Raw genomic sequence first — 115,343 nt, forward strand, 5'->3', positions numbered from 1 at the left:
GCAGGCCGATGGTGAAGGACTGCGCGAAGACGAAGAACCCGCCGATGCAGCCGGCCAGCAGGTAGTAGGGCGGGAACCGGCGTTCCCGGACTGCCGGCAGGATCCGCGCCAGCCCGGCCCGGCCTCCGGGCAGCGCGAGGGAAATTACGGTCATCAGCACCAGCCCGGTGGTGAAACTCACCACGGCGGCAGCGATCCCGTCCGCGAGCGCCGTCCCGAGGGCGCCGTTGATCCTGCCCTGCACGGGCATCAGCAGCCCCGCGGCCACTGCGAGGGGCAGCCCGGCGAGGAACGGGAGCCTGGGTGTGTGCGTCATTGTGCCACCTTTCGTCAGGCATCATTGCTTGTATGAGCAACCCGGAAATTGAAGAGATCCCCATCCGCGACAACATGATCCGGCTCGGTCAGGTCCTGAAGCTGGCCAGCCTGGTCGAGGACGGTGTGGAGGCGGCGGAGCTGATCAAGGGCGGACTCGTCAAGGTCAACGGTGAGATCGATGAGCGCCGCGGCCGCCAGCTCCACCACGGCGACACTGTCACCGTGAATGGCCGGACAGTCCGGATCAGCACTCCCGCCGGAGCCTAGGCCCGGAGTTGGACGCCGGGCGGAAGCCGCCCGGCGTCGTGCGGTTACGTGGTCAGCACCCCGTGGGTGAGGAACTCGGAGACGTGCCCGATTTCCTGCTGGTTGATGCCGTGCCACATCCCGGTGTAGAGGACCTTGGTGAGCTTCACGTGCTTGCGCACCCAGCCCATGGTGTACTCGACCTTGTCCGGCGTGATCACCGGATCCTGCTGGTCACGGCCCCAGAACATCGGCACCGTTCCGTCCAGTTCGGCGTCGCGGAAGCTGGGGTCCGCGCCGGCGTCGACCGCGAAGCCGGACAGCCCGACGACGGCGGCATAGTCAGCGGGGCGCCGCCGCAGCAACGTGGTGGCCAGCGCCATTCCCATCGAGAAACCCAACAGCGTCACGGAGGGGTGGTTCGGCCGGACCGAGTCGAGCCAGTCCTCCACATACGAGGCGGCGTCCTTGACCGCGTCGAGGGAGTAGCCGATCGACGCCGTCAGCGGGAACCATGTGAAGCCGGGGCCGGAAACCATCGGGGCACGCAACGAGGCCACCACAAACTCCCCGGGCAACAGGTCCGCCAGGCTCAGGAGGTCCCGTTCGTTGGCGCCGTAGCCGTGCAGCAGGACCAGGAGCGGCTTGCCGGCGCGCTCCTCCTCGGGCTTGGACCATAGGACAACGGGGGCGGGGAAGGCAGCGGCTTGAGTCATGGCTCCATTCTTACAGTTACCCGGAAGTAACAACTTACGGTGGCGTAGCTTTGCAGGAAGAGTGCACCATATGAAGGTGAATGAACCCGAGGCCATCGAGAACTCCCCCGACAACGCCGTCGCCCACCCCTGGACCCGTTACGTGGCCATGGGTGACTCCTTCACGGAGGGCATCGGTGATCCCGAGCCGGCGAGTCCGGGCGGACACCGGGGCTGGGCGGACCGGGTGGCCGAGGAGTTGAGCCGCGGGCACGAGGGGTTCGCCTACGCCAACCTGGCCGTCCGGGGCCGGCTCCTGCAGCAGATCGTGGACCAGCAACTGGCACATTGCCTGTCGCTCCGGCCTGATCTTGTGACATTGTCCGCCGGCGGGAACGACCTGATCCGCCCCGGCGGGGATCCGGATGCCCTGGCCGAGAAGCTGGACTCGGTAGTGCAGATCCTGAGCCTGGCCGGTGCCACGGTGGTCCTCTTCAACGGTCCCGACACCGGCTCGTCCGTGCTGGGCCGGGTCCGCAGCAAGGTGGCCATCTACAACGAGAACCTCCGCACCATCGCGGCCCGCCACGACGCCATCATTGCGGACATGTGGTCGCTGCGGCAGCTCAATGATCCGCAAATGTGGGATGCGGACCGCCTGCACTTCTCGCCGCTGGGCCACCACACGATCGCGGCCATGGTCCTGGACTCCCTCAACGTCGAGCACACCCTGGAGCCGCTCTCCCCCAAGCCCCTGCCGCCGCGCAGCTGGCGGCAGGCCCGGTCCGGGGATCTGGTGTGGGCGCGCGAGTACTTTGTGCCGTGGGTGGTCCGCCGGATCCGGCACCGTTCCTCCGGCGATGGCGTCACGGCCAAGCGCCCCCTCCCGGGGCCGGTGTTCGGCCCCGGGATGCCGCTGGGCTCGGGCGAAGGCCCGCCCGGCGCCGGGGAACCCGTCCCCTCCTGAGCGGCGCCGGCCGGCCGGCCCGGCACTGGCGGCCACGGGCTACCGGGCACTGTGGACAGGGTGTGGGCGTTAGTCTGGAAGGACACTTCCTGAGAGGCCCGGTACCGTGAACAGTCTGTTCTTTTGGATCATCGTTTTGTCATTCCTGATCCCGATGGCGATGCGCTATTACAAGAAGTCGGTGCGCGGCCGAAACCAGAACCAGGGCATGACCGGCGGGCCGGAGCAGTCCGGGCAGTTCCCCGGCGACACCCCCGGAGGCGGTGCCGGAAACTACCCGGGCCAGCAGAGCAAGCAGCCGCGTGACGGTTTCACCCAGCGGGACTACTACGGCGGATTCGGCCAGCTCGGCGCTCCGCAGCAGCCCATGCCGCCGGCAAACCAGCCGTACCCGGGCCAGCCGTATCCGGGCGGGCAGTCCTACCCGGCCCCTGTCCCCTACGAGGACAGCCCGGAGTACCCCGGCAACCGGCCCTTCCAGCAGCAGGATCCGCAGCAGTTCAACGGCGGCCAGTCCACCCCGCCGCAGCCCAACAATCCGCAGCCGGCAGGCCCGGCGGTGCCTGCTCCGCCGTCGGCCCCGCAGGGCTTCCGGGCGCGCAAGCTCGCGGAACTGGACCAGCGGTACAGCGAGGGCGAGCTGTCCATGGAGGACTACATGGCCCAGCGCGCGGACATCATGAAGGGCTAGCGAAGTCGACGTCGGCCGCGTTGACCGTTCCTGCCTTCCTCCCGGGGGCCCGGTGGTACTGCCAGTACAAATTGGTGTGGGCCACCACCAGCTCAGGCGGCGGCGCGCCAAATTCGCTCAGGTCCTCGGTGGTGTGCGCGTCCGCGACCAGCATGACGTCGTAGCCGCGGGTGATCCCGCCGTGGAGCGTCGAACGGATGCACTCGTCGGTCTGCGCGCCGGCCAGGAAGAAGCGGCCGATGCCGCGATTGGCGAGCACGGACTCCAAGTCGGTCGCCTCGAACGCGTCGCTGTACTCCTTCGGCACGAGCGGCTCCGAATCGCTCCGCACAAGCTCCGGCACATACGGCCAGCCGTCGCTGCCGCGCGGGAGTTCTTCGCCGCTGTGCTGCACCCAGACGACGTCCACGCCGGCGCCGCGCGCTTTCTCCACGAGGGCGGCGATGGTCGCGATGACGTCGTCGCGGCGGTAGGCATCCGCGACGACGCCGAGCTGCATGTCGACGACGAGCAATGCCGTGTTGGGGCGGTTGACGAGCGTGGTCACAATGCCTCCTGGAGCCGGGGTGTCCCTGGCTGCCCACTCTAGTCCCAAGGCTCCAACCAACGCGGGGTCATCTACGGCCCATTCCGCCGGGCGGATGGGCCGTAGATGACCCCGCGTTGTTTTGGTGGGGGGGTGTCAGTCGACCTGGGGGAAACCGAGGTCGATCACCGAGGTGGACGGGTCCGGCCAGCGGGTGGTGACCACCTTGCCGCGGGTGTAGAAGCGGATGCTCTCCGGGCCGTACATGTGGGTGTCGCCGAAGAGTGAGTTCTTCCAGCCGCCGAAGGAGAAAGTCCCCACGGGTACCGGGATGGGCACGTTCACGCCCACCATGCCGGCCTCGACGTCGAACTCGAACTGGCGTGCGGCGCCGCCGTCGCGGGTGAAGATCGCCACGCCGTTGCCGAACTCGTTGTCGTTGACGAGCCTGACGGCGTCCGCGTAGGTCTCGACACGGACCACGGACAGGACCGGGCCGAAGATCTCGTCGTCGTAGACCTTCATGCCGGGCTTGACGTGGTCGACCAGGCTGACGCCGATGAAGAAGCCGTTGGAGTCGAACTTCTGCTCCCGGCCGTCCACCACCACGGTGGCGCCTTCCTCGGCCGCGCCGGCGACGTAGGAAGCAACCTTGTCGCGGTGCTCCGCGGTGATGAGGGGACCCATCTGCGAGGCCGGGTCGGTGCCGGGCCCGATCTTCAGCGTCCCCATCCGGGTGGTGATCGCCCCGACGAGCTCGTCGGCGATGTTCCCGACGGCGACCAGGACGCTGACGGCCATGCATCGCTCGCCCGCGGAGCCGTAAGCGGCGGAGACGGCGGCATCGGCGGCCATGAACAGGTCCGCATCCGGCAGGACCACCATGTGGTTCTTCGCACCGCCCAGGGCCTGCACGCGCTTGCCATGGTCGGCGGCGCGCTTGTAGATGGACTGGGCGATGGGCGTCGAACCGACGAAGCTGATGGCCTTGACGTCGGGGTGTTCGAGGAGCACGTCGACGGCCTCCTTGTCGCCATGGACGACGTTGAGGACACCGGCCGGCAGGCCGGCCTCGGCGAAGACCTGGGCGATGAAGATCGCGGAGGACGGGTCCTTTTCGCTGGGCTTGAGCAGCACTGTATTGCCGCAGGCCAGGGCGCTGCCGATCATCCACAGCGGCACCATGGCCGGGAAGTTGAACGGCGTGATGCAGGCGACGACTCCGACGGGCTGGCGCACCGAGTGGACGTCGACGCCGCCGGCGACCTGTTCGGAGCGTTCACCCTTGAGCGCGTGGGACAGCCCGGTGGCGAATTCGATGTTCTCCAGGCCGCGGGTGATCTCCCCCTCGGCGTCCGAGAGGACCTTGCCGTGTTCGCTGGTCAGCAGGGCGGCGAGTTCGGGCCGGCGCTGCATGAGCAGTTCACGGACCTTGAAGAAGATGGTGGTGCGCTTGGCGAGGCTTGTGGCGCGCCAGCCGGGCAGGGCGGCGCGGGCCGCCTGGATGGCCTCCTCGACGCGGGATGCGGAGGCGAGGGCGACCTCTTTTTCCTGCTCGCCGGTGGCCGGGTTGAAGACGGGACCGTAGCGCTCGGCGTCGGAAATCAGGGCGCCGTTGATGAAGTGCGGAATGCGTTCCATGGGGTGGGTCTCTTTCTAAAGGATGCGGGGGGCTTACTTGGCGGAGTCGAGGGTGCCGTCGACCAGCTTGACGATCGCGGAGCAGTCCATGCCGGAGTTGCCGGAGTCGATGAGGCGCTGGAAGAGCTGCTGGACGTGCTCGCCGATTTCCAGCGGGGTTCCGGTGTCCCGCGCGGCGCTGATGGCGAGTCCGATGTCCTTGTTGGCCAGCTCGGTGGTGAAGGTGGGGGCGAAGTCGTTGTTCGACGCCGCGGTGGGCACGACGCCGGCCACCGGGTACCAGGTGCGCAGCGCCCAGCTGTCGCCGGAGGATACGGAGGCGATGTCCCAGAAGACCTGCTTGTCCAGTCCGAGCCGGTCGGCCAGGACAGCGCCTTCCGCGGTCGAGGCCAGGTTGATGAAGAGCATGAGGTTGTTGCAGATTTTCGCGGCCTGGCCGGTGGTGGCGCCGCCGGTGGGGATGATGTTGGCGGCCATCGGCCTGATATATTCGGTGGCCTCGGCCACCGCGCCGGTCTCGCCGCCGATCATGAAGGTCAGGGTGGCTGCCTTGGCGCCGCTCATGCCGCCGGAGACGGGGGCGTCGACGAAGCGGAACCCGGCGGCAGCAGCGGCGTCGTGCAGGGCCTGGGCGGAGGCGATGTCGATCGTGGAGGAATCCACCAGCAGCGTGCGCGTGTCCGCATGGGCCAGGACGCCGTCCTCGCCGAGGTATACGGCGCGGGCGTGTTCGCCCTTGGGGAGCATGGTGAAGACGACGTCGGCGCCGTCGACCGCTTCGGCGATGCTTCCGGCGGGCTTGACGCCCCCGGCGGTGGCGGCGGCAACGGCCTCGGTGTTGAGGTCGAAACCGCGGACGTCGTGGCCTGCCTTGGCGAGGTTCACCGACATGGACCCGCCCATGTTCCCCAGTCCGATCCAAGCGATTACTGCCATGGCATAAGCTCCTTTGCTTTGCGTCGTGCGTGCGTCCTGCTGCGGCTGCCGTGGGCAGCCCGTGATCCGGCCGTGCGCCGGATGTTCCGTGTCCAGCATCACACCCTGCTACAGTGCAATCAAGGCAAAAAACTACAGATGGTATGTGCATGGATGCACATGCCGGGATCCAGAGGAGTCATGGTGGATTTGAGGCGGCTTCCAAGTCCGGATGACTTGCTCATCCTGCTGACCGTGGCCCGGCTGGGCCGGTTCAACGCCGTGGCGGAAACCCTCGGCACCACCCACACCACCATCTCCCGCCGGATCCTGGCGCTGGACAAGCAGCTGGGCGGGCGCACCCTCGAGCGGAGCCCGCACGGCTGGGAACTGACGGACCTGGGCGGCGAGGCCGTGGCGGCCGCCGAGGCGATCGAGGGTACGCTCGGTGCGCTCACGAACCGGATCGCACACTCCGAGGACGTGCTCTCGGGCCTGGTCCGGATCAGCACCCCCGACGGGTTCGGCGCCGAATTTGTCGCTCCGGCGCTCGTCCGGCTGCAGCGCCAGCATCCGCTGCTCAACGTTGAAATGCTCAGCGCCACGCGGAAGGTCAGCCAGAACCGCTCCGGCGTGGACCTCGAAGTGGTGGTGGGCAATCTCGACGTCAGCAACGCGCAGCCCATCTTCCTGTCCAACTACTTCCTCCGGCTCTATGCCAGCCCGCAGTACGCCCGGGAACATGGCCTGCCTGTAACGCTTGACGACGTCCGGCAGCACGGTTTTGTCTCCTACGTCGAGTCGGCCCTGCAGGTGGCCGAACTCGGCCACCGCTCCACGCAGCTTCCCGTCCCGCGCTCCAGCTTCCAGGCCACCAGCATCTTTGCCCAGCTGGAGGCGGTGCGCCGGGGCGCCGGGATCGGCCTGCTGCCCAACTTCCTGGCGGTCGGCGACCCCAGCTTCCTGCCTGTTTTGCCGGACGACTTCCAGCGGCAGCTACCGATCTGGGCGGTGGCCCGTTCGGAATCGTTGCGCTCGGCCCCGGTGCAGGCCGTGCTTGAGGCGGTCCGGACCGAGATCTCCGACCGCCAGGCGGTCCTGGCAGGCTGAACGGGCTGCAGCGAGAAGCGGTCCGGGGGCACTTTGACACGGACACGCCGCGGACAGTGGACCCAAGGGCCGGAATCGTGCTCAAAGGCGCCCCGGACGGCGAACGGGCACACATCAGGGCGCCCACCTGAACCCAAAAAGAACGGCCCGGGCCGCCCGCATTGCGGGGACCCGGGCCGTTCTTTTTTGGGTGTTACTTTTTGGGTGTTACTTCTTGGGGTTACTTCTTGCCTGTTACTTTTTGCCGGCGGCGAGCAGGTCCGCAGTGCCCTGGGCATCGGCGGCGTCGACGTCGTGCAGTGACACTCCGCGGGTTTCCTTGAGGAAGTACACCGCCACCATGGTGACCAGGCAGGCGCCGAGCAGGTAGATGGCCACCGGGACGGAGGACTTGAACTGGCTCAGCAGGGCGACGGCGATGATCGGGGCCATGGAACCGGCCACGATCGAGGTGACCTGGTAGCCCAGCGAGACGCCGGAGTAGCGCATCCGGGTCGGGAACATCTCGGCCATGATGGCCGGCTGGCCGGCGTACATAAGCGAGTGGAACAGCAGACCGATGGTGATCGCCGCGAGGATGACGAGGTCGTTCTTGGTGTCCATCATCGGGAAGGCGAAGAAGCCCCAGGTGCCGCCAAGGACAGCACCGGCCATGTAGACCGGCTTGCGGCCGAGGTTGTCGGAGAGCTTGCCGACCATGGGGATCACGGCGAAGTGGATTGCGTGCGCCACCAGCAGCAGGAGGAGGATGCGGGCGGTGTCCGTCTGCACGATGACCTTCAGGTACGTGATGGAGAACGTGACCACGAGGTAGTAGAGGATGTTCTCCGCGAAGCGCAGGCCCATCGCGGTGAAGACGCCACGCGGGTAGCGGCGGAACACTTCGCCGACGCCGTAGCCCTTCTTCTCGACGGTGACTTCCTTTTGGGCCTCCAGGAAGATGGGGGCGTCCGTGACCTTGGTCCGGATGTAGTAGCCCACCAGCACGATCACAGCGGAGAGCCAGAACGCCACGCGCCAGCCCCAGCTGAGGAAGTCGGCCGAAGACAGCACAGAGGACAGGGTGAACAGCACTGCCGTGGCCAGCAGGTTGCCCAGCGGGACGGCCGACTGCGGCCACGCGGACCAGAAACCGCGGGACTTGCTCGGGCTGTGCTCGGCCACGAGGAGGACAGCGCCGCCCCATTCACCGCCGACGGCGAAGCCCTGGGCGAAGCGCAGGAACACGAGGAGGGCCGGAGCCCAGTAGCCGATCTGCTGGAAGGTCGGCAGGCAGCCCATCAGGAAGGTGGAGACGCCCACCAGGATGATGCTGAGCTGGAGGAGCTGTTTGCGGCCGAACTTGTCGCCGAAGTGTCCGAAGACGATGCCGCCGATGGGACGGGCAACGAAGCCGACAGCGTAGGTGAGGAAGGCTGCAATGATGCCGTCCAGTTCCGTGCCGGAGTTGGGGAAGAACGTCTTGCCGAAGACAAGGGTGGCCGCGGAGGCGTAGAGGAAGAACTCGTACCATTCGACGACGGTTCCGGCCATGGAGGCCGTTACTACTTTTTTGAGGCCGGACGTCTTGACGTCGGTCTCTTCTGCGCGCCTTGCGGCCGCGTTTTCCGTGCTCATTTCGACTCCTTTGGCGTCGTCGTCGACGCCTCGTGGACCATTTGGGAGGAGGGCGCTTGTGATGTGAGACACGCGGCGCCATTCCCCACGAGTATGGTCGCTTCCGGCCCGGGCCTCAACGGCCATTAGTGCAGAGCGCATCTGCAAAAATGCACACCGGACGCGGTTTTTAGTCGAAGGACTAGCCGAAGAAGTACTGCCGGAGCTGGTCGTTGAGCTGGCCGATCTCAGTGAGGAAGCCGTCGTGTCCGATCGGCGCCTCGATGGTGTGCACGGTGACGTCGCCCGGCAGGGCGTCGGCGAGCGCCTGGGACTGGGCCGGGAAGTACAGCCGGTCCGAGTCGACGGCCGCCACCAGGAACTCCGCGGTGGCCGGTGCCAGGGCCTCCGTGAGGGCGCCGCGGCCCCGGCTGATGTCATGGCTCATGAGCGCCTCGGTGATGGCGATGTAGCTGTTCGCATCGAAGCGGCGGACCAGTTTGTTGCCCTGGTGGTCGAGGTAGCTCTCCACTTGGTAGCGCCCCCGCCCGGCGAGGGATCCGGCTTCCAGCGGAGCCTCCGCGCCCTGGGCGTTCCGGCCGAAGCGGCCGTCCAGCTCCGCGGCCGACCGGTAGGTGATGTGCGCGATCCGCCGGGCCAGCGCAAGGCCCGCTTCCGGTTCGGGCCCGCCGTAGTAGTCCCCGCCGTTGAAGTTGGGGTCCTGCCGGATGGCGAGCGTCTGCGCCTGGGCGAAGGCAATCTGTTCTGCGGTGCTGCTGGCCCCGACCGAAATGACGCCGCAGCGCTGGACCCGTTCCGGGTGGCTGACGGCCCACTCCAGGGCACGCGCCCCGCCCAGGGAGCCACCCAGCACGGCGTACCAGCTCCGGATGCCCAGGGCGTCCGCCAGCCTGGCCTCGGCCTCGGTAGTGTCCCGCAGCGTCACGAGCGGGAACCGCGAGCCCCACGGCTTCCCGTCGGGCGCCGCCGACGAGGGCCCGGTGGAGCCGTAGCAGCCGCCGAGGATGTTGATGGAGACAACGAAGTATTTGTCCGTGTCCACGGGGGCGCCGGGGCCGGCGAGCTGCTCCCACCAGCCCGGTTCCTCGCTGGCGCCCCGCGTGACGTGGGTGTCACCCGTCAGCGCGTGCTCGATCAGCACGGCGTTGGAGCGTTCCGGGTTCAGGGTCCCCCACGTCTCGTAGCCGAGGGTGACGTCCGGCAGCCGGGCGCCGGATTCGAGCTCCAGATCCCCGATCCGGAGGTACTGGACCGTGCCGTCGAGGACTGCGTCAGCAACGGGCGCGCCAGCAACAGACGTGTCAGGGACACTGCGACCCGGGACCGGGGATTGGGGGGCCTTGCTTACAGGTGCACCCTGGCGGGTGGCGGCAATCGTCATGTGGGACCTCACTTCGCGCTTGCCCGCCGTCAGCTGACCGGCGGGCCAGGTCTTCACCCGGGGCACCCCACCGCAAAAGGAGGGTTGCCGGCCAGCAAGCCGGGGCTGTCGCTGGCACTCATGACCTCCACCGAGTCTACGAAATGCGGCGGCCCGGTGGCGAAGATTGTGACGCCCGTATGACTCCCGGCGTCGTCAGCTGCGATTATCCGGGCCCCGGCGCCCGCGCCATACGGCAGGGACGCCCGGGCCCTGGCGGACATCAGGCGGACTTGGCCGCACGGAATCCGGCGTCAAGGTCGGCGAGGATGTCGTCGATGTGCTCCAGGCCCACGGAGAGCCGCACGAGGCCGGGGTTCACGCCCGCAACCGTCTGCTGTTCCGGCGAGAGCTGGCTGTGGGTGGTCGACGCCGGGTGGATGACCAGCGAGCGCACGTCCCCGATGTTGGCCACGTGTGAGTGCAGTTCGAGGGCGTCCACAAAGCGTTTGCCGGCCTCCGCTCCCCCGGCGAGGTTGAAGGAAACGACGGCGCCGGTCCCCTTCGGACCGTACTTGCGGCCGCGCTCGTACCAGGGGCTGGAGGGCAGCCCGGCGTAAGCGACGGATTCGACGTCGTCCCTGGCCTCGAGCCATTCGGCCACCTTGACGGCGTTGGCGACGTGCCGCTCCATGCGCAGGCTCAGGGTCTCGATGCCCTGGGCGATGAGGAAGGCGTTGAACGGGGACACCGCCGAACCGAGGTCGCGCAGCAGCTGGACCCGCGCCTTGAGGATGTAGGACAGGTTGGCGCCGAGGGCACCGTCCGCACCAAGGTCCCGGGCGTAGACCAGTCCGTTGTACGTGGGGTCCGGGGTATTGAAACCGGGGAAGCGCTCCGGGTCCTTGCCGAAGTCGAAGTTGCCGGAATCCACGATCACGCCGGCGATGGCCGCGCCATGTCCGCCGAGGTACTTGGTCGCGGAGTGCACCACGATGTCTGCGCCCCACTCGATCGGGCGGATGAGGAACGGTGTGGAGAGGGTGTTGTCCACGATCAGCGGCACGCCGGCCTCGTGGGCCACCTGCGAGATGCCCTCGATGTCCAGCACGTCCTGGCGGGGGTTGGAGACGACTTCGCCAAAGAACAGTTTGGTATTGGGCTGAACGGCATCCCGCCACTGCGCCAGGTTGTCCGGGTCCGCCACGAAGGTCACGGAGATGCCGAACTTCTTCAGCGTGTGCGCCAGCAGGTTGTAGGTGCCGCCGTACAGGCTGGGGCTGGCCACCACATGGTCGCCGGCCTCCGCGACGTTCAGGATCGCAAAGGTCTCCGCGGCCTGTCCGGAGCTCAGCAGCAGCGCCGCTAGTCCGCCTTCCAGGCTGGCCACCCGCTGCTCCACAGCGTCCTGGGTGGGGTTGCCGATCCGGGTGTAGATGGGAGCCAGTTCGGCCAGGGCGAAGCGGTTGGCGGCGCTTTCGGCGCTGGGGAAGACGAACGACGTCGTCTGGTAGATCGGCAGCGACCGGGCACCGGTGGCGCTGTCCGGCTCCTGGCCGGCGTGGATCTGACGGGTTTCGAAGGACCAGGCACTGGACATCGGGACACTCCTTAGGGGACCGGGCACAGGAAGCACCAGAGCCCCTGGGCCCGGGTCCACACTGGTGCCGCGCTTGCCCTCCGGCGGGTGCCGGACGGCCAGGTCTTCACCCGGGGCACCCCACCGCGAAACGAGGGTTGCCGGCCAGCAAGCCGGGGCTGTGCGCTGGCACTCATGACCTGACCCCAGTCTAGGAAGCGGTTCCGGGCCCTGGATAGCTTTGTGACGAACATGAAGTTGCCCGGCCGGCGCACCCGGCCGCGGCCTTCAGATCCCGGCATTGACGCGGAGAAATGCCGGGCCGGACAGCCCACGGGAGGACATCCCATCACGGTTAGGAGAACCTAAGCTGAGAGCCGCATCACAAAGTGTCAAGATGAGGGCATGCGCATGGATCACGTCTCTTACGCCTGTGAACAAGATGGCCTAGCTGCCACCACCGAACGAATTGCGTCTGCCCTCGGCGTGGAAGCCGTGAAGGGCGGAGTACACCCCCGATTCGGGACCCGCAACATGATTATCCCGCTCGCGGGACACAAATACGTTGAAGTCGTGGAGGTCCTGAACCACCCGGCCTCCGACAAGGCGCCCTTCGGCCAGGCCGTCCGTGCCCGCTCCGAAGCAGGCGGCGGCTGGATGGGCTGGTGCGTCGAAGTTGACGACCTCGCCCCGTTCGAGGAGCGGCTGGGACGCGCTGCCGTCAACGGCAACCGCAAGTTCCCGGACGGCCGCGAACTGGTCTGGAAGCAGATCGGCATCCTCGGACTCATCGCCGATCCCCAGGTCCCCTACATGCTCAAGTGGGAGGGCGATCCGGAACTCCACCCGTCCAAGGCCTACGAGAGCAACGTCAAGATGTCCGCGCTCACGATCGCCGGCTCGGCGGAGCGCGTCACCGAATGGCTCGGTGTTCCGGTCGAGAAGCCGCTGGAGGACGTGGCCGTGAACTGGCTCGCTCCCCGCGGGACACCCGGCATCCTCTCCGTCACCTTCGAGACAGCTTCCGGAGCCGTCACCATCTGAGTTCCTTACCGCCCCACACTTCGGCCGCCATCAGCGGGTGCCAATGACGTCACCCACCGATGGCGGCCGAAATCTTTTTAAGCCAACGCGGGGTCAGCCGAGGCCGATGGCCTTGCCGAAGAGGCTGAAGCCGACGAACGCCACGATGTCCAGTGCGGCATGGGCGATCACCAGCGGCATCACGCGGCGGGTCCGGAGATAGACCAGCGCGAAAATCACACCCATGATGGCGTTGCCGGCGAACGGCCCGAACCCCTGGTACAGGTGGTAGCTGCCTCGCAGCATCGAGCTGGCGAAGATGGCAACGGGCATGGCCCAGCCCAGCTTGGGGAGCCGGTCCAGCAGGTAGCCCACCACGATCACTTCCTCCACGACCCCGTGCCGGATCGCGGAGAGGATCAGCACCGGCACCGTCCACCAGTAGGAGTCGAGCGCACTGGGGATGATCGCCGTCGTAATCCCCAGCGCCCGGCCAGCCGCGTAAAGGCCCAGCGACGGGATTCCGATCAGCGCCGCGAGGCCCACTCCCTGCAGCAGGTCCTTGCCGGGCCGGGCGAAATTGAAGCCCAGCTTGCCACACGCCGCGGCCGCGGTGCGGTGCTCGGAGAGGAAGTAGATCACCAGTGCCACAGGCACCAGGGCGAAGAAGATATCCAGCAGCTGGTAGGTGAGGTCAAAGTACTCGCGGGGGCTTTGCGAGCGGTTCAGGGTGGAGGTCCCCTGGGCCAGCGGCGCCTTCGTCATTTTGTCCAGCAGCTGCACCACCGAGTAGACGGCCGACTGCCCCAGTGACAGACCCAGGACAATCCACACTTCTGTCCGCAGCCGACGGCGGGAGGGAACCAACATGTTCCTATCTTGCCTGTACATTCCGTCAGTTGCCTGAAACCGGGCATTACCGGGGCTGCCGCCCGCCCGGGCCTATGCTTGGGGTTTATGAGTGCGCCCGGGAAAATCATCATGATCCGGCATGGCCAGTCCGCCGCCAATGCCGACACCTCGATCTACAACCGGGTGCCCGATTACCGGATCCCGCTGACCGGGCTCGGCGTCGAACAGGCCCGGGCAGCCGGTGAAGAGGTCCGGCGGCTGCTGGACGGCAAGCCCGTCTGTGTGTACGTCTCCCCTTATCTGCGGGCCTACCAGACCCTCGAGGCGCTCAATCTCGGCCCGCTGGTGGAGCGGGTGATCGAGGAGCCGCGGCTGCGGGAGCAGGACTGGGCGAATTTCCAGATCGCCGGGGAGATTGAGGACCAGAAGGAGCTCCGCAACGCCTACGGCCACTTCTTCTACCGCTTCCGCGAAGGCGAGTCCGGCTCCGACGTCTATGACCGGATCTCCTCCTTTATGGAAACCCTGTACCGGCACTGGTCGAAGCCGAGCTACGCCCCCAACGCGCTGTTCGTGACCCACGGGCTCACCATGCGGCTGTTCTGCATGCGCTGGTTCCACTGGTCGGTGGAGTACTTCGAGTCCCTCAACAACCCGGACAACGCCGAGGTCCGCACCCTGTACCGCTCCGCGGACGGCAAGTACGAGCTCGACAAGGCGTTCAGCCAGTGGGAGGCCCGCCGCGTCGACGAGACCGTGCTCGACGCCCCGCCGATGTTCTTCTAGCGGCCGCGCTTCATTCCGGCGTCAGCGGGCGCGGGCGCCGGCCCGCCAGACGGCGTGGGTCAGCGGGATGCCGGGCCGGTAGGCCAGGTGGGTGGCGGACGGTGCGTTGAGCAGGTGCAGGTCCGCGCGGTGTCCGACGGCGATCGAACCGACCGCGCGTTCGCCGTCGGCGTCGTTGCCGGACTCCCGGCCAAGGGCCAGGGCGCCGCCGTATGTTGCGGCGCGCACGGCCTCGTGGACGCTGAGGCGCATCTGGAGCACGGCGGTGGTGACGCAGAACGCCATCGAGCTGGTGTAGGAGGTGCCGGGGTTGCAGTTGGACGCCAGTGCGAGCTGCACGCCGGCGTCGAGCAGTTCCCGGCCCGGTGCCAGCGGCTGGCGGGTGGACAGATCGCAGGCCGGCAGGCACGTCGCCACCGTGCCGCGTCTGGCACCCGTGCCACCGCCGCTGCTGCTGCCGGGGTCCCAGCCGGACCAGCTGGCCGCGAGGGCGTCGACGTCGGCGGCGGACAGGTAGTTGACGTGGTCCACGCTGGCGGCGCCGAACTCCACGGCGAGCCGCACACCGGGTCCCTCACCGAGCTGGTTGCCGTGCACCCGCAGGCCCAGTCCGGCGTCCCGGCAGGCCTGGAGCACGCGCCGGGACTGGTCCTCGGTGAAGGCACCGCGCTCGCAGAAGACGTCGGCCCAGCGCACAAACGGCCGCACGGCGGCGAGCATGGAGCCGCACACCAGCTCCGTGTACTCCTCGGCGTCCATCCCCGCCGGCACAAGGTGCGCGCCGAGGTACGTGACCTCGTCAACGACGGTGGAGGCGATCCGGGCGCTGCGGGCCTCGTTCTCGACATCCAGGCCGTAGCCGGTCTTGGTTTCGAGGTACGTGGTGCCCTGCGAAACAGCTTCGGCCACCCGGCCCATCGCCAGCCGGGTGAGGTCGAAGTCACTGGTGGCCCGGGTGGCGCCGGTGGTCACCGCGATCCCGCCGGCACTGTAACTCTCCCCCGCCATCCGGGCCTCGAATTCGGCCGTCCGGTCGCCGGCGAAGACGAGGTGGGTGTGCGAATCGACCCAGCCGGGCAACAGGGCGCGGCCGCCCGCGTCGACGGCCTCATCGGCGGCCGGCGCGTCCGCCGCCTGCCCCAGCCAGGCGATCCGTTCGCCCTCGATCACCACGGCCGCGTCCTTGAGGACCCGGTGGTCCAGGTCCTGGGTCATCAGCTCGGCAACGTTGGTGATCAGGGTGCTCATGAGTCCATTCTTCAGCGCCGGATGGACCAGCGCGTCGCCGCCAGCGCCTTCGCTGTCCGGGATGCCGGACCGGCCGCGGTGTCGCCGCCGGCGGCCGGGCCGGCGCCCCGGCCCGCGAGGATCAGACCGGCGGCCAGTTCGGCGATGCCGGAGGAGGTCTGGAAGCCGTAGCCGCCCTGGCCGGCGAGCCAGAAGAATCCGGGGGCTTCGGCGTCGAACCCCACCACCGGGACGCCGTCGGCCGCTTCCGTCCGCAGCCCTGTCCAGGCCTGGCGGACGCCGCGGATGCCGAGGGTGGTCAGGGTGTTGAGCCGGGCGATGAGCCCTTCGATGTCTCCCGGGTGCGGCTGCGCGTCCTCGGGCCCGCTGGGTTCGTGTTCCGACGGCGAAATCAGGACCTGTCCGTCGTCGCGCCGGAAGTAGAAGGAGTCGTCGGCGGCGGCCACCATGGGGCTGGACTCCGGGAGGGGATGCTCGACGTCGACAATCGCCGCGGTGCGCCGGTACGGCTGCAGCTGGACCTTCTCGACGCCGCTGAGCACGGCCAGTTCGTCGGCCCAGGCGCCGGCTGCATTGACCACGACGGCGGCCTGGAAGCCTTCCTGCCCGGCACCGAGTTCCCAGCCGGAGCCGAGGCGCTGGGCCGAGTGGACCCGGGCGCCGGTGATGATGTCCACGCCGCCGGCTTCGGCGCGCCGGCGGTGGTCCTCAAGGAGCAGGGGCGCGTTGCAGGCGAAGGAGCCGGTGTCCAGGCCGGCGGCGGCGAAGGAGTCCGGGAGCAGGGCCGGGCAGAGTTCCAGGGCCTCGGCATGGGTGATCGGCCGCATGTGCCCGCTGGCCTGCTCCCGCACGGTGGCGTCGTCGCCGATCAACATGAAGCTGCGCGGCGAGAGCACCGGTTCCGGCCGGTGGGCGTCCTGGGCGGCGATCAGTTCGAGGGTGCGGAGGGTGAGCTCCTGGACCGCGGGCGGCCCGTAGCTGGGGATCAGTTGCCGGGCCGAGCGCGCCGACGTGTGGTACGCCAGGGTCTGCTCGGCTTCGACCAGGGCGACGCTGCATTTCCCGGCGAGGGCTGAGGCAAGGGACAGGCCGGCGATACCGCCGCCGACAATCACGACATCGTAATTAGCTGACATGGTTCCATCCTTGCAGACGGATGCGGTTGCGGCGCCCCTGTGGCGCCGCAACCTGAGAGCTGCGCGGCCGGCGAAGCTCCGTTTGGCCGTCGACCCTAGCTGGCGACGGCGGCGCGGCTGCGCACGAAGGCCTGCACGCATGCCTCGACGTCTTCGGCGCTGTGCGCGGCGGAGAGCTGGACGCGGATCCGGGCCGCGCCCTTGGGCACCACCGGGTAGCTGAACGCCGTAACAAAGACGCCGTTGTGCAGCATGGCGTCCGCCACCTTGGCGGCCATCACGGCGTCGCCGAACATGACCGGGACGATGGCGTGCTCGCCCGGGAGCAGCTCGAAGCCTTCTTCGCTCATGCGGCTCCGGAACAGCCCGGCGTTGGCGAAGAGCTTGCTGCGCAGTTCGCCGGAGTTCTCCACGAGGTCCAGGGCCTTCAGCGTGGCCGCGACGATGGCCGGGGCCAGCGAGTTGGAGAACAGGTACGGGCGGGCCTTCTGGCGGAGCATGGCGACGACTTCGCGGCGGCCGGAGACGTAGCCGCCGGAGGCACCGCCCAGGGCCTTGCCGAAGGTGCCGGTGTAGATGTCCACGCGGTCCGAGACGCCGGCGTGCTCCGGGGTGCCGGCACCGCTGGCGCCCATAAAGCCAACGGCGTGCGAGTCGTCGACCATGACCAGGGCGTCGTACTTTTCGGCGAGGTCGCAGATCGCCTCAAGCGGGGCGAGGAAGCCGTCCATCGAGAAGACGCCGTCCGTGACGATGATCTTGCGCCTTGCCGGGTTCTCCTGCGTGGTCGCCTCGATCAGCTTGGATTCGAGGTCCGCCATGTCCTGGTTGGCGTAGCGGAAGCGCTGGGCCTTGCAGAGCCGGATGCCGTCGATGATCGACGCGTGGTTCAGCGCATCGGAGATGACGGCGTCTTCCGGGCCGAAGAGCGATTCGAACACACCGCCGTTGGCATCGAAGCAGCTGGAGAACAGGATGGTGTCCTCGGTGCCGAGGAATTCCGAGACGCGTGCCTCCAGCGCCAGGTGCAGGTCCTGGGTGCCGCAGATGAACCGGACGCTGGCCATCCCGAAGCCACGGTCGTCCATTGCGGACTTGGCGGCGGCGATGATCTCCGGGTGGTCCGCGAGGCCCAGGTAGTTGTTGGCGCAAAAGTTCAGCACGTCCGCGCTGGACTCGCCGATCTGGCCGGCCTTGATGTGGTTGGCCTGGGGCGAGTCAATGTGCCGCTCGGTCTTGAACAGTCCGGCGCTGCGGATCTCGTCCAGTTCGTGCTGCAGCTGGTCCTTGATGGCTGAATACATTTAGGTTGGGCTCCTCAGCTGGTGGGGTCGGTGGGCCGAAACGGTGGCGGGTTAGAAGCAGGTCCAGTCCAGGACCACCTTGCCGCCCACGCCGGCGCGGGCGATCTCGAAGCCCTTTTCCCAGTCGGTGGCGGGAAGGGTGTCCGTGACGACGGCGGAGATGTTGGCGCGCAGGACCGGGTTGGAGGACAACATGGCGCTCATGGCGTACCAGGTCTCGAACATTTCGCGCCCGTAGATGCCCTTCATGGTCAGCATATGCGTGACCACTTTGCCCCAGTCGATGTCGATGGACTGGCTGGGCAGTCCGAGCATCGCGATCCTGCCGCCGTGGTTCATGTTGTCGATCATCTCAGGCAGGGCCGTGGGGTGTCCCGACATTTCCATGCCGATGTCGAATCCCTCGCGCATGCCCAGCTCGCGCTGGGCGTCCTTGACGCGCATCTTCGAGACGTCGATCGCGAGGTCGACGCCGAGGGCCCGGGCCAGTTCCAGCCGCGGCGCGGAGACGTCGGTGATGGCGATCTTGCGGGCGCCGGCGTGGCGGGCGACGGCGATCGCCATCAGTCCGATGGGCCCGGCACCGGTGATCAGCACGTCCTCGCCGACCAGGGGGAAGCTGAGCGCGGTGTGGACGGCGTTGCCGAAGGGGTCGAAGATGGCGCCAAGTTCCGGCGTCACGGACGGGTCCTGGTGCACCCAGACGTTGGTTTCGGGGATCACAACGTACTCGGCGAACGCGCCGTCGCGCTGGACGCCGACGCTGACGGTGTTGATGCACATCTGCTTGCGGCCGGCGCGGCAGTTGCGGCAGATGCCGCAGACAATGTGGCCTTCGCCGGAGACGCGGTCCCCGACCTTGACATCCAGGACGTCCTCGCCGGTCTCGACGACTTCGCCGTAGAACTCGTGGCCGGCGATCAGCGGGGCGTTGATGATGCCCTGCGCCCACGCGTCCCACGACTGGATGTGCAGGTCGGTGCCGCAGATGCCGGTGGTCATGACGCGGATCTTGACATCGCCGGGGCCGGTTTCCGGCTCGGGACGGTCAACCAGCTCGAATCCTGCGTGGGCGCCGGCCTTGTAGAGAGCCTTCATGGGCCTTCCTAACTGTGCCATCCATCAAGCACGTGTGGTCCGCTGCCTGGGACAGCTGTGTGGGTCAACTCACCCCCATTAGAGCCGCTGCAAAGCATTAGCACAACCTGATTTTTCTCAATCGACGATTTAGCATCTCCTTGCGCATAGACTGGGCGGCATGGAAATCCACCAGCTGGAGATGCTCCGCGAACTCGGGGCGCTCGGGAGCGTCAAGGCCGTCGCGGAAACCCTGCTCGTCACGCCGTCGGCGGTATCCCAGCAGCTGGCCACCCTGCAGAAATCCGTGGAGGTGCCGCTGACCCGCAAGGAGGGCCGGAACCTGGTCCTGACCGAGGCCGGGCAGGTGCTCGCGGACGCCGGAGCCGCCGTCGTGAGCGCCATGGCCGATGCCCGGACGGCGATCGGCGCCTACCACGGCTCCCCGGTGGCGCCGGTGACGCTGAGCGGCTTCCACAGCGCGGGGCAGGCGTTGTTCGCGCCGCTGGCCCGGCTGCTGGCCGCGCCGGGGCAGCCGCGGATCCTGCTCACGGACGAGGATGTGGCCCAGCAGGACTTCCCGGCGCTGACGGCCCGGTATGACCTGGTGCTCGCGCACCGGATGGACCACAGCCCGCGCTGGCCCCAGGAGCGGGTCGCGGTGATCCCGCTGGCGCATGAGCCGCTGGACGTCGCGTTGCCTGCCGGGCACCGGCTGGCCGCCCAGCGGGCGGTGACGGCGGACGACGTCGTCGGCGAACCATGGGTGACCAGCCGCACCGGATACTCCCCCGCGGACGTGCTCTCCGCCGTCGCCGCCGTCTCCAGCCGGGAACTGAACATCGTCCACCGGATCAACGATTACTCCACGGTGGCGGCGCTGGTGGCGACCGGGAGCGTGATCGGGCTGCTGCCGCGGTACACGGCGCGGCCGGTGCTGAACCCAGGCATTGTGCTGCGGCCGCTCGAGGGCATCAGCACCCGGCGTCGGATCGATGTCCTGGCCCGTCCCGAGAACCTTAAACGCAGATCGGTCATGATGGTCTGCGAAGCACTGCAGACCATCATGACCGATTTAGTGGGCGGCTAGGACTTAGCCTTCGACGCCGAGGCGCTCCAGGATCAGTTCCTTGACGCGGCCGGCGTCGGCCTGGCCGCGGGTGGCCTTCATGACGGCGCCGACGATCGCGCCGATCGCCTGGAGCTTGCCGCCGCGGATCTTGTCCGCGACGCCGGGCTGCGCGGCGAGGGCCGCGTCGATGGCTTCGAGCAGGGGGCCGTCGTCGGAGACTACGGCGAGGCCGCGCTTGTCGACGATTTCCGCCGGGGTGCCTTCGCCGGCGAGCACGCCGTCGAGGACCTCGGTGGCCATCTTGTTGTTGATCCTGCCGTCCTCGACCATCTGGTTCAGTTCCACGATGGTGGCCGGTGAGACACCGAGCTGGCCGGGGTCGACGTCGGCGTTCTTGGCGCGGCCGACGATCTCGCCCATCCACCACTTGCGGGCCACCGTGGCGGTGGCGCCGGCGGCGATGGTTTCCTCGATCTCGTCCATGACGCCGGCGTTGACGACGTCGCGGAACTCCAGGTCGGAGTAGCCCCAGTCGGCCTGCAGGCGCTTGCGGCGGGCGGCCGGCGGCTCGGGCAGCGTGGCCCGGAGCTCCTCGACCCATTCGCGTGAGGCGACGATCGGCACGAGGTCCGGCTCCGGGAAGTAGCGGTAGTCATCGGCGTCGGACTTGGGCCGGCCCGAGGTCGTGGTGCGGGTGTCCTCGTGCCAGTGGCGGGTTTCCTGGACGACCGGCTCGCCGGAGTCCAGCACGGCGGCGTGCCGCTGGATCTCGTAGCGGACGGCGTGTTCGACGGCGCGCAGCGAGTTGACGTTCTTCGTCTCGGAGCGGATGCCGAAGCGTTCGCGGCCGTGCGGGCGGAGCGAGACGTTGGCGTCGCAGCGCACGTTGCCGCGTTCCATCTTCGCGTCCGAAACGCCGAGGTTCTTGACGATCTCGCGGACAGCGGCGACGTAGGCCTTGGCGAGCTCGGGCGCGCGGCTGCCGGCGCCCTCGATCGGCTTGGTGACGATCTCCACGAGCGGCACGCCGGAGCGGTTGTAGTCCACGAGGGAGTAGTCCGCGCCCTGGATGCGGCCGGTGGCGCCGCCCATGTGGGTCAGCTTGCCGGCGTCCTCCTCCATGTGCGCGCGTTCGATTTCGACGCGGAAGATGGTTCCGTCGGAGAGCTCGATGTCCAGGTAGCCGTCGTACGCGATGGGCTCGTCGTACTGGGAGGTCTGGAAGTTCTTCGGGGTGTCCGGGTAGAAGTAGTTCTTCCGGGCGAAGCGGCAGGTCTCGGCGATCTTGCAGTTGAGCGCCAGGCCGATCTTGATGGAGGACTCGATCGCGGTCTTGTTCACGACGGGCAGGACGCCGGGCATGCCGAGGTCCACCTCGTTGACGTTGGTGTTGGGCTCGTCGCCGAAGACGTTCGGCGCGGAGGAGAACATTTTCGTCTTGGTGTTGAGTTCCACGTGGACCTCGAAGCCCAGGACGGGATCGTACTTCTCCATCGCCTCTTCGAAGCTGAGGGTTGCGTCAGTCATTAGTAGGAACCTCCGTGGCTCGCGGGGGCGCCAGCAGCAACTGCCGGTGCAGGATCAGTCAGGGAAGGAGCCTTGTCCAGCAGCGGGCCGCCCCACTGTGCCTCGAGCAGGGATTCGAGCACCGCACCGACACGGTACAGCCGGGCGTCCTGGCGGGCCGGGGCCAGCAGCTGGACGCCGACCGGCAGCCCGTCCTCGTCGGCCAGGCCGCCGGGCAGGGACAGCCCCGGGACACCGGCCATGTTGGCGGGGATGGTGGCGACGTCGTTGAGGTACATCGCCAGCGGGTCGTTGAGCTTCTCGCCGAGCTTGAACGCCGTGGTGGGCGCCGTCGGGGAGATCAGCACGTCGGCCTTGACGAACGCGGCGTCGAAGTCGCGCTGGATCAGGGTGCGCACCTTCTGGGCCGAGCCGTAGTACGCGTCGTAGTAGCCGGCGCTCAGCGCGTAGGTGCCCAGGATGATGCGGCGCTTGACCTCGTCGCCGAAGCCGGCGGCGCGGGTGGCGCCCATAACGCGTTCGATCGTCATCGGGCCGTCTTCGGGCAGGACCCGCAGGCCGTACCGGACGCCGTCGAACTTGGCCAGGTTCGAGGAGGCCTCGGACGGCATGATCAGGTAGTAGGCGCCCAGGGCGTACTTGAAGTTGGGGCAGGAAACCTCAACGATTTCCGCGCCGGCCTGCTTGAGCAGCTCGAGGGATTCGTTGAAGCGGTTCTCGACGCCGGCCTGGTAGCCCTCGCCGTGGAGTTCCTTGATGATGCCGATCTTCATGCCGCGCACGTTGCCGATCGACGCGGCCGCCACAAGGTCCTCCATCGGGTCCTGCAGCGACGTGGAGTCGTGCGGGTCGTGGCCGCCGATGACCTGGTGCAGCAGAGCGGAGTCCAGCACGGTGCGGGAGACCGGGCCGATCTGGTCCAGCGAGGAGGCCATGGCGATCGCGCCGTAGCGGGACACGCCGCCGTAGGTGGGCTTCACGCCGACGGTGCCGGTGACGGCGCCGGGCTGGCGGATCGAGCCGCCGGTGTCGGTGCCGAGGGCCAGTGGGGCTTCGAAGGCCGCGACGGCGGCGGCGGAACCGCCGCCGGAGCCGCCGGGGATCCGGTCGAGGTCCCAGGGGTTGTGGGTGGGGCCGAAGGCGGAGTGCTCGGTGGAGGAGCCCATCGCGAATTCGTCCAGGTTGGTCTTGCCCAGGATCGGCATCTTCGCGGCGCGCAGGCGCTTGACCACGGTGGCGTCGTAGGGGCTGTGCCAGCCTTCGAGGATCTTCGAGCCGGCCGTGGTGGGCTGGCCGACGGTGACGATCAGGTCCTTGACGGCGATCGGCACACCGGCGAGGGCGTGAAGCTCTTCGGCAGCGGCGCCGCCGGCGGCGCGGATCGCGTCCACCTCGGCGGCGACGGCGAGCGCCTCGTCCGTGTTGACGTGCAGGAAGGCGTGGACCTTGCCGTCGACGGCGGCGATGCGGTCCAGGTGGGCCTGGGTGATCTCGACGGCGGAGACCTCGCGGGCGGCGAGCTTGCCGGCGAGGGCTGCGGCGGAGGAGCGGATCAGTTCGTTGTTCTCAGTCATGTTCTTAGCCCTCATCCAGGATTGCCGGGACCTTGAAGCGGCCTTCGTACGCGTCGGGGGCGCCGGAGAGTGCCTGCTCGGCGGTGAAAGTGTGGCCCACAACGTCCTCGCGGAACACGTTCGTCAGCGGGATCGGATGGGACGTGGCCGGGACGTCGTCACCGGCGGCTTCACTGACGGATTTCACTGATTCGACGATGACGGCGAGTTCGCCGGCCATCCTGTCGAGCTCTTCAGCACTCATCTCGATGTGCGCGAGACGCGCGAGATGCGCGACGTCGTCGCGGTTGATCGCAGCCATGGATCTCCCCTGCAAGTTCGGATTATTTTCCGTCCCAGTCTACGTGTCCCTGCGTGTTGTTACTGTCCGGCGCCAGGCCGGACGATCCTTTGGCTGCTCGCTCGTTCCTCGCTTGGACGCAGCCGGCAGGATGTCCGTCCCGTCACCGTTGCGCCTCCCTCACCGAACGCGACTGTCGAGTCCGGAAAAATTCCGAACTCGACAGTCTCGTTGTTTGATTTTGTGGTGGTGGTGGTTTGTTAGCCGATGCCGATGGCTCCCGTGAGGACTCCTACTCCGAGCATGACCAGGGAGATGACGGCTGTGCGCCAAAGGACCTTTTTGTGGTGGTCGCCCAGGTCCACCTTCGCGAGGGAGACCAGGAGCAGGATCGCGGGGACCAGCGGGCTCTGCAGGTGGAAGGGCTGGCCGGTGATCGAGGCGCGGGCCATGTCCGCGGCGCTGACGCCGTAGTGGGCCGCGGTCTCGCTGAGCACCGGCAGGACGCCGAAGTAGAAGGCGTCGTTGCTCATGAAGAACGTCATGGGGATGCTGAGCACGCCGGTGATGATGGCCATGAACGGGCCCATGTCCGCAGGGATGATGGCAACGAGCCACTCGGACATCGCCTTGACCATGCCGGTGCCGTTGAGGACGCCGGTGAGGACTGCCGCGGCCATGACCATGCTGACGACGGCAACGATCGACGGTGCGTGCGCGATGAGCTGGGCGCCCTGGTCCTTGACCTTCGGGAAATTGACCAGCAGGGCGATCGCGGAACCCACCATAAAGACGAACGGGAGCGGAATGACGTTGGCGACGAGCGTGACCATGACTGCAACCGTCAGGCCGAGGTTGAACCAGAACAGCTTGGGACGCAGTGTCGTGCGGTTGGGGTCCAGCGCGGTGTCCGCCATGGCGGAATCGCGGTCGTCGACCAGGTCCTCGGTGCGTTCCAGGACTGCTACGGAGGAGCCGCCCGCGGAGGGGCTTCCGACGGCGGGGGCTCCCCCGGCAGGGCCGGAGGACGTGCGGCCGAAACCGAAGCGGCCGGTGCCGCCCAGGGGCGAGCCGCCGTCGAACGTGCCAGCGGTTGTATCCCAGATTTCCGGGGCGACGGCGCGGAGGCGGTTGCGCTCCTGCAGGCCCAGCAGCCAGGCGAACACGAAGACCACAACGAGGCCGGCAATGAGCGAGGGGATCATCGGAACGAAGACATCGTTGACGTCGAGCTTCAGCGCGGTTGCGGCACGGGCGGTGGGGCCGCCCCACGGCAGGATGTTCATGGTGCCGTTGGCGAGGCCCGCCACGCAGGTCAGGACCACGGGGCTCATCTTGAGGCGCAGGTAAACCGGGAGCATGGCCGCGGTGGTGAGGATGAAGGTGGTGGAGCCGTCACCGTCGAGGGACACGGCCGCGGCGAGGATGGCCGTGCCGAGGACCACCTTGGCGGGGTCGTTGCCGAGCTTGCGCAGGATGAACCGGACCAGCGGGTCAAAGAGCCCGACGTCGATCATCAGGCCGAAGTAGATGATGGCGAACATCAGCAGGGCGGCGGTGGACGTCATCGACTTCATGGAGTCCATGACCATGGGGCCGATGCCCAGTCCGGCGCCGGCGAAGAGTCCGAAGACGGTGGGGACGATGATGAGCGCCAGCACCGGCGTCAGCTTCTTCGTCATGATCAGCACCATGAACACCGCGATCATGGCGAATCCTAGTAATACCAGCACGGCCGGCTCCTTCTTCATTGAATCGCACCACCCCGGTGTGATGCGTACAACAGACGTTAGAGTGGCGCGCGTCACGGGTGGGCCTTTGCCTCATTTGATTGGCATACTGCTTGTTGGACGCATTTTGCGCATTGTGCTCACGCCCGAAGGAGGACCGCCGTGCCCCGCTTAACCGGCCGCGCTCCCCTGCGGTTCTCCACGCAGACCCTGCTGCTCCAGCTGGGAGTGGTGGCGCTGGTGGTGCTCCTGACGAGCGCGGTCCATGGCTGGCTCACCTACGACCGGCTGGGACGCGAGGCGGAGAACCAGGCCATCACGCTGGCCCGGACTGTGGCCTCGGACCCGCAGGTACGGACGGAAGTGCAGCAGATCAGCGCCCAGCCCGGCACTCCCCCGGCCGCCGAGCTGCTGGCCGGCCCGCTGATGGCCGCAGCCGAGGGCGCCCGCACCCGCACCGGGGCCCTGTTCGTGGTCATCACCGACGAGACCGGCCTGCGGCTCGCGCACCCCGACGCCGAGCGGCTGGGCGAACGGGTCAGCACGGACCCGTCCGAGGCCCTGGCCGGCAAGGACGTCACCACCCGGAACACGGGAACCCTCGGCCCCTCGGCCGGGGCCAAGGTCCCGGTGTTCGCCCCGGGCACGGACACCGTGGTGGGCGAGGTCAGCGTCGGCTACTCCACGGAAACCATCGGCCAGAGCCTGGCGCGGGACATCGTTCCGATCGCCCTGACCGCCGCCGGCGCCCTGCTGGCCGGCGTCCTGGCTTCCTTCCTGCTCCGGCGCCGGCTCCAGCGGCTGACGCTGGGCCTGGAACCGGAGGAAATCAGTACCCTGGTCCACGACCAGGTGGCGGTCCTGCAGGGAGTCGACGACGGCGTGATCGGCGTCGCCGCCGACGGCCGGATCAGCGTGTTCAACTCCGCCGCCCGGCGCCTGCTGGGCCGGCCCGATCTCACCGGGACGCCCTGGGCCGATGCCCCGGTGCCTGCCCAGCTGCTCGCGCTGACCAAAGCCGATGCCGCGGAAGGCGACGCGGTGGAGCTCCTCGCTGGCGGCCGCGTCCTGGTGGCGAGCGCCCGCAAGGCCCTTCACGGCCGCGAGGACCTGGGCTGGGTGGTCATGCTGCGGGACCGGACCGAACTCCAGCAGTTGACCCGCCAGCTCGATGCCGTGGGCACCATGTCCACCGCGCTCCGGGCCCAGCGGCACGAGTTCGCCAACCAGCTCCACACCATCGCCGGCTTCATGAGCATCGGCCAGCACCAGCAGGCCCGTGACTATCTGGCCCGGCTGGCCGCCACCGGGCCGCTGAAATTCCCCGTGGACCAGGCCGAGCTGCTCCAGGACCCGTACCTGCAGGCCTTCCTCGGTGCCAAAGGCGTCGAAGCGGACGAACGCGGCGTCACCCTGCGCCTCGGACCGGAAACCCTGGTCCGGGGCCAGGTCACCGAACCGCAGGAAGTCACCACGGTCCTCGGCAACCTGATCGACAACGCCGTGAACGCCGCCGTCGCGGGCTCGGCGCCGGACCGCTGGGTCGAGGTGGAGGTGCTCGACGAGCCCGGCACCGGGGCCGACGGCGGCACGCTGCTGATCGTCGTCGGGGATTCCGGCGACGGGCTGCCTCCCGCTGCGGCGGGCAGCGACGGAGACGCAGTGTTCGCGGAGGGATTCACCACCTCGGAACGCCCCGGCCGGGCGGGCGCCGGCCAGGGCCTGGGCCTCGCACTGGCCCGGCAGCTGGCCCGCCGCCGCGGCGGGGATGTGCGCGTGCTGGACCCGGGCTCCGCCGGCGGCCCCGGCGCGGTGTTTATGGCGACGCTGCCGGGGACCACGGTGTCCAACGGGGCGGCGCCCACTGAAACAAAGACCACTGAAAGGGACAACGATGTCTGAGGACTTCCGGGTGTTGATCGTGGATGACGATTTCCACGTCGCCAAGCTGCATGCAGCCTACGTGGACTCGGTGGCGGGCTTCCTGGCGCTGGCCCCGGCCGGCTCGGCGTCGCAGGCGCTGCAGGCCATCCACAGCCTGCGCCCGGACCTGGTGCTGCTCGATGTCTACCTGCCGGACGCTTCCGGCCTGGATCTGCTGCACCAGCTGGACGTGGACACGATGATCCTCAGCGCCGCCTCCGACACGGCCTCGCTCCGGCTCGCGTTCCGTCGCGGCGCACTGGGATACCTGCTGAAGCCGTTCACGGCCGAATCGCTGTCCCAGCAGCTGCGCTCCTACGCGCGCTACCGGCGGATCCTGGCCCAGCCGGGGAACGTCACCCAGGACACGGTGGAACGGGCCAAGCGCGCGCTCATCCCGGGGGACGTCATTGCCTCGGCCAAGCCGCGGTCCGCGACCGAGGCCGCCGTGCTGGAATCACTGGAACCGGGTGAGCAATATTCGGCGGCCGAAGTGGCGGCCCGGGTGGGTGTCTCCCGGGCCACCGCCCAGCGGTACCTGTCGGCGCTGGCCGACGACGGCGCCGTCGACATCCAGCTGCGGTACGGGACCACCGGTCGGCCGGAGCACCGCTACGGACTGCCGCCGGCAGCCGGCGCCTAAGCCCCCACCACACAAACGCTGTTAGCCGGCGCTCTTCTGGGCGACAAGTTCGATCTCGACCAGCATCTTCGGATCCAGGAACGGCAGCACATGGACCAGGGCCAGGCTGGGGCGGATCTCACCGAAGACTTCGCCGTGGGCGCGTCCGGCTTCCTCCCACTGGCTGATGTCCGTGAGGTACAGCTTGGACTGGACCACGTCCGCGTAGTCGAAGCCGGCGTCGGCCAGGACGGCGCCGAGTTTGTCCAGGATGTAGCGGGTCTGGGTGTAGAAGTCCGCACCGACCACGCCGTCCTCGCCGCTGGCGGCAGTGGCGGAGATGTAGAGCGTGTTGTCCACCTGGACCGCCCGGGAGTAGCCGACCTTCTGTTCCCAGACGGAACCGGTGCCGAATGTTTTGCGCATGGAGGTGCCTTTCGCGGTGTGGCTGGAGTCGGCACCACTTTAGGGCGGCGCGAGCCGCGGCCGGTAACCGCGCGGAAATGTGTCGGATGGGTTGGGTTCTTGCCGGGCTGCACCCCGCCGCCGGGGCCGTCGGCGTTCCGGGGGCACATTGGCGCGGACACGCCGTCAACTACAGCGCCGACGTCGAAAATCACGCCCAAAGTGCCCCCGGACGGTCACTGCACGGCACAGAATGAAGGTTTTGACGGTCAGCTGCCGATGTCCCGGTTCTTGCGGAAGGCGTTGGTGCGGGCGTGCTCGTGGACTCGGCTGAGTGCCTCGATCTGGGACCGGGCGTCGTCCGCGAGCGCGGTGAACGTGGCCGGGTCAAGCCCGAGCTCGGGTGCCAGCTCCTCCAGGGTCTGCCAGCCGCCAAGCTTTCCCAGGACCGCGGCGCGCATGAGTTCGGCCTCCAGCACCATGGTCAGCGGGGACCGGCGCACAATGCGGCCGTTGAGCTTGAGCCGGCCGGCGTGCTCGGCAAGCCAGGCGACGGCCTGGCGGTGTGGGCGCTGCCGCACGCCCAGGTCCCGGATCAGGCCGAGGAGCACGTCGCGTTCCTTGGTGATTTCCGCGCTGACCCGCGAGAGTTCGGCGGACACCGGGGTGCCGGCGAAGGCCTCGGCCATGCGCTGGATCCGGGAGACGCCGGCGGTGGAGCCGGTCAGGTGGTCCGAGAGGTACAGGCCGAGGAGCTTCCCGTCGATTGAGCCGGGGATGTGCGGTGCCATGGGTCCTCCAGGTAGCCGTTGCCTGAGCGTTTCGATTGACCCACACCCTACCCCACGGGGCGGCAGCCCACCGGGGCGGAGCCTTCCGGATCCTGCCGCCCGGTTTCTTGCCCTACGGGCCTTACAGGCTCCTCACAGTTGAGGGTGCAGTCGCTGGTTGGATGGTGGCTGGCGCGTCGGTCCCGGGGTAGGCCACCTGGGGCATCTACCAGCGGACGATCGCCGCCTGCCGGCACCCCGACCCAGCCGCGGGCCGCGAGCTGATGGTCAAGCTGATCAAGTCGCTCAGCGCCGGCGTCCCCAGGCCGCTGGTCGAGATCACCGCTCGCAGTGGACTTCTTCGCGTACCCGCTCAGATCGGTCAACGGCCCACCCGATAGCGCAGGTGAAGCACCCGGTTGCCCTGAATCACCACGTCGGGATCCTCTAACAGGTGCTGCGCGTGGACCGACCCGAAGTAGCGCTTGCCAGACCCGAACACGACAGGTACGACGTCCATGCGCACCTCGTCGACCAGGCCCGCGGCAAGCACCTGGCCACCGACGTCGCCGGCGGCGACCTCGACGATGCGGTTTCCCGCGAGCTCCTGCGCCTTGACCACGGCTGCTTCGACGCCGTCGACGAAGTGAAACGGCGCCTCGGGGTCCCGGCCCTCGGGCTTCGGCCGGTGGGTCACGACGACCACGTGGTCGATCCCGCCTGGGGGCTTCCCGTCCCAGCCGTCCGTAATGTCGAAGACGTGGCGGCCGACGATTGTCGCCCCGATCTGGTCCCAGTACGGCCGGGTGTAGTCGTAGGACGTTTGTGACACCTTCAACTCGCCGCTGTCGTCCAACGGGACGTCACCGCTGGACAACCAGTCGAACAGCGGTCCGGGCTGGTCGTTCTCGTCCGCGATGAAGCCGTCTACTGACACCGAGCTGTTCATGACTACTCTGCCCATGGGCGCTCCTCTGCTTGGAACTCGTGGCCGAAGTGGGCCTGGTCGAAGTAGCCTGCGCTACTGGCGAGGTCGGCCCAGTCGATCGGTTCGGCCGGGTGGATCGAGAACACGGTGGCGGCGAAGCGGTAGGTGCGGGCCAGCCGCTTCGGCGTGAGCCGATGAGCTCCTTGAACCACTGAGCCAGATGAGTGCTGCTGACACCGGCTGCCACGCTCAGGTCGCCGATCGCCACCGCCCCGCTGATCGCCGCGATGACGCTGCTCGTCTTCACCGGCCGGTCACACAGCTCGGCCGCGGAATGGCCAGCGGAGGTCGCGGCACTCTGGACATGTACTCCACGCCCACAGTATCGCCGACGCCCCGCCCCGAGTACACCCTGCATTGTGAAGAGCCGCCTTACAGCTCCTGGCGGTAGACGAGCAGTTTGATGTCGGTGTCCGGCACCACCCAGTCGCGCTCGGGGGCCCGCTGGAAGCCGGTCTTGAGATAAAGCCCGTGGGCGCTTTCCCAGGTCAGACCGGTGGTCAGCGCCACGGCATTGATCCCGGGCAGTGACCGCGCGTGGTCGAGGATGGCGTGGACCATGGCCTTGCCGGCGCCGCTGCGCTGGACGGCCGGGTCCACAACGAGCATCCGGAATTCGAGCTCGTCATCCTGGGCGATGTCCGCATAGGGTTCGCCGGCGACGGCCAGCGTCACCGAGCCGACGATGTGTCCCGCGCGTTCGGCCACCCAGATGGTGGCGTGCGCGGCCCGCCGGGCCACATCCTGGATCTGCCGCATGTACGGGTGGTCGGCGCTCTCAAAGTAGCCCGCGGCCAGATAGGCATCCCGGGTGATGCGCGCGATGGCGTCGTAGTCGGCCGGAACTGCTGGACGGATCTTGATCTGGGGATGCACCTGTCCATGCTACGGGCGGGCGCACCGCCCAGGACACGGAACTGCGGTTTCCGTGACTGAACTATCAGAACGGCCGGCATCAGCCCAACGGCCGGCCGGCAACGGCTGGGCTACAGCGGGAATTTTCCGGAGAGCTCCAGGGTCCCGGCGCAGGTCCAGGCCGCGAGGCGTTCGTCGTCGGAAGGTCCGCCGGCCAGCGGGCTGGTCAGCCGCGGACGGCGCACCCAGCATCCGGCCTCTTCTGCGATCAGGGCACCGGCGGCGAAGTCGTGTTCGTTCAGGCCCCGTTCACCGTAGGCATCGTGGGTGCCGTCTGCCACGAGGCAGAGGTCCAGGGCGGCGGAACCGAGGCGGCGGACGTCGGCGAAGCCGTCCATGATGCTGCCCAGCCCGGCCGCCTGTTCGGCCCGGACGGCGGGGTCGTAGCTGAAACCCGTGGCCAGGATCTGGCCCGTGCGCCCGGCGACCGGGCCGGACAGCTGCGTCACCCGGCCGTCTTCCTCGAGCCAGGCGCCCTGCCCGCGGAGCGCGTAGTACCTCCGGCCCAGGGCCGGGGCGTTGACGACGCCGGCCAGCCAGACGCCGTCGGGGTCGGCCACGGCCACCGAGGTGCCGTAGTAGACGATGTTGCGGATGAAGTTGGTGGTCCCGTCGAGCGGGTCGATGGACCAGCGGTAGCCGCTGGGCGACGCCGGCAGGACGGTGCCGCCTTCCTCCCCGGTGATGGTGTCGAACGGCCGCGCCGCGGTGATGACGTCCCGGACAGCGGATTCCGCCGCGAGGTCGAAGGCGGTCACCCAGTCCCCGGAGTCGCCCTTGTTGCTGACGTCCAGTTCAGCGGTGTTCCGGCCGGCCAGGACCGCGGCCCCTGCCGCTGCCGCCCGCTGCGCGAGGTCCAGAAGTGTGGCCGGGAGGCCGGCGGTCCGGTCAGAGACATCGGCGCTCATTCGGTCACCACTTCCTGGTGGTTCTCCTCGGCATCCTCACGGGCGCCGTCGCCGGCGTCGTCCCCTGCGTCGTCCGCGCTGGCCGGTTCCGCGGCACCGTCCACCGGGCCATCGGCCAGCAGGGCGCGGAAGCCGTCCTCATCCAGGACCGGCACGCCGAGCTGTTCGGCCTTGTCCAGCTTGGTGCCCGCGTTTTCGCCCGCCACGACGTAGTCCGTTTTTTTCGAGACCGAGCCGGACGCCTTGCCGCCGCGGACCAGGATGGCCTCCTTCGCCTCGTCCCGGCTGAAGCCTTCCAGGCTGCCGGTCACCACGATCGTCAGTCCCTCCAGGGTCCGCGGCGTGGACTCGTCGCGCTCGTCCTTCATCCGGACGCCGTCGGCCGCCCAGGTGTCCACGATCTCGCGGTGCCAGTCCTCGGTGAACCATTCGGTCAGGGCGGCCGCGATCACCGGCCCGACGCCGTCGACGTGCGCGAGCTCTTCTTCGGAGGCCTGCCGGATGGCTTCCATGCTGCCGAACGCCGTCGCGAGCGCACGGGACGCCCGCGGGCCCACGTGCCGGATGGACAGCGCCACCAGGACCCGCCAGAGCGGCTGGGTCTTGGCCTTCTCCAATTCCCGGAACAGCTTCTCGGTGGTGGCCGTAGGCTTGGACGGCGTCTTCGCGGTGCCCTTGCTGTAGAAGTACGGCACCAGTTCGAACTCGCCGGTGGCGACGCCCTTGGACCGCTTTTCCCGCCGGATGCGGACGTCGGCGAGGTCTTCGGGCTTGAGCCGGAAAAGGTTCGCTTCGGTGGTCAGCGGCGCGGTTTCCGGCTCGGCCGGCTGGGTCAGGGCGATGGCGGCTTCCCAGCCGAGGGCCTCGATGTCGAAGGCGCCGCGGCCGGCGAGGTGGAACACCCGTTCGCGCAGCTGCGCCGGGCAGGATCGGGAGTTGGGGCAGCGGATGTCCACGTCCCCTTCCTTCGCCGGGGCCAGCGGGGTGCCGCAGGCGGGGCATTCGGTGGGCATCACGAAGTCGCGGACCGGCGGATCCTGCTGCTCGCGGAGGGCCAGGACGGGCCCGACGATTTCCGGGATGACGTCCCCGGCCTTGCGCAGCACCACGATGTCGCCGATCTTGACGCCCTTGGCCTTGACCACCTCCTGGTTGTGCAGTGTGGCCATCTCCACGGTGGAGCCGGCCACCTTGACCGGTTCCATCACGCCGTACGGGGTGACGCGGCCGGTGCGGCCCACGTTGACCGCGATGTCCAGCAGCTTGGTGTGGACCTCCTCCGGCGGGTACTTGTAGGCGACGGCCCAGCGCGGAACCCGGGAGGTGTAGCCGAGCGCGCGCTGGGTGGCGAAGGCGTCGACCTTGACCACGATGCCGTCGATTTCGTGGCTGAGGCTGTGGCGCTTGTCGCCGTAGCGGGTGATGAATTCCAGCACGTCCTTGAGCCCGGGCAGGACCTCGAAGTACGGGCTGGTGGGCAGCCCCCACTCGGCGAGCTGCCGGTAGGTGTCGGACTGGCTGGCGGTTTCGAGTCCTTCGCGGGCGCCGATGCCGTGCACGTACATCCGCAGCGGGCGCTTGGCGGTTTCCGCCGGGTCCTTCTGGCGCAGCGAGCCGGCGGCAGCATTGCGGGGGTTGGCCAGGGGCGCCTTGCCGGCCTCGATCAGTGCCTCGTTGAATTCGGCGAAGGCCTTGGACGGGATGAAGACCTCGCCCCGGACCTCCATCTCGGCCGGGAAGTCGACCCCGCTGAGCTGCTGCGGGATCTCCTTGATGGTCAGGACGTTGTGGGTGATGTCCTCCCCCGTAGTGCCGTCGCCGCGGGTCGCGGCCCGGATGAGCACACCGTCACGGTAGAGCAGGTTGACGGCGAGGCCGTCGATCTTGAGTTCCGTGAGCCAGGACGGCGTACCGTTGCCGAGTTTGGCGATGTTGGCCTCGGCCTTGGCGATCCACGCCTCCAGCTCCTCCAGGGAGAAGACATCCTCCAGGCTGTACATACGCTGCAGATGTTCGACGGCGGCGAAGGCGGCGGACACTTCGCCGCCCACCTCCTGGGTCGGGGAATCGTTGGCCACGAGTTCAGGGTGCATGGCCTCGATGGTTTCCAGCCGCCGGTAGAGTTCGTCGAACTCGGCGTCGGAGATGATCGGCGCGTCCTCCTGGTAGTACGCGAAGCGGTGCTTGCGGACCTCCTCGACGAGGACCTCGTACTCTTCGCGCACGGCATCGGAGGGGGTGTGTGTGTCGGTTTCTGCTGCAGTGTTCCCTGTGCTCACAGACCTATCCTGCCCTAGATCACCGACAATGTCCGGTCCGGAATCCCGGGCGCCGTGCCCCCGGGGAACTGTCGCTTAAACGAACCCGGGCCGTTGCAGCTCCCGGAATCACCGGGAGCTGCAACGGCCCGCTGGAAGCTGCGTGGTTTTACTCGTAGATGGCGATGAAGCGGCCAACCACACCACCGGCGCGCAGCTTGTCGATGGCGCCGGGGATATCCGCCTGGGTGATGAGGTTCATCGGCGGATTCAACTGGCCCGACTTCATGAGCTCGTAGATCCCCGCGAGGTCTTCCTTCGTGCCGGACTTGGAGCCCTTGATGGACAGCTGCTTGATGATGAGCGGGTAGGTGTTGATGGTGGCCTCGAGGCGGCCCATGCCGACCTGCACCAGGGTGCCGAACTCGGCGAGGGTCTCGATGGCGGCGGAGGTGGTGGTGCCGAAGCCGGCGTAGTCGACGATGAGGTCAAGGTTCTTGTCCTTGAACGCATCGATCGAGTCGGCGACGCCGGCGAGGCCGATCTCGTCGGCGAGTTTCTGTGTCTCGGGGTTGACCTCGGCGCCGTACACCTCGGCGCCGGACAGCACTGCCACGCGTGCGCCGATGTAGCCGAGCCCGCCGAGTCCGATCACACCGACCTTCATGCCGGCCTTGGCGCCGCCGACCGCCATGATGGCGTGGTAGGAGGTGAGGCCGGCATCTGTCGCCATTGCGCCAAGCTCGAACGAAACTTCGTCGGGAAGCCTGACGAGGTTGTCTGAGGTCGCCAGCAGCCTGGGGCCGAAGCCGCCGTCCCACTTGCCGTAACCGATGGCGTCGCCGTCGCCCATCACCGGGGCGAGTCCCACCCGGTCCCCGACTTTCCACTCGTCCATGCCGTCGCCCACCTCAGTGATGACGCCGGCGTTCTCGTGTCCCATGGTGCGCGGGAGGTGGGGGAAGAGGGGCATCCAGCCGGCGTCGTCCAGCGCGGTCACGTCGGAGTGGCAGACACCCGCGGCTTTGACGGCGACGACGACCTGTCCGGGACCAGCGTGCGGCTCCGGGACCTCGTTGAGCTCCAGCGGATTGTTCGTGCCGGTAAACTGCCATGCCTTCATGCGTCGTCTCCTTTTGTGAGCGTGCACTGGTTGCGTGCACTGGTTGCTTGCACGGTGAAAATGTTCGTGCCGACACGCGCCGGGGAGACCCGTGCCGGACGTGATATTCGCACTCTACGCCTCGGGCCCGGGCCCTTTCCCCTCAACGGGCGATGGCCGTCGCAACACCCGGAGAACAGTGGGTGTCGAACCCAACTGGGTGGTTAGTTCCGGTCCCGCTTAGTTCCGGTTCTCCGGAGGCAGCGCGACCTGGAGCTTGCGGACCTTGCCGCGGCCCACGATGTACCCGCGGCCGGGGACGAAGTCCGTGCTGATCCGGCCCAGCGAGGTGCTGAGCAGGCTGTCGCCGTCGATGTCGCCCGGGTTGAGCAGGAGGCCGCGGCGGCCGGACTTGAACGGCTGCGCGAGGGACCAGGCCGAGGACCAGGTGGAGGTCTCGGATTCGCCCACTACCCACTGGTCGGCCTTGATCGAGGCCGTGACGAGCCGTTCGATCCCGGATTCCGCGCCCGTGTTGGTGAAGTCGGTCAGGCCCTCGATAAAGATCGCGAGCTTGCCCGGCGTGCCGGTGGAGTAGTCCACCAGCTCGTCGATGGTTTCCTCGACGTCGTCCGCGCCCACCACGGAGCGGTCCCAGAGCTTCAGGGAAGCCGCCGCGGAGCGCCGCGAGCCAACATAGATCAGTTCGACGCCGGGGTTGGACCGGCGCAGCGCGTAGGCCAGGGTCACCAGGGCGACGGTGCGGCCGGCCCCGGGCGGGCCTGCCAGCAGCAGCGGCCCCTTGGCCAGGATCTCGGCGGGCTGGAGCGTCTCATCGTCGACACCGATGACCGGCAGGTCCGGGCTGCCGGCGGGCAGGATGTCGAGGTCGACCTGGTCCGGCAGGCGCTCGATCTGCGGGGCCCGCTCCACGCTCTGGCGCAGCATGGCCTCGCTAAGTTTGTGGACCTCGCGGGCCTGCACGGCCAGGTTGGAGTTGCCGCCGAGCACCGCGAGCTGCACCTCGAGGTTGCCCAGCAGGCCGCGTCCCGGAGGCGAGGCCTGGCCCAGGACATCCTTGGGCACGTCCATCGAGAGGTAGTCGTCCTCGGAGGAGAGGCGCAGCACCAGCCGGCGCTGGATCGAGGCCAGCAGCGACGCGGGGACCGAGTTGGGCCGGTCCCCGCTGATCACGAGGTGGATGCCGAGCGGACGGCCGTCGGTGGCGAGCTGCAGGAAGATATCCCACAGCGCGGAAAGCTTGCTGTACTCGTAGGCCTCACGGAAGGCGGACATGCCGTCCACCAGCACGAAGATCCGCTTTTCCGCCGGCTGGTCCGCCAGGGTGCGGTACTCCACGATGGTCGACGCGCGGACTTCCGAATAGCGGGCGGCACGGTCGTCGGCGAGGTCGCGGAGCCAGCGCAGCAGCCGGCCGACGCGTTCGACGTCGTCGCCGTTGATGATCTCGCCGACGTGCGGCAGCCCGTCGAGCATCTTCAGCCCCGAGGAGCCGCAGTCGATGCCGTAGACGTTCACCGGGCCACCGCGCGGCGTGACCGCGGCGGCGATCGCGATGCCGCGCAGGGCCGCGGACTTGCCCGAGCCGCCGGTGCCGTAGATGGCCATGTTCCCGTCCCGGTCCGGCTCGTAGAACACGGTGGGCTGGTCCTGGTGCGCGGGATCGTCCGCGACGCCGAGGAGCAGGCGTTCGTCCGTCCGGGGGTTCGGCAGCCTGGAGAAGTCGTAGGTGGTGGCGAGTTCGTCCAGCCAGGGTTTGCGGGGAGGCTCGATGGAGAGCACGTCGGCGGCCCTGATGATGTTGGCGGTCATCCGGGCGATGTCGTTCAGGCCCGCCGCTTCCTCCTTCACCGGGGTCTCGGGCGCCGGGGCGGCCCAGGCCGGGCCGGAGCCGAAGGCCATCTCGACGATCTCGATCTGCGGCCGCTGCGGCTTCTCCGTGGTCCAGCCGCCGGCGTAGCCGGTCTGGAAGCCCTGGATCCGGCCGGGGCCGGTCTTGGCGGCGCCGCGTCCGGGAATGGCGGGGTCGAAGTACGCCGCCGTGGGCACGCCGAGGATGTCGATCGCGTCGTCCTCGTCGGCCATCCGCAGCGCCACGCGCAGGTTGGTGTTGGCGCGCAGGCTTTCCTTGATCACGCCGGCGGGCCGCTGGGTGGCCAGGATCAGGTGCAGGCCCAGGGACCGGCCGCGGGCGGCGACGTCGACCACGCCGTCGACGAACTCCGGCACCTCGGTGGCGAGGGCCGCGAACTCGTCGACGATGATGATCAGGTACGGCGGCGCGTCCGGGTCCGCTTCACGCTGGAGTTCCAGCAGGTCCTTGGCCTTCTTCCGGTTCAGCAGCCGCTCCCGGTGGTGCAGCTCGGCCCGCAGCGAGGTCAGGGCGCGGCGGACGAGGTGCGGGGAGAGGTCGGTGACCAGGCCCACAGTGTGCGGCAGGTGCAGGCAGTCCGCGAACGCGGCACCGCCCTTGTAGTCGACAAACAGGAAACTGACCCGGTCCGGGCTGTAGGCCGCGGCCATACCCATCACCCAGGACTGCAGGAACTCGGACTTGCCGGCGCCGGTGGTGCCGCCGACGAGGGCGTGCGGGCCCTCGTTCTTGAGGTCGAGGTAGAGCGGCTCGATGCCCTTGGAACCGACCAGGGCCCGGAGCGTGCCGTTGTCCTTGCGGTTGGGCACGGCGGAGGCACGGACCGAGTTGTTTTCGGTCCACCGCTCGGCCACGGCCGCCGGGTTGTCCAGGAAGTCCTTGCCGATCAGGGTCGCGTAGGAGACGGCACGCGGCAGGTCGGAGTCGTCCTCCAACGGCTTGCCGACGTCGACCACCGGGGTGAGCATCCGGGCCAGCTGGGCGGCGAGGCCGGCGTCGAGGCTTTCGCAGCTCACCGGGAAGGTGTGCCGGCCGAGCCGGACCTGTCCGGTGGTGGTGCCGTTCTCGCCGTCTACGGCCATGAAGTCCCGGCACGCGGCCGGAAGCTGCTGCACGGAGGAAGCCACCCACATCACGTGCACCCCGGAATCCGGTCCCCGCTCGAGTACCCGGGTGAGCCGGCCGCGGTCCACCGGGGCGTCGTCCTCGACGACCACCAGCACGGTGGGCAGCAGCGGCTCCGCGAGATCGGAGCTGAGCGGGTCGACGCCGGGCCGCAGGGCCGGGTGCGGGGTGCGGGAGGAAGCCTCCCGCTGGTCAATCAGGTCCTCCAGCCGGGACAGCAGGGCCGAGCCGCCCGCGGGGCCGGCGGCAAGGTGGTCGCCGCTGAGCGGGCTGTGGCCGGAGCCGACGTGCGGGAGCCACTGCAACCATTCCCAGCGTTCCTTCGACTGCGCCGAGGTGATGGCGGCCACCACCACTTCCGCGGGCGAATGCAGGCCCACGAGCTGCAGGACCATGCCGCGGGCCACGTCGTCGACGAGGCCGCGGGAACCGGCGAGGCCGAAGGAGCCGGCGGAGCGCAGCTGCGAGACGATCGGCACACCTTCGACGTCCCGGAACTGGGCCAGGCACTGCTGGATTTCGACCATGTATTCGGCTTCGGTCTCGTTGTTGCCGGGCTCCTCGAACTGGATCCGCGAGGGCGCCGTGCCCAGGCCGAAGCGCAGGCCCAGGAAGCCGGTGTGCTCGGGACGGTGGGTCCAGAGCAGCGGGCCGAGCTTGTAGATTGAGTCCACGGTGTCACTGACCGAGGGTGCTTCCTGCAGCCGGACCGAGCGCTCCACGTTCTGCAGCCGGGTGATGTCCGTCCGGAACGCGGCCATGGACTCGCGGAACTGCTTGAGTTGTTCCTTGCGTTCCCGCTTGGCCTGCAGCTTCTGGTCCACGTAATGGCCCACGATGAACAGCGGCATCATCAGCATGAACACGACCGAGAGCACGTTTTGCGTCACGGCGAACAGGATGCCGCCCATCATCAGCGGCGCGAGCATCATGATGTACGGGAAGGCATGGTGCTCCTGGCGCTTGGGCCCGGCCGGGAGCATCCGTTTCTGCTGCTCGAAGCGCGGCACCACCCGCGGCGAGCGGTTGAAGTCGATCAGCGGGGAGCTCGGCGCGGAGCTGTGCCCGGTGCCGAGCGAGACCACGGAGACGGTCGTGTCGCCCAGGGCCACGGTGTCCGAGGAGTTCAGCATGGCCCGGGTGACCGGCAGCCCGTCCATCAGCAGCCCGTTGGCCGAATTCGTGTCCACGATCTCGACCGTCTCGCCGACCGTGATGCGGGCGTGCCGCTTGGAGGTGAGGGGGTCCGTGAGCCGGACATCAACGTCGCGGCCGCGGCCGATGTAGCTGGTGCCCGAGGGCAGCGAGAATTCGCGTCCGACGTCGGGCCCGGACAGCACACGCAGCGTCGCCGCCGCGGGTCCCCGGCTCACGCCGGGCGTCGCGAACTGCTCGCTCAGCTGCGTCAGAGAGACGATGGAGCCGGGCCGGAGTCCGGATTCCAGCAGGTTGTCCGTGCGGTCCAGGATGGTGCCCTTCATGCCGCCGGCGGCGAAGGCTTCCTCGATGCTGAGGGACAGGTTCGACGGCGGCGGGGTCCCCCGCCGGGCGGGGTCGGCGGCCCAGAGCTGGGTGGCGATGTCCGCCACCGTAGCGAGTCCGTCAACGGTGACGGCGAGGTCTTTGGCGTCGGCCGGGTCGCGGCGGAGCGTCAGTCGGATTCTCACGCTTTGGCGGTTCCGTTCAGGTCAGGGGCGGCCGGATTATCAGCGTTGTGCTTTTCAGCGTTGTGCTTTTCAGCGTTGTGCTTTTCAAGCAGGTGCAGGTCCGCCGGGGTGACGAGGTGTGAGGTGACGGCGTGTTCCACAAGCCGCGCGCGGCGGTTCGTGGCGAGTTTTCCGCCGCCGCCGCGCAGTCCGGCGACTCCGACCTTGTCGAGTTTGTCGCACACGTTGTCCAGCTTTCTGTTGAACCGGGTCAGGGCCCAGCCCAGGGTTTTGGCGGCCTCAGCCGAGGACGGGATGGCGCTGAAGCCGGTCCCCTCGCGGCGCAGCATGGGTTCGGCGAGGGCAACGATCAGGGCCTTCTGCGAGTCGGTGAAGATCACCGGGCCGATGGTGGTGTCGCCGCCGCTGTCCTCGTCGCGGGATTCCTGCCGGAAGGCGGGGGTCCTCAGGTGCACGGCGAACTCGTAGGTGGTGGGACCGGCGGTGAAAATGACGTTGGTGTGGCTGAAGACCAGCGGAATCCGGGCGCCCGGCGAGAGCCACGCCTGCATCCCGCCGGAGGCATCGGCGATGGTTGCGGAGAGCATGCTGCCGACGTTGCTGAGCCACCAGATGCCGTCATAGCGGGCGATCTGCAGGAACTGCCGGTGCAGGTACGGGTTGTCGTCCACCTCAAGGTCGCCTTCGCGGCCGATGCTGAAGACGTCCTCGTCCGAGGGCTCATGCCACTCGCCGCAAAAATCTATTGCCAGATCCCCCATATGCCGTGCCTTTCTGGAATTCGTTGGTGCTATTTGCTGACGCAGGCGATGGAATCCGGTCCCAGCGGCGAGGATGCCCCGTCGCTGCGGACGATCATGACCTGGATGCAGCTGGGTTCGGCCGGATTCGCCGCAATCTCGGCGGCCGGCCCGGCGGATGACTGGTAGTCGCCGTCGCCCTTGAGTGTGTGGACCCGCCACTTGTAGCTGTCGCCGGGTTTGGGCTGCGGATTGGTCCAGGTGAAGCTGACCTTTCCGGCCGGGCCGGCCACCCCTGCCAGCGCGGTGACGTCCGGGACGGTGCCGTTGTCCAGCGCGTCCGCGGGCGGTTTGCTGACCTGGTCCGTGGCTTTCGGTGCCGGCCCGGGCCGGGTGGTGCCCGCCACGATTCCGAGGACGACGGCGGCCACCAGGACGGTGCCGCCGACGACCGAGAGCAGCAGGTTGCGGCGGCCGTGGCCGGCCGGGTGCTCCCCCGCGCCGTCGTCCGGGCCGCCTGCGGGGGCCGCCGCACTGGAGCGGTTGACAGTGGCCGCGAGGTCGTCGTCGGGGGCGGCGGCGCCGGCAGGAGGACCGGCGCTCCCCGGCGCGTCGAAGGCGGGCATCGCCGGCGGGCGCTGGACGGTGGCGAGGTTGTTGGCGGCCCCGTTGTTGGCGGCCCCGTTGTAGGTTGTGGCGTTGTCGACCGTGGAACTGGTGTCCGTGCCGGGGAACCTGGCCGGGAAAGTCGGGACGTTGCCGGTGGCGTCCGGGTCGATCGAGGCGACGCTGCGGACCCGGGTTTCCTCGAAGCCGTCATCCGGGTGGTTTTCCTCGGCGCGCGGCTCCTCCAGGACTTCGAACGATGTCACGGAGAGGTTCAGTTCGGCCTGGATCCGCTGAAGGGCCAGGGCGAAGGCGTGCGCCGAGGAGTAGCGGGAGGAGGCGGACTTGGCCATCGCCGTCGAGAGCGCCAGTTCCAGGGATTCCGGCACATCGGCGCGGCCCAGTTTCGGCACCGGCCGGTTGGTGATCCGGGAGATCAGCTCACGCTGGGAGTTGTCCGCCCCCGGCAGCACAAACGGGGACCGCCCGGCCAGCAGGGTGTAAAGCGTGGCGCCGAGGGCCCAGACGTCCACCAGGACGCCGTCGACGTGGTGGCCGGTGAACTGCTCCGGCGGGGACCACGGGATGGACATGCCAGCGTCCTCATCGGCGTCCCCGGCGAGGGTGCCGGAGATGCCGAAGTCGGTCAGGGCCGGCCGGTTGTAGTCAGTAACCAGGATGTTGGCGGGCTTGATGTCGCGGTGTGCGATCCCGGCCCGGTGGGCGGTCTCGACGGCGGACGCCACCTGGATACCGACGGCGAGGACCTCATCCACGCTGAAGCCCTGCCGCCGGTACCGGACGTCCAGGCTGGGCCGGGAGCAGTACTCCATGGCGAGGTAGGAGTGCCCGGTGTCGGTGATCTCGGCTTCGAAGATCGTCACGATGTACGGGTGCGAGGACAGCTGGGCCATCAGGTTCGCTTCGGATTCGAAGCGGCGGCGGGCGCCTTCGGTTTTCAGGTCCGAAAGCAGCACCTTGACGGCGACCTTGCGGCGCGGCCGGTCCTGTTCGTAGAGGTAGACGTCGGAGAAGCCGCCGGAGCCGAGCAGGCTGATGTAGGTGAAGCCCGGAATGACTGGCGGCGGGGCTACGGGCCGTTTTGAGCTCACGGGATCTCCTCAAAGCGCAGCGAGATGCCGTCGCCGACTTCTGCGATGTCGCCGTCGAGCAGGATGGCCATCTCGCCCTGGGCGAGCCTGCGCGGGGGCTGGCCTTCACGGATCAGGACGGTGCCGTTGGTCGCCTTGAGGTCGCACAGCATGACGTGCCAGCCCTCGAGCCGGACCTCCACGTGCGAGCGGGAGATGTCCCCGCTGGGACTCGCCACCTGGACCAGTCTGGGCATCACCCCGCCCTGGACGCGGGACACGGAAGGCTGGCGTCCCACGATGAGTGACTGGTCGAGGTCGACCAGTTCGCCGCTGGACAGCCGCATCCGGCCCAGGCGGGGCCGCCGGACCTGGACGCCTTCGCCGGGCAACGGCTGGGCGCAGCGGCCGCACTGGGCGTAGGTGGAGGGGTTGGCATGGCCCTGCGGGCAGACGCGTGCCAGCACCATGGGTCCGGTGGCCGGTGCCGCAGCCGGCCCGGTGGACGGTCGCGCTGCGCCGTCCGGCAGCGCGCCGGGTCCCGCGAGATCGCCCTTCATGATCGTCTGGCCGTCGTGGTCGGCGTCGGTTTCCGGCAGCGCGGCCGACAGCTGGACACGCTGCGGGACACCCGCCTGCGGGGCCGACGGCGGCAGCGGTGCGGCCGGCAGCGGTGAAGGTGCTGTTGGAGGGGCCGGCCACCCGGGCGTCCGGGACGCGGTCGACGAGGCACGGTCGCCGCCGGTGTGCCACGGGACGGAGTCGATCAGCCCGGTGGACGGCGGGCGTGGTGCCGCGGGCGGCGCGGGAGCAGGAGCGGCCTCGGGTTCCGCAGCCTCCAGCGCTGCCACCGGCTCCGGATCGGGCGCTGTTTCGGGTGCGGGGTCGGCGCTGGCGGACCCGGCAGCGGGTTCGGCGTCGGCGTCGGGATCCTCGCGGACGGCCGCGTCTTCGATGTTCCGCATCACCGTCTGTTCCCAGAGGTGGTCGTAGGTGCCGGTTGGCTCCTGGTCGGCCGTCTCCGGAGCCGCCGGCTCCTGCGGCCCGGACGGTTCCGGCTCATGCCCGGCCAGTTCCGGTTCCGGTTCCGGTTCCGGTTCCGGTTCCTCTTCCGGTTCCGGTTCAGGTTCAGTGAGCGGCTCGGGTTCCTCGTGCAGGGTCCCGTCCAGCTCGAGGTCCTCGCCGGGGAACTCAAGTACGGTCGCCGACGACGCCCCGTGCTCGCTCAGTTCAGCCGCGTTCCCGGCTTCGGCTGCAATGTCGGCTTCGGCTGCCGCCAGGATGTCGTCGTCCGGCGCTGCCACTTCTTCTGCCGCCGCCCGGACTGCAACTGCCGGAACTGCAGCTGCCGGAAGACTCAGGGAGGGTTCGCGTGCGGCGGCTCCGGTGAGGTCCACCCGCAGGCCCTGGAGCAGGACCACGCCGTCGGCCAGCGGAAGGTCCAGGGCAGCGCCGGGCGCCCCCGCGGCTTCGGCGCCGGGAACGGTCAGGCTGAATCCGTCAGCTGCCGCGAAGCGCCGTTCCGTCCAGGTGGTGACGTCGCGGCCGTTCAGGTCCACCGGGCCGGAAGGCAGGTCCACGGTGAGGTCGATCCCGCCGCGCAGGAAAGCCTGCACGGAGCCCCGGTTGGCCACAATCGCGAACCACGGCAGCCGGGCGAGCGAACCGCCCGAGGCCGAGGACACGGCGTCGAGCACTTCGTGCGCTTCGGGGACGGTGGCGAGGAGTTCCCACAGTGACTGGACCAGGGCAGGCGAACTGTCCGGGCGCAGGAGCACCACGGTTCCGGAGCGCACCACACCGAGCCAGCTGCCAGGGGTGTAACGCGCAGCAGCGGCGGGGTTACTTCCTGACATCAGTCGCGTCCTTGCCCTGTCCTTGAACAGCCTGTCCTGCAACAGCCTGGCCGTCCACAGCCTGTCCTTCGACAATCCGGTCCTCAGACGCCAGTTCCCCGTTGGGGGCCAACTCCAGTGCGTCCGTGCGGGGCAGGGTGTCCTCGTCCTCCGCTGCGGCGGCGCTGCGCGGCGCTGTCCGGGCGGCGCCGTCGTCGTCGCTGACATCCGTCGCGTCGAGCACAATACAGGTGACATTGTCCCGGCCGCCGCTGCGCAGGGCCGCCTGGATGAGCTCATCCACGGCCGCCTGCGGGTCCGCGTGGGAACGGAGGATATTGGAGATGTGCTCGTCGTCGAGTTCGCCGTTGAGCCCGTCGGAGCAGACCAGGATCCTGTCGCCTTCCTCGATGGGCAGCAGCCAGTAGTCGGCCTCGATCTCGTCGCCGGTGCCAAGGGCACGGGTGACGACGTGCCGGCGCGGGTGCACGGCAGCCTGCGCCTGGCTGATCTGCCCGGCGTCCACGAGCTCCTGGACCTCGGAGTGGTCGACGCTGACCTGGCTGAGCTGGCCGTGGCTGAGGCGGTAGGTCCTGGAGTCGCCGATATTGAGGACCAGCCAGTACGGCGCGCCCATCTGCTCCACCACCACGACGCCGGAGAGTGTGGTGCCGGCGCGGGCTCCGGTGGCCTCGCGGATGCTTTCGTCGGCCATGAGCAGGTGCTCCTGCACGACGCCGGCGGTGGCGTCCCGCTTCCCGCTCGCCAGCTGCGGGATCCGCGCGAGCGTGCGGACGCAGATGCCGCTGGCGATCTCCCCGGCCTCATGCCCGCCCATGCCGTCCGCGACCGCGAAGACGGGGTCGGAGGCAATGAAGGAGTCCTCGTTCATTTCGCGGCGCAGGCCACGGTCGGTGCCGTAGCCGCAGTTGAGCCGGAGGCTGGAGGAACTGCTGGAGGAACCGCTGGAGGAACTGCTGGAGGAACCGTCGGGCGCCGGCACGGGTCCGGCGTCGGAGTTGGCTGAGGGGGGAACGGCGGCCGGCTGGGGAATCATGCCTGTCCTAGGTAGAAGGAGCGGTCACCGAAGTGCACGGTGGAACCTGGGCGGACGTGGGTGGGCTCCCCCGCCGCGAGGGCGGTACGGATGCCGTCCGGGGTGGTGACGGCGCTGCCGTTGGTGGAGTTGCGGTCCGTCACCCAGACGCCCCCGTTTCCGGCAAGCAGATGGAGGTGGGTCTTGGAAATGGAACGGCCGGGATCCGCGACCGGGATGAGCTGCACCGGGTCCTCGCCGGGGTGTCCGGCGGGGTTCCGGCCGACCAGCACCGTACGGTCCAGCTCGATGTCGCGGCCGTCGTCCAGCCGGATCCGGAGCATCGCCACGGTGACCGGGGCGTGCGTGTCGCCGCGGACCTGGGTGCGGTCGTGGTCGTCGTCGGGGTGGGTGCCCGGCGGAACGGCGGCAGTCCGGGCGGGCGGCGCGAACGACGCCGGCTGGGGAACCGAAGGCTGCGCGGCTGCGCGATGTGCGGCGGCGGGCTGCTGCACAACGACCGGCGGTTGCACGCCTGCAGCCGGCTGCCGCTGGTGGGGATGGAGTACGGCCGGAGCTGCGGCCAGGGCCCCCGCCAGCGGCGAGGCGACCTGCTGGACCGGAGGAAGGTCCAGCGGCGCGAAGCTGTACGGGCCCTGGATGCCGCCGGTGGTGATCGGGTTGCGGCCGGCCTTCACATCGAAGACGAGGGTCTTGGCGGCGGTATCGTGCCAGCCGCGGAGCTTGCCGTTGGAGTCCCAGGAGCTGGAGAGCACCACGACGACAGCCCAGGCTGCGGCCAGGAACACCAGCGGCCCCAGCACCAGGAGGGCGATGCCGAACCACTGGAACATCATGACGGCCGCGGTGGCGATCACGGCGAGCAGCACGCCGGCGCCGGTGATAAGGCCGCGGAGGAACACCGCTCCCCCGCCCGGCGCGAAGCCGTCAGCATCAGTGCTGCGGATGCCCATGAGGCTGTTGCCGGGGGTCACGCCGGAACGGCTTTCGAGCGTGGCAAGAACCACGGTGTAGATGACCGTGAGGCCCGCACCGATACCGCCGAACAGCACCAGGGACGACGTGTCGTACACGATGAAGCCGCCGCTTTGGCTCCTGGTGATCCCGGCGGCACCGATCGCCAGCAGGATTGTCAGGATGGCGACTGGCGGCAGCCAGTCCAGGACGGCGGCACCCAGCCGCTTTCCGGCAGCGGCGGGTACCAGCTCAAGCTTGTTCGGCTTGGAAGGACCTCCCCCTTGTCCGCGGCCCGTGGCCGGGCCTTGCGTTACCGGGATACTACCGGGGATCAGTGGGGCGAGGGGCAGCTCCCGCACATTGCGGGCGTTCCGGGCGGAACGGTTGCTCAGCGGCGTGCCGCAGGAGGTACAGAAGGCAGCCCCCTGGCGGAGCGGCTGCTGGCAGCGCGGGCAGCGTTCGGCGTCGTCGGTCATGGCTCGTGGTGGTTCTTCCTGGCGGGCTGGCTGGCGTCGGCTGCGGTGCCGGCGGCCGCATCAGGGTGGGCTGCTGCCGCCGGGCCGGACTCCACTGTACCTGCCGGCGTTTCCGGACCTGCGGGCGCGGCGCGTTTCCTCCCGGGGAGGCGCAGCTTGAGGCCCCCGGCTGTGAGCACGGCCCGGCCGTCGGCCAGCAGGGAGCGTGGCGAGAACCGGGCCCGCTGCCGTCCCCAGAACCCGAGCGTTCCGGTCATCTCCTTGAGCGAGCCGTCCACGATCTCCCAGTACTGCCGCACCTGGTCCTCGCTCGGCTGGCCGGCACCGAAGATTGCGGCGTCGGCCCGGTGGGCGAGCAGCGTGGTGGTTCCCTGGGCGGCCGGGAACGCGTCGGCGAGTACGACGGCGGACTCCCGCCGGGTGGCGCGGCTGTCCACACCTGCGCCGAGGTCGGTCGCGAGGCTGACGACTTCGTTCCAGCCGCCGCCGACGCGCTGCGTCGGGGGGCCGTCGCTGAAGCGGGCCTTCCGGCGCCGGGATTTCAGCAGGGCGATCAGCAGCAGCGGCAGCGCCAGGATCCCGACCGGGATCAGCGCGAGGCCAATCGCCGTCAGGAGAGGGCCCCAGAACAGCCAGGGGTTGTTCTTCTTCTCGTCGGCATCCAGCGCATCCGGTGAGGAGTCCGGCGGAAGGTCCGCGGGCTCCTGCGGCGGAGGCGGCGGCTGCAGCACCTGCGGCTTGGGTTTGGACTTGTTCTCCGGATCCGGCGGGATCGGCACGTTGTCCTTCGGCGGGGTGGGGTCGAAGGACACCCAGCCGGCGCGGTCGAAGGCGACTTCGACCCAGGCGTGGACGTCCTTGCCGGTGATCTGCACTTCGCCGGCGCCGTTTTCCGGGCTCTTGGGATCCGGGTAGAACCCCATGACCACGCGGGAGGGGATGCCAAGGTGGCGCAGCATCAGCGACATCGCGACTGCGTACTGTTCGTCGTCGCCGAGCATCTGCTTGGCGGTGAGCAGGCTCCGGATGCGGTTGGCACCATGGCCGGAGACGCTGGGGAGCTGGCCGTCGGCGATCAGGCCGTTGCTGAAGGCGCCTTTCTGCTGGAAGTGCGCCTCGACCTGGCGGACCCGGTCGATGGCCGTGGGGGCGTCGGCGGCGAGGTCGTTCGCCTGGGACCCGATGACGGGCGGCACCTCGGCGGGGTCCGGCAGGGAGATCTTGGCGAAGTCGTACTGCGTCAGCTGCCCGTGTTCCAGGGTGGCGGGGTCGGCCACCTGGACGCGGTAGGAGTCGCCCTTCGCCAGTCCCTTGGTGGTCACTGCCGTGTCCGTGCCGGCGTTGAAGTACAGGCCGGAGGCCGCGCCGGAGCCGTCGCGGGCGAAGCTGATGCCGGTGGTCCTGCGGCCGCCAGGGAGGAAGTAGCCCTGGTAGTCCTCGATCGTGATGTCAAGGGCATAGTTGTTGCTGGGCACGATCCCGCCGGCGTCCGCCAGGGTGTTGATGGATTTCGCGTCGCCCACCTTGCTGAAGCTGCCGGAGCCGTTCGGGTCCATGTTGTAGTTGGTGCCGTTGAAGGAGTCGAGCGCGGCGAGCCGCACCCGGGCGTCCTTGGGCAGGCCCTTGACGACGAAGAGGTTGTCGTCCTTTTTGTCCTTGACGAAGTTCCGGAAGCTCGCCAGCGGGGTGACGTAGTCCTTGGGGTCGAACGGCGGAACGATCGTGTTGCGCAGCACCCGGCGGTCGTCGCCCGCGGTGACCAGGGGCGACGCGACGGCGGTGATTCCGATGGCGATGGCGATCACGGCGGCGGCGGTGCCCAGCCGGCGCAGGGTGGCGGCGCGGGCGGTGGCCTCATCCGTCTCCAGCCGGTTGACGGAGACCTTGCGGGTGTCGCTGCGGCGGAGCGCGTCGCGGCGGAAGGTGGCCCAGGCGATGGCGACCACGGTGAGTGAGATGCCGCGTTCCACGGTCAGGAATCCGGCGTTCGTGCTGAAGGCGATGCCGGTGATGAACAGCACCAGCACCGGCAGCAGCGGCCAGTACGGGCTCTTGAGCCGCCAGATCAGCAGCCCGGCGGCCAGCGCGGTGAGGAGCGAGCTCAGGAACGGCACAATCAGGGTCCCGCCGGCGGTGCCGACCGGGACGCCGACGGTGAGCATGTCCTTCCAGGCGAACACGACCCCCAGCAGCAGCGTGCGCAGTGAGTCGAGGGTGGGCAGGACGCCGGCGATCGAGGCCTCCGGGACTGCCAGGGCGGTGCCGAACACGAGGTACACGCCGAGTGTGAGGGCGCTGCTGATGAGCAGGCCAAGCCGGAAGTGCACGTTGGCCGCGGCGAGGGCGAGGCCCAGCAGGATGCCGCCGAAGCCTGCGATCAGGTAGTACGGGTCGCCGCCGAAGCTGAGGCTGAAACCGAGCACGCCGAGGCCGAGCAGCACGGTGAGGGCGCCGGCGTCGAGCGCGGGATGCCAGGCCGGCTGGCCCCCGGCGAAGCCGGAAGGTGTGCCGGAACGCTTCGCGGCCGGTGTGTTGTTCCGGCGGCGTGGCGTTGTTGCGGTGCTCATGCTGCCGCCTTTCTCAGCACGATGGCCAGATCAGAGAGGTCGCCGAGGGTCAGTACGGTCAGGTCCCCGATGTTGGCCCGGGCCGGGGCGGCGCCGGACTGGAGCCGGACGGCGAGGCTGCGGACGCCCATCGGCACCGAGGACGAGGCGGAGCGCAGCTGGGTGGGGGTGACGTTGCTGCCCACCACCAGGAATACGACGGAGGCGTTGGGGACGGTGTCCGCGAGGCTCCGGGCGAGGTCGACGGCGGTTTTGCGCTGCGGTGCGCCGACGATCCGGGTCATGTCATCGAGCATGTTGCGCCCGGTTTCGCAGCGCAGCGGGCCTTTCTGGGTCAGCACGTCGAGGTCGCGCTGTTCGCGGATCGCCTGCCGTCCGATCGAGGCGGCGGCGGAGATGGCCAGCTCGAATTCCTCTTCGGAGGCGTATTCGTCCGTGTTGATGGACAGCGAGATGGCGAGGTGGGCGCGGCGGGTTTCCTCGAACTGGCGGACCATGAGCTTGTTGGTGCGGGCGGTGGTCTTCCAGTGGATGTGCCTCCGGTCGTCCCCGGGCACGTAGTCGCGCAGGGCGTGGAAGGACACGTCGGCGCTGGACAGGTCGGTGGTGGGCATGCCCTCGAGGTCGCGGATGAAGCCGGCGGCCGAGCCTGCCAGCGCGACGGTTTTCGGGTGCACGAACAGGTCCTCGGGTTCGGTCCAGAGCACCTGGCGGCGCAGCAGGTGCAGGGGGTCGGCCCGGACGGAGCGGACGGGGCCAACCACGATCACGGCGCGGCGCGCGGTGGGGATGGTGAACAGGTCCTCATGGACCTGCTGGGGCTTCATTCGGGGCAAGTGGAACACCGCGGTGGCTGCGCCGACCGGGAGTTCCAGGTCCGCGGGCAGAAGGGGGCGGGCGGAGGTGTTGGAGACCTTGATGCTGCCGACGGCGCTGTCCCCCACCGCCACGCGGGTCCGGGCCAGGTCCAGGACGACGCCGTAGGAGGACCGGCCCAGGATGAAGCCGACCGCGAGGACGAACAGGACGAACGCGGCGATCGCGGCCGCCTTGGCTTCCTGCCAGCCGAAGGCCTGGCCCACGGTCCACAGCAGGACCGAGGCCGCCAGCACGAACCAGCCCAGGACGCTCACCACGGAGAGGACCGGCCACACGTAGCGCAGCCAGAGCGCGCGGACGGCACGCCAGCCCGGGGCGAGGGCGAGGCGGGCGGTGCTGCCGGCCTCGGCCCAAAGGGACGCAGGATGCAGGCGGGTGGGCCTGCCGTCCCGGTGGAAGGGCCGTGGCAGGCGGTCAGCAAGCCGGGTCAGCGGAGTGCTGGAGGACATATGGGTGCCTTTGTTCGTGCTGGGTGACGGGGTGCCGGTGGTGCTGGGTGCTGCTAACCGGTGCCCTTAGGCAACGGAGGCGCGCTGCTGTGGTGCGGCAACTTCGCCGAGAACGCGCGCCAGCACGGCGTCGGCGGTGGCGCCGGAGAACTCGGCTTCCGGATCCATCACCAGGCGGTGGGTCCAGACGACGGCGGCCAGGTCCTTGATGTCATCCGGGAGCACGAAGTTGCGGCCCTGGCTGGCTGCCCAGACCTTGGAGGCGCGGACCATGGCGAGGGCGCCTCGGACGGAAACGCCCAGGCGGGTCTCCGGGGCAATGCGGGTCTCCTCGCAAAGCCGGGAGATGTATTCCAGCACGGCAGTGTCCACATGGGTGGTGGCGGCGAGGTCGGCCATGTCCGCGATCGCCTGGGTGGTGATGACGGGAGTGATGTCCTTGGAGCGGTCCTTGAGGTTGGCGCCGCCGAGCAGCTGCACCGTGGAGGCGTGGTCCGGGTAGCCGATGGAGGTCTTGATCAGGAAGCGGTCCAGCTGGGCCTCGGGCAGCCGGTAGGTGCCGGCCTGCTCGATCGGGTTCTGGGTGGCCATCACCATAAACGGGCGGCCTGCCTCGTAGGTGGTGCCGTCCACCGTGACCCGGGATTCTTCCATGACCTCGAGCAGTGCTGACTGGGTCTTCGGTGAGGCCCGGTTGATTTCGTCGGCCAGGACGATGTTGTTGAAGATGGGCCCCTTGTGGAACTCGAACTTCTGCGTCTTCTGGTCGTAGATGGTCACGCCGGTAACGTCGGAAGGCAGCAGGTCCGGGGTGAACTGGATGCGGTTGTTGGAGCCCTGGACGGTGGCCGCAAGGGCCCGGGCCAGCGAGGTCTTGCCGGTGCCCGGGGCGTCCTCGAAGAGGACATGTCCCTCGGCCAGCATGGCGGTGAAGGTCAGGCGGATGACGTGGGCCTTGCCCAGGACGGCCTGCCCGACGTTGGCGACGAGCTTTTCGAAGGTGCCGGAAAACCATTCGGCCTGTTCGGTGGTCATGGTCATGGGTTGGTCCTCTTCTGTTCTGGGTGGGAATGTTTGGTGTGCCGCCGGCGGGGTATCCCGCCGTGTCCGGCGGTCAGTTTAGTGGGAGGCATCAGCAGCCGCCGGGTTTCGGACCGAAGAGGTCCACAGTGGTGGACTTGACGAACCAGTCCGGGTGGCTGCCCTGGGTCACCCGGTACCAGGGAGTGCCGTTGCCGTAGATGTCCTTGGTGCAGTTGATGTTGAGCCTTCCCTCGGAGCGTGAGACCCACCCCGCGCCGCAGGTCCTGGGTGGGCCGTCGCTATAGGAGTCCCTGACGCCGGGCTTACCGGGGCAGGTGTTGTTGCTGGCCGCATCCACCTGGATCTGGGACAGCGGCGGCGTCGGGTCCGCCCCGGACGTGGACGTGGCGGTGTCGTCGAAGCCGCAGTCGTTGCTGCCGTCCGTGCCGTTGCAGGCCCGGACCTTCAGGCTGCGGCTTGTGCTCCAGCCCCCGGCGTTGTGATCGTAGCTGCGGGCCAGGCCGACGCTCTTCCACCCGGTGCCCTCGTAGTTCACTTCGTACCGGTTGATCGGCCGGCCGTTGTCGTTCGGCTCGCTCCAGGTCCAGTGCACCTGCCCGTCGCCCTTGGCCGACGTGCCGCCCGTGAGGCTGGGCCGTCCCGGCTGGCCATAGGGAACAGCGGAACCGATGGCCTTGGCGTCCCCGGAGACGTTGTTCTTCGTGGAGACGGCGATGATGTTGACTGTGACATTCTTGCCGTTGGGCTGGCCGCCGATGGTGCCGCCCGGGGCGTTGATCGGGCCGGAGCCGTAAGCCGAGGACCAGCGGTAACTGATCTCCGAGGCCTGCGAGCCGTTGCGCTGGGCCTGGGTCAGCGGGGTAAACGTCACCTTCAGCTCGCCGGAATTGCCCGGCGCGGCAACGGTGCCGCCATTGACGGTGCCGGGCTTGCCGGCGGCCCGGACTGGCGCGGACCCCGGGCTGGTTCCGGACGTTCCGGCCTTGTTGGTGGCGGCCACGGTGAAGGTGTAGTCGGCCTCGGAGTTGTCCGCCGTGATGTTCTGCGAGGTGCCGGACACTTGCTGGGTTGCTATGGGCGAACCGCCGCGCAGCGTCGTCAGCGTGTACGCCGAGACGGGGTCACCATTATTGTTCGGCGCTGCCCAGCTCACTTTGAGCTGGCTCTGCGTGTCCACGGAACCGGCCTGGCTGGCGCTCGGCGCCGCAGGGGTGACGGGCGCGCCTGCCGGGGTCTCGGCGGCCGAATAGGCGCTCCATTCGGACGGCTCCTTGGCGTCGTTGCGGGCCAGGACACGGACCTTGTAGGCCACTCCGTTCGCCAGGCCCTTCCAGACGTAACTCACCGAGGTGAGGTTCTGGATCTGGGCGTTCTGCCCGGCCGGTGCCGGCGAGATTTCCAGGTCGTAGGACTTGACCGGTGAACCCTTGGACGCCGGCGCCGCCCAGCTGACGGTCAGTTGCTTGTCGCCGAATTTCAACGACGGCGCGGCCGGGGTATCCGGTTTGACGTCCGGGCGCACCTCGGCCGAGGCCGGGGACCGCTCTGAGGTGCCCAGGGCGTTGGTGGCCGTGACCTGGAAGTGGTACTTCGTGTTGTTGCTCAGCCCGGTGAGCGTGCAGGAGTTGGCCGGGCAGTCCTGGCTGTAGCCGCCCTCGCCGGAGACCGTGTACTTGGTGATGGCCGAGCCGCGGTCGGCGGGAGCGGTCCAGTTCAGCAATGCGGTGCTGTCCCCCACGCTCGCGGCCTGCGGGGTGGTCGGCGCGAGCGGTTTGTCCTTGACCGTCAGCCGGATCCGTGCCGTTGCGTAGCGCGAGGATTCCCCGGTCCTGTCCGCCACGGTGTAGGCCACGATCATGGTTCCCGAGAACCCGTCGGCGGGGGTCACCGTCACGGTGTCCCCCGTGACGGCGGCCGCGCCCTGGCCGGTCTCGGTCACGACGGACACGATCTTCAGCGCCGACTCCGGGAACGGGTTGGCGTCGTTGTCGAGCACCCGCACGGTGACGGGCTTGCCGGCCGCGGCGTTGGATTCCAGGTCATCGTTGGCCACCGGTTTGGGCCGGTTGGAGGCAGTGACGCTCAGCTGGTAGGTCGCGGTGGCTTCCAGCCCGCGGGTGTCCTTGGCCTTGACCTGGACTGCTCCGGTGGTCCCGGCCCCGGTGCCGTCCTTGGCCGAGGCCTTCAAGGTCTTCCCGTCGATGCTGGCGTCGAAGCCCGCCGGAACACTGCCCACCAGTTCGTACTTCATCCTCTCCACGTCCCCGTCGTCCGGGTCGGTGGTCAGCGGGGCCAGGTCCGTGGTGGTGGAGTCCGCCTTGGGCACGTCCACCTGGCTGCCCAGCAGCACGGGCGGGTTGTTCCGGTTGGGGTCCGGGAGCACCTTGGTGCGGATACTCAGGGTGGATTTCAGGCCGGCGGGGTCGTCCGGGCCGGTCCCGTCGGTGACCTCGAAGCTGAGCGAGCCGGGGCCCACGTAGTCCTGCCCTGCCGTGTACTTCAGCGCGGTGCCGCCGCCCGCCACCGGGTCCGAGCCGTCGGCACCGATCAGTTTGATCCGGTCCGTCTGGGTCAGCCGTGGCGAGCGTCCGTCGCGGACCTTGACCCATTCCTTGAGGTCCACGGTGACGGACTGCCCGGCGACGAGTTCAATGACCTCGTCTTTGGCCAGGGTGGGGACCTGCTGGCCTACCCCGGGGACCCAGATGATGGCCGTGGATTTCTGGCCGTCCACGTCCTCCACCGTGTACGGGATCAGCTGCGGCTGCTCCGTCAGTTCCACGATCATGGTGCCGTCGGCGCCGGGCCGGGCCGTGGTGGCCCCGGTGGCGATCTTGAGGTTCTCGCCGACGCCGTCGGGGTCCTCGTCGTTCCTGAGGACGGGGACGTCGACGGCGGTCCTGCCGAGTGTCTGCGCGGACGTTACGCGGTCGTCGCGGGCGATCGGGGCCAGCAGCGGGACGTCTTTTTGCACCTTGACGGCGATGGCGGCCTGGGCCGTGGCGCCGCGGTCGTCCTCCACGGAGTAGCGCACGTTGACGGTGCCTTCTGCGCCGGGGGCCAGCAGGATGATGCGGGAGCTCTGCTTGCTGACGGTTGCCTGCAGTTCCGGGGCGGCTTCGATGCCGTCGCTGACGAGCCGGATCGGGTCGCCGTCGGGGTCGGTGTCGTTGCCGGTGGCGTCGACGGCGATCTGGCGGCCGGGCCGGACCTTGACCTCGTCATCCACCGGGGTGGGCAACTGGTTCGTGTCCCCGCGCGGGGCGATGCCGACGGTTACGGTGCCGGTGTTGACGGCGCCCTGGCGGTCCACCACTTTGTAGCGGAACGTGTCCGTGCCGGCGCCGTCCCCGGCCGCCGTGAAGTCGATGAAGTTGCTGCCCACGGTGGCGGTGCCCATCGCGGGGGTGCTGTCGATCCCGGTCAGCTGGACGGAGTCGCCGTTGGGGTCGATCCCGTCGAGCTCCACCGGGATCCGCACGGACCCGCCTGCCACGACGCGTGCCGTGAGGTTCTTCGGCTGCGGGCGGGAGTTTTCCGCGCCCTCCAGCGGCAGGATGTGGATGGTGACGGCCGCGGCGCTCTTCTGTCCCTGCGGGTCGACGGCGTTGTAGATGGCGCGGACCGTCCGGGGCTCGGCGCCGGCAATGAAGCGGAGGGTGTTTTCGGAGACGAAGCTCTTCCCGTCCGTTTCGGGAACGGGCTGCGGCAAGGTGGGGTCCACCGTGAGTTTCTCGCCCTGCGGGTGGGTATCGTTGGCCAGCACCGGGATGGTGACGACGTCGTTGACGCGCACGTTCACCTCGTCCGGCTTGGGCTGCGGGGCCTCGACGACAGCGGGAGCCGGAACGGGCACCACGGAAACACTGCCGGTGGCCGACGTGGTGCCGTTGGACATCGTGTAGCGGAACGTGAACGGGTCGTTAGTGCCTACGACGTCGGTGATCCGCAGGACGCTGTGGTCGATCACGCTGACAGAGGCGGTCGAGTTTTCCGGCAGCTGGACGGACTGCAGCACCAGGACTCCCCCGGACGGGTCCGAGTCGTTGGCCAGCGGATCCAGCAGCACGCTGCCGCCGACGGGCATCAGGGCGACGTCGTGCACTGCCACCGGGTTGCCGGTGTCCTTGCCGGATTCGACATCCACCCGGATCAGGCCCTGGCTGCTCTGCGGGCCATTGCTGGCGATGTACGTCAGGTAGACGGGACCGGGAGTACCACTGCGGAAGGTGAAGGTCCCGCCGTCGGTCACGGGGCCGATTTCCGCGGTGCCGGCGGCCTCGACGTGGGCGAGGCGCAGCGCGCCGCCGTTGGGGTCGACGTCGTTCTTCAGTGGCGCGATCACGAGGTCCTGGCCGACGACGGCGGTGACGTGGTCGGCGTTGACCACCGGCTGCAGGGCACCGGGAGGCTGGACGTTCACAACGACCTTGCCCGTCGTGGTGGCGCGGCCGTCCCAGACGGTCACGGTGACGGATTTCTTGCCCGGCGCGGCGCCGGAGTCCTGGTAGGTAAGCAGCCCGTCGCGGCGGACCTTGACCTGGTCCTGTTCGTTGTCGGCCGTGGCGTCCATCAGCACGAGGTCGTCGCCGTCGGGGTCGGTCCAGTCGGTGAGGATGTTCTGGCTGACGGTCTTGCCCTGCTCTACGAGCATGGTGGTGGGGTCGCCGCGTTTGAACAGGGGTGCTCTGTTCTCGTCCGGGCCAACGACGTTCAGGGTGATGCTTCCGGCGGCGGAGAGGCCGCGGCCGTCTGCAGCGTTGTAGCCGAAGGTTTCGGTGCCGGTCTTCGCATCCGGGGGGACGGTGATCTGGAACGCGGCGCCGCCGTAGATGTTCTCGAGGCTGCCGGACGTCGGGCCGTTGCCGCCGACGGAGGCCGTCAGGACATCGCCGTCGGGGTCCGAGTCGTTGTCGAGGACCGAGAGGATGGTGGTGCGGCCCGGGCGGACGCCGACGGCGTCAGGCTTGGTTTCCGGAGGCCGGTTGGGTTTGGTGCGGTCCGGCAGGATGTTGATGGTGTTGTTGTCGGCCGACTCCTGGTCCTGGTCATTGGACTGGTTCTTGGGCGGGATGACGTCGTCCCAGTTGTTGACCAGCTGCATGTTCTGGTTCACCAACCAGACATTGCCGGAGTTCACATCGTTCAGGACCACCAGGTCCCGGTTCACCCGGAACACGTACGACGGCGACGCGGACGCTTTCGGCACATCCACCGTCTTGTCATCGGCATCATTGACGCACTCACGCACATACTTGTTCGCCCCCGACCACGCCGCATGCACACACCCGGCCAGCTGCACCGGCGCCGCCGGCACCCCCTGCCCGCCAAAGGTCACCGTCTTCGCCGTCGAACCATCCAGCGGCTGCCGCAACAACGCCTTCGGCGTCGCAATGGCCACCGCGTCCGCGGCCGGCCCGCTCAGCTGCAACTTCGCATCCCGCGCCTCCGCCAGCGCCAACTCACGCCCGCCCGGCAGGAACAACTTCCCCCGGCCCGCATCCAACACCACCGGCGCATCCCCCACCACCGCCAGCTGCAGATCCCCCGCACCCTTAAGCCCCTCCCACGTGCTCACCTTCGCGTCCGTACGCCCGCCGTCGGCATCCACGCTCGTCACCGTGACCTGCCCGGTCTTCGGATCAGCACTGTAAATCCGGTCATCAGCACCCACCGCCGACACCGTCCCGGCCGACCCCGCCAGGACCGGCTCCGAATTCTCCGCATCAAAACCCGACACCGTCGCGGGCGAGAGCGCCCACACCGTGCCCTTCGCCGCGTCCGTCACCGAAACGACCTTCGAGCCGAAACTCACCGCCGCGGCACCCGGCAACTTCTTATCCCCGCCCAACCGCATCTGCGCCGCCGACACCTGGTTCAACGTCGAGCCCGCACTGTCATCGACAAACACCGTCCCGGCATCCTGCAACACATCAAACGTCGCCGACGCCGGCGTCACCGCACCATCCAAAACCCGCGACGGATAATTCAACCGGCCCACCGCATTCTTGGACTTCGACACCACCCACACGCCACCATCATTCAGCTCCACCTCCGTGGTCTTGAACCCCGGATAAATAATGGCCCCGGTGACCAGCACCGCCGCCGCGGATGCGATGGCGGTGGCGGTGAGCAACTTCCTGCGCCGTTTGTTTGAGACCGGATGATGGGGGCGCAGCGTGTTGGACCCGAATATTTTGGACCCCGGCTTCTTGGACCCCAGGGCGCGCAGACGTGTCACAGCTCAGATTTCCTTCAAGACGGCATCGTGGTTCCCCGGCAGGCCCGAGACAAGGCCGCCCACTTCCCGCGACAGCCTACCGGTCGTTCCGGGTGTGTGCGATGGGCAGGACTGCCCACCGGCCGGCGCCCGGCCCGGGCCCGGCGCGGCTATGGTGTTGCTCCGACCGGGAAGGTGCAGAGCGGGACACCGCTTTGGCCGGGCGGTCCGATCGTCGTGTGCCGGGAATCGATCCAGCGGGTCTGGTTCGGCGAACCGCGCATGATGTAGTACCACTCGCCGTTCCCGCTGTAGGGGGTGCCGTGCGGCTTCCAGCACATGATGTCGAAGACATCGGATGCGCCCATCCAGGGCCGGTCGGTGCCGCCCTGTCCGTCGCAGGTAAAGTTTCCCGGCTGGCTGTTGTCGTAGGATGTGGCGCCTGGCAGGTCCGTGCAGCTGCGATACATCCCGGAGTTGAGCCTGGTGGTCCATCGGGTCTTCTCGGTCCCGGACTGGGCGGAGGCCGAGGCGATCGCCCCGCCGGTGCCGAGGGAGTTGACCGTCTGGACCCGGATCTGGTGCGGTTCGCTGAAGCCGCCGGTGTTCACAGTCCGGCTTCCGGAGGCGGCGACCCGTTCCCAGCCGCCGTTGTCGATACTGATCTGGGTGTAGGCGACGTCGTTGGTCGTCGTCGACGGCGAGCTCCAGCTGAAGCTGAGGTTCCGCTGGTTTTCGGCGCCGTTCTGTCCGGACGCCGAGGGGGTTCCGGGTGCGCCGTACGGCGTGGCGGTGGCCCCGGTGCTGGCGTCGGAGCTGGGCGCGACGGATGAGTTGGCGGTGACCGTGATCGTGGTGGCGGCGCCGTTGGTAAAGCCGCCGACCTTCTGGCCGGGAGTGATCCCTCCGGTTTTTCCGCTGGGGCTGGCGTAGTAGGTGTAGCTGACCTCGCCGGGCTGGGAGCCGTTGCGTCCGGCCGCGTCGAGTTCCCGGAAGTTGATGACCACGGCCCTGCCCGCGCCGCCGGTGTCCGCGGCCGTCGCGCTCACGCCGGAGACCTGCCCGAGCTTGCCCGTGGCACGGCGCGGCGCCGAGGCCGCGCTGACGCCGCCCTTGCCAGCCTTGTTCTCGGCCTGGACCGTAAACGTGTAGCCGGTTTCGGAGTTGTTCGCGGTGAAGTTCGCGGTCCGCACCGTGCCGGCAACCATCTGGGTCTGGGTGGTACCGCCGCCGCCGCTCATGGTGACGTAGTAGTTCTTGATGGCGTCGCCGTTGGTGTTCGGCTCGCTCCAGTTCACCTTGAGCTGGTTGGAGGTCCCGACGGCGGACGCCACCGACGTCGTCGGGGCTGCCGGGGCGGCCGGAACGCCGGCCGGGTTGTCCTCGGCCGAATATTGTCCCCAGTCGGAGGGGCCGAGTTCGTTGACGGCCTGGGCGCGGACCTTGTAGCGCACGCCGTTGGTGAGTCCGGGCCAGGTGTAGCTGAGGCCGGCCACCCCGTTCTTCACGGCGATCCCGCTGGCCGGCGGCGGAGAGATTTCGAGGTTGTAGTTCTTCACAGCAGAGCCTTCGGACTTCGCCGCGGGCCAGGCGATCACCATGTTCTTGTCCCCGGCTTTGACCGTGGGGGCCTCCGGCGGCGAAGGCTTCTCGTCAGGGCGGATTTCGTTGGAGGCCGGCGACGGTACGGACTCCCCCACCTCGTTGGTGGCGGTGACGGTGAAGACGTACTTGACGTCATTGGTCAGTCCGCTGAGTGTGCAGGTGGTGGTGGCGCAGTCCTGGCTGAAGCCGCTTGAGCGGACGGTGTATTTGGTGATGGTGGCGCCGTTGTCCGAGGGCGGAGCCCATTTGAGCACCGCGGTCCGGCTGCGTACATCCGTCGCCGAGGGTGCCGAGGGGGCGTCCGGCTTGTCCCGGACCGTGATCCGGACCCGTCCGTCGGTCTGCCGGGAGACGTCGTCGGTCTTGTCCATCACGGTGTAGCGCACCACCATCACGCCCTTGAAGCCGGCGGCCGGGGTGAGCGTGATCGAGTCGCCGGCAATGGCTGGCTGTCCGGCGGCGGAGCCAGTTTCCACCGTGGCGGCGACAATCTTCAGCGGGGTGTCGCTGAAGGGGTTGAAGTCGTTGGCGAGCACGTTGATGGTCTCGGTCTTGCCGGCGTTGGCCTTCTCGATGACGTCCTCGTTGGCAACCGGCAAGGGCCGGTTGGAGGCCACGACGGTTGCCGTGATGCTGGCCTTGACCGGCTCGGAGCCGCCGTCGGTGACCTTGAGCGGGATGCTGCCCTTCCAGCCGGCGGCCTTGGCGGAGTCCGCGGTGACCTGCAGGGTCCCGCCGTCCACAGAGGCCTTGAAGCCTTCGGGCAGCGTGCCGTCGAGTTCGAACGTGAGCTTCTCCTGGTCCCCGGAGTCGACGTCCTTGGCCAGGTTGCCCAGCTCCAGGCTGGCGGACTCTGCCTTGGGCACGTCCAGGGTGGCCCCGCTGAAGCTCGGCGGGCGGTTGGCGTTCGGATCGGGAAGGACCTTGGTGATGATGCTGAGGGTGGACTTGAGGCCCTGCGGATCGTCCGGTCCGGTGCCGTCGGTCACTTCGAACGTAACGGAGCCCGGGCCCACGTAGTCCTTGAGCGCGGCGTAGCGCAGCGCGCTGCCGTTGCCGGCCACGACGTTCTGCGGGTCAGCGCCCTGCACCCTGACGTTGTCCACCTGGGTGATCCGGGGCGTGCGGCCCTCCCTGACCCGGACGTAGTCGTTCAGGTCCAGGTCGATCTGCTTGCCGGCCATCACTTCGACGACGTCTGTTTTGACCAGCGTGGGGTGCTGTTCGCCCTGGCCGGGGACCCAGATGACCGCCGTCGCGCTTTGGCCGTCGACGTCGGTGACGGTGTACGGGACCAGTTGGTCCTTCGGCGCGAGCGCCACCCGCACGCTGCCGTCGCCCACCCGGGCGTTCGGGTTGCCGTCGGGCAGGCTGATCTTGAGCTCGGCGGCGACGCCGTCGGGGTCGGAGTCATTCTTCAGGACGGGGACGTCGACGGCGGATTTGCCCAGCGTTTCGGCCGGGGTCACCACGTCGTCTTTGGCGACGGGCAGCTTCAACGCGGCGTCCGGGCTGACCCGGACCCTGATCACGGCGCTGCCCTGGGCCTTCTTGTCGTCCTGGATCTTGTAGCTGACGCTCTCGTTGCCGGCGGCGCCGGGGGCGGTGAGGAGCACCTTGCCGCCCTCGGCCGCCTCGACCCCGAGTTCGGGGCGGGCCTCGAAACCGTTGCCGACCAGGCTGATCGGGTCCCCGTCCGGGTCCGAGTCATTCTGGAGGGCCTCGACGGCGATCTTGCGGCCTGGCCGGACGTCCACCGCGTCATCCACGGCGATGGGCTTCTGGTTGTTGGCTTCCTGCGGCGCGATGCCGACGATGACGGTGCCGGTATTTTCGGCGCCGATCCGGTCCCGGACGCGGTAGCTGAAGGTGTCCGTGCCGGCGGCGTTGCCGGCGGCGGTGAATTCGAGGTAGCCGTCCTTGACCACGGCCGTGCCCATGGCGGGGGCCTTGTCCACGCCGGTGAGCTGGACGGAGTCGCCGTCGGTGTCCACGCCGTCGAGCGGCACCGGAATACGCACGGTCATGCCGGCCACCACGCGGGCGGTGAGGTTTTTGGGTTCGGGGCGGGTGTTGCGTTCGTCGTCGCGGGCCCGGATGCGGATGGTGACCTGCTGGGAATCCGATTGCCCGGAGGCGTTGGTGACCTTGTAGATCGCGTAGGCGGTCTTCGGGACCTCGCCGGCAATGAAGCGCAGCACGCCGCCGGCGGTGAAGATCCGGCCGTCCGCGGCGTCCGGCTGCTGGGCCAGCACCGGTTCGAGGGTGAGCTTGCCGCCGTTGGGGTCGGTGTCGTTCTCCAGCACGGGGATGGTGACGACGTCCCCGGCGCGCACGGTCGCCTCGTCCGGTTTGGCCTGCGGCGCCTGCAGCTTCGAGGGTGCGGGGACCACCAGGACGGCGATCTCCCCGCTCGCGGAGGACTTGCCGTTGGAGATGGTGTATTTGACGCTGAGCTGGCCCTGCGCGCGGACGTCGGTGATCCGGACGACCGAATGGTCCAGCACGGCCACGCTGACCGGCAGGCCGTCGGCCGCGGTCACGGACTGCACCACCAGCACTCCTCCTGAAGGATCGGAGTCGTTGCCAAGAACGTCCACCAGGACGCTGCCGCCGCTGGGCAGCAGGGCGGTGTCGCGGACGGCCACCGGGGCGCCGTCCCCGCCGCCGGGGACGACGTCGACGCGGACCAGCTGCTGGGCGCTGGCAGGCCCGTTGGTGACGAGGTAGGAGACGTAGTGGGCGCCCTGGGCGGTGGAGTTGAACGTGAAGGTCTGCTGGTCCGCGCCCATGGTGGCAGTGGAGTTCCCGTCCGGGGTGACCTGCGCGAGGCGCAGGGCGCCGCCCTGGGGGTCGGAGTCGTTCTTGAGCGGGGCGATCACCGTGTCCACCCCGGCGACGGCGACGAGGTGGTCCGCGTTGGCGATCGGCGGCAGCGCGCCCGCGGCACGGACGTCGACGGTGACCTTGCCTTCGGTGCTGGAGCGGCCGTCGGAAACGGTGACCGTGACGGTCTTGCGTCCGGGTTCGGAGCCGGCGTCCTGGAAGCTGAGCAGGCCGTCGGGCCGGACCTTGACCTGGTCGCGGGGGTCGCTGCTGGCCGCGCCGACGACGAAGAGGTCGTCGCCGTCGGGGTCGATCCAGTCGGTGAGGATGTTCTGGCTGACGATCTTGCCGGACTGCACCACGAGGGTGGTGTTACGGTTGGGCTTCTGCCGCGGTGCGGTGTTCTCCCCCGGCGGGACGATGTTGAGCGTGACGTCGGCGCTGGCGGAGAGTCCGCGGCCGTCGTCCACTGTGTATTTGAAGGTTTCCGAGCCGGTCTTGTCGGCCCCGACGCTGACCTGGAAGCCGGTGGCGCCGTAGATCGGCGCGAGCAGCCCGGATTTGAGCGGGTCCGGGGTCCGGACGGTGAGGATGTCGCCGTCCGGATCGGTGTCGTTGTCCAGCACGGGCAGGATGGTCGTCTTGCCGGCGCGCACGCCGAAGGTGTCGGGTTTGGCGGCGGGTGGGCTGTTGGGTTTGGTGCGGTCCGGGAGCACGGTCTGCTGGACCTCGTCGGCGGAGTCCTTGTCCGCGTCGTCGGAGGTCTGCTGTGGCGGGATGACGTCGTCCCAGTTGTTGACCAGCTGCATGTTCTGGTTCACCAACCAGACATTGCCGGAGTTCACATCGTTCAGGACCACCAGGTCCCGGTTCACCCGGAACACGTACGACGGCGACGCGGACGCTTTCGGCACATCCACGGTCTTGTCATCGGCATCATTGACGCACTCACGCACATACTTGTTCGCCCCCGACCACGCCGCATGCACACACCCGGCCAGCTGCACCGGCGCCGCCGGCACCCCCTGCCCGCCAAAGGTCACCGTCTTCGCCGTCGAACCATCCAGCGGCTGCCGCAACAACGCCTTCGGCGTGGCAATGGCCACCGCGTCCGCGGCCGGCCCGCTCAGCTGCAACTTCGCATCCCGCGCCTCCGCCAGCGCCAGCTCACGCCCGCCCGGCAGGAACAGCTTCCCCCGGCCCGCATCCAAGACCACCGGCGCATCCCCCACCACCGCCAGCTGCAGATCCCCCGCACCCTTGAGCCCCTCCCACGTGCTCACCTTCGCGTCCGTGCGCCCGCCGTCGGCATCCACGCTCGTCACCGTGACCTGCCCGGACTTCGGATCAGCACTGTAAATCCGGTCATCAGCACCCACCGCCGACACCGTCCCGGCCGACCCCGCCAGGACCGGCTCCGAATTCTCCGCATCAAAACCATTCACCGTCGCGGGCGACAAAGCCCACACCGTGCCCTTCGCCGCATCCGTCACCGAAATGACCTTCGAACCGAAACTCACCACCGCCGAACCCGGCAACTTCTTATCCCCGCCCAACCGCATCTGCGCCGCCGACACCTGGTTCAACGTCGAGCCCGCACTGTCATCGACAAACACCGTCCCGGCATCCTGCAACACATCAAACGTCGCCGACGCCGGCGTCACCGCACCATCCAAAACCCGCGACGGATAATTCAACCGGCCCACCGCATTCTTGGACTTCGACACCACCCACACGCCACCATCATTCAGCTCCACCTCCGTGGTCTTGAACCCCGGATAAATGATGGCACCGGCAACCAGCACGGCGGAGGCGGCAACGAGGCCGGTCCCGGCCATGAGGCGCCGCTGGCGGTCGGTCAGGGGACGGGTGAAGGGGACAGCCTGCGGGCGCGCCGGACCCGTCCGGCGGCTTTTGGGCCGCAGGGCTGCAAGGAAGGTCTTCATGTGTGCTGTGTCCCCCCAGAAGGTCACGGCCACCACGCAGGGCGCATCGCCCGTGTTGGTGCCGGATATCCTCGACTATCGCATATTAGCTATCGATTAGAGAAACCCCGGCGGAGCCGAGCCCGGCGGGCCCGGCATCGGCGCAGGTCAGGGGCGGTTAGTCCAGGACCAGGCCGCGGCCGCTGCCGCGCTGCAGCTGGACTGGGTGGATTTCACCGAAGCCGCGGACATCCTCGGCCGGCCGCGGCAGCAGGACGAATCGTTCGTCGTTTTCGAGCGCGGCGGCGGTCATCGAGTCCACCAGCACCGTTCCGGGATCCGCCAGTGCCGTGAGCCTGGCGGCCAGGTTGACCGTAGGCCCGTAGATGTCGCCCAGGCGGGAGAGGATGCGGCCCCAGACCATGGCGACGCGCGCCTCGGGCAGGATTTCGTCTTCAGTGAAGGCCTGGCACAGGGCCAGGGAGATTTCGGCCCCGGCGGCCGGGGTTTCCGCAATGTAGAGGACTTCGTCGCCCACCGTCTTGACGAGGCGGCCGCCGCCCACGGAGATGATCTCGGCGCATTTGTTCTCGAAGCGCTGCACCAGTTGGGCAAGGGTCTTTTCGTTCATGCGGCGGGACAGGCTCGTGTAGGAAACCAGGTCCGCGAAGCCGACCGCCCGGGCCAGCGGCAGCGGCGCGTCGTCCTCGTCGCCTTCGCGGCCTTCCTCGCTGGACGCCAGTCCGGCCTCGGCGCGCACGGCGAGCCGCTGGACACCGGCGTTGAGCTGGCGGCGCCAGGAGTAGAGCAGCATTTCCTCCATCGCGTCCACGAGTGAGGGCAGCTCGCTGACCAGCCGCTTGCGCGCCACGGCGTCGGTGACGCCCTGCTGGTGGACCATGTCCTCGACAAGGGCTTCGATCTGCCAGACCACCATGCGGTCCGTCATCTGGCCGATGGCCCGGGTAACGGATATCGCGGCCTCCTCGGTGAGCCTGCCGGACCGGACCTGGTCCACGATGGTGTTCAGCGCGGCCTGGTCGCGTTCGGTGAAGGCAACGTCCTCGTCGCCGATGTTGGGAAAGCCGAGGGCGCGCCAGAGTTTGCGGGCGGAGAGCAGTGACAGGCCTGCGCCGGCGGCGACTTCACGACGGCGGAGCTTGCGTTCCCCGCCGAGCAGCCGCTGCTCGAGGGCCTTCAGCGCGATGCGCTCGGCGGACATGGTGCCGGTGGGAGGAGCGACGGCGGTGCCCGCGTCTGCGGCCGTCGTGTCAGCGGAGTCGGCGGCGGCGGGTTCTGCGGCCGTTGCGTCAGCGGCGTCATCCGTCCTCGGCTCTACCGTGACGTCAGTGTCCGCGGAGTCGGGAAACCATGCCTCGGAGTTGGCATCGGCGTCGCTGTCTTCCTCTGGGACTTCCTCGGGGACTTCACCGCCGTCGGCGACGGCATCGAGGACGGCTGCTTCGAGACTGGCGGTCTCGACGAAGGCATCCGAAAAATGCGACGGCTCGTCGGCCAGCAGTCCGGTGTCCCGGTGATCGTTCTCAGCGCTCATCTCTTCCACCTTCTCTCGTCTCCCACGGCCACGCCGCATCGGGGTTGTGCATCAGGTCCACGGCCCCAAGGACCTCCCGCGGGAGGTCGTCGACGGCGTCGAGGACAAAATTTCGGAACGTCGCGACCTCCGGGACGTCGGGGACCACCATGCTGGCAGGGTGCCCGGTTTCCAAGGATATATTCCCAGACCGCAATACGCGTTGGAGCAACGACTGGTGGATGACCACATGACGAACGGTGGCCAGGGGAACCTGCTGGTCCCGCCGCCTGAGCATGCCGTAGCGGACAATGAGGCGCTGGCTGGTCAGGGTGTACTTCGTGGCGTGCCAGGTCATGGCCCGCGGCAGGCAGTAGCCCAGCAGCACCCAGGCGGCGATCGCAATGCAGATCCCGATCAGCCACGGCGTCCACTCCTTCGTCTCCTTCGCGATGATCGGGGCCAGCTTGGCCGGGCCGCCCTTGACGATCCAGGCGCAGGCAAAAGCGGCGAGGGCGGGAACAGCGATGAACAGCAGCGCCGGAACGATCAGGGTCCGGGGCTGCGGCCGGGTCACCACAATCACTTGTTCGCCCGGGAGGAGCTCTTTACGCATAGCCGCTTTCGGCGCTGCCGGCGCTTCCCTCGCCCGGCGGCGTCCAGGGCCGGAGGTGCACAACGTCGCCGGCCGTCACCACGTGCTCGTGTCCCCCGGAGTCCACCACCATGAGGGAGCCATACTCGTCCAGCCGGGTGGCGTGCCCGATGATTTCGTGGTCGCCCGGGAGCTGGGCACGGACCTGCTTTCCCAGCGTCGTCAGCAGGTGTTCGACCCTTTTGTGCAGCGAGGGCCCGCCGGCAAGCCCGGCGGTGGGATCGCCGTCGGCGTTGCAGAAACCGCGGTAGAGCGTGGCGAACCGGGACAGGTAGCTCTTGAGCAGCTCGGTCCGGTCCACCGTGGTCGGGTGTTCCAGCAGGACGGAGGTGGCCGTGGGCACGGGAAGTTCCGCCTCGGTGAGGGTGACGTTCAGTCCGGTCCCGAGGACGACGGGTGGCACGGCGCCTCCCTCCATGGGGCCCAGCTGGGCCAGGATACCGGCGATCTTCCGGCCGCGGACCAGGACATCGTTGGGCCATTTGAGCTCCGCGGGTATTCCGGCTGTTTCCACCAGCGCCTCGCGCAGGGCAAGTGCCGCGAGCAGCGAGAGCCAGGAGTAGCTCTGGGTCGGCAGCGGGCGCCCCCCGGCGTTGACCGGGCGCAGCACCAGCGAGACCGAGACCGAGCCGCCGGGGGGCGCTTCCCAGCGGCGGTCGAGGCGGCCGCGGGCCGCGCTCTGGTATTCGGCGGTGAGCACGGTGAGGTCCGGATACGCGCGGGGATCCTCGACGACGCCGCGCAGCAGGTCCGCGTTGGTGGAGCCGGTGGAGTCCACCACCGTGAGCTGCGGAATGCCGTTGGCGGAGAGGAACGCCTCATCGCTGAGGGCGTTCACATCGAGGGGCGGACGGTCCGGGGCTTCCATGCTTTGAATCCTACCGAGTTACCGCCCCGCAGTCTTCGGCACTGGCCGACGGTACGTCCCCACTTTTGAATGACGTCCCCGGCGGGTTGGGCCGAAACGCCGCTGAATTCCGGCGTCGAACCCGCCAAAGTGGGGAGATTCGGCGGCCCGGGCCGTCCCGTGGACCATGAGAAACCACAGGGAACTCAGAGGAAGATGTCAGGGATCAGCCGGTCTTCCGGGGCGCCCAGGCTGTACGGGGTGAAGTCCGTGACCCCGGCGGCCGCAAGGACCTGCTCGTCGGTGTAGAAGTTGCCGCTCCAGCTGCCGGACTCCGGGATCGCGTTGCTGCTGGTCAGCACGGCGTGGGCCGCGTCCGCCATGATTTCGGGGCCGCGGGCGCCCTGGACGATTTTCTCGCCGCCCGGCATGTTGCGAATCGCGGCGGTGTTGATCAGGGTGCAGGGCCACAGCGAGTTCACGTTGATGCCGTCGATCTTCAGCTCCTCGGCGAGGCCCAGGGTGGTCAGGCTCATGCCGTACTTCGCCATCGTGTAGGCCAGGTGCATTCCGGCCCACTTGGGATCCAGGTTCAGCGGCGGGGAGAGCGTCAGGATCTGGCCGGCGTCGGACTCGCGCAGCGCGGGCAGGGCGAGCTTGGAGAGCAGGAAGGTGCCGCGGACGTTGATGTCCTGCATCAGGTCGTAGCGCTTCATGTCGACGTCGTCGGTCTTGGACAGGTCGATGGCGGAGGCGTTGTTGATGACGATGTCGATCCCGCCGAAGCGCTCGACGGCCGCGGCGACAGCGCCGGCGACGTCGGCGTCGTTGCGCACATCGCCGACCAGCGGCAGGGCCTGGCCGCCGGCTGCCTCGATCTGTTCGGCGGCGGAGTAGACCGTGCCTTCCAGCTTGGCGTGCGGCTGGCCGGTCTTGGCCATCAGGACGATGTTGGCACCGTCGCGGGCGGCTCGGGTGGCGATGGCCAGGCCGATGCCGCGGCTTCCGCCGGAGATGAGGATGGTGCGGCCTTGGAGGGTACCGGCGGCCTGGTACGGCCCGGGCTGCCGGGAGTGCGGGGCGGCGGCCGAAGCGTCATTGCTCGAAGTCATGAGGACACTCTAGCCGACCCATGTTACTGGCGGGTAACATTGACGCGCCGCGGGGCGTGTACCTCCAAGGGGCAGGAGCGTCACGGGCGTCCGGACAACGTCTGCCAGCCCCCACGTGGCGGTGCCGGTGGGATTCGGGCCGAATATTGTAGGTTTTCTACAGCGGCATGGGCCAATAGCCTCACTAGACTTGCCATCAAGGCCCGGCTTTTGTGGATACCAGCTAAAGCGCCGCGCGGACAGGGCCACAGCACCATAAGCACCACACGATTCAGCAGAACATCAGCTACAGAGCCGGAGACACTTGATGAGCCACGATCTGACCACGACCGCGGGAAAGATTGCCGATTTCCGCGACCGCCAGGCCCGTGCTGAGCAGCCCTCCGGCCCGGAAGCGATCGAGAAGCAGCACGCACGGGGCAAAAACACTGCCCGCGAGCGCATCGACCTGCTGCTGGACGCCGGCTCCTTCGTCGAGTTCGATGCCCTCGCCGTGCACCGCTCCACCGCCTTCGGTATGGAAAAGAAGAAGCCGCTGGGCGACGGCCTGGTCTCGGGCTACGGCACGGTGGACGGCAGGCCCGTGGCTGTCTACAGCCAGGACTTCTCCGTCTACGGCGGCTCGCTGAGCCAGGTCAACGGCGAGAAGATCGTCAAGGTCCAGGAGTTCGCGCTGCGCAACGGCTGCCCCGTGGTGGGCATCCTCGACGGCGGCGGCGCCCGCATCCAGGAAGGCGTCGCCTCGCTGGCGATGTTCGCGGACATCTTCCGCAACAACGTCCACGCCTCCGGTGTTGTCCCGCAGATCTCCCTCATCATGGGCCCCTCCGCCGGCGGCGCGGCCTACTCCCCCGCCCTGACTGACTACGTGGTCATGGTGGACAAGACCTCGCACATGTTCATCACCGGCCCGGACGTCATCAAGACCGTCACGGGTGAGGACGTCGACATGGAGACCCTCGGCGGCGCGCGGCAGCACAACGCCAACACCGGAACCTCCACCTACCTCGCCTCCGACGAGGCCGACGCCGTCGAATTCGTCCGCGAACTCCTGGACTTCCTGCCGTCCAACAACCTCGCAGAGGCCCCCGTGCTGGAGCACTCCCAGGAGCTGGAACTCGACGACGAGGACCTCGCCCTGGACGCGCTGATCCCGGACTCGGCCAACCAGCCGTACGACATGCGCAAGGTCATCGAGCAGATTGTGGACGACGCACACTTCCTGGAGATGCAGTCCCTCTACGCGCCGAACGTCATGATCGGCTACGGCCGGGTCGAGGGCCACACCGTGGGCATTGTGGCCAACCAGCCGATGCAGTTTGCCGGCACGCTGGACATCGCCGCCTCGGAGAAGGCGGCACGTTTTGTCCGGCACTGCGACGCCTTCAACATCCCGATCATCACGCTCGTGGACGTGCCGGGATTCCTGCCGGGCAAGGACCAGGAGTTCCAGGGCATCATCCGCCGTGGCGCGAAGCTGCTCTATGCCTACGCCGAGGCCACCGTGCCGAAGCTGACCGTCATCACCCGCAAGGCATACGGCGGGGCGTACATCGTGATGGGCTCCAAGAAGCTCGGCGCCGACCTGAACCTGGCCTGGCCCACCGCGCAGATCGGCGTCATGGGCGCCCAGGGCGCGGTCAACATCCTGTACCGCCGCGAACTCGCCGCGGTCGCGGAGGCCGGCGGCGACGTCGACGCCAAGCGCGCCGAGGTCATCCGGCAGTACGAGGAGGAGCTTCTCAACCCCTACCAGGCTGCCCAGCTCGGCTACGTCGACGCCGTCATTGCCCCGTCCGAGACCCGGGTCCAGATCATCAAGGGCCTGCGTGCCCTGCGGGACAAGCGCGCCAGCCTGCCCGCCAAAAAGCACGGGAACATCCCGCTGTGACGTCGGCGGATCCGGCGGCCGGGCCCGCCGACAACCAGCCGGCGGAGCAGCCCCTGCTCGCCGTCACCAAGGGCGAGCCGACGCCGGAGGAGCTCGCGGCCCTGACCGCCGTCGTACTGTCCCTGGGCAGCGGCGGAGGGGCCGCCCCGGAAAAGCCGAGCGTCCGGCACTGGATCCGCCGGCAGCAGCTGCAGCTGGCACCGAAGCCGGGCCCCGGCTCGTGGAAACGCAGCCGCGGCTAGGAAAAGTTCAGTAACCCTTTCATAACTGGCGCGGCCCGGCTAGTGTCTTTCGGGTGACTATCGAACCCACTGAAAACACTGCCGCCCAGAACCCGGTTCCTGTGCGCCCGCACACTGCCATCGATGCCGTCGCCGATGCCTTCACGGACACTTTGATCCGGCTTAATCCGAGCTTCGCCACGGAACTCGGGCTTCCCGGGCACGAAACCGAATACCAGGACTTCTCCCCCGCCGGGCACGAGGAATTCGCGGCGGCCGCCCGCGAGGCTCTCGCCGCGCTGGACGGGCTGGAGCCGGCGGACGACGTCGACGCCGTCACCCTGGATGCCATGCGCGAGCGCCTGGGCCTGCAGCTGGAAATCCACGAATCCGGCTGGGACCTGGCCGAGCTGAACAACATCGCTTCCCCGGCGCAGGAGATCCGCGCGATCTTCGACCTCATGCCGACGGACACCGCCGCGCAGTGGGAGCACATCGCGGGCCGGGCACACAACGTCCCTGCCGCCCTGGACGGCTACATCGTGTCGCTGCGGGCCGCCAAGGACAACGGCAAGGTTGCCGCCGCACGCCAGGTCAGGATCGTGATCGAACAGACCACGAAGCACGCCGCGGAGGACGGTTTCTTCGCCAGTCTTGCTGCCAACGCCAAGACCGCGGACGGGCCGCTGCCCGAGGACGTGCAGTACAGGCTCGACGCCGGTGCTGCCGCCGCGCGCGTGGCCTACTCCCGGCTGGCCGGTTTCCTGGAATCCGAGCTGCTGCCCGTCGCCCCGGAGAAGGACGCCGTCGGCCGCGAGCGCTACTCACTGGCCTCGCGCGCGTTCCTGGGCGCCGCAGTGGATCTCGAGGAAACCTACGCCTGGGGCGTGCAGGAGCTCGACCGGCTGATCGCCGAACAGGAGCGCGTGGCCAACGAGATCCGGCCGGGCGCCACGATCGAGGAAGCCAAAGAGGTCCTGAACAACGACCCCGCGCGGCAGCTCAAGGGCACCGACGCCCTCCGGGCGTGGATGCAGGAGCTCTCCGACAAGGCCGTGGCCGACCTCGCGGGTGTGCACTTCGACATCCCGGAGGTCATGAAGACCCTTGAGTGCAAGATCGCCCCGACCGACGAAGGTGGCATCTACTACACGGGCCCCTCGGACGACTTCAGCCGCCCGGGCCGCATGTGGTGGTCAGTACCGCCGGGCGAGGACACCTTCACCACCTGGGCCGAGACCACCACGGTCTACCACGAGGGCGTCCCGGGCCATCACCTGCAGGTCGCGACCGCAACGTACCGCCGCGAGCTGCTGAACAAGTGGCGCCGGAACGTCTGCTGGACCTCCGGCCACGGCGAAGGCTGGGCGCTCTACGCCGAGAAGCTGATGCAGGAACTGGGCTACCTCAAGGACCCGGGCGACCACATGGGCATGCTGGACATGCAGCGGATGCGGGCCGCCCGGGTGGTGTTCGACATCGGTGTCCACCTGGAGCTGGAGGTTCCCGAGCGTTGGGGGTCGGGCACCTGGACTCCGGACACGGGGCACGGGTTCCTCCGGCAAAACCTCGCGATCAGCGAGGGCCAGCTGAAGTTCGAGTTCACCCGCTATCTCGGCTGGCCGGGCCAGGCGCCGTCGTACAAGGTGGGCCAGCGGCTCTGGGAGCAGATCCGCGCGGAACTCGAAACCCGCCCCGGTTTCGAGCTGAAGGCTTTCCACACCAAGGCCCTCAACATCGGCTCCGTCGGCCTCGACACCCTCAAGCGCGCCCTGCTGGGGTAGGTCCTGTCCCGCTGGTCCCGCCGAGGTGAGATTTCGCGCCCATGTCCTTCAATGACATGGGCGCAATCTCTCACCTCGGCGCAGGCCAGCGAGACAATCGCCACACCGGGGGCTGGAATATCTTCACAAACGGGCAGTCCTGCGGCGTCATTCCCGGGATTCCGCGGCCGTGCCTTAAAATCTGCCGCGTAACATTTCTCAACATCCGTTCGTCGTGATAGTTGCGCCGGTCCTAGCGTGTTCCAGTGAGCACTCAGACAAGCACCCCCGCACCCGCCGGAAAGACCGGCTTCCAGCTGCCCAAGTGGGCCGGCTCGTTCGGCTTCCAGATCATCGCCGCCCTGATCGTGGGCCTGGGCCTTGGCCTCCTGGCCAAGTACACGGGCAGCACCAAGGCGAGCCCCAACGCCCTCGGCGCCACCCTGCAGACCATCGGCTCGAGCTACGTCTCGCTGCTGCAGACCGCCGTCGTGCCCCTCATCTTCACCGCCGTCGTCAGCTCCATCTCCAACCTGCGCGCCGTTTCCAATGCCGCACGGCTGGCCTGGAACACGCTGCTCTGGTTCGCCATTACCGCGCTGATCTCCGTGCTGATCGGCATCGGCCTGGGCGTGTTCCTGCAGCCCGGCGCCAACACGGGGATCACCCAGGAAGCCAAATACGCCGGCAAGTCCGGTGACTGGTGGGCGTTCCTGACCGGGCTGTTCCCGAAGAACTTCCTGGGCCTCGGCGCCAGCACCACCGTCACCGACGGCGTCGCCACCACCGCGGTGAGCTTCAATGTCCTGCAGATCCTGGTGATCGCAGTCGCCGTCGGCATCGCAGCGCTGAAGGTGGGCAAGGCGGCCGAGCCCTTCCTGAACCTCAACGCCTCTGCCCTCGCTGTCATCCAGAAGGTCCTCTGGTGGATCATCCGCATCGCCCCCCTCGGCACCGTCGGCCTGATCGGCAACGCTGTGGCGATCTACGGCTGGGACACCATCGGTTCCCTGGGCAAGTTCACCTTTGCCATCTACGTGGGCCTGGCCCTCGTGCTGTTCGTGGTCTACCCGGTCCTGGTCCGTGCCCACGGCCTGTCCGTCAAGCAGTACTTCTCCGGCGTCTGGCCGGCCGTGCAGCTGGCCTTCGTCTCCCGCTCCTCGGTCGGCACCCTGCCGCTGACCCAGCGCGTGACCGAACGCAGCCTGGGTGTCCCCCGCGCCTACGCCTCCTTCGCCGTGCCGCTGGGCGCCACCACCAAGATGGACGGCTGCGCCGCGATCTACCCCGCCATCTCGGCGATCTTCGTTGCCCAGTTCTTCGGTATCCAGCTCGACTTCACCCAGTACCTGCTGATCGCCCTCGTTTCCGTGCTCGGTTCCGCCGCCACCGCCGGCACCACTGGCGCCGTCGTGATGCTGACCCTGACACTGTCCACGCTGGGACTGCCGCTGGCCGGCGTCGGGCTCCTGCTCGCGATCGACCCGATCCTGGACATGGGCCGCACGGCCGTCAACGTGGCAGGGCAGGCCCTGATCCCCACGATCGTGGCCAAGCGCCAGGGCATCCTGGACGAGGCACTCTACAACGCGCCGCGCACCGGTGACCCGTTCGCCGATGATGTCGACGGCACGGTCAACACCGCCGCCGACCACTCCGCCGCCGCTGCTCCCGCAGGGTCGCCGGAAGGCCGCGAGCTGGCCGGCGCCAAGGCGTAACCCCTTGCGCCAGGCATGACAAAAGAAGTCCCCGGGAGGTTCCCGGGGACTTCTTTTTAGTTGCGCCGCATCAGGGAAGGCAGCGAAGGGCGGTCCTAGTGTCCGCCTCCGCCGATCACACCCTTCTCCACGGCCTTGGTGACGGCGTCTGCCTCGGCCTGGGTCAGGGAGCCGTCGGCGACAGCCTTGTCCAGCCTGGTCTTCAGCTCCGCAGCGCGGTCAGCCTGGGCCGCGGTCCGCAGCTCCTCCAGGGCCGCAGTGACCTTGGATTCGTCAATCCCCAGCGACGCCGCCAGGGACTTCGCCAGTGCCGCGTCCATCGTGGCGCGGTCGGGCATGGTGCCTTCGGCCGGCGGGGTGGTCGGCTTGTTGGCTTCGCGGAAGGCCTGCAGGGCCTCGGTCACCTTGGCCTCATCAACGCCGAGCTTCGCTGCCAGTGCTGCAGCCTGGGCGCCGCCCCGCTCTCCGCCACCGTGTCCATGTCCGCCGCGCATGCCCGGGCCGGCAGTGGTGCCGGGAGTCGCATCTGCCGAGGCGCTGGAGCTGGGGGTGGGGGTCGGAGTGGTGGCGGCTGACGCCATCCCGGTAACTCCCAGGCCGGCGCCCAGTGCCAGTGCCCCGGCCGAAATGGCGAGCGTCATTCTCTTCGTACGTGACATGTGCTGTCTCCTGGTCTGCAGCCTGGTGACGGCTGCGATTGGTGGTTGTCTCTTCCAAGACGTGGTTCCAGTCTCCGCCGGCCGCTTCGGCAGGAGCTGTTCGGAACCTTTCATCTTCCTGTGAAGGTTTGCGACGGCCCGGGCAGTTCAACCGGGCCGGGTTTCCCGCGGCAGTTCCGGTCCGGAGCATCCGGGACTGGGTAGGCTCAGGGCATGCTGATCGTGACCTCCAACGACATCCCCGGCCACCGGATCGACGCCGTCTTCGGCGAAGTGATGGGGCTTACCGTCCGTGCCCGGGATATCGGCGGCCAGGTGATGGCCGGTTTCCGCTCAATCGGCGGCGGGGAACTGCCCGAAATGACCCGCATGCTCTACGAGAGCCGGCAACAGGTCATGGCCCGGATGGTCACGGAGGCGGAACAGCGCGGGGCCAACGCGATTGTTGCCATGCGCTTCGACAACTCGCAGCTGGGGACCACCTGGACCGAGGTCTGCGCCTACGGCACGGCCGTGTTCGCTGTCCCCATCCCGGCGGGCGAACCGGGTGCCACCGGCCAGTCCGTTTTCCTGACGAAGTCCGGCGCGGATAAAAACTTGCCCTGAGTGCAAACATGCACGTAGTGTAATCGAGTGTCCACGTCTCCTGAACTACTGTCAGTGCCATCGCGCCGCGAGCTGAATAAGGCCGCCACCCGGCAGGCCATCACGGAAGCGGCGCTCGGCCTGCTCCGTTCCAAGGGCCCGGGCAACTTCACGGTGGAGGACATTGCCGAAGCCGCCGGAATCTCCCGCCGGACCTTCTTCAACTACTTCAGCAGCACTGAGGTGGTCATCGCCTCGGTGACCCACGGGTTCCTGGACACGGCGCTCCAGCAGTTCCGGCTCCGGCCCGCCGATGAGCCCATCCTGGAATCTGCGCGGGCGGCCCTGGTTGAGCTCGCCGACCCGATGACCATCGCCCCGCTGGCCGAGCTTTACAGCCTTGGCCAGTCCAACCCGCAGCTCAACCGGTCCGAACTGGAAGCGTGGGACCACTGCACCGCCGAGATTATTGACGCCGCCCGGGATCGTTTCACTCAGGGCGGCGGCGTCGAGATCGACGAACTGTACCTGCGCGCCCTCGCCGGTTCCGTCATCTACTGCGGCAAAGCCGCAATGGATGTCTGGTTCGTGCGCTGCGGCGGCTCCCTCTCCGCCGAATCGCTTTCCACCCTTCGGCAACTCCTGATCGACTCCATGGGTCTGCTGGGCTCCGGATTCGCCAGCCCCGAGACCCACCAGTCCACTGTTTCGGCCAAAAATTCCACCGCCACCCCTTTCCCAGATCGGCACTGACATGGCACTTTTGCTCTACCGCCTCGGCAAGTTCTCCTACCGGCACCGCTGGCTCGTCATCTCCGTCTGGCTTGCCGTGATGGTGGCCGTCGGTGGCGCGGCAGCTGCCTTCCACGGCACCCTGTCCAACAACTTCCAGATCCCCGGCACCGAGACGCAGCAGATGGCGGACAAGCTCAAGAGCGAGCTCCCCTCATCCTCCGGCGGTTCGGCGAGCGTTGTGTTCGAGGCCAACGGCGCCCAGTTCAGCCCGGCCGGAAAGGATGCCGTCACGGCTGCGCTGGCCAAGCTCAAGACCCTCCCGGATGTCCAGGGCACGGTTGATCCGTTCGCCACCCAGGCTCAGCTGGACAAGGCCGCCGCCGACCTCGCCGCCGGCAAGGAGCAGTCCGCCGCCGGCAAGGCCCGGCTGGAGGCGGCCGCCGCCGAACTCGCCGCAGGAAAGGCCAAGCTGGAAGCTGCCGAACAGCAGATGACGGCCGCCGGAATGCCGCCGGCCGCCATCGAGGCGCAGCTCGGCCAGCAGAAGGCTGCCCTCGCCGAAGGCCAGGCCAAGCTCGACGCCGGCACCAAGGAACTGGAAGCCGGCGAGGCCAAGCTGGCTCTCGGCACACGCCAGCTCGAGGCCTCGAAGGGCCTTCGGTTCGTCTCCGAGGACGGCAAGGCCGCGATCGCGCAGATCCAGTTCAAGACCTCCATCAACGGCCTCAAGCCCGAGGTCCGCCAGGAAGTCCAGGACATCGTCAAGGAGGTTTCCGCTGCCAATGTCACCGCCCTGCCCAGCAAGGAAATCAGCGAGGACATCTCCGAGCTCTTTGGCACCGCCGAGATCCTCGGCATCGCGGTCGCAGCCCTGGTCCTGATCATCATGCTCGGGACCCTGATCGCCGCAGGCCTCCCGCTGCTGATGGCCGTCGTCGGCGTCGCCGTCGGTGTGGGCGGAACGTTCGCCCTGAGCGGCGCCATGGATATGAGCTCCATCTCCCCGATGCTGGCGCTGATGCTCGGCCTCGCCGTCGGGATCGACTACTCCCTGTTCATCGTCAACCGGCATCGCGGCCAGCTGCTCGCCGGTATGGACCCCGAGGAGTCCGTGGCGCTGGCCACCGGCACGTCCGGCAACGCCGTGCTCTTCGCCGGCCTTACCGTCATCATCGCCCTCGCGGCCCTTGTGGTCCCGGGCCTTCCGTTCCTGGCCGTCATGGGACTCTCGGCCGCCGCGACGGTAGCCGTCGCCGTCGTCGTTGCCCTGACTCTGACGCCGGCTGTTCTCTCCCTCGTGGGCCGCAAACTGATCTCCAAGCGGGCTTGGGCCAAGGCGGAGCAGCATAACGCCGCCCCCGGACACGAAGCCGAGGACCGCACGAAGGACGAATACCGCAGCAGCCACGGCTGGGGCGGCATCGTTACCAACCACCCGTGGCTTGCCCTGCTGGCAGGGGTGGTACTGCTCGGTGTGGTGGCGCTGCCCGCGAGCCAGCTGCGGCTCGCCCTGCCGGACGCCAGCTCCGAGCCGGTCGCGTCGCAGGCCTTCAAGGCCTACGACGTCACCAAGCGGAGCTTCGGCGAGGGCATGACCGGCCCGATCATCGTGGTGGGCGACTTCCCCGAGGGGCTCAGCGCAGCCGAGGCCCAGGATAAACAGTTCGACGTCGCGGACATCCTGCGCGGGACCGAAAATGTCAGCGCGGCCGTGCCGCTGGCCCTGAGCGAGGACCGCCGCACCGCGGTGTTCCAGGTCATCCCGAAGGAAGGCCCCGCCAGCGCGAGCACCGTCCGGGTGGTCTCCGAACTCCGCGCCGAAAAGGGCCAGATCAAGGACTCCACCGGCGTCAGCATCGGGCTCACCGGGCAGACCGCAGGCAACGTCGATGTGTCCACCAAGCTCGGTGACGCGCTGCCGCCCTACCTGATGATCGTGGTTGGCCTTTCGCTGATCCTGCTGCTGCTCGTGTTCCGCTCGATCTGGGTGCCGCTGCTGGCCACGGGCGGATTCCTGCTCTCGCTCGCCGCCGCGTTCGGTGCCGTTGTCGCCGTCTACCAGTGGGGCTGGCTGGGGACCATCTTCGGCGTCGAGAACCCGGGCGCCGTGCTGAGCTTCCTGCCGATTATCCTGATCGGCGTGCTGTTCGGCCTGGCCATGGACTACCAGGTGTTCATCACCTCCGGCATGCGCGAGTCCTACATGCACGGCGAATCGGCCAAGCATGCGGTCCGCTCGGGCTTCAGCCACGCCGCCGCCGTGGTCACCGCGGCCGCAATCATCATGGTCAGCGTGTTCTCGGGCTTCATCTTCTCGCACCTGAACATGGTCCGGCCGCTCGGCTTCGCCATGGCCTTCGGTGTGCTGATTGACGCCTTTGTGGTCCGCATGACCATCGTCCCGGCCGTGATGTACCTGCTCGGAGAAAAGGCCTGGTGGCTGCCGCGCTGGCTGGACCGGATCCTGCCGGACGTGGACGTTGAAGGCGCCAAGCTGCGCAAACCTGCGGCCGCCCTCCCGGATTCCGTCACGGACACCGCTGAGGCAACCGCCCGGTAGTCGTCACCGACTCCCCCATCAGGGATGGACAAGCCGCCCGCTGATCACCTGATCGGCGGGCGGCTTTGTTGTGGGCGGGGTGCTGCCCCGGAGCGGTCGCGCCGTCAGCGGACGCGAGTGTGAATTTCCCGGGCTCGCCCGGCCCTCGGCCTGGCCCAGCGTGGTGGTGGGCCGGGCTGGGGGTCATCATGTTCGCGCCGCGGGGCGCCGGATGACCGCTTACCGCCGCGGCGCCAGCAGGTGCTTTCAGGGCCGGTCCCGGCCCTCCGGGCGACGGAGATTCAGCTGCTTGGCGTGGAAGTCGAAGTGCAGTGTGGGGTAGGCGTAGACATCGTGAAGCGTCATGACGGGCTTGAAGAACGGGTCCCACCTGTCGGGGAAGGGCATTGAGCGGGAGAGCGAAGATGAGCTCTCGCGTTCCAACCGCCGCGTCAAGGCATTGATCGTTCGATCAAGTTTCCGGCCCATCCTTCGCCGGTTGTAGACGAGGGCGGCGGCGCGGGAGCCCCAGTAATTCACGACATCGAATGGTCGGGTGCCCGCGTTCAGCGCGGCGGCGAACCCGGTGCGGGCCGGCTTGGGGAGGCGGCTGACGACCCGGACCAGCGGCAGGAGAGCGCGGACAACCATGTAGCCGAAGACCATGTGGAACAGCAGCTCTTCGTTGGTCCACCGTGTTCCGTTGCTTTTGCGGTGAAGATCCGCGGACGTTGTGCTCCCGAGCCAGATGTCCAGGTCGTGGACGGCACGGCGGTAGCCTGCCGTGATCTCATCCCTTGTTGGCTCCATGGTGTGCGCTCCCACGCCTCAGGTCCGCAGCCGGCCCCGGGGTACGACTCCGCGGACTGCTTTGCGGAGGGAATCCAGGTCCGGCTGTCCGGTGAATCCGCGCTGGCTCGGATAGACGCGGCACGTTAGGGCCGGCGCCGCGTTTGACGGGAAGAGATCGGTCCCATCAATGATGAAGGAGGGTGAGCCGTGGAATGACGCTGTTGCCGCGTCCTCGTCTGTGATGATTTCCGTGACCGTGAGCAGCTCCGGATCGATGCCTTCCAGCTCCAGTGCACTGGCGAACAGTTCCCGGGCCGAGCGGCTGTGAGGGCAGCCTGGAATGGTTAGCAGTTCAGTGTGCATGGCCTCATTATGGCCCCCAAGATCATTTCGGGGCTGAAATCCCTCACCAGACCGCGGCCCGACGGTTCTCCCGCAGGCTCATGGCAGCCGTGAAAATGGCAGCCGCAGCGGCCGATGCCGTCATGGCGTACGCCATCGCCGTGTAGCTGCCGAGCCAGGCGGCCAGCAGCGGACCTGCAGCCGGGGCGATGGCGGTGACGGCCGTCAGCGGGGCCGCGAAGACTCCCTGCAGGGTGCCGAGGTTCCGGGTGCCCCAGCGGTCGCCTACGATCGTGGCCTGCAGCAGGGTCTGGCACCCGCGGACCGCGCCGGCGAGCATTCCTGCCGCGATCAGCAGCGGGACCGGGCCGGGCAGGGCCGCCAGTGCCAGCACGGCGCAGGCTGCCGTTCCGGCGATGACCGGCAGCCTGGCGCGGTGCGGGATGGCGGCGAACAGCAGCCGCCCTCCGACCTGTCCGGCGCCGACGAGGCCGAGCCCGAGCGCGGCCGTGGCATAGCCGGCTCCCTTTTCCACGAGCAGGGGAATGATGTTCAGCGTAACGGTGTAGAGGCCGAGGCAGAGGAGGACCATGAGGGCCTGCAGGCCCAGGAATTCCGGGCTGCGCCGGACGGTCCGCGCCATTACCCGGTGATCGGTCGCGGCGGCGCCGGGGGTGGCAGGGGCCCAGCTCCGGTTGAGGTAGCGGGCGTGCAGCGGCACGGTGATGATTCCCATGGTCCCGGCGAGGATGATGAAGGCCCCTCTCCAGCCGACCGCGGATGTCAGGGCTGCGGTGACGGGGGCGAAGATAGCGGACGCGAACCCGGCGACGAGGGTCAGGATGGTCAGGGGCCGGATGCGGGCGGGTCCGTACCAGCGGCTGATCACCGTGAAAGCCGGTTGGTACAGTACGGCGGCCTGCGCGGTGCCGGCGGCCAGCCAGGCCGCGAAGAACACGGGCAGGTTCGGTGCCGTCGCCACCAGGACCAGGGCCAGCACTCCGACGAGGGATCCGCCGATCATGAGTCTGCGCGGCCCGGTCCTGTCAAGGATCCCGCCGACGAAGATGCCGGCCGCTGCGGAGACCAGCAGCCCGGCGGAAAAGGCCCCCGTCACGAGGGCCGGGTCCCAGCCGGTGTCCTCGCTGATGGGGCGGACCGCCGTGATCAACGCGTAGTAGAGCACGCCCCACCCGGTGGTCTGGGTGATACACAGCGCGGCGAGGCCTCCGCGCGGTGCACCCTCCGCGACGAGGATCCGGTTGGGGGCGGCCGCGGGCACGGTCAGTCCCCGGCGAGCTCCGCATACAGCTTCTGGACCCGGGCCTTGATGTCGTCCCGGACCAGGCGCATGCGCTCCATGCCTCCGATGCCGCGTTCGGAGGGCTCGTCCGTGTCCCAGACCTCGAGCCGTTTGCCCTCGGGGGCTTCGACTTTTGCCTCGTTGCCCAGGACGATGACGGCGTCGACCGCGTTCAGTACGTCGTCGGTGACGGGTTTGGGGTGCTCGCCGGTGATGTCGATGCCGAGTTCTGCCAGCGCGTCCACGGACTGCGGGTTCAGCGACTTGCCGGGTTTGGTCCCCGCGGAGTAGACGGTGACGGCCCCGCCGGCGAGCTGGTTCATCAGTCCGGCGGCGAGCTGGGACTTCCCGCCGTTCTTGCTGCAGACGAACAGGACGCTGGGCTGCTTCGTGGTCTGGGTCATGTGTTTGATTCTTCCTTGTCTACGACGGTGTTGTTGAGCAGTGATGCTGCCAGTTCCTTGACCCGGTCGTGGATCTCATCGCGGATGATCCGCACGGCCTCAACGGGAAGCCCGGCCGGGTCTGCCAGCTCCCAGTCCTCGTAGCGTTTGCCGGGGTAGATCGGGCAGGAGTCGCCGCAGCCCATCGTGATCACCACGTCCGAGGCGCGCACGACGTCGTCGGTGAGGGGTTTGGGGTAGTCCCTGGTGAGGTCGAGGCCCATTTCGGACATCGCCGCGACGACGGCAGGGTCCAGTTCCGCGGCCGGCAGGGAGCCGGCGGACCGGACCCGGATCCTGCCCTTGGCCTCGACATTCAGGAGTGCTGCGGCCATCTGGGACCGCCCGGCGTTCTGCACGCAGACGAACAGCACTTCGGGGACCTCAGAGGCGACGGCGCCCTTGGATTTGGCCAGCGCGGCGAGCCGGTCGCTGGCGAAGTGTTCGGTGGTGGACGGCAGGTACGTGCTGATCTTCGCGGTCCGGGCAAGGGCGGTGTAGGACTCGAAGACGTAGCGTTCGACCGTCTCTGCGGCAAAAATGCCGGCAAACCGGTCTGCCAGCCGCGCGCTGATCCGCTGCAGGACTTCGGTGTTGTCCTGCAGGCCCAGGCCGTGTTCAGGGTGGTCAGTCATGACAGCTCTCCAGTGTGGTCAGTGGACGAAAGCAGGGTGAGGAGGTCAGTTCCTGCCGGAGCGGCCGTGTGCCAGTCCGGTGGGGAACCCGACGAGGACGGGTTCGGGCGCTCCGCAGCAGCCGCCGGAAGTTTCTGCGACAAATCCCGCGGGTACGGCCGCGGGGACGTCGCAGCTGCTGCCGATGTCTGAGGAGCAGACGCCGGTCTCGGGGAGCTCGAGCTGGACCGCGTCGGCGGCTTCACGGTCACCGGCCAGGGCAGCCGCGACAGAGCGGACCTGCTCGTAGCCGGTGGCGAGCAGGAAGGTCGGGGCCCGGCCGTAGGACTTCATGCCCACGATGTAGAAGTCCTGCTCCGGGTGGGCCAGCATCCTGGCGCCGTGCGGCTCGACGGTGCCGCAGGAGTGGAATTCGGGGTCGATCAGCGGACCAAGCTCACGGGGGGCTTCGACTCCCGGGTCCAGTTCCAGCCGGAGTTCCCGGAGGATGCCCAGATCGGGGCGGAAGCCGGTGGCCGGAACCACGACGTCGGCCTCGAGGGTGCGGCCGTCCGTGGAGGTCAGGGTGACGGCGCCGTCGGCCGTGGCGAGGGCGGCGATCCCGAATCCGGTGTGAAGTTCGACGGCGCCGGACTCGACGAGGCTGCGGAGCCGGCTGCCGAGCTGGCCGCGGGCGGCGAGCCCGTCGGCGTCGCCTCCCCCGTAGACCTTGGCGGCGGATGCGCCGCGGATGGCCCACACGATCTTCGTCCCGGGCACCTGGGCTGCGAGCTCGGAGAGGTTGAGCAGGGTGTTGGCGGCGGTGTGGCCCGCGCCGACCACGACGGCGGTGCGCGCGGCGAAGGCTTCGCGGTCGCGGCCCAGGACGTCCGGGAGGGGCGAGGAAATCCGGGCAGCCGAAACGGCTTCGCCGAGGGCGGGCAGTCCGGAGGTTCCGAGCGGGTTGCGGGTGGACCACGTGCCGGAGGCGTCGATGACACCGGCGGCCTGGTAGTCGCGGACTTCTCCGTCGGCGTGTTCGACCCGGACCACAAACGGTGTGGTGTCGCGGTCCCGGCTGTGGGTCTTGTCCAGGCCCTGCCGGGTCACTGCCACGACGCGGGCGCCGGTGTGCAGGCGGGACGCGATGGCCGGGAGCGCGGCGAGCGGGGTGAGGTAGCCGTCGATGAGTTCGCCGCCGGTGGGCAGCGCCGTCGGCTCTGGTGATACCCAGCCGGTACCGGCGAGCAGGCGGACGGCGGCGGCGTCGGTGTTGTACCGCCACGGGGAAAACAACCGGATGTGGCGCCACTGCTCGATCGCGGCACCCGCCGTCGGGCCGGCCTCGAGAATGAGCGGCTCCAGGCCACGCTCGATCAGGTGCGCTGCGGCGGCGAGGCCGACCGGGCCGGCTCCAATGACAGCTACGGGAAGGGTTGTGGTGACAGCCATGGTGTCCTCTGTTTCATCCGTGGTGGTGCTCAGGCGTGGGTGGGGTCTTCGACGAGCGCGGTGGCGATGCTGTCCGCGTCGTCCAGGGCGGCGAGGTAGCGTTCGGCGTCCAGGGCCGCGGCGCAGCCGGTGCCGGCGGCGGTGATGGCCTGGCGGTAGCGGTGGTCTACGGCGTCCCCGCACGCGAAGACGCCGGAGAGGTTGGTGACCGTGGTGGGTGAATCGACCTTGATGTAACCCTCGGCATCGAGCTCCACCTGGCCGTGCAGCAGTTCGGTGCGCGGGACATGGCCGATCGCGACGAAGATGCCGGTGGCACCCTGTTCGCGGGTTTCCCCGGTCCGGGTGTCAGTCAGGGTGACACCGGTGACCTTGGCGTCCCCGTGGATGGCGGTGACGGCGGAGTTCCACGCGAAGCTGATCTTGGGGTTGTCCTTGGCCCGCTGGGCCATGATGCGGGAGGCCCGTAGCTCGCCCTTGCGGACCACCACCGTGACGGACTTCCCGAACCGGGTCAGGAACGTCGCTTCCTCCATGGCCGAGTCTCCGCCGCCGACCACAATGATGTCCTGGTCGCGGAAGAAGAACCCGTCGCAGGTGGCGCACCAGGAGAGCCCGTGGCCGCTGAACTTCTTCTCCTCCGGCAGGCCGAGTTCCTTGTAGGCGGAGCCGGTGGCGAGGATGACGGCCACTGCCTCATGGGTCTCGCCGGCTCCGGTGACCACGCGCTTGAGGTGCCCGGCGAGCGTCACTTCGGTGACGTCGTCGAACACCACGCGCGCGCCGAATTTCTCGGCCTGCTGCTGGAGGCCGTCCATCAGCTCGGGGCCCTGGACGCCGGCGGGGAAGCCTGGGAAGTTTTCCACCTCGGTGGTGTTCATCAAGGCGCCTCCCGCGGTGACGGCCCCGGCGATGACGAGCGGCTTGAGCCCGGCGCGGGCGGCGTAGATCGCCGCGGTGTAGCCGGCAGGGCCGGACCCGATGATGATCAGCTGTTCAGTCATTGTCGTGCTCCTACTTGGCGGCGGGGGTGAGGGATGCGATGAGGTCCTCGATGCGGGCCTTGATCTCGTCGCGGATCGGACGGACGGACTCGACCCCCTGGCCGGCCGGGTCCTCCAGTTCCCAGTCCTCGTAGCGCTTGCCGGGGAAGATCGGGCAGGTGTCGCCGCAGCCCATGGTGATCACGACGTCGGATTCCTTGACGGCTTCGGTGGTGAGGACCTTCGGGATCTCGGCGGACATGTCGATGCCGAGTTCTGCCATGGCCTCGACGGCGGCCGGGTTGACCTTGTCGGCGGGCTGGGAGCCGGCGGAGCGGACCTCGATGGCGCCGTCGGACAGCGTGGTGAGGAAGGCTGCGGCCATCTGGGAGCGTCCGGCGTTGTGGACGCAGACAAACAGGACGGAGGGCTTCTTGGCGGTTTCGGTGCTCACGGGTTTCTCCTGAAGTTTCTGGGGGGGGTTAGACGGAAAGGGCGCTGGACGTGAAGAAGCGTGTGCGGGCCCAAAGTGCCACGTACACCAGTGCAACAAGCACGGGGACCTCGATCAAGGGCCCGACGACGCCGGCGAGGGCTTGGCCGGACGTGACACCGAAAGTGCCGATTGCCACCGCGATGGCGAGTTCAAAGTTGTTGCCCGCGGCGGTGAACGCCAGGGTGGTGGTCTTGGCGTAGCCGAGGTCCAGCCACTTGCCGATCAGCATGCCGGCGCCGAAGACCACCAGGAAGTAGACCAGCAGCGGCAGGGCGATGCGGATGACGTCCAACGGACGGGAGGTGATGGTGCCGCCCTGCAGGGCGAAAAGCAGGGTGATCGTGAAGAGGAGGCCGTACAGCGCCCACGGGCCGAGCTTCGGCAGGAACGTTCCTTCGTACCAGTCGCGGCCCTTGGCCTTTTCGCCGATCGTGCGGGTGAGAAATCCGGCCAGCAGCGGGATTCCCAGGAAAACCAGGACGGAAGCGGTGATGGCCCAGAAGGAGAAGTCGGCACTGGTGGTCGGCAGGCCCAACCATCCCGGCAGCAGCTGCAGGTAAAACCAGCCGAGCGCGCCGAACGCGATGACCTGGAAGACGGAATTGATGGCAACCAGCACGGCGGCAGCTTCCCGGTCCCCACAGGCGAGGTCGTTCCAGATCATCACCATGGCGATGCAGCGGGCCAGGCCCACGATGATCAGGCCGGTCCGGTACTCGGGCAGGTCCGGGATGAAGATCCAGGCCAGGGCGAACATGAACGCCGGGGCCAGCACCCAGTTCAGGACCAGCGAGGTGACCATCAGCTTGCGGTCCCCGACGACGCGGTGCGCCTGGTCGTAGCGGACCTTGGCCAGCACGGGGTACATCATCACCAGCAGCCCGATGGCTATTGGCAGCGAGACTTCGCCGATCTTGACCGACTCGAGGGCAGTGTTCAGGCCCGGGATGAAGCTGCCCAGGAGCAGCCCCAGGACCATAGCTGCGATGATCCACACGGGCAGGAAACGGTCCAGGGTGGAGAGTTTGCCGACAACGGCAACCTCGCCTTCAAGGGCGGGCGACGGGTCAGTCTGGATGCTCACGGGACTCCTGTGCTGCTCAGCTTTAGATTGATGCTTGTCGATATGAAGTATTCCCAACTATATCGATGAATGTCAATCTGTGTGCATAATAGACACATGAATTCTCTGCAAACTGTTGAGCCGGCCCTCGACGCGGCCTGCTGTGCACCGTCCGCGCGGCCGATCCTCAGCGCGGAGGATGCCCGTCAAAAGGCCCTCGTCTTCAAGGCCCTGGCTGATCCGACCCGGCTGCGTCTGCTCTCCATGGTCAAGGCCGAAGCGTCCGGTGAATCCTGCGTCTGCGACCTCACCGAGCCGCTGGACCTGGGCCAACCCACCGTCTCCCATCACTTGAAGATCCTGGTCGACGCCGGCCTGCTGCACCGTGAAAAACGCGGCACGTGGGCCTACTACTCCCTCGTCCCTGGCGCCCTGGAGCAGACGGCCGGCCTCCTGGCCACCTTGTAAGCCACAGTTCGGCGCCCGGCGTCACGACTGGACCGCACCCAAGGAGAACATCATGACCGAGGCCCCCACCACAGAAGACCTGCTGCGCGCGATGCTGGACAACGTCAGGACGGCAACCGCCAACACGCGCCAGGCGATGGACGCCCCGGGCGACGAGAACTGGGTGCAGGACGGCGAGTCCGATGCCGAATACCTGCGGGCCATCCAACGGGACACGATCCTCAGGCTGGACGCGACCGTCCGGGACATCGAAGCACTGTTGGCTCAGCGACTGGACGGCTAGCAAGCCAGACGCGTCCCAGCCCCCGCCGCACCACAGGTGCGGCGGGGGCTGGGTCCCTGTCAGGCAGGCAGGGAACTGAGGGCAGTCAGGGCCGACAACTTCTCCTCGCCGATGGGTTCCTCGGGCAGCAACGGAATGAGGGCGACCCGGTCGGTCAGGGTGTGCACCTTCGTGATCTGTTCGATTTCGCTCGCGGCGCGGGCCCGCAGGAAAGGCGTCTGCGGGTGTGCTGCCGCGATCGAGTTGTTGATGACCCAGGCCCACGGGTGGATTCCGGCCCGTTCCAAATCACTCTTCAGCTCTTGGGCTTCCAGTACCGGCGTTGTTTCGGCCAGCGTGACCAGGACAACCTTGGTCTGGGCCGGGTCCTGCAGCCGCATGAGGGGCGTCACGAAGCCCATGGTGTCGCCGACCTGGCGGGCGATCTCCCGGTGGTACGAACCGGTGGCGTCCAGAAGCAGCAAGGTGTGTCCGGTCGGTGCCGTGTCGATCACCACGAAGTGCCGGCGGGATTCCTGGACCACCTTGGAGAACTGCCGGAAGACAGCCACCTCGTCCGTGCACGGGGACATCAGGTCCTCGGCGAGGGCCGCGCGCCCGTCATCGTCCAGGCTCCTGCCCTTGGTCTCCATCACGTGATCGCGGTACTCCTGGATGGCTGCTTCCGGATCGATGCGCGAAACCGTGAGGCCCGGGATGGAGCCGTGGAGTGTTTCGGTGAGGTGGGCTGCGGGATCGGTCGTGGTGAGGTGGACCGCATGCCCGCGTTTGGCCAGGGCGACTGCAACGGCGGCAGCGACGGTGGTCTTCCCGACCCCGCCCTTGCCCATGCACATCACGAGGCCGTGGCCGCCGAGCTCCACTTCGTTCACCAGGGCAGCCAGTGGGGCGTCCTCAATCTCGGCGACCAGCGCGGCATCATCAGGGATCTCGGCGCCGGAAGTGGGCGCGAACAGGGATTCAAGCGCCGCAATGCCGACCATATTGCCCGGTTTCAGATCCAGGACATCACGGGGCAGACCGGCGACCGCCTCGGGAATGGCTGCGATGGCAGCGGCCTCCCGGGCCCGCAGTGCCTGCGCCAGCTCCTCGTCCCCTGCGGCTTCCGGCAGGACGCCGTTGACGACGACGTATCCTCCCCCGATCCCGATCTGGTTGAGTTCGAGGTACGTCCGCTCAATTTCGCTCAGTGACGATGTCTGCGCGCGGCTGACCAGGACAAGCCGGGTCCTCGCCGGGTCCGTGAGGGCCTGGACCGCTTGGGCGTACACCTGCTTGTGCTTGTCGAGTCCCGACAGGGGGCCAAGGCAGGACGGGTCCCCTTTGCCTGCCGCCAGGAAATCGGTCCAGGAGCCGGGCAGCTGCAGCAGCCGGATCGTGTGGCCGGTCGGCGCGGTATCGAAGACGATGTGGTCGTAGTCGCCGTAGGAGGTGTCGCCGGCGAGCAGGTTGGTGAACTCGTCGAAGGAGGCGATCTCGGTGGTGCAGGAGCCCGAGAGGCTCTCGGCGATGCCGGCCAGTTCAGTCTCGGGCAGGAGCCCGCGGACAGGTGCGATGATCCGCTCCCGGTAGGCCTCGGCGGCCTGCTCCGGGTCAATTTCCAGCGCCAATAAGCCCGGTACATCCTGGATGGGAGTGACAGTGTTCCCGATGGTCACGCCGAAGACCTGCCCCACATTGGATGCGGGGTCGGTGCTGACCAGCAAAACCTTTTGACCGGACTTGGCAAGGGTGAGCGCTGTTGCACACGCTACCGAGGTCTTGCCCACACCGCCTTTGCCGGTAAAGAACAGGAAACGGGGCGCGTTCTCGAGAAACTTCACGCCGGGACCTAGCAGCAGCTCGTCGAGCCGCCGCAGCAGCCGCCGGTTTTTTCACTCAGTCCGAGCTCCGGGCGGGACTGCGGGTCAACCTTGGCTTCGCCCAGTCCGGCGAAGGCGAGCAACTGCCCGCGGCTCGGGTAGCTGCCGGTGGCGACCGTAACGCCGTCGACGATGGTGAGCGGCAGGCCTTTGGATCCGACCAGGTGCATGAACCCGCGGACCGTTTCGTCCTCCGCGAAGGCAGTCGGTTCGCTGGCGAGGTTGTGGCGCGCAATGTCGGCACCGAGGCCCTGGAGATGACGCACGTCCGCGGTCACAGCCACGAGGGACTGGTCGACGTCGGGGCCGCAAACCCCGGTGTCACAGCAGAGGGCGGATTCGTAGATTCGGATGGCAGGCATGTGGTGCTCCTTGGCTGTCGTGGTGGTTCGATTCGAAACCGATCGACCCCCTAAGCATATCGATACTTATCGATGCGCGAAAGCAGTGTCGAGGCGGGGGTCTGCTAAACCGCAGTGAACTAGGCTGGAGCAGTGACCCGCCTTATCCTTGCCTCCCAGTCCCCTGCCCGCACCAAGCTGCTGACCGATGCCGGCATCCGGCACGAAATCCTCGTCTCGGACGTCGACGAGGACGCCGTCCAGGCCCGCTACGGCGTGACAGACCCGCACGACACCGCCCTGCTGCTTGCCCGGGCCAAGGCTGAGGCCGTCGCCTCGCTGCCCGAAGCCGACGGCGCCCTGGTGATCGGCTGCGATTCGGTCTTTGAGTTCGACGGCGAGGCACACGGCAAGCCGTACACGGCCGACGTCGCCAAAGAGCGGATGCTGCGGATGAGCGGCAGCAAAGGAGTGCTGCACACCGGCCACTGGCTCGTGGACTGCAGGGACACCGAGGGCACCGATGAGTCCCAGGCCGCCGGCTCCGGCGCCACCCTCGGGCATGTCACCTCCGCCGAGGTCCACTTCATGGAGATGACCCCCGAGGAAATCGACACCTACATCGCTACCGGGGAGCCACTGCAGTGCGCTGGCTCCTTCACGATCGACGGCTACGGCGGGGCCTTCATCCGCAAGGTCGACGGCGACCCGCACGCCGTCGTCGGGCTGTCCATTTCCACCCTCCGCGGGCTGCTGGGACAGGCGCAGGTGGGCATCACCGAACTGTGGACCAGCGGCGCAGCGGATCCCGCACTGCTCCGGGCCGAGTGAGCTAATTCGCGCGCCTTTGTAGCAACCCTACAAAGGCAGGGGGCTTTACCCGCGGAATCCGCAACTAATATCGGCGGAACCCACAAAACCGCGCTAGGCTCCCTGAAGGAAAGAAGGAGACGCCTTGTCAGCAAATTCGGAGCAGTCCGCAAATCCCGTGCAGCGATCAGCCCAAGAAGGCACCGCTGTAGAAACCCGCCGAATGAGCAAGGTGCTGATCGCCAACCGCGGCGAAATCGCGGTGCGCATCATTCGCGCCGCGCGCGATGAAGGCCTCGCCTCAGTTGCGGTGTACGCGGACCCGGACCGGGACGCCCTGCACGTCAAACTCGCTGACGAGGCCTACGCCCTTGGCGGCAACACCGCCGCAGAGTCCTACCTCGTGATGGACAAGCTGATCGAGGTGGCCCACCGCTCCGGCGCCGACGCCATCCACCCCGGCTACGGCTTCCTCGCCGAGAACGCCGAGTTCGCCGCCAAGGTGATCGACGCCGGCATCACCTGGATCGGGCCCTCCCCCGCCGCGATCGCCGCCCTGGGCGACAAGGTCCAGGCCCGCCACATCGCCGAAAAGGTCGGCGCACCGCAGGTTCCCGGCACCGCCGACCCGGTGGAGTCCGCCGAGGAAATCCTTGAGTTCGTGGACAAGTTCGGCCTGCCGGTCGCCATCAAGGCAGCCTTCGGCGGCGGCGGACGCGGCATCAAGGTGGCCCGCACCCGCGAGGAAATCCCCGAGCTCTTCGAATCCGCCGTCCGCGAGGCCGTCGCGGCCTTCGGCCGTGGGGAATGCTTTATTGAACGCTTCCTGGACGCCCCCCGCCACGTCGAGACCCAGTGCCTCGCCGACGCGTACGGCAACGTTGTGGTGGTCTCCACCCGCGACTGCTCGCTGCAGCGCCGGAACCAGAAGCTCGTCGAAGAGGCACCGGCCCCGTTCCTCACGGAGGAGCAGAACCGCCGCCTCTACGAGTCCTCCAAAGCCATCCTCAAGGAGGCCGGCTACCTCGGCGCCGGCACCTGCGAGTTCCTTGTGGGCCAGGACGGCACCATCTCCTTCCTTGAGGTCAACACCCGCCTCCAGGTGGAGCACTGCGTCTCCGAGGAAGTCACCGGCATCGACCTCGTCCGCGAGCAGTTCCGGCTGGCCCGCGGCGAGGAACTCGGCTACGGGGACCCCGAAGTCCGCGGCCACTCGATCGAGTTCCGCATCACCGGCGAGGACCCGGGCCGGAACTTCATGCCCGCCCCCGGCACCATCACACGGCTGTTGAACCCGACCGGCCCCGGCGTGCGGATCGACTCCGGCGTGGAGCAGGGCGATGTCATCAGCGGCAACTTCGACTCCATGCTCTCCAAGCTGATCGTCACCGGCGCCACCCGCGCGCAGGCCCTGCAGCGCGCCCGCCGCGCCCTCGAGGAGATGGTGGTCGAAGGCATCCCCACCGTCATCCCGTTCGACCTTGCTGTGGTCACCAACCCGGATTTCGCCCCCGCCGACGGCCCGTTCAAGGTCCACACCCGCTGGATCGAGACGGCCTTCGTCAACGACATCCCCGCCTGGACGCCGACCGGCACCGAGACTGAACCGGCCGACGGCGGCGAACGCCAGCGCGTCGTCGTCGAGGTCGGCGGCAAGCGCCTGGAGGTGGTTCTCCCGGCGTCGCTGGGTACCGGGACCGGCTCGGGGGCCGCCAAGCCGGCCAAGGTCAAGAAGCGCTCCCGCAGCGGCGGCGGCGTGGCGGCGGCCAGTGGCAACGCCCTGACCTCCCCCATGCAGGGAACCATCGTGAAGGTGGCCGTCGTCGAGGGTGACCTTGTGGCCGAGGGTGATCTCGTTGTGGTGCTCGAGGCCATGAAGATGGAGCAGCCGCTCACCGCGCACCGCGCCGGAATCGTGATCGGGCTGGCCGCCGCGGCCGGCGAAACGGTCTCCGCTGGCGCCATCATCGCGCTGATTGAGGACGCGGCCGCCGAGTAGCTGCCCGACTGGCGGGACGCAGGCGCGCCTCTGGTGCCCCCGCGTCCCGTCCGTGCAGACTTGGTCTGTGAAACCATTCCTGCTCCTCGCTTCCCGGGCCGAGGACGCCGCCGCCGAGGACGAATACGAAGCCTACCTGCGCTACGGCGGCCTCGAACCCGCGCAGCTGCGGCGCATCCGAATGGAAGCCGCACCGCTGCCCCCGCTGGACCTTTCCGAGTACTCCGGTGTGATTGTGGGCGGAAGCCCGTTCACGTCCAGCGACCCCGCCGGGCAGAAAAGTGACGTCCAGCACCGGGTGGAGCATGAGCTCGCGGCCCTGCTCGACCGGATCGTGCCGGCGGACTTCCCGTTCCTCGGCGCCTGCTACGGGGTCGGGACGCTGGGCCGGCACCAGGGCGCCGTGATCGACCGGACCTACGGCGAGGGCCTTGGCGGCGTGACCATCAAGCTGACGGAGGACGGGCTGGTGGACCCCTTGCTGCGCGGGCTGCCGGAGAGCTTCACGGCCTTCACCGGCCACAAGGAAGCCTGCACCCTTCTGCCCTCCCACGCGGTGCTCCTGGCCAGCTCCGCTGCCTGCCCGGTGCATATGTTCCGGATCAAGAACAACCTGTACGCCACCCAGTTCCACCCGGAGCTCGATGCGCAGGGCCTGGCCACCAGGATCGACATCTACCGCCATGCGGGCTACTTCCCGCCCGAATCGGCCGAAATGCTGATCGAGGACGCGCGCCGGTTCTCCGCCTCGGAACCGATGAAAATCCTGCGGAACTTCGTGGAGCTCTACGCGCGCTAGCCCCCGGCCCGGGCCCAGCCCCGCCCGGCCCCGTCCGCGCTCCCGCCCAGTTGTTTTCCCGGATTCTCCTGCCGACACGGAAATGCCCGGCGTGTTCAGCTTGGGTTCTAGCGGTCGACTCTTCTATGTCTGTCAAGCCGCGTTTATCGCTATTGCCGCCGCGCTGAGCGTGCGGTAGATGCGGCGGGCCAGGTAGCGTTTGATGCAACGACGAATTTCCTTGTCCGTACGACCCTCGGCGCGTCGCTTTTCCACGTACTGGCGGGTTTCGCCATCATGGGTCATCCTGACGACCGCGACCATGTGCAAGGCGCTGTTCAGGGACCGGTCACCGCCCCGGTTCAAGCGGTGGCGGACAGTGTTCCCGGAGGACGCGGGGATCGGATTTACCCCGGCCAGGGAGGCAAATGCTGCCTCGTTGCGGACTCTGCCTTCGTGCGACCACGCGGCGAGGCACTTCGCGGCGCTGATCGCCCTGAACCCCGTCTCCTCCAGCAAGGGTGCGGCATCGCTGACCTTCACCAGCTCGTCCAGCTGGTTCTCGTTGGCCGTGAGTTGCTCATCCAGCGCCAGGACGTGTTTGGCCAGCCGCACGGCCTCAGCACGGGCGATGGACAAGGCGAGCTCTTCCTCGCGGGAACGCCACTTTGAGACCTCGGTGATCTGGGCGCCTGTGAGCTTCTGGCGGGCATCGATGCCCAGGTCATTGCCCCGCACCAGGGCGTTGAGCGCGTTGACCGACCGGGTCCGGTCCTTGCTCATGGACCCCCGCGCTGTGACCAGGATCCGCACGCCCTGGCGGACCCCGTCATGAAGGCGTGGTCGGCGCAGCTTGTCCACCGGCAGGGGCAGAACGGCCATGGCGATCTGGTGGGCGTCCAGGGCATCGGACTTGCCCACGCCACGGCGCTTCTTGGCATCCATGCGCGGCGCTTCGGCGACTGGGAATCCGTGGGTTGCCACGGTGCCGGCGAGGATCGCTCCGTAGGATGCGGCTCCTTCGATGACCCAGAGGGTGTCTGCGTCGGCGTTGGTGCGGCGTGCGATCCATTTAATGGCCCGGTTGATCCCGGCTGTGGTGGTGGGGAATGACTGCGTATCCAGTAGTGCGCCGTTGGTGGCGTCGAGGATGGCGTAAACATGGTTTCGGGCGTGCGTGTCGACACCCACGACAAATGGATGGGCATGCGCGACGATAGACATGGCGGTCATTCCTACCTTCCTCTTCACGGATGTGGTCATGGCCGTCACCGGCCAGCGCCAGTCCGGGTAGAGGTCACCAAAGGAACAGCACTGTGATGGGTCACGCCCCGCAAGGGGTGGACAATCTTCTGATCAAGCTACCGAGGTGGGCCGGACAGGTGCCGGCCGGACCACCCCGATGGACGGACAAGTCGATCGAATGACACCTGGGGGTCAGTCGCAACAGGAGTCACGTCCACGGGATGGAACGGCCGATATCTATCCTGCCAGCCAGTCCCAGACCAACTACAACCAATACTCACAGTTGCAACACCCAGAATTTTTGGGAGTTGCAACGACCGTGTCGTCTTTAACGGGAGAACCTCGAACCAACAGGAAGTACGCACAGGAGCAGAAGGATGAGTTCTTCGTCGTGTTCGACCGGCTCAAGAGCACGGGGGCGGCGGCCAGGGAGCTGGGATTGAGCCCCGATACGTGCGCCGGCTGGGTGCGTAAAGCCGGACTGAAGAGCCATGGTAAACCGGGGGCGCGCCCCCACCGGGGCCGGGATGAGTACTTCCGGTTACGCAAGGCCGGCTTGAGTCGGCGGGAGGCGGCCGCAGCGGTCAGCGTGCATACCAGGACAGCGGCGGAGTGGGACCTGGGGATTCGTAAGTCAGGCGGCCGACGCATTTACGCTGATGGGCGGGTGGTCGATTACAAACGTGGTGTGACCACTATGACCTCGCCGGCCCTCGCCCCACCGACAGCGGCTCTCGAGAAACTCATCGACCCGCGATTTCTTAGCGTGCAGGAGCGGGAGATGATCCGGGACCTGAAAGCCTCGGGTTCGTCGATGCGGGCGATCGCCAGCGCGCTTGGCCGTTCGGCTTCAGCGATCAGCCGCGAGCTGGGCCGAAATGCCGATGCCCTGTTGGGCTATCTGCCCCACGGGGCGCAGCGGAAGGCCGCTGCCCGGCGGGCACGACCCAAAACCGCCAAGCTCGCTGGCGAGTCGGACCTGCGCGACTATGTGAAGGCCAAGCTGCTCATACGCTGGTCTCCGGAGCAGATCAGCCACACCCTGGTCAAAAAGTTCCCCGACCAACCGGAGATGCGTGTGAGTCCAGAGACGATTTATCAAGCCCTCTACGTCCAGGCCAGAGGCGGACTCAAACGCGAAATACAGGCCGCGCTGCGCACAGGCCGGACCCGCCGGAAACACCACCAGAGCGGGGAACAGCGCACCTCCCGGTTCGTGGATCCGATGGTCATGATCTCCGAGCGTCCACCCGAGATCGAGGACCGCGCAGTACCCGGCCATTGGGAGGGGGATCTCATCACCGGCGCCTACAACCAGTCCGCGATCGGAACCCTGGTCGAACGCACCACCCGCTACGTGATGCTCGTCCACCTGCCAAATGACCACACCGCCGAAACCGTCCGGGACGGGCTCATCAACACCATCTCTGCCCTGCCGGCACATCTGCGAGGCTCTCTGACCTGGGACCCGGGCGCGGAAATGGCCGCCCACAAGACCTTCACCCTGGCCACCGAAATGCAGGTTTACTTCTGCGACCCAGCCAGCCCCTGGCAGCGCGGTTCGAACGAGAACACCAACGGGCTGCTGCGCCAGTACTTCCCCAAAAGCACCGACCTGTCCGCCTACGGACCTGAAGACCTCGAACACGTCGCCCAGGAGCTCAACGGCCGCCCACGCAAAACGCTCGGCTGGGATACCCCAGCCGAGCGTCTACGTGATTTACTACTAACCACCTAACCACCAGGTGTTGCAACGACCCCTAGAAACCGCCCAGTGAACACGCCGGGCATTTCTGTCAGCAACCGGGCTGGAGCGTCAGCCCCGGCCGGGGAAGGAGCGTCAGGCTACGTTGTTGGTGTAGTCCAGGTCGCGGGTTTCCTTGCTGACGAACAGTGCGATCAGCGTCAGCACGGACATGGAGGCGAGGTACACGCCGACCAGGACGGGGCTGCCCTTCGCCATTTCCCAAAGCCAGACGGCGATGAACGGGGCAACGGCCGCACCGAGGATGCTGGAGAAGTTGTAGCTGATGGCGGAGCCGGTATACCGGACGTTCGTCGGGAACAGCTCCGGCAGCAGCGCACCCATGGGCCCGAAGGTCAGCCCCATCAGGGAGAAGCCGATGATCAGCAGGGCCATCGTGCCCACGAAGCCGGCGCTGAACAGCGGGACAAAGAGCAGGCCGAAGCCGAAAATACCGAGGGTCACGGCGATCAGCATCTTGCGGCGGCCGTACTTCTCCGCCAGCGGGCCGGAGACCAGGGTGAAGATACCGAAGAACACAACACCGGCAATCAGCATCCAGAGGAAGTCGTTGCGGGTGTAGCCCAAGCCGGGGACGAACGCGGCCGCGGCCGCCTCGGTCATCGGCTTGCCGGCCTTCTCGGCGGCAGCCTTGGCTGCGTCCAGGGTGGCGGCGCGGGTGCCGTAGGTCAGCGTGAACGTTGTCATCAGGTAGAACAGCACGTAGGTGGCAAGCATGATGAACGTGCCCAGGATCAGCTGGCGCCAGCTGGTCTTGAAGACCCGGGCCAGCGGCAGCTTGGCGACCTCGTTGGATTCCAGGACCTTGGTGAAGGCCGGGGTCTCGATCAGTTTGAGCCGGACGTAGAGGCCGATGATGACCATCACGGCGCTGAGCAGGAACGGCACACGCCAGCCCCACTCCATAAAGGCGTCCGGCGTCAGGGTGTAGCTGAAGACCAGGAAGATCACGTTGGCGATGATGAAGCCGATCGGGGCACCCAGCTGCGGGAACGTGCCGTAGATGGCACGTTTGTTCGCCGGGGCGTTTTCGGTGGCGAGCAGGGCCGCGCCGCTCCATTCGCCGCCGAGCGCAAGGCCCTGGGCGAAGCGCATCACAACCAGCAGCGCCGGGGCCCAGAAGGTCCAGCCCGGGACAAGGGCCGTCGGAAGGCAGCCGATCAGGAAGGTGGCAATACCCATGGTCAGCAGCGATGCGACCAGGGTGCCCTTGCGGCCGAACTTGTCACCGAAGTGGCCAAAGACAATGGAGCCGAGCGGCCGGGCGATGAACGCGACGCCGAACACCGCGAAGGATGCCAGGAGCTGTGTGGTCTCGTTCTGGTTCGGGAAGAAGAGTTTCGGGAAGACAAGCACAGCGGCCGTGGCGTACACGTAGAAGTCGTAGAACTCAACGGTGGTGCCAATCAGGCTGGCGACGATGACGCGGCCGCGCGAGTTCACTGGTTTGGCGGACCCATGCTCCGTGGAGGTGGCAGTGGATGACATGTAGTAGCGCTTTCATGAAGACCGGACCAGTGCTGTAAAAGCCGCCCGGAAGAGGATACGTATGCTTACATAATAGGATCTGGCGTCCAATCGATGGACAGAAGTTCCACTATTTGGACATCGTGATTTGTCTCACGTGGTGGTCATCACACTACGCCAACCTTCGCCCCTCACGCCGCCACTAACGCGCCGATAGGCAAACGTCACAGCACGTTAACAAACGGCGAGGGTCCCGGAAACGCGGCTTCCCTACTTTGGAAGGACAACATCCCCAAAGGAGGTCCCCGTGACTGCTGAACGAACTGCGAGCGCCGATGCCGGCGTTTCCCCCGGCACTTCCCCCCGCCTCGACGCCGGCACCACCCTCGGCGGTTCCGCCCTCGAATTCCGTCCCGGGCGCTGGATCGCCAACTGGGATGCCGAGAACAAGGAACAGTGGGAGTCCCAGGGACGCTCCATCGCCCGCCGCAACCTGAACTGGTCCATCTTCGCCGAGTTCCTGGGCTTCGTGGTGTGGCAGCTGTGGTCGATTGTGGTCGTCCAGCTGCCTGCGGCCGGCTTCACCTTCACCACGTCGGAAATCTTCTGGCTGATCTCCATGCCCAGCCTCGTGGGCGCTACCCTCCGGATCCCCTATACCTTTATGGTCCCCCGCTTCGGCGGCCGGAACTGGACCATCGTCTCGGCCCTGCTCCTGCTGATCCCCTCGATCGGCCTGGCCATGTGCGTCGCCAACCCGGAGACCCCGTTCGGGACCATGCTGTTCGTCGCGGCGCTGGCCGGCTTCGGCGGCGGCAACTTCGCCAGCTCCATGGCCAACATCACCTTCTTCTACCCGGCCCGCGAGAAGGGCTGGGCGCTGGGACTGAACGCCGCCGGCGGGAACCTCGGCGCCGCCGTCGCACAGCTTGCCGTACCGATTGCCATCACCCTGCTGGCAGCCGGCACCGTCAACCTGCCGGTCGCCGGACTCATGTGGGTCCCGCTGATCCTGCTCGCCGCGTTCGGCGCCTGGAAGTACATGGACAACCTCACCAGCGCCAAGGGCGACGTCGCGGGTTCACTCGCCGCGCTCAAGGAACGGCACCTGTGGATCATGGCGCTGCTGTACATCGGAACCTTCGGCTCGTTCATCGGTTTCGCCGGCGTGTTCCCCAAGCTCATCAAGGACTACTTCCCGGCGTTCTCCTCGATCGGCGTCGGCACCGTTGCCCTGTCCCTGGCCTTCCTGGGCCCGCTGGTCGGCTCGCTGGCCCGCCCCTACGGCGGACGCATGGCGGACCGCATGGGTGGCGCCCGGATGACCGTCGCCGCGTTCGCCGCGATGGCCGTCATCACCCTGACGATGATCTGGACGCTGCCGCTGAAGAACTTCTGGTTCTTCCTGGTCCTGTTCCTGTTCCTGTTCACCGCCAGCGGCTTCGGGAACGGCGCCACCTACCGGATGATCCCGGTCATCTTCGCCACCTCCAGCCGGGCAGCACGGGCCGGCGCCAGCACGGTGACCACCCAGCGCCTCGCGTCCTCGGCCCTCGGCCTCATCTCGGCCATCGGCGCCTACGGCGGGTTCGTCATCCCGCAGGTCCTCAACGCCTCCAACACCGCCAGCGGCTCCTACACCCCCGCGTTCTACGGCTTCGTGGGGGCCTATGTCCTGATGCTGGCCGTGTGCTGGTTCTGCTACATCCGCAACGCCAACCGAAACGCGATGGGACACGTCTAACATGACCACCGGCGCCGACACGCACTGCCCCTACTGCGCCCTGCAGTGCGCCATGACGCTCACCGCCCCAGCGGTCCTGACCCCGGCTACCCAGCCGGGGTCAGACCCCGTGCCGGAGCAGCCGGCCGCCCTCCCCGACGCGCCGCTCGACGCGCCCCTCAATGTGACGGGCCGCGACTTCCCCACCAACCGCGGCGGACTCTGCCGCAAGGGCTGGACGTCGGCGTCGCTGCTGAACCACCCCGGACGCGTCACCGAACCGCTGCTCAAAGGCGCCGACGGCGTCCACCGTCCGGTCAGCTGGGACACAGCCCTGGAACTCATCACCACCGCCGTCAAGAACACCCGCACCCGCTACGGGGCAGACGCCATCGGAGTCTTCGGCGGCGGCGGGCTCACCAACGAGAAGGCATACCAGCTGGGCAAGTTCGCCCGCCTGGCCCTGGGCACCTCGCGGATCGACTACAACGGCCGGTTCTGCATGTCCTCCGCCGCGGCCGCCGGGATGCGCGCCTTCGGCCTGGACCGCGGCCTCCCGTTCCCGCTGGCGGACCTCGATTCCGCCAGCACCATCCTGATGCTCGGATCCAACGTCGCCGAGACCATGCCGCCGTTCGTCCAGCACCTGCAGGGGGCCCGCGACGCCGGCGGCCTGATCGTCGTCGACCCCCGCCGCTCGGCCACCGCGGCGTTCACCTCCGACGGCGGCGGCCTGCACCTGCAGCCGCTGCCCGGCACCGACCTCGCCCTGCTGCTGGGCCTGGCCCACGTCGTGATCCACGAGGGCCTCGCCGACGCCGGCTATATTTCGTCCCGCACAAACGGCTACGACGCCCTGGCCCGGAGCGTCGCCTCCTACTGGCCCGAACGCGTCCAGTCCCTCACCGGCGTCCCGGCCGGCCTGATCCGCGACACCGCCCGCCGGCTCGCCGACGGCGCACGCCGGGGCGGCAGCTACATCCTCACCGGCCGGGGCGTGGAACAGCACGTCGACGGCACGGATACCGCCACCGCCGCCATCAACCTCTCGCTGCTGCTGGGCCTGCCCGGCTCCGCGCGCAGCGGCTACGGCACGCTCACGGGCCAGGGTAACGGCCAGGGCGGACGCGAACACGGCCAGAAGGCGGACCAGCTCCCCGGCTACCGCAAGATCACCGACCCCGCAGCCCGCGCCCACGTGGCTGCCGTGTGGGGCGTTCCTGAATCGCTGATCCCCGGACCCGGCCTCCCCGCCGTCGAACTTCTCAAGTCCCTGGGACAGCCCGACGGCGTCCGTTGCCTCTTCGTGCACGGCGCCAACGTTGCCGTTTCCGCGCCGGACGCCAACGCCGTGATCGCCGGCCTGCGGAGCCTGGACTTCCTGGTGGTCTGCGACTTCTTCCTCTCCGAGACCGCCGCGGAGGCGGACCTGGTCCTGCCGGTCACCCAGTGGGCCGAGGAGGAAGGCACCCTGACCAACCTTGAAGGACGGGTGCTCCGCCGCCGCCGGGCCATCGCTCCCCCGCCCGGGGTGCGCAGCGAGTTGTGGATCATGAGCCGGCTGGCCGAGGCCCTGGACGCGCCGTCCACTTTCAGCGAGGATCCGGAAACCGTCTTCGGGGATCTCCGGCTCGCCTCCTCCGGCGGCCTGGCCGACTACTCCGGGATCGACTACGCCATGCTGGACCGCGGCGAGGCCGCCTACTGGCCCTACCCCGCCGGCAGCACCGGAACGCCGCGGTTGTTCCTCGATTCCTTTGCCCACCCGGACGGGCGGGCGGTGTTCACCCCGGTGACGCCCCGCCGTCGTGCTGTTTCTTCGGCTTCCGCCGGCGTTGCGGCTGTGGCGGACCGGGCCGGCACACCGATGACCCTGATCACCGGCCGGCTAATGGAGCATTACCAGTCCGGCGCGCAGACCCGGCGGGTGGCCGCACTGGCCGAGGCCCAGCCGGAAGCACGGTTGCAGATCCATCCGGCGGCCGCCGCCGCGCAGGGCATCGCAGAGGGCGACGTCGTCTCCATTACCAACGGGCGCGGCGAGGTGTCCTGCCGCGCCGCGCTGAGCACGGAGATCCGGCCCGAAACGGTGTTCCTGCCTTTCCACTTCCCGGAGCTGGAAAGTGCCAACCGCCTCACGGAGGCGGCCACGGACCCGATCTCCGGGATGCCGGAATTCAAATTCAGCCACGTCTGGGTCCGGCCCGGCGCTGCCAGTCTCCGTGCCACTGAACTGCAGAAGGAAGGTGCGTCATGACTGAGCGCATTGTTGTTGTGGGCTTCGGGCCGGTGGCCGCGCGGCTGGTCGATGAGCTGCTGCCGGCGGTCCGCAGCGGGCTGGCGCACCTGACGGTGATCGGCGAGGAGGCGGAAGCCGCGTACAACCGCGTGCTGGTGGCGGACCTCGGCGTCGGCCGGACCACGGCGTCGGCTCTGGCGCTCTCCGATGCCGCCGCGCTGATTGCCGACGGCGTCGACGTCCGGCTGGGCGTCCGGGTCCGCCGCGTGGACCGCGCCCGGCAGCAGCTGGTCCTCAGCGACAGCACCTCCGCCGGCTACGACCGGCTCGTCTTCGCCACCGGCTCCCGCCCGGTGATCCCCAACCTCACCGGGATCAACCCGGACCCCGCCGCCCCGGTGCTGCCGCCGGGCGTCACCGCGCTCCGGGATCTGCGCGATGCCTCAGTACTTCGGGCAGCAGTGGCCGGCGGCAAGCGCGTGGTGGTCCTCGGCGGCGGCGTGCTGGGCCTGGAGACGGCCCTCGCCGCGGCCGAGGAAGGCGCCACGGTCACCGTGGTGCACAACGGCCCGCATCCGCTGGGCCGGAACATCGACCGCGGCGGCGGGGCGGTGCTTGCGGCGGCGCTGCGGAACTGCGGCGTGCGCATGGCCGGCAACGCCCGCTCCACGGGGGTCGAGCACAACGCACCCGACGGCGACTTCTCGGCGCTGCTGCTCGATGACGGGTCCGCGATCGATGGCGACCTCCTGGTGCTCTCCTGCGGCGTCCGGCCGCGGACCGAGCTCGCGGAGGGCTGCGGGCTCTCCACCGGCGCCGGAATTCTGGTGGACCACAAGCTCCGGGCGCACCACGAGCCGCACATCTTTGCGATCGGCGACTGCGCCGAGGTCCGGTGCCCCGATCAGGAATGCCATGAGTGCCGCACCGCGCATGGTCCGTCCGGGCTGGTGGGCCCGGGCTGGAGGCAGGCCGAATGGCTCGCCGAGTACCTGACACTGCTGGCATCGGGGGCCCCGGAGGCGGAGCTCCTGCTTCCCTTGCCGGCCGAACTGCCGGGCGTCATTGTCCTCAAGGCCCACGGCCTGACCATGGCCGTCGCCGGGGATGTTTCCGCGGATCCCTGGGATGAGGAAGCCCTGTGTGCGGGGGCCGCGGACGGCCGCCCGAGGCTGCAGATCGCACAGTGGGCGGACCCCGAGCATGGCCGCTACGTGAAGATGACGACCCGCGCCGGGGTGCTCGAAGGCCTCGTGGCGGTGGGCATGCCCCGCACCGCAGCGGAACTGGTGCAGCTGTTCGAGCGGGGCGCCGAACTCCCCGCGGACCGGTCGCTCCTGCTGCGCCTTGACGGACCGGACCAGACGGCAGCTACCGGCGCGGCCGACCCCGAGCGGACCGTGTGCCGGTGCGCCGGGGTCAGCGGCACCAAGATTGCTGCTGCGGTGACCGACGGCTGCGGGACGGTGGCCGAGGTGTCAGGCGCCACCCGCGCCGGGACAGGCTGCGGCGGCTGCCATGACGACATCAAGGGGATCATCGAAAAGCACTTTCAGGGGGCGGTTGCCTGACACGGGTTCGGCGAGGTCCTAGCCCCAGTCGCCTCTACCGCCGTCTCCTCCTGCGCCGAACCCCGCGGCCCACCTGTGGAATCCGCTTTCGCTGTAGGGCCCGAGTCGCCCGATCCTCGGGGCCATGGCGCCGAACAGCATCACTCCGGCTGCCTCCGGGTCACCGCCGGAAGCGGTAAAAAGAGCCCGACGCCGGCGGCCGACGAGCCAGATGATTCCCAGGAATAGGGAGAACGACAGCCCCACCCCGCCAGCCATCGCGGCCGCCGTCGCGGACTCGTTCGCCTTGAAGCCGTTGATCAGCATCACACCAAACAGCAGCCCCAAAGGAATGGCAAAGACCAGCCTGCGCACCAGCGCCCAGCGGAGACGTGAAACTGGAACCGGGAGCTTCGTTGTGGCTGTGGTTTCGGCGGGCAGGCCCGTCCCGGCGGCGCGGTGATCTGAAGAGTGCAAGTTCTTCCCCCAAAGAAGTGAGACCGTAGTGACTCTGATCGAATCCTAGGCGATTTCGGCCGCGTCGATGGTCCTTCAATGCTGCCTGGTTGTCCAGGCCAGGCCGAGACTCCGATGCAAAAGGCCCCGGAACCGTTTGGGTCCGGGGCCTTGTAGGGCCGGGCTACTTGTTCTTGTTGGTCCTGCCCTCGTTCTCAGCCTTCGAGGCCGGGGATGCCTTGACGGCCGGGCCCGCGCCGTATGTTGGCGTTGCCGGTGTGGCGGCGTTGGAGCTGCGGTGCTCTGCCGCATTTGCCTGGCCGGCGGCGCGCTTGGCGGCGGCGTTCTCGTGAGTCCATGCGGAGTTGCCTCTCGGCTCTTCCGAAGCCGACTCTTCAGGCTCCGCATCTTCCGACTCCGACTCTTCCGGAGCTGGCTCGACCGTTGCCGGCTCGACCGGAGCCTGCTCAACCGGTGCGGGCTCAACCGGAGCCTGCTCAACCGGTGCGGGCTCAACCGGTGCGGGCTCAACCGGAGCAGGCTCTACCGGATCGGTGGTCGCGGCCGGGACCTCGGACACCACGGAGGCGGGCTCCGTCACTTCAGCAGTGGCGGCCATGGCTGCGCCGCCGCCGGCAACGGCGACGACTGAAGCTACCGCGACAGCTTTGGTGGTGGTGCCCAGGGCACCGAAAAAGGAGAAGATTCCTGACATGAAAGGCCTTTCGGGAAAAGGGACGTGCGTTGATCCGGAGGCCACCCCAAACAGCCGGCCGGGCGTCACGTTACGCGACAGAAACGGGTCTCGGCGGGCAGGTGGGCCGATCCTGCGGAATTGCTGATCAGAAACTTCCCCGGCGGACACAAAGCCCCCGGACCAGGTGATTCGGGGGCTTAGCGGCCGCCAATCCCTAGGTAACTAAAAGGCGAAGGGGACCACTCTTTGAAGTGCTCCCCGAAAGATGGATTCGAAATTGAGAATCTGATTTTCGGACGTGCAGGTCAAAGAGTGGTCCCCTTTATTTGCATACCGCCAGAAGTCTCTTACTTATCGCAGGCAATTCCGTCGCGATCGCGGTCCAGAGCCGTGTGATACCCCGGCGCATCCGCGCGGATGGGGCTGCTCCCGCTGCCTTGGCTTCGGTGCAGTTTCCGTAGTAAACGTCCGTCGGAGCTGCCGGCGCCACAGAAGCAGCTGGAACGTTCTTGGCAGCCTGCAGAGCTGCCAGCTGATCAGCTCCTCAAGTCGGGCAACCCGAAAACCTGTCACGCACAGTTCAGGAATTCAGCTTCAGTCTTCTGCGGCGGCGGCACGAGGGTGATGATTGGACTAACGACCTCCGCTTGCCCTCGATTCGATCGGAGAAGATCTCATGCTCAAGACGTTGTGCAAGCCGAACATTCAACACGATTGGCATACTGAACACACAGACGATGGCGCCCTAATATAGGCGCTGCAAACGTTGCGGCAAAGACGACGACCGCGGAGGGGCGGCACTGGTGGCGCCGGCGCCTGGGCCGGTCCGGCTGGGATGGGCTAGGGTGTCGCCGCACCGCGAGACGCTCCAACTCCCCTGTGTTGTCGCCAACATTTGCCCAGTTGGACAAATACACATCCCTCCACCAGCCAAACGGGCCTTTCTCCCCTTGGCCGGCCCCCTCGACCGGCGTGTACTGAACCCAGGACCCGTACATCCGCAGGAGGCACCCCATGAACGTCCCCATCATTCTGGCGCTCGGCGCGATCGTGGTGGTCGCCGTCGTACTGGGTGTTGTCTTCGCGAGGGAGAAGGATCCGCAGCGACGGGCCGCGGCGCTGAAACGGACCGGGGCCGCAATTATGGCGGTGTTCACGGTCCTCGGGGGTGTCTTCATTGGCGGCTATGCCCTGCAGGATCCGGGCGGGAATGCCGGGCTGCTGATGACACTCGCCTGGGTGCTGCCGATGCTGATCCTTGCGGTCGCGGCCTGGTTCTGGCCGGCGGTGACCGCTCCCCTGCTGCTCGCCCTCGCGTCCGCCTTTATCGCGGCCTGCGTGTGGCTCGCCTTCGACCCCGCAGCCCTGCGGGCATTCATCAGCGACAACGGACCCGTGATAGCCGTCAGCGTCATCGCCCTGTCGTTCCCGTCTGCCGTACTCGGTCTGAAGCGGACCGCACTGGCCGGCTGGCTGCTCGTGGCCCTGGGCGTGTTGCCGCTCCTGATCACGCTCATCAGCAGGTCGGGCCCGATCGCATCGCTCACCGCGGCAAGCGTGGTCCCCTTGATCGCAGGAATCGCCTATCTCGTCTCCGCCCGGATGGCACACGGAAGCACCACCGCCGGGAACCAGCGGGCTGCGGCAGCGTAGCGGGACGGGCGCAAGGTCTGTTCTGGCCGGGACCCAGCCGTTAGTCTTCGCACATGGCGAACCCACAGAGTAGCTGGAGCCACCGGCTCTTAGCCGTCAGCGTTGCGGTTTTGACCATGGTGGTTGTTGCGGCCGTGGGCGTCTGGATATTCCAGCCAGGCTTGTTCGGGACGCTCACCGGCGCGGCCAGCGCGCAGACGCCGTCGGTTTCGGGCGACAAACCGCCTTCCACCGCGGCGGTTCCCTCGCCCGTGGTGACGACGCCGACACCCAGCCCGACGCCGACGCCGACGCCGACGACCACCCCAACGCCGACTCCCAACCCGGCGCTTCTGCTGGATGAACTCCAGACCGCGGAGATCATCACCAATGGGTTCTGGACGCGCCATTGGGGCGACTATTTCCCGGGCACGTACAGTCCGCCCAAAGTCCTCGGGCTGTACGACGGAAACTCCGCGAGCGTTCCCTTGTGCGGGCAAACCCCGCTTTCGGCCGACAATGCCTTCTACTGTCCACAGGCAGACTTCGTCGCATGGGACAAAGGACTTATGGAGAAGGGCTACGCCAACGGTGACACGTGGCCCTATCTGGTCATCGCGCACGAGTGGGGGCATGCCATCCAGGACCGGCTCGGCGACTCGCTGACCGAGAAGGCCGACGAGTTGCAGGCAGATTGCCTGGCGGGCGCTGCCCTGTTCGGTGCTGCAGCGGACGGGGAACTCATCCTGGAAACAGGCGACCAGAAGGAGTTGGCCGCGGGCCTCAATGTGCTGGGCGACGAAACACCGTGGACGTCCAGCGCGGATCACGGCGACTCGTTTGAACGCATCCGGTCTTTTGACGAGGGCCGCCTCCATGGCATTGCCCGTTGCGTCCCGGGAATGAAGTTCGGCGGCTGGACCGGCGCGCTCGTCTACCGGAGCGGGATTGAAGTTTCCGTTAGCCCGCTGGGATACGAAAACGTTGAAGGGCCGTTGCCCTCCACCGCTACACCAACCCCAACCTGGACCACGACGCCGGCACCCGGCAGCACGGTCCGCGTGGCTGCGGTCTTCGAGATCACAGTGAAGAACGGCAGCGCGGCGGCATTCGATGCCACCGGAATGGGCAACCCGATCGTCCGCTATGGCGAACGCGGCCTGCTCGCAGAGACCGTGCCGGCCGCCGCGACCAGCACGCCGGCGGCATCGTTGGGGATCCTGCAACCGGGCCAGACCAAGAGGATCAAAGTCAGCGCCATCATTCCCGCCGGCCAACTGACAGTCCGGGTGGCGGTCCCCGGACCCAACCCGGCGGTGGATTGGGCGGCTTCCTTCGAAGGGGAACTGCCGCCCCGGTGACACAACCGCCGGACACCGCCGCGTAACGCGAATCGGGCAGGGCACGGATCGCGGGTAGCATCGGGGCCATGAGCGCCGACGACGACGACATCACCGAAGAACTCCTGGCCGACGCCAACAAGCTGACCGGGCTGAGCCTCGAACTGCTCGGCCTCGACCCCCACCCGGATGACATGACCCCGGAGCAGCAGCTCCAGTTCGATCCGGAAGAACTGGACGAAATGGCCGCCGTCCCGCCGGAGGACCGGCAGAAAGCTGTGCGCCACACGCGCCTGCTGGCAGGCCTGCTGTGGAACTCGTCGAGCATCCTCATCGACCAGCTCTTTCGCGATCTGGGCACCCTCAACAAACTGGAGTCCCTCACCCCGTCCGACATCGCCGGGACCTCGGTGCTGTCCTCACTGCCGCCGCAGTTCGCGTCCAGCTACGACTCGAAATTCACCCAGAAGTTCATCGTCGTCGCCGCCGACGTCACGGCGTCCCTGGCCCGCGGCTGGACCGCCCCCGGATGCCTCGCCGCCGAACTCGCGGTCCGCTGCCTGCTCGACCAGGCGGAAATCACCGAGGACATCTACGAACTTGACCTCCCGGAGGACTGGCGGGCCCAGGTTGAGGAAGTCCTGCTGGAGGACGCGGACAGTGAAGCGCTGTATTCAGACAGCCTCGACGTCCTGGAGGACGATGCCGACAGGCTGGGCTTCGAATACTGGTTCAAGCCGTACAACGCATGGGACACGGTTCCTCCCTACGCCTGCTCCTAACCCGCCCGCTCTTAACGCGACGGGGCAGCAAGTCCCGCCCGGAAATCCTCCGTGAAGCGCTGCACGCCGTCCCACTCGGTGTAGACGTAGTCGCGGGACGTGTCCGTGTCGAGGGAGCCCTTGTCGGAGGCGATCTTCTTCATGACGCGCTTTTTGATGAACCCGTAGTGGGTGTAGAGCAGCGCGCCGGCGAACAACCCGACATGCGCGGGCCGCCACCCCGTTTCCTCCTCGAATTTCGCCACGTAGCCCTCGGCGTTCTCCTCGTCTCCGTGTGCGGCCAGGCTGACCGAAACCAGGGCCGACGGGAGCCGCTGAGCTCTCCACGGTTCTTCTTCACAAAGTCCGTGACATGTCCCTCATGCTTGCCCATATGCACCGACGCGGCCACGATGACGCCGTCGAAGCCGCCCGGAAAGGTGTCCCCGGAGTGCTTGAGGTCCACGGCGTCTGCCTGGTGCCCGTGGGCCCGGATCAGCTCGGCGATGTACTCCGCGATCTGGGCTGTCTGTCCTTCAACGCTCCCGAACGGGATATAGATCCTGGCCATGTTCCACTGTGTCCCCGCGGCGCCGGCAACAGGTAGGGCCGAACGTCCCCGCCGTCTCGAAAGCGCACCGCACCCTTGACGGCGGCGGCCCGGCGGCATGTGATAGATGAAGACCCGGCCCGGTTCACAGCCGGCCGGCGGTGCGGCATGACGTATACCCACGAAAGGACAGGACATGTCCCTGCTCGATTCCTCCCTCTGGGAGGGCAAGATCTACCTCAACGGCTGGCGCCCGGGCGGCGGCGGGACAGCCGACGCCGTCGAACCTGCCACCGGCGGGACGCTGGGCAGCTATGGCCTGGCGTCCGTGGCGGACGTCCGTGAAGCCGCGACGACGGCGGCGGCCGCCCAGAAGGACTGGGCGAAACTGAACCCCGAGGACCGCGCCGCCGTACTGCGCCGCGCCGGGCTGCTCTGGGAGGAGCATGCGGCCGAGATCCAGGACTGGATCGTGCGCGAGTCCGGCGGCATTCCGCCCAAGGCGGGGCTGGAAACGCACATCGCCGCCAACGAATGCTACGACGCCTCGGCGCTGCCCTCCCTCCCCGCCGGGGACGTGCTCACCTCAAACGAGAACCGCTGGTCCTTCGCGCGCCGACGTCCGGTCGGCGTCGTGTCCGTGATTGCGCCGTTCAACTTCCCGCTGATCCTCTCGATCCGCGCCGTCGCCCCAGCTCTGGCTCTCGGCAACGCCGTGCTGCTCAAGCCGGACCCCCGGACCGCGGTCTGCGGCGGGGTCACCCTGGTGCGGATCTTCGAGGAAGCCGGACTCCCGCCCGGACTCCTGTCACTGCTGCCGGGCGGGGCCGACATCGGCGCCGCCGTCGTCGAGGCACCCGAGGTCAGGGTCATCGCCTTCACCGGCTCGACGGCGGCCGGTCGGAAGATTGGCGAGACGGCCGGGCGGCTGCTCAAGCGCGCGCACCTGGAACTCGGCGGGAACAACGCGCTCATCGTGCTGCCGGGCGCAGACCTGCCGAAGGCCGCCTCCGCGGCGGCCTTCGGGTCCTTTATGCACCAGGGCCAGATCTGCATGGCCGCCGGGCGCCACATCGTCCACGAGGACATCTACGACGACTATGTCAGCGCCCTCGCGGAGAAGGCCGCGCATCTTCCGGTCGGCGATCCGAAGAGCGGGACCGTGGCCTTGGGCCCCATCATCGACGAGAAGCAGTTGCACCGGGTCGATTCGATCGTCCAGGATGCGGTGCAGGGCGGGGCACGGCTGGCCGCCGGCGGCACACACGACGGCAGGTTCTACCAGCCCACCGTCCTCGCCGACCTGGACGTGGCCAGCCCGGCGTGGAAGGACGAGATCTTCGGCCCCGTGGCGCCGGTCATGAAGTTCTCCACCGTGGAGGAAGCCGTGGCACTGGCCAACGGCAACGAGTACGGCCTCTCCATCGGCATCCTGGGCGACGTCGGCATGGCGATGACCATCGCCGACCAGCTCGACTCCGGCAAGGTCCACATCAACGAACAGACGGTGTCCGACGAGGCGAACTCACCGTTCGGCGGGATGAAGAGCTCGGGCAACGGCTCCCGGATCGGCGGACACCACGCCAACATGGAATCCTTCACCGAAATCCAATGGCTCACCGTCCGGCCGGACATCGCCCCGTACCCGTTCTAGCGCCGGACCCGTCTGATCGGAGACGTCAAAGGACCCGGCGGCAGCTGCCGCCGGGTCCTTTTGTGTCTCCGTTAGACCGGAGGCTACATGTGCACGTGCAGGCGCCGGGCCGCTTCGGAGATCGAACCGCTCAGTGATGGGTACACCGTAAAGGTGCTGGCGACGTCGTCCACGTGCAGTTTCTGGGTGACCGCAAGGGAGATCGCGAAGATCAGCTCGGAGGCGTTCGGACCCACCACGACGCCGCCGATCACGGTGCCGGAGCCCTTGCGGGCGAAGATCTTGATGAAGCCGTCGCGGTGGTTGCGCATCTTGGCGCGGGCGTTGCTGCGCAGCGAGAGCTTCACGATGTCGGCCTGGTACTTGCCGGACTCGATCTCGGCCTCGGAGACGCCCACATTCGCAATCTCGGGCGAGGTGAAGATATTGGACGCGACCTGGTGCAGCTTGAGCGGCATCACACTGTCGCCTAGGAAGTGGGCGATCGCGATCCGGCCCTGCATCGCGGCCACGGAAGCGAGCGCCAGCACGCCGGTGCAGTCGCCGGCGGCGTAGATGTTCGGCGCGGTGGTGCGGGAGACGCCGTCGACCTTGATGTGGCCGCTCTCAGTGAGCGCCACACCGGCCTCCTCGAGGCCGATCCCGGCGGTGTTCGGGATGGAGCCGACGGCGACCAGGCAGTGGCTGCCGGTGACGTTGGACCCGTCGCCGAGGGTGACGATGACGCCGTCCTCGGTGCGCTCGACGGTCTCGGCGCGGGCGCGGGAGAGCACCTTCACGCCCCGGCGTTCGAAGACGCCCTCCAGGACCTCGGCGGCGTCGGTGTCCGAGCCGGGGAGCACCCGGTCGCGGCTGGAAATCAGGGTGACCCGGGACCCGAGGCCGTTGTAGGCGGAGGCGAACTCGGCGCCGGTCACGCCGGAGCCGACCACGATCAGGTCCTCGGGGAGTTCGTCCATGTTGTAGATCTGCGCCCAGTTCAGGATCCGGACGCCGTCCGGGCGGGCGGTGGGCAGCTCGCGCGGGTGGGCGCCGACGGCCAGCAGGATCGCGTCCGCCTCAATGATTTCCGTGCCGTCGGCGGTGAGGACCTCGATGGTGTGGCTGTCCAGCATCCTGCCGGAGCCGAGCATGATCCGGACGCCCTGGTTCTCCAGGCCCTTCTGGATGTCGGCGGACTGCTGCCGGGCCAGGCGCAGCAGGCGGTCGTTGATGTGCTTGAGGTCAGCGCGCATCGTCGGGGTACAGTCGCCGCCGTCGAGGTCGAACTTGACGCCGAGCTCGCCGGCCTCGCTGACGCGGGTCATCAGGTCCGCCGTCGCAATGAGCGTCTTGGACGGCACGACGTCGGTCAGCACCGCGGAGCCGCCGAGCCCCGCCCGTTCGATGATGGTGACCTTCGCGCCAAGGGAGGCGGCGACCATGGCAGCTTCGTAGCCGCCGGGCCCTCCGCCCAGGATTGCGATGCGGGGTGAGCTGAAATCGGGATGCGTAGTCACAATCAGCCATTGTCCACCATTTGGACCGGCACCACCAAGAATCCGGGTCCTCACCACACCCGGCACCACACAGCCCCCAGTGCTGGGCAGCACGCCGCAGGCAGGATAACTTGTACCGGTGAGTACAACAGAATTCCTGAACACGGACCCCTTCGACGCCGCCCGCGCCGCCGCCGACTACATCGCCGAAGAGACCGGCATCGACGCGCACGACGTCGCGCTGGTGCTCGGCTCGGGCTGGGCCGACGCCGCCGAACTGATCGGCGAAACCACCGCCACCCTCTCCGCGGACGAGGTCCCCGGCTTCTCCTCCCCGTCGGTGGTGGGCCACGTCGGCACGATCCGCTCCGTGCTGACCAAGGAGGGCAAACGCGCCCTGGTCCTGGGCGCCCGCACCCATTACTACGAAGGCAAAGGCGTCCGCGCCGTCGTCCACGGGGTCCGCACCGCCGCGGCGGCCGGCTGCAAGACCCTCGTCCTGACCAACGGGTGCGGTGGCCTCAACGAGGACTGGACTCCCGGCACCCCCGTGCTGATCAGCGACCACATCAACCTCACCGCCACCTCACCGCTCGAGGGCGCCACCTTCGTGGACCTCACCGACCTGTACTCCTCGCGGATCCGCGGCCTGGCCCGCGAAGTCGACCCCACACTGGACGAAGGCATCTACGCCCAGTTCACCGGCCCGCACTACGAAACCCCTGCGGAGGTGCAGTACGCCAAGCGGATCGGCGCGTCCCTGGTGGGCATGTCCACCGCGCTCGAGGCCATCGCCGGCCGCCACGCGGGCATGGAGGTCTTCGGCATTTCGCTCGTGACCAACCTCGCCGCCGGCATCAGCCCGGTGCCGCTGAGCCACGAGGAAGTCCTCGAAGCCGGGCAGGCCGCCGGACCGCGCATCTCCAAACTGCTCGCCGGGATCATCGCCAAGCTCTAAGGGATCAGCTCCGGTCTTTAGCTCCCCGGAGCAAGGTAGCGCACCGCCTTCGCCCTGTCCTGGGGGTACCGCCGCTCCATCGAGTCTGCAATCCCGGCGATGGTCTGCCGGGCCAGCGCCTGCCGCCAGGCGAGTTCGGCCTGGCGCATCGTCTGGGAGATCAGGCAGGTCCGGACGAAGTTGTGCTCCGTGTCGGCATCGGGAACGTTGCCCAGGATGCCTTCGCAGCGGAACACCGGTTCGGGCCCTTCCAGGGCCAGGACAATGTCCAGGACGGTGACGTTTTCCGGCCTGCGCGCCAGGTGGAACCCGCCGCGGGGGCCGGAGACAGAGCCGAGGATCCCGGCGCGGACCAGCGCCTGGAGCTGCTTGTTGAGGTAGGCGCCCGGGAGTTTGTAGTACTCCGCGAGCCGGGCACTGTTGACCGCCTCGCCGGCCGGTGTCCACGCCATGTTGACGCAGCTGTGCACGGCCCACTCCACCCCACGGCCCATCTTCATATTCCAGACGCTACGTGTCCGGAAAAATGGCTGTCAAGGTCTGGCGGGCAAGACGGTTGTGACCGATCTGTACGGCGGACTCTCGCTTGTCGGGGAGGCATCCGCGGCGATTGGCACTAGTTTGGTTCCTATGACGTCTTCTGATGCCGACCTCACCCGCCTGCTGAGCGACGCCCGGACCTGGGCCGCCCAGGACCCGGATCCCGCCACCGCCGCCGCACTGACCGAGCTGGTCCGGCTCGCTGACGACGGCGCCGCCTCGGCCCGTCAGGAGCTCGCCGACAGTTTCAACGGCACCCTGCAGTTCGGCACCGCGGGCCTGCGTGCAGCCCTCGGCCCCGGCCCGAACCGGATGAATCGCGTGGTGGTGCGCCGCGCCGCCGCGGGATTCACGGCCTTCCTCATCGACGCCGTCGCCCAGGCCGCCCCCGGCACCCGGCCGCGCGCCGTCGTCGGCTACGACGCCCGGCACAACTCGGACATCTTCGCGGAAGAAACCGCCGCCATCCTCACCGCCGCCGGCGTGGAGACTTTCCTGATGCCGTCCGCCCTGCCCACCCCGCTGCTCGCCTATGCGGTGCGGGCGCTGGAGTGCGACGGCGGCGTGATGGTCACCGCCAGCCACAACCCGCCGCAGGACAACGGCTACAAGGTCTACCTGGGCCGGCACGCGGTCGAGGAGAGCGGCCGCGGCGCGCAGATCGTGGCCCCGTACGACGCCCTCATCGCGGCGAAAATCGACGCCGTCGGTGAGCTGTCCGGCGTCGCCCTGGCCCCGGAGGGCTGGACCGTCCTGGATCCGTCCATCGCTGCCGACTACGAGGCCGCCGCCGCGGCCCTCGCCGTCCCGGAGCGCTTCCCGGCCCGCGACCTCAAGATCGTCCTGACCCCCATGCACGGCGTGGGCGGCGAGACCGCAGTGGCTGTGCTGCACGCAGCCGGCTTTGCCGACGTCACCCTGGTGAGCGAGCAGGCCGAACCGGACCCCGACTTCCCCACCGTGAACTTCCCCAACCCCGAAGAGCCCGGCGCCCTGGACCTGGCCCTCCAAACCGCCGTCCGGGTGGATGCGGACATCGTGATCGCCAACGACCCCGACGCGGACCGCGCCGCGGTGGCCGCGAAGGATCCGGACACCGGTTCCTGGCGCATGCTGCGCGGCGACGAGGTGGGCGCCCTGCTCGGCGCGCACATCGTGGCGCGGCTGGCGGCCGGCAGCGGCGAAACCACAGCGGGGGTCTTCGCGAATTCGATCGTGTCCTCGCGGCTGCTCGCGCGGATCGCTGCCGCGGCAGGCTACGCCCATGAGGAAACCCTCACCGGCTTCAAGTGGATCGCCCGTGTTCCCGGGCTGTTGTACGGCTACGAAGAGGCGCTGGGGTACTGCGTCGCCCCCTCCCTGGTCCGGGACAAGGACGGGATCTCCGCGGCGGTGCTGATCGCGGAATTCGCGGCAGCAGCAAAGGCCGGGGGTAAAACCATCTTCGACACGCTCGATGAGCTGTACCTGGTCCACGGGCTGCACGCCAGCGACCAGCTCAGCATCCGGGTCGCGGACCTGGGGCTGCTGGACGCCATGATGAACCGGCTGCGCGTCAGCCCGCCGGAATCCTTTGGCGGCTCCGCCGTCGAAACCGTCACGGACCTCGCCGAGGGCAGCGCCCAGCTGCCGCCCACCGACGGCCTGCTGTACCTGACGAAGGATCTCAGCCGCATCATCATCCGCCCCAGCGGTACGGAGCCGAAACTCAAGTGCTACCTGGAGGTCATCCGCAACGTCGGATCGGCCGCCGAGCTGCCAGCGGCGCGGCACGAGGCACGCGCCGCGCTCGACGGCGTCCTGGCGGATGTCCGCGAGGCGCTCGGGCTGTAACCTCCCGGGGTTCAGCCCTACAGCTCGACCTCAATGTACCCGCCCACAATCCGGGTACCGAAGGTCGGGAGCCGGAGTCCCGGCGTGGCCAGGCATTCGCCTGTTGCGAGGTCATAGACCTCTTTATGCAGCGGCGAGGCGAGGGTCGCCCGCGTCCCGCGGGAACCGGTGATGCCCCGGGCCATCACGTGCGCCCCGGTCGCAGGGTCCTCCTGCGCGACGGCAAAAACCTCACCGGATGCCGTGCGGAACAATGCCACCTGGCGGCCCGCGATCAGCGCGGCCTCGCCCCAGGCCGGTTCCAGGTCCTCCACGGCGCACACGCGGTGCCAGCCGGTCCCATAGCTGGGGTGTTCAACAAAGCTCCGTGCTGCGCTCTCAAGTACGGCAGTCATTCCGGCCCCTCTCTGGTACATCTCTCCCGGGCTCAGCCGCTCCTGCGGCCATATACCCACGCTAGGTCCGGGGTGTTTCGGCCGCGTGCAGTGAATGTGTCCGGCGGGTAAAAGAGACCTCACGCAGCCGGAAACGCATCCGTGATGCAGAAGTTAAGATCACGAAACATAAGGGAAACTGAAGCGAAACTGCGCTTGCCTAGTCTGGATGGACACCTCGATTGAGAAGGTCGCAGAGCACCGACTGCGGCCCATGCGAAAGGCCCACCGTGACCGGACAGACTGCAAGCCCCCAGAACCAGGGCGCAGAGCGCACTAAAACACCGCGCCGCATCGTGGTTGCGGGCGGCGGCCCTGCTGCCCACCGTTTCGCCGACGCCATGCACGCCCGGGGCCTCGACGGCTGGAACGTCACCGTCCTCACCGAGGAAGCACACCTCCCTTATGACCGCGTTGCGCTGAGCAAAGCCCTCACCGACGCCGACGTCGACCTCACCCTTGGCAGCGCCTCGATGTGGGACCACGAGGCACTCACCTTGCAGACCGGCGAGCGCGTCACCGGCATCGACATCGCGGGCAAGACCGTCAGCACCGCGGCCGGCACCGTCTACCCGTACGACGAGCTGGTGGTCGCCACCGGCTCC

Annotated in this window: 93 protein-coding genes, 2 pseudogenes and 2 riboswitches (2 of these 97 running past the window's edge); of the genes and pseudogenes, 33 read left to right on the top strand and 62 right to left on the bottom strand. The window is 68.2% G+C overall.

Features of this window, described 5'->3' with window-relative positions; all coding sequences use genetic code 11:
* Window positions 1–316, bottom strand: partial view of a DMT family transporter gene (locus GXK59_RS11505; RefSeq protein WP_160666884.1) — the 5' portion only. Its footprint begins 659 nt before the window's first position; only the first 316 of its 975 coding nucleotides appear in the window; the start codon lies at window positions 314–316; its stop codon lies off the left edge, out of view.
* A gap of 32 nt (window positions 317–348) precedes the next feature.
* Here GXK59_RS11505 and GXK59_RS11510 point away from each other — a divergent pair, with 32 nt between their 5' ends.
* Window positions 349–585, top strand: a complete 237-nt coding sequence (locus tag GXK59_RS11510) for an RNA-binding S4 domain-containing protein (RefSeq protein ID WP_160666886.1) — start codon at window positions 349–351, stop codon at window positions 583–585.
* Between the two features lie 44 nt (window positions 586–629).
* Here GXK59_RS11510 and GXK59_RS11515 read toward each other — a convergent pair whose 3' ends face one another.
* On the bottom strand, window positions 630–1,280 hold the full coding sequence (locus GXK59_RS11515; RefSeq protein ID WP_160666888.1) for an alpha/beta hydrolase: 651 nt from the start codon (window positions 1,278–1,280) through the stop codon (window positions 630–632).
* Window positions 1,281–1,350: 70 nt separating this feature from the next.
* Here GXK59_RS11515 and GXK59_RS11520 point away from each other — a divergent pair, with 70 nt between their 5' ends.
* A complete protein-coding gene (locus GXK59_RS11520; protein WP_160666890.1) occupies window positions 1,351–2,226 on the top strand; it encodes an SGNH/GDSL hydrolase family protein in 876 nt (291 codons plus the stop codon).
* A 106-nt stretch (window positions 2,227–2,332) separates the two neighbouring features.
* Window positions 2,333–2,917 (top strand): hypothetical protein, encoded by a 585-nt coding sequence (locus GXK59_RS11525; protein ID WP_160666892.1) that lies wholly within the window; start codon window positions 2,333–2,335, stop codon window positions 2,915–2,917.
* Here the strand turns inward: GXK59_RS11525 and GXK59_RS11530 are convergent.
* From GXK59_RS11530 to mmsB, 3 genes are all read right to left on the bottom strand, one after another.
* Entirely contained in the window at window positions 2,904–3,512 is a 609-nt protein-coding gene (locus tag GXK59_RS11530; protein WP_443094283.1) for an isochorismatase family protein, read from the bottom strand. The two genes, GXK59_RS11525 and GXK59_RS11530, sit on opposite strands and share 14 nt — an antisense overlap.
* An 87-nt stretch (window positions 3,513–3,599) precedes the next feature.
* Window positions 3,600–5,084 (bottom strand): CoA-acylating methylmalonate-semialdehyde dehydrogenase, encoded by a 1,485-nt coding sequence (locus tag GXK59_RS11535; protein ID WP_160666894.1) that lies wholly within the window; start codon window positions 5,082–5,084, stop codon window positions 3,600–3,602.
* 33 nt (window positions 5,085–5,117) lie between these two features.
* Window positions 5,118–6,020, bottom strand: coding sequence for a 3-hydroxyisobutyrate dehydrogenase (gene mmsB, locus GXK59_RS11540; RefSeq protein WP_160666896.1), 903 nt, complete (start codon window positions 6,018–6,020; stop codon window positions 5,118–5,120).
* 189 nt (window positions 6,021–6,209) lie between these two features.
* On the opposite strand from mmsB, the gene GXK59_RS11545 reads away from it, so the two are divergent.
* Window positions 6,210–7,109 (top strand): LysR family transcriptional regulator, encoded by a 900-nt coding sequence (locus GXK59_RS11545; RefSeq protein WP_160669119.1) that lies wholly within the window; start codon window positions 6,210–6,212, stop codon window positions 7,107–7,109.
* Between the two features lie 234 nt (window positions 7,110–7,343).
* Here the strand turns inward: GXK59_RS11545 and GXK59_RS11550 are convergent, their stop codons facing one another.
* From GXK59_RS11550 to GXK59_RS11560, 3 genes are all read right to left on the bottom strand, one after another.
* Window positions 7,344–8,726 (bottom strand): MFS transporter, encoded by a 1,383-nt coding sequence (locus GXK59_RS11550; protein ID WP_160666898.1) that lies wholly within the window; start codon window positions 8,724–8,726, stop codon window positions 7,344–7,346.
* A gap of 181 nt (window positions 8,727–8,907) precedes the next feature.
* Window positions 8,908–10,107, bottom strand: a complete 1,200-nt coding sequence (gene metX / locus GXK59_RS11555; protein ID WP_160666900.1) for a homoserine O-acetyltransferase MetX — start codon at window positions 10,105–10,107, stop codon at window positions 8,908–8,910.
* Window positions 10,108–10,117: 10 nt separating this feature from the next.
* Window positions 10,118–10,233, bottom strand: a riboswitch (SAM riboswitch).
* A gap of 136 nt (window positions 10,234–10,369) precedes the next feature.
* A complete protein-coding gene (locus tag GXK59_RS11560) occupies window positions 10,370–11,686 on the bottom strand; it encodes a bifunctional o-acetylhomoserine/o-acetylserine sulfhydrylase (protein ID WP_160666902.1) in 1,317 nt (438 codons plus the stop codon).
* Between the two features lie 64 nt (window positions 11,687–11,750).
* Window positions 11,751–11,866: riboswitch (SAM riboswitch) on the bottom strand.
* A 204-nt stretch (window positions 11,867–12,070) separates the two neighbouring features.
* Between GXK59_RS11560 and GXK59_RS11565 the strand changes: the two genes are divergently transcribed.
* Window positions 12,071–12,709 (top strand): VOC family protein, encoded by a 639-nt coding sequence (locus GXK59_RS11565; protein ID WP_160666904.1) that lies wholly within the window; start codon window positions 12,071–12,073, stop codon window positions 12,707–12,709.
* 93 nt (window positions 12,710–12,802) lie between these two features.
* Here the strand turns inward: GXK59_RS11565 and GXK59_RS11570 are convergent, their stop codons facing one another.
* Window positions 12,803–13,558 carry a CPBP family intramembrane glutamic endopeptidase gene (locus GXK59_RS11570; RefSeq protein WP_160666905.1) on the bottom strand — a complete coding sequence of 252 codons (756 nt, stop codon included), beginning with the start codon at window positions 13,556–13,558 and terminating at the stop codon, window positions 12,803–12,805.
* A gap of 87 nt (window positions 13,559–13,645) precedes the next feature.
* On the opposite strand from GXK59_RS11570, the gene GXK59_RS11575 reads away from it, so the two are divergent.
* A complete protein-coding gene (locus tag GXK59_RS11575; RefSeq protein WP_237393868.1) occupies window positions 13,646–14,326 on the top strand; it encodes a histidine phosphatase family protein in 681 nt (226 codons plus the stop codon).
* Between the two features lie 21 nt (window positions 14,327–14,347).
* Here GXK59_RS11575 and GXK59_RS11580 read toward each other — a convergent pair whose 3' ends face one another.
* The 4 genes from GXK59_RS11580 to tdh form a co-directional block, all read right to left on the bottom strand.
* Window positions 14,348–15,574 carry an amidohydrolase family protein gene (locus tag GXK59_RS11580; protein WP_160666907.1) on the bottom strand — a complete coding sequence of 409 codons (1,227 nt, stop codon included), beginning with the start codon at window positions 15,572–15,574 and terminating at the stop codon, window positions 14,348–14,350.
* Between the two features lie 11 nt (window positions 15,575–15,585).
* A complete protein-coding gene (locus GXK59_RS11585) occupies window positions 15,586–16,710 on the bottom strand; it encodes an NAD(P)/FAD-dependent oxidoreductase (protein ID WP_160666909.1) in 1,125 nt (374 codons plus the stop codon).
* A gap of 95 nt (window positions 16,711–16,805) precedes the next feature.
* A complete protein-coding gene (locus tag GXK59_RS11590; protein ID WP_160666911.1) occupies window positions 16,806–18,014 on the bottom strand; it encodes a glycine C-acetyltransferase in 1,209 nt (402 codons plus the stop codon).
* 51 nt (window positions 18,015–18,065) lie between these two features.
* Entirely contained in the window at window positions 18,066–19,112 is a 1,047-nt protein-coding gene (gene tdh, locus GXK59_RS11595) for an L-threonine 3-dehydrogenase (RefSeq protein ID WP_160666913.1), read from the bottom strand.
* Between the two features lie 160 nt (window positions 19,113–19,272).
* On the opposite strand from tdh, the gene GXK59_RS11600 reads away from it, so the two are divergent.
* Window positions 19,273–20,181, top strand: a complete 909-nt coding sequence (locus GXK59_RS11600) for a LysR family transcriptional regulator (protein WP_160666915.1) — start codon at window positions 19,273–19,275, stop codon at window positions 20,179–20,181.
* 3 nt (window positions 20,182–20,184) lie between these two features.
* Here the strand turns inward: GXK59_RS11600 and gatB are convergent, their stop codons facing one another.
* The 4 genes from gatB to GXK59_RS11620 form a co-directional block, all read right to left on the bottom strand.
* The gene (gatB, locus tag GXK59_RS11605) at window positions 20,185–21,690 is read right to left on the bottom strand and encodes an Asp-tRNA(Asn)/Glu-tRNA(Gln) amidotransferase subunit GatB (RefSeq protein ID WP_160666917.1); all 1,506 of its coding nucleotides are present in this window, start codon (window positions 21,688–21,690) and stop codon (window positions 20,185–20,187) included.
* Window positions 21,690–23,264, bottom strand: coding sequence for an Asp-tRNA(Asn)/Glu-tRNA(Gln) amidotransferase subunit GatA (gatA, locus tag GXK59_RS11610; RefSeq protein WP_160666919.1), 1,575 nt, complete (start codon window positions 23,262–23,264; stop codon window positions 21,690–21,692). The genes gatB and gatA overlap by 1 nt, the downstream gene beginning before the upstream one ends.
* A 4-nt stretch (window positions 23,265–23,268) precedes the next feature.
* The gene (gene gatC / locus GXK59_RS11615; protein WP_024367481.1) at window positions 23,269–23,565 is read right to left on the bottom strand and encodes an Asp-tRNA(Asn)/Glu-tRNA(Gln) amidotransferase subunit GatC; all 297 of its coding nucleotides are present in this window, start codon (window positions 23,563–23,565) and stop codon (window positions 23,269–23,271) included.
* Window positions 23,566–23,804: 239 nt separating this feature from the next.
* Entirely contained in the window at window positions 23,805–25,277 is a 1,473-nt protein-coding gene (locus GXK59_RS11620; protein WP_160669121.1) for a CitMHS family transporter, read from the bottom strand.
* A gap of 159 nt (window positions 25,278–25,436) precedes the next feature.
* Between GXK59_RS11620 and GXK59_RS11625 the strand changes: the two genes are divergently transcribed.
* Both GXK59_RS11625 and GXK59_RS11630 read left to right on the top strand, forming a co-directional pair.
* Window positions 25,437–27,176, top strand: a complete 1,740-nt coding sequence (locus GXK59_RS11625; protein ID WP_237393869.1) for a sensor histidine kinase — start codon at window positions 25,437–25,439, stop codon at window positions 27,174–27,176.
* Complete coding sequence (locus GXK59_RS11630; protein ID WP_160666921.1) at window positions 27,169–27,840, top strand: response regulator; 672 nt, start codon at window positions 27,169–27,171, stop codon at window positions 27,838–27,840. Before GXK59_RS11625 ends, GXK59_RS11630 begins: the two co-directional genes overlap by 8 nt.
* Before the next feature lie 21 nt (window positions 27,841–27,861).
* Here GXK59_RS11630 and GXK59_RS11635 read toward each other — a convergent pair whose 3' ends face one another.
* Together GXK59_RS11635 and GXK59_RS11640 are read right to left on the bottom strand one after the other, a co-directional pair.
* On the bottom strand, window positions 27,862–28,245 hold the full coding sequence (locus tag GXK59_RS11635; protein WP_160666923.1) for a RidA family protein: 384 nt from the start codon (window positions 28,243–28,245) through the stop codon (window positions 27,862–27,864).
* Between the two features lie 248 nt (window positions 28,246–28,493).
* Window positions 28,494–29,015 carry a hypothetical protein gene (locus GXK59_RS11640; protein ID WP_160666925.1) on the bottom strand — a complete coding sequence of 174 codons (522 nt, stop codon included), beginning with the start codon at window positions 29,013–29,015 and terminating at the stop codon, window positions 28,494–28,496.
* Window positions 29,016–29,206: 191 nt separating this feature from the next.
* Between GXK59_RS11640 and GXK59_RS11645 the strand changes: the two are divergent.
* A pseudogene (locus tag GXK59_RS11645) lies at window positions 29,207–29,338 on the top strand (ISL3 family transposase); the annotation flags it as partial.
* 38 nt (window positions 29,339–29,376) lie between these two features.
* On the opposite strand, the gene GXK59_RS11650 reads toward GXK59_RS11645, so the two are convergent.
* From GXK59_RS11650 to GXK59_RS11750, 21 genes are all read right to left on the bottom strand, one after another.
* Window positions 29,377–29,958 (bottom strand): dihydrofolate reductase family protein, encoded by a 582-nt coding sequence (locus GXK59_RS11650; RefSeq protein WP_160666927.1) that lies wholly within the window; start codon window positions 29,956–29,958, stop codon window positions 29,377–29,379.
* Entirely contained in the window at window positions 29,946–30,134 is a 189-nt protein-coding gene (locus GXK59_RS20480) for a hypothetical protein (RefSeq protein ID WP_202129117.1), read from the bottom strand. The genes GXK59_RS11650 and GXK59_RS20480 overlap by 13 nt, the downstream gene beginning before the upstream one ends.
* A 220-nt stretch (window positions 30,135–30,354) precedes the next feature.
* The gene (locus tag GXK59_RS11660; protein ID WP_160666929.1) at window positions 30,355–30,858 is read right to left on the bottom strand and encodes a GNAT family N-acetyltransferase; all 504 of its coding nucleotides are present in this window, start codon (window positions 30,856–30,858) and stop codon (window positions 30,355–30,357) included.
* Window positions 30,859–30,968: 110 nt separating this feature from the next.
* Window positions 30,969–31,805: an inositol monophosphatase family protein gene (locus GXK59_RS11665; RefSeq protein ID WP_160666931.1), complete on the bottom strand. Its 837-nt coding sequence runs from the start codon at window positions 31,803–31,805 to the stop codon at window positions 30,969–30,971.
* On the bottom strand, window positions 31,802–34,084 hold the full coding sequence (ligA, locus tag GXK59_RS11670; RefSeq protein WP_160666933.1) for an NAD-dependent DNA ligase LigA: 2,283 nt from the start codon (window positions 34,082–34,084) through the stop codon (window positions 31,802–31,804). Before ligA ends, GXK59_RS11665 begins: the two co-directional genes overlap by 4 nt.
* Window positions 34,085–34,232: 148 nt before the next feature.
* Window positions 34,233–35,186 carry an alcohol dehydrogenase catalytic domain-containing protein gene (locus tag GXK59_RS11675; protein WP_160666935.1) on the bottom strand — a complete coding sequence of 318 codons (954 nt, stop codon included), beginning with the start codon at window positions 35,184–35,186 and terminating at the stop codon, window positions 34,233–34,235.
* A 219-nt stretch (window positions 35,187–35,405) separates the two neighbouring features.
* Window positions 35,406–39,851, bottom strand: a complete 4,446-nt coding sequence (locus GXK59_RS11680; protein ID WP_160666937.1) for an FtsK/SpoIIIE domain-containing protein — start codon at window positions 39,849–39,851, stop codon at window positions 35,406–35,408.
* The gene (locus GXK59_RS11685; RefSeq protein WP_160666939.1) at window positions 39,848–40,612 is read right to left on the bottom strand and encodes a hypothetical protein; all 765 of its coding nucleotides are present in this window, start codon (window positions 40,610–40,612) and stop codon (window positions 39,848–39,850) included. The genes GXK59_RS11680 and GXK59_RS11685 overlap by 4 nt, the downstream gene beginning before the upstream one ends.
* 29 nt (window positions 40,613–40,641) lie before the next feature.
* Window positions 40,642–42,309 carry a serine/threonine-protein kinase gene (locus GXK59_RS11690; protein ID WP_160666941.1) on the bottom strand — a complete coding sequence of 556 codons (1,668 nt, stop codon included), beginning with the start codon at window positions 42,307–42,309 and terminating at the stop codon, window positions 40,642–40,644.
* Window positions 42,306–44,144 (bottom strand): FHA domain-containing protein, encoded by a 1,839-nt coding sequence (locus GXK59_RS11695; protein ID WP_160666943.1) that lies wholly within the window; start codon window positions 44,142–44,144, stop codon window positions 42,306–42,308. Before GXK59_RS11695 ends, GXK59_RS11690 begins: the two co-directional genes overlap by 4 nt.
* Window positions 44,131–45,180: a PP2C family protein-serine/threonine phosphatase gene (locus GXK59_RS11700; protein WP_160666945.1), complete on the bottom strand. Its 1,050-nt coding sequence runs from the start codon at window positions 45,178–45,180 to the stop codon at window positions 44,131–44,133. The genes GXK59_RS11695 and GXK59_RS11700 overlap by 14 nt, the downstream gene beginning before the upstream one ends.
* Window positions 45,177–46,613, bottom strand: a complete 1,437-nt coding sequence (locus GXK59_RS11705) for an RDD family protein (RefSeq protein ID WP_160666947.1) — start codon at window positions 46,611–46,613, stop codon at window positions 45,177–45,179. Before GXK59_RS11705 ends, GXK59_RS11700 begins: the two co-directional genes overlap by 4 nt.
* Entirely contained in the window at window positions 46,610–49,180 is a 2,571-nt protein-coding gene (locus GXK59_RS11710; protein WP_160666949.1) for a transglutaminase-like domain-containing protein, read from the bottom strand. The genes GXK59_RS11705 and GXK59_RS11710 overlap by 4 nt, the downstream gene beginning before the upstream one ends.
* Complete coding sequence (locus tag GXK59_RS11715) at window positions 49,177–50,508, bottom strand: DUF58 domain-containing protein (protein WP_160666951.1); 1,332 nt, start codon at window positions 50,506–50,508, stop codon at window positions 49,177–49,179. The genes GXK59_RS11710 and GXK59_RS11715 overlap by 4 nt, the downstream gene beginning before the upstream one ends.
* Before the next feature lie 66 nt (window positions 50,509–50,574).
* A complete protein-coding gene (locus tag GXK59_RS11720; protein ID WP_160666953.1) occupies window positions 50,575–51,549 on the bottom strand; it encodes an AAA family ATPase in 975 nt (324 codons plus the stop codon).
* Between the two features lie 91 nt (window positions 51,550–51,640).
* A complete protein-coding gene (locus GXK59_RS11725) occupies window positions 51,641–57,688 on the bottom strand; it encodes an Ig-like domain-containing protein (protein ID WP_237394003.1) in 6,048 nt (2,015 codons plus the stop codon).
* Window positions 57,689–57,942: 254 nt separating this feature from the next.
* On the bottom strand, window positions 57,943–64,041 hold the full coding sequence (locus GXK59_RS11730; protein WP_160669124.1) for an Ig-like domain-containing protein: 6,099 nt from the start codon (window positions 64,039–64,041) through the stop codon (window positions 57,943–57,945).
* A 265-nt stretch (window positions 64,042–64,306) separates the two neighbouring features.
* Window positions 64,307–65,683, bottom strand: a complete 1,377-nt coding sequence (locus tag GXK59_RS11735; protein ID WP_237393870.1) for an adenylate/guanylate cyclase domain-containing protein — start codon at window positions 65,681–65,683, stop codon at window positions 64,307–64,309.
* Entirely contained in the window at window positions 65,673–66,278 is a 606-nt protein-coding gene (locus tag GXK59_RS11740) for a PH domain-containing protein (RefSeq protein WP_160666955.1), read from the bottom strand. The genes GXK59_RS11735 and GXK59_RS11740 overlap by 11 nt, the downstream gene beginning before the upstream one ends.
* Window positions 66,271–67,185, bottom strand: coding sequence for a biotin--[acetyl-CoA-carboxylase] ligase (locus GXK59_RS11745; RefSeq protein ID WP_160666957.1), 915 nt, complete (start codon window positions 67,183–67,185; stop codon window positions 66,271–66,273). Before GXK59_RS11745 ends, GXK59_RS11740 begins: the two co-directional genes overlap by 8 nt.
* A gap of 185 nt (window positions 67,186–67,370) precedes the next feature.
* Complete coding sequence (locus tag GXK59_RS11750; RefSeq protein WP_160666959.1) at window positions 67,371–68,276, bottom strand: SDR family oxidoreductase; 906 nt, start codon at window positions 68,274–68,276, stop codon at window positions 67,371–67,373.
* A 307-nt stretch (window positions 68,277–68,583) separates the two neighbouring features.
* Between GXK59_RS11750 and GXK59_RS11755 the strand changes: the two genes are divergently transcribed.
* The 4 genes from GXK59_RS11755 (at window position 68,584) to GXK59_RS11770 (ending at window position 73,869) form a co-directional block, all read left to right on the top strand.
* A complete protein-coding gene (locus GXK59_RS11755; protein WP_160666961.1) occupies window positions 68,584–70,167 on the top strand; it encodes an acyl-CoA carboxylase subunit beta in 1,584 nt (527 codons plus the stop codon).
* The gene (locus tag GXK59_RS11760) at window positions 70,164–70,409 is read left to right on the top strand and encodes an acyl-CoA carboxylase subunit epsilon (protein WP_160666963.1); all 246 of its coding nucleotides are present in this window, start codon (window positions 70,164–70,166) and stop codon (window positions 70,407–70,409) included. Before GXK59_RS11755 ends, GXK59_RS11760 begins: the two co-directional genes overlap by 4 nt.
* A 53-nt stretch (window positions 70,410–70,462) precedes the next feature.
* Window positions 70,463–72,172: a DUF885 domain-containing protein gene (locus GXK59_RS11765; protein ID WP_237393871.1), complete on the top strand. Its 1,710-nt coding sequence runs from the start codon at window positions 70,463–70,465 to the stop codon at window positions 72,170–72,172.
* A 245-nt stretch (window positions 72,173–72,417) separates the two neighbouring features.
* On the top strand, window positions 72,418–73,869 hold the full coding sequence (locus tag GXK59_RS11770) for a dicarboxylate/amino acid:cation symporter (protein ID WP_160666965.1): 1,452 nt from the start codon (window positions 72,418–72,420) through the stop codon (window positions 73,867–73,869).
* A gap of 95 nt (window positions 73,870–73,964) precedes the next feature.
* Here the strand turns inward: GXK59_RS11770 and GXK59_RS11775 are convergent, their stop codons facing one another.
* A complete protein-coding gene (locus GXK59_RS11775; RefSeq protein ID WP_160666967.1) occupies window positions 73,965–74,528 on the bottom strand; it encodes a hypothetical protein in 564 nt (187 codons plus the stop codon).
* A gap of 213 nt (window positions 74,529–74,741) precedes the next feature.
* Between GXK59_RS11775 and GXK59_RS11780 the strand changes: the two genes are divergently transcribed.
* The 3 genes from GXK59_RS11780 to GXK59_RS11790 are packed head-to-tail and all read left to right on the top strand — an operon-like array spanning window position 74,742 to window position 78,408.
* Window positions 74,742–75,134: a YbjQ family protein gene (locus GXK59_RS11780; RefSeq protein ID WP_160666969.1), complete on the top strand. Its 393-nt coding sequence runs from the start codon at window positions 74,742–74,744 to the stop codon at window positions 75,132–75,134.
* A gap of 27 nt (window positions 75,135–75,161) precedes the next feature.
* Complete coding sequence (locus GXK59_RS11785; protein ID WP_160666971.1) at window positions 75,162–75,866, top strand: TetR/AcrR family transcriptional regulator; 705 nt, start codon at window positions 75,162–75,164, stop codon at window positions 75,864–75,866.
* A gap of 1 nt (window position 75,867) precedes the next feature.
* Window positions 75,868–78,408 carry an MMPL family transporter gene (locus GXK59_RS11790; RefSeq protein ID WP_160666973.1) on the top strand — a complete coding sequence of 847 codons (2,541 nt, stop codon included), beginning with the start codon at window positions 75,868–75,870 and terminating at the stop codon, window positions 78,406–78,408.
* A 246-nt stretch (window positions 78,409–78,654) separates the two neighbouring features.
* On the opposite strand, the gene GXK59_RS11795 is transcribed toward GXK59_RS11790, so the two are convergent.
* Genes GXK59_RS11795 through arsB form a run of 9 tightly spaced genes read right to left on the bottom strand, consistent with a single transcriptional unit; the run spans window position 78,655 to window position 85,890 of the window.
* Window positions 78,655–79,197 (bottom strand): DinB family protein, encoded by a 543-nt coding sequence (locus tag GXK59_RS11795; protein WP_160666975.1) that lies wholly within the window; start codon window positions 79,195–79,197, stop codon window positions 78,655–78,657.
* 18 nt (window positions 79,198–79,215) lie between these two features.
* Window positions 79,216–79,542 (bottom strand): thioredoxin family protein, encoded by a 327-nt coding sequence (locus GXK59_RS11800; protein ID WP_160666977.1) that lies wholly within the window; start codon window positions 79,540–79,542, stop codon window positions 79,216–79,218.
* 43 nt (window positions 79,543–79,585) lie between these two features.
* Window positions 79,586–80,803, bottom strand: coding sequence for an MFS transporter (locus GXK59_RS11805; RefSeq protein ID WP_160666979.1), 1,218 nt, complete (start codon window positions 80,801–80,803; stop codon window positions 79,586–79,588).
* 2 nt (window positions 80,804–80,805) lie between these two features.
* Entirely contained in the window at window positions 80,806–81,228 is a 423-nt protein-coding gene (locus tag GXK59_RS11810; RefSeq protein ID WP_160666981.1) for an arsenate-mycothiol transferase ArsC, read from the bottom strand.
* The gene (locus GXK59_RS11815) at window positions 81,225–81,902 is read right to left on the bottom strand and encodes an arsenate reductase ArsC (RefSeq protein WP_160666983.1); all 678 of its coding nucleotides are present in this window, start codon (window positions 81,900–81,902) and stop codon (window positions 81,225–81,227) included. Before GXK59_RS11815 ends, GXK59_RS11810 begins: the two co-directional genes overlap by 4 nt.
* A gap of 45 nt (window positions 81,903–81,947) precedes the next feature.
* Window positions 81,948–83,333 carry an FAD-dependent oxidoreductase gene (locus tag GXK59_RS11820; protein WP_160666985.1) on the bottom strand — a complete coding sequence of 462 codons (1,386 nt, stop codon included), beginning with the start codon at window positions 83,331–83,333 and terminating at the stop codon, window positions 81,948–81,950.
* A 29-nt stretch (window positions 83,334–83,362) separates the two neighbouring features.
* Entirely contained in the window at window positions 83,363–84,337 is a 975-nt protein-coding gene (gene trxB / locus GXK59_RS11825; RefSeq protein ID WP_160666987.1) for a thioredoxin-disulfide reductase, read from the bottom strand.
* Between the two features lie 10 nt (window positions 84,338–84,347).
* Window positions 84,348–84,770: an arsenate reductase ArsC gene (locus GXK59_RS11830; RefSeq protein ID WP_160666989.1), complete on the bottom strand. Its 423-nt coding sequence runs from the start codon at window positions 84,768–84,770 to the stop codon at window positions 84,348–84,350.
* A 28-nt stretch (window positions 84,771–84,798) separates the two neighbouring features.
* Window positions 84,799–85,890: an ACR3 family arsenite efflux transporter gene (arsB, locus tag GXK59_RS11835; RefSeq protein ID WP_443094313.1), complete on the bottom strand. Its 1,092-nt coding sequence runs from the start codon at window positions 85,888–85,890 to the stop codon at window positions 84,799–84,801.
* 102 nt (window positions 85,891–85,992) lie between these two features.
* Here arsB and GXK59_RS11840 point away from each other — a divergent pair, with 102 nt between their 5' ends.
* The gene (locus GXK59_RS11840; RefSeq protein ID WP_160666993.1) at window positions 85,993–86,343 is read left to right on the top strand and encodes an ArsR/SmtB family transcription factor; all 351 of its coding nucleotides are present in this window, start codon (window positions 85,993–85,995) and stop codon (window positions 86,341–86,343) included.
* A 52-nt stretch (window positions 86,344–86,395) separates the two neighbouring features.
* The gene (locus tag GXK59_RS11845) at window positions 86,396–86,626 is read left to right on the top strand and encodes a hypothetical protein (RefSeq protein WP_160666995.1); all 231 of its coding nucleotides are present in this window, start codon (window positions 86,396–86,398) and stop codon (window positions 86,624–86,626) included.
* A 59-nt stretch (window positions 86,627–86,685) separates the two neighbouring features.
* Here GXK59_RS11845 and arsA read toward each other — a convergent pair whose 3' ends face one another.
* Window positions 86,686–88,449 (bottom strand): arsenical pump-driving ATPase, encoded by a 1,764-nt coding sequence (gene arsA / locus GXK59_RS11850; protein WP_160666997.1) that lies wholly within the window; start codon window positions 88,447–88,449, stop codon window positions 86,686–86,688.
* A gap of 8 nt (window positions 88,450–88,457) precedes the next feature.
* Complete coding sequence (arsD, locus tag GXK59_RS11855) at window positions 88,458–88,850, bottom strand: arsenite efflux transporter metallochaperone ArsD (protein ID WP_160666999.1); 393 nt, start codon at window positions 88,848–88,850, stop codon at window positions 88,458–88,460.
* Between the two features lie 132 nt (window positions 88,851–88,982).
* On the opposite strand from arsD, the gene GXK59_RS11860 reads away from it, so the two are divergent.
* The 3 genes from GXK59_RS11860 to GXK59_RS11870 all read left to right on the top strand — a co-directional run bounded on the left by GXK59_RS11860 (window position 88,983) and on the right by GXK59_RS11870 (window position 92,437).
* On the top strand, window positions 88,983–89,660 hold the full coding sequence (locus GXK59_RS11860; RefSeq protein WP_160667001.1) for a Maf family protein: 678 nt from the start codon (window positions 88,983–88,985) through the stop codon (window positions 89,658–89,660).
* 202 nt (window positions 89,661–89,862) lie between these two features.
* Entirely contained in the window at window positions 89,863–91,638 is a 1,776-nt protein-coding gene (locus GXK59_RS11865) for an acetyl/propionyl/methylcrotonyl-CoA carboxylase subunit alpha (protein WP_160667003.1), read from the top strand.
* A 67-nt stretch (window positions 91,639–91,705) separates the two neighbouring features.
* Window positions 91,706–92,437: a glutamine amidotransferase gene (locus GXK59_RS11870; RefSeq protein WP_160667005.1), complete on the top strand. Its 732-nt coding sequence runs from the start codon at window positions 91,706–91,708 to the stop codon at window positions 92,435–92,437.
* A 132-nt stretch (window positions 92,438–92,569) separates the two neighbouring features.
* On the opposite strand, the gene GXK59_RS11875 is transcribed toward GXK59_RS11870, so the two are convergent.
* A complete protein-coding gene (locus GXK59_RS11875) occupies window positions 92,570–93,649 on the bottom strand; it encodes an IS110 family transposase (RefSeq protein WP_160667007.1) in 1,080 nt (359 codons plus the stop codon).
* A gap of 568 nt (window positions 93,650–94,217) precedes the next feature.
* Between GXK59_RS11875 and GXK59_RS11880 the strand changes: the two genes are divergently transcribed.
* Window positions 94,218–95,399 carry an IS30 family transposase gene (locus GXK59_RS11880; protein ID WP_160667009.1) on the top strand — a complete coding sequence of 394 codons (1,182 nt, stop codon included), beginning with the start codon at window positions 94,218–94,220 and terminating at the stop codon, window positions 95,397–95,399.
* Window positions 95,400–95,501: 102 nt separating this feature from the next.
* Here GXK59_RS11880 and GXK59_RS11885 read toward each other — a convergent pair whose 3' ends face one another.
* On the bottom strand, window positions 95,502–96,914 hold the full coding sequence (locus GXK59_RS11885) for an MFS transporter (protein ID WP_160667011.1): 1,413 nt from the start codon (window positions 96,912–96,914) through the stop codon (window positions 95,502–95,504).
* Between the two features lie 286 nt (window positions 96,915–97,200).
* On the opposite strand from GXK59_RS11885, the gene GXK59_RS11890 reads away from it, so the two are divergent.
* Genes GXK59_RS11890 through GXK59_RS11900 form a run of 3 tightly spaced genes read left to right on the top strand, consistent with a single transcriptional unit; the run spans window position 97,201 to window position 102,426 of the window.
* Window positions 97,201–98,637 carry an MFS transporter gene (locus tag GXK59_RS11890; protein WP_160667013.1) on the top strand — a complete coding sequence of 479 codons (1,437 nt, stop codon included), beginning with the start codon at window positions 97,201–97,203 and terminating at the stop codon, window positions 98,635–98,637.
* 1 nt (window position 98,638) lies between these two features.
* A complete protein-coding gene (locus tag GXK59_RS11895; protein ID WP_160667015.1) occupies window positions 98,639–100,873 on the top strand; it encodes a molybdopterin oxidoreductase family protein in 2,235 nt (744 codons plus the stop codon).
* Window positions 100,870–102,426: an FAD-dependent oxidoreductase gene (locus GXK59_RS11900; protein ID WP_160667017.1), complete on the top strand. Its 1,557-nt coding sequence runs from the start codon at window positions 100,870–100,872 to the stop codon at window positions 102,424–102,426. The genes GXK59_RS11895 and GXK59_RS11900 overlap by 4 nt, the downstream gene beginning before the upstream one ends.
* Window positions 102,427–102,444: 18 nt before the next feature.
* On the opposite strand, the gene GXK59_RS11905 is transcribed toward GXK59_RS11900, so the two are convergent.
* From GXK59_RS11905 to GXK59_RS21035, 3 genes are all read right to left on the bottom strand, one after another.
* The gene (locus GXK59_RS11905; RefSeq protein WP_160667019.1) at window positions 102,445–102,882 is read right to left on the bottom strand and encodes a hypothetical protein; all 438 of its coding nucleotides are present in this window, start codon (window positions 102,880–102,882) and stop codon (window positions 102,445–102,447) included.
* Window positions 102,883–103,045: 163 nt separating this feature from the next.
* A complete protein-coding gene (locus GXK59_RS20485; RefSeq protein WP_202129119.1) occupies window positions 103,046–103,576 on the bottom strand; it encodes a hypothetical protein in 531 nt (176 codons plus the stop codon).
* Window positions 103,577–103,905: 329 nt separating this feature from the next.
* The gene (locus tag GXK59_RS21035; protein ID WP_160669127.1) at window positions 103,906–104,010 is read right to left on the bottom strand and encodes an excalibur calcium-binding domain-containing protein; all 105 of its coding nucleotides are present in this window, start codon (window positions 104,008–104,010) and stop codon (window positions 103,906–103,908) included.
* A 562-nt stretch (window positions 104,011–104,572) separates the two neighbouring features.
* On the opposite strand from GXK59_RS21035, the gene GXK59_RS11920 reads away from it, so the two are divergent.
* Entirely contained in the window at window positions 104,573–105,211 is a 639-nt protein-coding gene (locus GXK59_RS11920) for a hypothetical protein (protein WP_160667021.1), read from the top strand.
* A 40-nt stretch (window positions 105,212–105,251) separates the two neighbouring features.
* Here GXK59_RS11920 and GXK59_RS20710 read toward each other — a convergent pair whose 3' ends face one another.
* Window positions 105,252–105,533 (bottom strand): hypothetical protein, encoded by a 282-nt coding sequence (locus tag GXK59_RS20710; protein ID WP_237394028.1) that lies wholly within the window; start codon window positions 105,531–105,533, stop codon window positions 105,252–105,254.
* Between GXK59_RS20710 and GXK59_RS11930 the strand changes: the two genes are divergently transcribed.
* Window positions 105,466–106,551, top strand: coding sequence for a neutral zinc metallopeptidase (locus tag GXK59_RS11930; protein WP_160667025.1), 1,086 nt, complete (start codon window positions 105,466–105,468; stop codon window positions 106,549–106,551). The two genes, GXK59_RS20710 and GXK59_RS11930, sit on opposite strands and share 68 nt — an antisense overlap.
* A gap of 68 nt (window positions 106,552–106,619) precedes the next feature.
* Window positions 106,620–107,312, top strand: a complete 693-nt coding sequence (locus tag GXK59_RS11935; RefSeq protein WP_160667027.1) for a hypothetical protein — start codon at window positions 106,620–106,622, stop codon at window positions 107,310–107,312.
* An 11-nt stretch (window positions 107,313–107,323) separates the two neighbouring features.
* Here GXK59_RS11935 and GXK59_RS21040 read toward each other — a convergent pair.
* Window positions 107,324–108,039: pseudogene (locus GXK59_RS21040) on the bottom strand (flavodoxin domain-containing protein).
* Between GXK59_RS21040 and GXK59_RS11945 the strand changes: the two are divergent.
* Window positions 108,038–109,495 (top strand): benzaldehyde dehydrogenase, encoded by a 1,458-nt coding sequence (locus tag GXK59_RS11945; RefSeq protein WP_160667029.1) that lies wholly within the window; start codon window positions 108,038–108,040, stop codon window positions 109,493–109,495. The pseudogene GXK59_RS21040 and the gene GXK59_RS11945 sit on opposite strands and share 2 nt — an antisense overlap.
* Before the next feature lie 83 nt (window positions 109,496–109,578).
* Here the strand turns inward: GXK59_RS11945 and GXK59_RS11950 are convergent, their stop codons facing one another.
* Entirely contained in the window at window positions 109,579–110,994 is a 1,416-nt protein-coding gene (locus GXK59_RS11950) for an NAD(P)H-quinone dehydrogenase (RefSeq protein ID WP_160667031.1), read from the bottom strand.
* A 118-nt stretch (window positions 110,995–111,112) separates the two neighbouring features.
* Between GXK59_RS11950 and GXK59_RS11955 the strand changes: the two genes are divergently transcribed.
* Window positions 111,113–111,931, top strand: a complete 819-nt coding sequence (locus GXK59_RS11955; RefSeq protein ID WP_160667033.1) for a purine-nucleoside phosphorylase — start codon at window positions 111,113–111,115, stop codon at window positions 111,929–111,931.
* A gap of 17 nt (window positions 111,932–111,948) precedes the next feature.
* Here GXK59_RS11955 and GXK59_RS11960 read toward each other — a convergent pair whose 3' ends face one another.
* Complete coding sequence (locus GXK59_RS11960) at window positions 111,949–112,431, bottom strand: RrF2 family transcriptional regulator (RefSeq protein WP_160667035.1); 483 nt, start codon at window positions 112,429–112,431, stop codon at window positions 111,949–111,951.
* Window positions 112,432–112,561: 130 nt separating this feature from the next.
* Between GXK59_RS11960 and GXK59_RS11965 the strand changes: the two genes are divergently transcribed.
* Window positions 112,562–114,304: a phospho-sugar mutase gene (locus tag GXK59_RS11965; protein WP_160667037.1), complete on the top strand. Its 1,743-nt coding sequence runs from the start codon at window positions 112,562–112,564 to the stop codon at window positions 114,302–114,304.
* Between the two features lie 17 nt (window positions 114,305–114,321).
* Here GXK59_RS11965 and nirD read toward each other — a convergent pair whose 3' ends face one another.
* Window positions 114,322–114,699: a nitrite reductase small subunit NirD gene (gene nirD / locus GXK59_RS11970; RefSeq protein ID WP_160667039.1), complete on the bottom strand. Its 378-nt coding sequence runs from the start codon at window positions 114,697–114,699 to the stop codon at window positions 114,322–114,324.
* A gap of 269 nt (window positions 114,700–114,968) precedes the next feature.
* Between nirD and nirB the strand changes: the two genes are divergently transcribed.
* Window positions 114,969–115,343, top strand: partial view of a nitrite reductase large subunit NirB gene (gene nirB, locus GXK59_RS11975; protein WP_160667041.1) — the 5' portion only. 2,355 nt of this gene lie beyond the right edge of the window; only the first 375 of its 2,730 coding nucleotides appear in the window; it begins with the start codon at window positions 114,969–114,971; its stop codon lies off the right edge, out of view.

The organism is Pseudarthrobacter sp. ATCC 49987 (assembly GCF_009928425.1).
Classification (GTDB): Bacteria; Actinomycetota; Actinomycetes; order Actinomycetales; family Micrococcaceae; genus Arthrobacter.

Coding starts and splice junctions, on each gene's coding strand:
- GXK59_RS11510 (WP_160666886.1), top strand. CDS start 349: ATGAGCAACCCGGAAATTGAAGAGATCCCCATCCGCGACAACATGATC.
- GXK59_RS11515 (WP_160666888.1), bottom strand. CDS start 1,280: ATGACTCAAGCCGCTGCCTTCCCCGCCCCCGTTGTCCTATGGTCCAAG.
- GXK59_RS11520 (WP_160666890.1), top strand. CDS start 1,351: ATGAAGGTGAATGAACCCGAGGCCATCGAGAACTCCCCCGACAACGCC.
- GXK59_RS11535 (WP_160666894.1), bottom strand. CDS start 5,084: ATGGAACGCATTCCGCACTTCATCAACGGCGCCCTGATTTCCGACGCC.
- mmsB (WP_160666896.1), bottom strand. CDS start 6,020: ATGGCAGTAATCGCTTGGATCGGACTGGGGAACATGGGCGGGTCCATG.
- GXK59_RS11550 (WP_160666898.1), bottom strand. CDS start 8,726: ATGAGCACGGAAAACGCGGCCGCAAGGCGCGCAGAAGAGACCGACGTC.
- metX (WP_160666900.1), bottom strand. CDS start 10,107: ATGACGATTGCCGCCACCCGCCAGGGTGCACCTGTAAGCAAGGCCCCC.
- GXK59_RS11560 (WP_160666902.1), bottom strand. CDS start 11,686: ATGTCCAGTGCCTGGTCCTTCGAAACCCGTCAGATCCACGCCGGCCAG.
- GXK59_RS11565 (WP_160666904.1), top strand. CDS start 12,071: ATGCGCATGGATCACGTCTCTTACGCCTGTGAACAAGATGGCCTAGCT.
- GXK59_RS11570 (WP_160666905.1), bottom strand. CDS start 13,558: ATGTTGGTTCCCTCCCGCCGTCGGCTGCGGACAGAAGTGTGGATTGTC.
- GXK59_RS11575 (WP_237393868.1), top strand. CDS start 13,646: ATGAGTGCGCCCGGGAAAATCATCATGATCCGGCATGGCCAGTCCGCC.
- GXK59_RS11580 (WP_160666907.1), bottom strand. CDS start 15,574: ATGAGCACCCTGATCACCAACGTTGCCGAGCTGATGACCCAGGACCTG.
- GXK59_RS11585 (WP_160666909.1), bottom strand. CDS start 16,710: ATGTCAGCTAATTACGATGTCGTGATTGTCGGCGGCGGTATCGCCGGC.
- GXK59_RS11590 (WP_160666911.1), bottom strand. CDS start 18,014: ATGTATTCAGCCATCAAGGACCAGCTGCAGCACGAACTGGACGAGATC.
- tdh (WP_160666913.1), bottom strand. CDS start 19,112: ATGAAGGCTCTCTACAAGGCCGGCGCCCACGCAGGATTCGAGCTGGTT.
- GXK59_RS11600 (WP_160666915.1), top strand. CDS start 19,273: ATGGAAATCCACCAGCTGGAGATGCTCCGCGAACTCGGGGCGCTCGGG.
- gatB (WP_160666917.1), bottom strand. CDS start 21,690: ATGACTGACGCAACCCTCAGCTTCGAAGAGGCGATGGAGAAGTACGAT.
- gatA (WP_160666919.1), bottom strand. CDS start 23,264: ATGACTGAGAACAACGAACTGATCCGCTCCTCCGCCGCAGCCCTCGCC.
- gatC (WP_024367481.1), bottom strand. CDS start 23,565: ATGGCTGCGATCAACCGCGACGACGTCGCGCATCTCGCGCGTCTCGCG.
- GXK59_RS11630 (WP_160666921.1), top strand. CDS start 27,169: ATGTCTGAGGACTTCCGGGTGTTGATCGTGGATGACGATTTCCACGTC.
- GXK59_RS11635 (WP_160666923.1), bottom strand. CDS start 28,245: ATGCGCAAAACATTCGGCACCGGTTCCGTCTGGGAACAGAAGGTCGGC.
- GXK59_RS11640 (WP_160666925.1), bottom strand. CDS start 29,015: ATGGCACCGCACATCCCCGGCTCAATCGACGGGAAGCTCCTCGGCCTG.
- GXK59_RS11650 (WP_160666927.1), bottom strand. CDS start 29,958: ATGGGCAGAGTAGTCATGAACAGCTCGGTGTCAGTAGACGGCTTCATC.
- GXK59_RS11665 (WP_160666931.1), bottom strand. CDS start 31,805: ATGAGCGCCGATGTCTCTGACCGGACCGCCGGCCTCCCGGCCACACTT.
- GXK59_RS11675 (WP_160666935.1), bottom strand. CDS start 35,186: ATGAAGGCATGGCAGTTTACCGGCACGAACAATCCGCTGGAGCTCAAC.
- GXK59_RS11685 (WP_160666939.1), bottom strand. CDS start 40,612: ATGGGGGATCTGGCAATAGATTTTTGCGGCGAGTGGCATGAGCCCTCG.
- GXK59_RS11695 (WP_160666943.1), bottom strand. CDS start 44,144: ATGTCAGGAAGTAACCCCGCCGCTGCTGCGCGTTACACCCCTGGCAGC.
- GXK59_RS11700 (WP_160666945.1), bottom strand. CDS start 45,180: ATGATTCCCCAGCCGGCCGCCGTTCCCCCCTCAGCCAACTCCGACGCC.
- GXK59_RS11705 (WP_160666947.1), bottom strand. CDS start 46,613: ATGACCGACGACGCCGAACGCTGCCCGCGCTGCCAGCAGCCGCTCCGC.
- GXK59_RS11710 (WP_160666949.1), bottom strand. CDS start 49,180: ATGAGCACCGCAACAACGCCACGCCGCCGGAACAACACACCGGCCGCG.
- GXK59_RS11715 (WP_160666951.1), bottom strand. CDS start 50,508: ATGTCCTCCAGCACTCCGCTGACCCGGCTTGCTGACCGCCTGCCACGG.
- GXK59_RS11720 (WP_160666953.1), bottom strand. CDS start 51,549: ATGACCATGACCACCGAACAGGCCGAATGGTTTTCCGGCACCTTCGAA.
- GXK59_RS11730 (WP_160669124.1), bottom strand. CDS start 64,041: ATGGCCGGGACCGGCCTCGTTGCCGCCTCCGCCGTGCTGGTTGCCGGT.
- GXK59_RS11735 (WP_237393870.1), bottom strand. CDS start 65,683: ATGAGCGCTGAGAACGATCACCGGGACACCGGACTGCTGGCCGACGAG.
- GXK59_RS11740 (WP_160666955.1), bottom strand. CDS start 66,278: ATGCGTAAAGAGCTCCTCCCGGGCGAACAAGTGATTGTGGTGACCCGG.
- GXK59_RS11745 (WP_160666957.1), bottom strand. CDS start 67,185: ATGGAAGCCCCGGACCGTCCGCCCCTCGATGTGAACGCCCTCAGCGAT.
- GXK59_RS11750 (WP_160666959.1), bottom strand. CDS start 68,276: ATGACTTCGAGCAATGACGCTTCGGCCGCCGCCCCGCACTCCCGGCAG.
- GXK59_RS11755 (WP_160666961.1), top strand. CDS start 68,584: ATGAGCCACGATCTGACCACGACCGCGGGAAAGATTGCCGATTTCCGC.
- GXK59_RS11775 (WP_160666967.1), bottom strand. CDS start 74,528: ATGTCACGTACGAAGAGAATGACGCTCGCCATTTCGGCCGGGGCACTG.
- GXK59_RS11780 (WP_160666969.1), top strand. CDS start 74,742: ATGCTGATCGTGACCTCCAACGACATCCCCGGCCACCGGATCGACGCC.
- GXK59_RS11790 (WP_160666973.1), top strand. CDS start 75,868: ATGGCACTTTTGCTCTACCGCCTCGGCAAGTTCTCCTACCGGCACCGC.
- GXK59_RS11795 (WP_160666975.1), bottom strand. CDS start 79,197: ATGGAGCCAACAAGGGATGAGATCACGGCAGGCTACCGCCGTGCCGTC.
- GXK59_RS11800 (WP_160666977.1), bottom strand. CDS start 79,542: ATGCACACTGAACTGCTAACCATTCCAGGCTGCCCTCACAGCCGCTCG.
- GXK59_RS11810 (WP_160666981.1), bottom strand. CDS start 81,228: ATGACCCAGACCACGAAGCAGCCCAGCGTCCTGTTCGTCTGCAGCAAG.
- GXK59_RS11815 (WP_160666983.1), bottom strand. CDS start 81,902: ATGACTGACCACCCTGAACACGGCCTGGGCCTGCAGGACAACACCGAA.
- GXK59_RS11820 (WP_160666985.1), bottom strand. CDS start 83,333: ATGGCTGTCACCACAACCCTTCCCGTAGCTGTCATTGGAGCCGGCCCG.
- trxB (WP_160666987.1), bottom strand. CDS start 84,337: ATGACTGAACAGCTGATCATCATCGGGTCCGGCCCTGCCGGCTACACC.
- GXK59_RS11840 (WP_160666993.1), top strand. CDS start 85,993: ATGAATTCTCTGCAAACTGTTGAGCCGGCCCTCGACGCGGCCTGCTGT.
- GXK59_RS11845 (WP_160666995.1), top strand. CDS start 86,396: ATGACCGAGGCCCCCACCACAGAAGACCTGCTGCGCGCGATGCTGGAC.
- arsD (WP_160666999.1), bottom strand. CDS start 88,850: ATGCCTGCCATCCGAATCTACGAATCCGCCCTCTGCTGTGACACCGGG.
- GXK59_RS11865 (WP_160667003.1), top strand. CDS start 89,863: ATGAGCAAGGTGCTGATCGCCAACCGCGGCGAAATCGCGGTGCGCATC.
- GXK59_RS11875 (WP_160667007.1), bottom strand. CDS start 93,649: ATGACCGCCATGTCTATCGTCGCGCATGCCCATCCATTTGTCGTGGGT.
- GXK59_RS11885 (WP_160667011.1), bottom strand. CDS start 96,914: ATGTCATCCACTGCCACCTCCACGGAGCATGGGTCCGCCAAACCAGTG.
- GXK59_RS11895 (WP_160667015.1), top strand. CDS start 98,639: ATGACCACCGGCGCCGACACGCACTGCCCCTACTGCGCCCTGCAGTGC.
- GXK59_RS11900 (WP_160667017.1), top strand. CDS start 100,870: ATGACTGAGCGCATTGTTGTTGTGGGCTTCGGGCCGGTGGCCGCGCGG.
- GXK59_RS20485 (WP_202129119.1), bottom strand. CDS start 103,576: ATGTCAGGAATCTTCTCCTTTTTCGGTGCCCTGGGCACCACCACCAAA.
- GXK59_RS11920 (WP_160667021.1), top strand. CDS start 104,573: ATGAACGTCCCCATCATTCTGGCGCTCGGCGCGATCGTGGTGGTCGCC.
- GXK59_RS11935 (WP_160667027.1), top strand. CDS start 106,620: ATGAGCGCCGACGACGACGACATCACCGAAGAACTCCTGGCCGACGCC.
- GXK59_RS11945 (WP_160667029.1), top strand. CDS start 108,038: ATGTCCCTGCTCGATTCCTCCCTCTGGGAGGGCAAGATCTACCTCAAC.
- GXK59_RS11960 (WP_160667035.1), bottom strand. CDS start 112,431: ATGAAGATGGGCCGTGGGGTGGAGTGGGCCGTGCACAGCTGCGTCAAC.
- GXK59_RS11965 (WP_160667037.1), top strand. CDS start 112,562: ATGACGTCTTCTGATGCCGACCTCACCCGCCTGCTGAGCGACGCCCGG.
- nirD (WP_160667039.1), bottom strand. CDS start 114,699: ATGACTGCCGTACTTGAGAGCGCAGCACGGAGCTTTGTTGAACACCCC.